Source organism: Acrocarpospora catenulata (genome assembly GCF_018476525.1).
Lineage (GTDB): Bacteria > Actinomycetota > Actinomycetes > Streptosporangiales > Streptosporangiaceae > Acrocarpospora > Acrocarpospora catenulata.
In genome coordinates, this window is record NZ_JAHCST010000034.1 from 1 (window position 1) to 93,201 (window position 93,201).

Annotated in this window: 79 protein-coding genes, 1 tRNA gene and 1 pseudogene; 37 read left to right on the forward strand and 44 right to left on the reverse strand. The window is 69.5% G+C overall.

The window, feature by feature from the left end:
• On the reverse strand, positions 1–367 hold a 367-nt coding region (locus KIP79_RS28325), incomplete at its 3' end, for a GNAT family N-acetyltransferase (RefSeq protein WP_214107986.1).
• A 787-nt stretch (positions 368–1,154) separates the two neighbouring features.
• Here KIP79_RS28325 and KIP79_RS28330 point away from each other — a divergent pair.
• A complete protein-coding gene (locus tag KIP79_RS28330; RefSeq protein ID WP_214107987.1) occupies positions 1,155–1,976 on the forward strand; it encodes a nitroreductase/quinone reductase family protein in 822 nt (273 codons plus the stop codon).
• 269 nt (positions 1,977–2,245) lie between these two features.
• On the opposite strand, the gene KIP79_RS28335 is transcribed toward KIP79_RS28330, so the two are convergent.
• Positions 2,246–2,908: a hypothetical protein gene (locus KIP79_RS28335; protein WP_214107988.1), complete on the reverse strand. Its 663-nt coding sequence runs from the start codon at positions 2,906–2,908 to the stop codon at positions 2,246–2,248.
• Between the two features lie 63 nt (positions 2,909–2,971).
• On the opposite strand from KIP79_RS28335, the gene KIP79_RS28340 reads away from it, so the two are divergent.
• The 4 genes from KIP79_RS28340 (at position 2,972) to KIP79_RS28355 (ending at position 11,400) form a co-directional block, all read left to right on the forward strand.
• Positions 2,972–3,700 (forward strand): MerR family transcriptional regulator, encoded by a 729-nt coding sequence (locus KIP79_RS28340; RefSeq protein ID WP_214107989.1) that lies wholly within the window; start codon positions 2,972–2,974, stop codon positions 3,698–3,700.
• Positions 3,701–3,875: 175 nt separating this feature from the next.
• Positions 3,876–5,081, forward strand: a complete 1,206-nt coding sequence (locus KIP79_RS28345; RefSeq protein WP_214107990.1) for an MFS transporter — start codon at positions 3,876–3,878, stop codon at positions 5,079–5,081.
• A 216-nt stretch (positions 5,082–5,297) separates the two neighbouring features.
• On the forward strand, positions 5,298–8,696 hold the full coding sequence (locus tag KIP79_RS28350; protein ID WP_214107991.1) for a 3-keto-alpha-glucoside-1,2-lyase-like domain-containing protein: 3,399 nt from the start codon (positions 5,298–5,300) through the stop codon (positions 8,694–8,696).
• A gap of 145 nt (positions 8,697–8,841) precedes the next feature.
• Positions 8,842–11,400: a glycosyl hydrolase family 18 protein gene (locus KIP79_RS28355; protein ID WP_214107992.1), complete on the forward strand. Its 2,559-nt coding sequence runs from the start codon at positions 8,842–8,844 to the stop codon at positions 11,398–11,400.
• 236 nt (positions 11,401–11,636) lie between these two features.
• Here KIP79_RS28355 and KIP79_RS28360 read toward each other — a convergent pair.
• Positions 11,637–12,080: pseudogene (locus tag KIP79_RS28360) on the reverse strand (SDR family NAD(P)-dependent oxidoreductase); the annotation flags it as partial.
• Between the two features lie 40 nt (positions 12,081–12,120).
• Positions 12,121–12,837 carry a hypothetical protein gene (locus KIP79_RS28365; protein WP_214107993.1) on the reverse strand — a complete coding sequence of 239 codons (717 nt, stop codon included), beginning with the start codon at positions 12,835–12,837 and terminating at the stop codon, positions 12,121–12,123.
• A 77-nt stretch (positions 12,838–12,914) separates the two neighbouring features.
• Here KIP79_RS28365 and KIP79_RS28370 point away from each other — a divergent pair, with 77 nt between their 5' ends.
• Positions 12,915–13,403: a MarR family winged helix-turn-helix transcriptional regulator gene (locus tag KIP79_RS28370; protein WP_214107994.1), complete on the forward strand. Its 489-nt coding sequence runs from the start codon at positions 12,915–12,917 to the stop codon at positions 13,401–13,403.
• Between the two features lie 98 nt (positions 13,404–13,501).
• Positions 13,502–15,007: a helicase HerA-like domain-containing protein gene (locus KIP79_RS28375; RefSeq protein ID WP_214107995.1), complete on the forward strand. Its 1,506-nt coding sequence runs from the start codon at positions 13,502–13,504 to the stop codon at positions 15,005–15,007.
• A gap of 53 nt (positions 15,008–15,060) precedes the next feature.
• Here the strand turns inward: KIP79_RS28375 and KIP79_RS28380 are convergent, their stop codons facing one another.
• From KIP79_RS28380 to KIP79_RS28400, 5 genes are all read right to left on the reverse strand, one after another.
• Positions 15,061–16,305 carry an NAD(P)/FAD-dependent oxidoreductase gene (locus KIP79_RS28380; RefSeq protein ID WP_214107996.1) on the reverse strand — a complete coding sequence of 415 codons (1,245 nt, stop codon included), beginning with the start codon at positions 16,303–16,305 and terminating at the stop codon, positions 15,061–15,063.
• 140 nt (positions 16,306–16,445) lie between these two features.
• Positions 16,446–18,032, reverse strand: a complete 1,587-nt coding sequence (locus tag KIP79_RS28385) for a PucR family transcriptional regulator (protein WP_214107997.1) — start codon at positions 18,030–18,032, stop codon at positions 16,446–16,448.
• A 28-nt stretch (positions 18,033–18,060) separates the two neighbouring features.
• Positions 18,061–18,837, reverse strand: a complete 777-nt coding sequence (locus tag KIP79_RS28390) for a rod shape-determining protein (RefSeq protein ID WP_214107998.1) — start codon at positions 18,835–18,837, stop codon at positions 18,061–18,063.
• 314 nt (positions 18,838–19,151) lie between these two features.
• Positions 19,152–19,544 (reverse strand): hypothetical protein, encoded by a 393-nt coding sequence (locus tag KIP79_RS28395; protein WP_214107999.1) that lies wholly within the window; start codon positions 19,542–19,544, stop codon positions 19,152–19,154.
• A gap of 196 nt (positions 19,545–19,740) precedes the next feature.
• Positions 19,741–20,244 carry a winged helix-turn-helix transcriptional regulator gene (locus KIP79_RS28400; RefSeq protein WP_214108000.1) on the reverse strand — a complete coding sequence of 168 codons (504 nt, stop codon included), beginning with the start codon at positions 20,242–20,244 and terminating at the stop codon, positions 19,741–19,743.
• Positions 20,245–20,318: 74 nt separating this feature from the next.
• Between KIP79_RS28400 and KIP79_RS28405 the strand changes: the two genes are divergently transcribed.
• Positions 20,319–20,915 carry a dihydrofolate reductase family protein gene (locus KIP79_RS28405; RefSeq protein ID WP_214108001.1) on the forward strand — a complete coding sequence of 199 codons (597 nt, stop codon included), beginning with the start codon at positions 20,319–20,321 and terminating at the stop codon, positions 20,913–20,915.
• On the forward strand, positions 20,909–21,718 hold the full coding sequence (locus KIP79_RS28410) for an MBL fold metallo-hydrolase (protein WP_214108002.1): 810 nt from the start codon (positions 20,909–20,911) through the stop codon (positions 21,716–21,718). Before KIP79_RS28405 ends, KIP79_RS28410 begins: the two co-directional genes overlap by 7 nt.
• Before the next feature lie 273 nt (positions 21,719–21,991).
• Here the strand turns inward: KIP79_RS28410 and KIP79_RS28415 are convergent, their stop codons facing one another.
• The 4 genes from KIP79_RS28415 to KIP79_RS28425 all read right to left on the reverse strand — a co-directional run bounded on the left by KIP79_RS28415 (position 21,992) and on the right by KIP79_RS28425 (position 24,176).
• Positions 21,992–22,390 (reverse strand): hypothetical protein, encoded by a 399-nt coding sequence (locus tag KIP79_RS28415; RefSeq protein ID WP_214108003.1) that lies wholly within the window; start codon positions 22,388–22,390, stop codon positions 21,992–21,994.
• A gap of 71 nt (positions 22,391–22,461) precedes the next feature.
• Positions 22,462–22,839: a VOC family protein gene (locus tag KIP79_RS28420; protein ID WP_214108004.1), complete on the reverse strand. Its 378-nt coding sequence runs from the start codon at positions 22,837–22,839 to the stop codon at positions 22,462–22,464.
• Positions 22,790–23,125 (reverse strand): DUF3885 domain-containing protein, encoded by a 336-nt coding sequence (locus KIP79_RS50390; protein WP_443611862.1) that lies wholly within the window; start codon positions 23,123–23,125, stop codon positions 22,790–22,792. Before KIP79_RS50390 ends, KIP79_RS28420 begins: the two co-directional genes overlap by 50 nt.
• A 97-nt stretch (positions 23,126–23,222) precedes the next feature.
• The gene (locus KIP79_RS28425) at positions 23,223–24,176 is read right to left on the reverse strand and encodes a helix-turn-helix transcriptional regulator (RefSeq protein WP_214108005.1); all 954 of its coding nucleotides are present in this window, start codon (positions 24,174–24,176) and stop codon (positions 23,223–23,225) included.
• A gap of 96 nt (positions 24,177–24,272) precedes the next feature.
• Here KIP79_RS28425 and KIP79_RS28430 point away from each other — a divergent pair, with 96 nt between their 5' ends.
• The 5 genes from KIP79_RS28430 (at position 24,273) to KIP79_RS28450 (ending at position 28,079) form a co-directional block, all read left to right on the forward strand.
• Complete coding sequence (locus KIP79_RS28430) at positions 24,273–24,827, forward strand: DinB family protein (protein ID WP_214108006.1); 555 nt, start codon at positions 24,273–24,275, stop codon at positions 24,825–24,827.
• 232 nt (positions 24,828–25,059) lie between these two features.
• On the forward strand, positions 25,060–25,419 hold the full coding sequence (locus KIP79_RS28435) for a spore germination protein GerW family protein (protein WP_214108007.1): 360 nt from the start codon (positions 25,060–25,062) through the stop codon (positions 25,417–25,419).
• 420 nt (positions 25,420–25,839) lie between these two features.
• Positions 25,840–26,463: a dihydrofolate reductase family protein gene (locus KIP79_RS28440; RefSeq protein WP_214108008.1), complete on the forward strand. Its 624-nt coding sequence runs from the start codon at positions 25,840–25,842 to the stop codon at positions 26,461–26,463.
• Between the two features lie 54 nt (positions 26,464–26,517).
• Complete coding sequence (locus KIP79_RS28445; RefSeq protein ID WP_214108009.1) at positions 26,518–26,841, forward strand: YciI family protein; 324 nt, start codon at positions 26,518–26,520, stop codon at positions 26,839–26,841.
• Positions 26,838–28,079, forward strand: coding sequence for an RNA polymerase sigma factor (locus tag KIP79_RS28450; RefSeq protein WP_214108010.1), 1,242 nt, complete (start codon positions 26,838–26,840; stop codon positions 28,077–28,079). The genes KIP79_RS28445 and KIP79_RS28450 overlap by 4 nt, the downstream gene beginning before the upstream one ends.
• A gap of 96 nt (positions 28,080–28,175) precedes the next feature.
• On the opposite strand, the gene KIP79_RS28455 is transcribed toward KIP79_RS28450, so the two are convergent.
• On the reverse strand, positions 28,176–28,445 hold the full coding sequence (locus KIP79_RS28455) for a Tn3 family transposase (protein ID WP_214108058.1): 270 nt from the start codon (positions 28,443–28,445) through the stop codon (positions 28,176–28,178).
• A gap of 300 nt (positions 28,446–28,745) precedes the next feature.
• Complete coding sequence (locus KIP79_RS28460; RefSeq protein ID WP_214108011.1) at positions 28,746–29,606, reverse strand: SDR family NAD(P)-dependent oxidoreductase; 861 nt, start codon at positions 29,604–29,606, stop codon at positions 28,746–28,748.
• Between the two features lie 75 nt (positions 29,607–29,681).
• On the opposite strand from KIP79_RS28460, the gene KIP79_RS28465 reads away from it, so the two are divergent.
• Positions 29,682–30,278, forward strand: a complete 597-nt coding sequence (locus KIP79_RS28465; protein WP_214108012.1) for an acyl-CoA-like ligand-binding transcription factor — start codon at positions 29,682–29,684, stop codon at positions 30,276–30,278.
• Between the two features lie 79 nt (positions 30,279–30,357).
• Here KIP79_RS28465 and KIP79_RS28470 read toward each other — a convergent pair whose 3' ends face one another.
• The 3 genes from KIP79_RS28470 to KIP79_RS49680 all read right to left on the reverse strand — a co-directional run bounded on the left by KIP79_RS28470 (position 30,358) and on the right by KIP79_RS49680 (position 33,732).
• Complete coding sequence (locus KIP79_RS28470; protein ID WP_214108059.1) at positions 30,358–30,999, reverse strand: DNA alkylation repair protein; 642 nt, start codon at positions 30,997–30,999, stop codon at positions 30,358–30,360.
• A gap of 471 nt (positions 31,000–31,470) precedes the next feature.
• The gene (locus KIP79_RS28475) at positions 31,471–32,325 is read right to left on the reverse strand and encodes a geranyl diphosphate 2-C-methyltransferase (RefSeq protein ID WP_308169933.1); all 855 of its coding nucleotides are present in this window, start codon (positions 32,323–32,325) and stop codon (positions 31,471–31,473) included.
• A gap of 51 nt (positions 32,326–32,376) precedes the next feature.
• Entirely contained in the window at positions 32,377–33,732 is a 1,356-nt protein-coding gene (locus tag KIP79_RS49680) for a family 2 encapsulin nanocompartment cargo protein terpene cyclase (protein ID WP_308169934.1), read from the reverse strand.
• 791 nt (positions 33,733–34,523) lie between these two features.
• On the opposite strand from KIP79_RS49680, the gene KIP79_RS28485 reads away from it, so the two are divergent.
• Positions 34,524–35,417 carry a sigma-54-dependent transcriptional regulator family protein gene (locus KIP79_RS28485; RefSeq protein ID WP_214108014.1) on the forward strand — a complete coding sequence of 298 codons (894 nt, stop codon included), beginning with the start codon at positions 34,524–34,526 and terminating at the stop codon, positions 35,415–35,417.
• The gene (locus KIP79_RS28490) at positions 35,414–36,748 is read left to right on the forward strand and encodes a sensor histidine kinase (protein WP_214108015.1); all 1,335 of its coding nucleotides are present in this window, start codon (positions 35,414–35,416) and stop codon (positions 36,746–36,748) included. Before KIP79_RS28485 ends, KIP79_RS28490 begins: the two co-directional genes overlap by 4 nt.
• 33 nt (positions 36,749–36,781) lie before the next feature.
• On the opposite strand, the gene KIP79_RS28495 is transcribed toward KIP79_RS28490, so the two are convergent.
• From KIP79_RS28495 to KIP79_RS28525, 7 genes are all read right to left on the reverse strand, one after another.
• Positions 36,782–37,576 carry an enoyl-CoA hydratase/isomerase family protein gene (locus KIP79_RS28495; RefSeq protein WP_214108016.1) on the reverse strand — a complete coding sequence of 265 codons (795 nt, stop codon included), beginning with the start codon at positions 37,574–37,576 and terminating at the stop codon, positions 36,782–36,784.
• On the reverse strand, positions 37,577–38,827 hold the full coding sequence (locus tag KIP79_RS28500) for a CaiB/BaiF CoA transferase family protein (protein WP_214108017.1): 1,251 nt from the start codon (positions 38,825–38,827) through the stop codon (positions 37,577–37,579).
• Positions 38,824–40,977, reverse strand: a complete 2,154-nt coding sequence (locus KIP79_RS28505) for a hydantoinase B/oxoprolinase family protein (RefSeq protein ID WP_214108018.1) — start codon at positions 40,975–40,977, stop codon at positions 38,824–38,826. Before KIP79_RS28505 ends, KIP79_RS28500 begins: the two co-directional genes overlap by 4 nt.
• 15 nt (positions 40,978–40,992) lie before the next feature.
• Complete coding sequence (locus tag KIP79_RS28510; RefSeq protein WP_214108019.1) at positions 40,993–43,056, reverse strand: hydantoinase/oxoprolinase family protein; 2,064 nt, start codon at positions 43,054–43,056, stop codon at positions 40,993–40,995.
• A 6-nt stretch (positions 43,057–43,062) separates the two neighbouring features.
• Positions 43,063–44,355, reverse strand: coding sequence for a hydroxymethylglutaryl-CoA reductase, degradative (locus tag KIP79_RS28515; protein ID WP_214108020.1), 1,293 nt, complete (start codon positions 44,353–44,355; stop codon positions 43,063–43,065).
• A 146-nt stretch (positions 44,356–44,501) separates the two neighbouring features.
• The gene (locus KIP79_RS28520) at positions 44,502–46,481 is read right to left on the reverse strand and encodes a helix-turn-helix domain-containing protein (RefSeq protein ID WP_214108021.1); all 1,980 of its coding nucleotides are present in this window, start codon (positions 46,479–46,481) and stop codon (positions 44,502–44,504) included.
• Positions 46,482–46,570: 89 nt separating this feature from the next.
• The gene (locus KIP79_RS28525) at positions 46,571–47,359 is read right to left on the reverse strand and encodes an endonuclease/exonuclease/phosphatase family protein (protein WP_214108022.1); all 789 of its coding nucleotides are present in this window, start codon (positions 47,357–47,359) and stop codon (positions 46,571–46,573) included.
• 387 nt (positions 47,360–47,746) lie between these two features.
• On the opposite strand from KIP79_RS28525, the gene KIP79_RS28530 reads away from it, so the two are divergent.
• Entirely contained in the window at positions 47,747–48,454 is a 708-nt protein-coding gene (locus KIP79_RS28530) for a hypothetical protein (protein ID WP_214108023.1), read from the forward strand.
• Between the two features lie 67 nt (positions 48,455–48,521).
• Here KIP79_RS28530 and KIP79_RS28535 read toward each other — a convergent pair whose 3' ends face one another.
• The 4 genes from KIP79_RS28535 to KIP79_RS28550 all read right to left on the reverse strand — a co-directional run bounded on the left by KIP79_RS28535 (position 48,522) and on the right by KIP79_RS28550 (position 53,070).
• Entirely contained in the window at positions 48,522–49,307 is a 786-nt protein-coding gene (locus tag KIP79_RS28535) for a phosphotransferase enzyme family protein (RefSeq protein WP_214108024.1), read from the reverse strand.
• A gap of 53 nt (positions 49,308–49,360) precedes the next feature.
• Entirely contained in the window at positions 49,361–49,864 is a 504-nt protein-coding gene (locus KIP79_RS28540; protein ID WP_214108025.1) for a DinB family protein, read from the reverse strand.
• A gap of 178 nt (positions 49,865–50,042) precedes the next feature.
• Complete coding sequence (locus tag KIP79_RS28545; RefSeq protein ID WP_214108026.1) at positions 50,043–51,878, reverse strand: Xaa-Pro dipeptidyl-peptidase; 1,836 nt, start codon at positions 51,876–51,878, stop codon at positions 50,043–50,045.
• Positions 51,879–52,140: 262 nt separating this feature from the next.
• Positions 52,141–53,070: an AraC family transcriptional regulator gene (locus KIP79_RS28550; protein ID WP_214108027.1), complete on the reverse strand. Its 930-nt coding sequence runs from the start codon at positions 53,068–53,070 to the stop codon at positions 52,141–52,143.
• An 87-nt stretch (positions 53,071–53,157) separates the two neighbouring features.
• Between KIP79_RS28550 and KIP79_RS28555 the strand changes: the two genes are divergently transcribed.
• From KIP79_RS28555 to KIP79_RS28570, 4 genes are all read left to right on the forward strand, one after another.
• Positions 53,158–54,087, forward strand: a complete 930-nt coding sequence (locus KIP79_RS28555) for an NADP-dependent oxidoreductase (RefSeq protein ID WP_214108028.1) — start codon at positions 53,158–53,160, stop codon at positions 54,085–54,087.
• A gap of 122 nt (positions 54,088–54,209) precedes the next feature.
• A complete protein-coding gene (pnuC, locus tag KIP79_RS28560; RefSeq protein ID WP_214108029.1) occupies positions 54,210–54,860 on the forward strand; it encodes a nicotinamide riboside transporter PnuC in 651 nt (216 codons plus the stop codon).
• Entirely contained in the window at positions 54,857–56,002 is a 1,146-nt protein-coding gene (locus KIP79_RS28565) for an AAA family ATPase (protein ID WP_214108030.1), read from the forward strand. The genes pnuC and KIP79_RS28565 overlap by 4 nt, the downstream gene beginning before the upstream one ends.
• A gap of 25 nt (positions 56,003–56,027) precedes the next feature.
• The gene (locus KIP79_RS28570; RefSeq protein ID WP_214108031.1) at positions 56,028–56,927 is read left to right on the forward strand and encodes a hypothetical protein; all 900 of its coding nucleotides are present in this window, start codon (positions 56,028–56,030) and stop codon (positions 56,925–56,927) included.
• Between the two features lie 5 nt (positions 56,928–56,932).
• Here KIP79_RS28570 and KIP79_RS28575 read toward each other — a convergent pair whose 3' ends face one another.
• Positions 56,933–57,814: an AraC family transcriptional regulator gene (locus KIP79_RS28575; RefSeq protein WP_308169935.1), complete on the reverse strand. Its 882-nt coding sequence runs from the start codon at positions 57,812–57,814 to the stop codon at positions 56,933–56,935.
• A gap of 164 nt (positions 57,815–57,978) precedes the next feature.
• Here KIP79_RS28575 and KIP79_RS28580 point away from each other — a divergent pair, with 164 nt between their 5' ends.
• Positions 57,979–58,371 (forward strand): beta/gamma crystallin family protein, encoded by a 393-nt coding sequence (locus KIP79_RS28580; RefSeq protein ID WP_214108032.1) that lies wholly within the window; start codon positions 57,979–57,981, stop codon positions 58,369–58,371.
• Positions 58,372–58,421: 50 nt separating this feature from the next.
• Here the strand turns inward: KIP79_RS28580 and KIP79_RS28585 are convergent, their stop codons facing one another.
• Both KIP79_RS28585 and KIP79_RS28590 read right to left on the reverse strand, forming a co-directional pair.
• The gene (locus tag KIP79_RS28585; RefSeq protein WP_214108033.1) at positions 58,422–60,215 is read right to left on the reverse strand and encodes an ABC-F family ATP-binding cassette domain-containing protein; all 1,794 of its coding nucleotides are present in this window, start codon (positions 60,213–60,215) and stop codon (positions 58,422–58,424) included.
• A gap of 16 nt (positions 60,216–60,231) precedes the next feature.
• Positions 60,232–61,137, reverse strand: a complete 906-nt coding sequence (locus KIP79_RS28590) for a 4-(cytidine 5'-diphospho)-2-C-methyl-D-erythritol kinase (protein WP_308169936.1) — start codon at positions 61,135–61,137, stop codon at positions 60,232–60,234.
• A 110-nt stretch (positions 61,138–61,247) separates the two neighbouring features.
• Here KIP79_RS28590 and KIP79_RS49685 point away from each other — a divergent pair, with 110 nt between their 5' ends.
• On the forward strand, positions 61,248–62,603 hold the full coding sequence (locus tag KIP79_RS49685; protein ID WP_308169937.1) for a serine/threonine-protein kinase: 1,356 nt from the start codon (positions 61,248–61,250) through the stop codon (positions 62,601–62,603).
• Entirely contained in the window at positions 62,600–63,955 is a 1,356-nt protein-coding gene (locus tag KIP79_RS28600; RefSeq protein WP_214108034.1) for an FG-GAP repeat protein, read from the forward strand. The genes KIP79_RS49685 and KIP79_RS28600 overlap by 4 nt, the downstream gene beginning before the upstream one ends.
• Here KIP79_RS28600 and rsmA read toward each other — a convergent pair.
• Positions 63,945–64,784 carry a 16S rRNA (adenine(1518)-N(6)/adenine(1519)-N(6))-dimethyltransferase RsmA gene (rsmA, locus tag KIP79_RS28605; protein ID WP_250213980.1) on the reverse strand — a complete coding sequence of 280 codons (840 nt, stop codon included), beginning with the start codon at positions 64,782–64,784 and terminating at the stop codon, positions 63,945–63,947. The genes KIP79_RS28600 and rsmA overlap by 11 nt on opposite strands.
• Positions 64,785–64,940: 156 nt before the next feature.
• Between rsmA and KIP79_RS28610 the strand changes: the two genes are divergently transcribed.
• Both KIP79_RS28610 and KIP79_RS28615 read left to right on the forward strand, forming a co-directional pair.
• Positions 64,941–66,626 (forward strand): serine/threonine-protein kinase, encoded by a 1,686-nt coding sequence (locus KIP79_RS28610; protein WP_214108036.1) that lies wholly within the window; start codon positions 64,941–64,943, stop codon positions 66,624–66,626.
• Entirely contained in the window at positions 66,623–68,071 is a 1,449-nt protein-coding gene (locus KIP79_RS28615) for an integrin alpha (protein ID WP_214108037.1), read from the forward strand. Before KIP79_RS28610 ends, KIP79_RS28615 begins: the two co-directional genes overlap by 4 nt.
• Here the strand turns inward: KIP79_RS28615 and KIP79_RS28620 are convergent.
• The 4 genes from KIP79_RS28620 to KIP79_RS28635 all read right to left on the reverse strand — a co-directional run bounded on the left by KIP79_RS28620 (position 68,068) and on the right by KIP79_RS28635 (position 73,121).
• Complete coding sequence (locus tag KIP79_RS28620) at positions 68,068–69,045, reverse strand: resuscitation-promoting factor (protein ID WP_214108038.1); 978 nt, start codon at positions 69,043–69,045, stop codon at positions 68,068–68,070. The genes KIP79_RS28615 and KIP79_RS28620 overlap by 4 nt on opposite strands.
• Before the next feature lie 175 nt (positions 69,046–69,220).
• Positions 69,221–70,072: a TatD family hydrolase gene (locus KIP79_RS28625; RefSeq protein ID WP_214108039.1), complete on the reverse strand. Its 852-nt coding sequence runs from the start codon at positions 70,070–70,072 to the stop codon at positions 69,221–69,223.
• A 5-nt stretch (positions 70,073–70,077) separates the two neighbouring features.
• On the reverse strand, positions 70,078–71,859 hold the full coding sequence (gene metG / locus KIP79_RS28630) for a methionine--tRNA ligase (RefSeq protein WP_214108040.1): 1,782 nt from the start codon (positions 71,857–71,859) through the stop codon (positions 70,078–70,080).
• 41 nt (positions 71,860–71,900) lie between these two features.
• Positions 71,901–73,121 (reverse strand): glycosyltransferase, encoded by a 1,221-nt coding sequence (locus KIP79_RS28635; RefSeq protein WP_214108041.1) that lies wholly within the window; start codon positions 73,119–73,121, stop codon positions 71,901–71,903.
• Between the two features lie 99 nt (positions 73,122–73,220).
• Between KIP79_RS28635 and KIP79_RS28640 the strand changes: the two genes are divergently transcribed.
• Positions 73,221–74,675, forward strand: coding sequence for a hypothetical protein (locus KIP79_RS28640; RefSeq protein ID WP_214108042.1), 1,455 nt, complete (start codon positions 73,221–73,223; stop codon positions 74,673–74,675).
• Here the strand turns inward: KIP79_RS28640 and rsmI are convergent.
• Entirely contained in the window at positions 74,672–75,505 is an 834-nt protein-coding gene (gene rsmI, locus KIP79_RS28645; RefSeq protein ID WP_214108043.1) for a 16S rRNA (cytidine(1402)-2'-O)-methyltransferase, read from the reverse strand. The genes KIP79_RS28640 and rsmI overlap by 4 nt on opposite strands.
• A gap of 96 nt (positions 75,506–75,601) precedes the next feature.
• Between rsmI and KIP79_RS28650 the strand changes: the two genes are divergently transcribed.
• From KIP79_RS28650 to KIP79_RS28660, 3 genes are all read left to right on the forward strand, one after another.
• Positions 75,602–77,218: a dolichyl-phosphate-mannose--protein mannosyltransferase gene (locus KIP79_RS28650; protein ID WP_372453698.1), complete on the forward strand. Its 1,617-nt coding sequence runs from the start codon at positions 75,602–75,604 to the stop codon at positions 77,216–77,218.
• A 100-nt stretch (positions 77,219–77,318) separates the two neighbouring features.
• Positions 77,319–78,677 carry a hypothetical protein gene (locus KIP79_RS28655; RefSeq protein WP_214108044.1) on the forward strand — a complete coding sequence of 453 codons (1,359 nt, stop codon included), beginning with the start codon at positions 77,319–77,321 and terminating at the stop codon, positions 78,675–78,677.
• Positions 78,678–78,738: 61 nt separating this feature from the next.
• Positions 78,739–79,389, forward strand: a complete 651-nt coding sequence (locus tag KIP79_RS28660) for an SRPBCC family protein (protein WP_214108045.1) — start codon at positions 78,739–78,741, stop codon at positions 79,387–79,389.
• Between the two features lie 102 nt (positions 79,390–79,491).
• Here KIP79_RS28660 and KIP79_RS28665 read toward each other — a convergent pair whose 3' ends face one another.
• Together KIP79_RS28665 and KIP79_RS28670 are read right to left on the reverse strand one after the other, a co-directional pair.
• Positions 79,492–81,006 carry a trypsin-like serine peptidase gene (locus KIP79_RS28665; RefSeq protein WP_214108046.1) on the reverse strand — a complete coding sequence of 505 codons (1,515 nt, stop codon included), beginning with the start codon at positions 81,004–81,006 and terminating at the stop codon, positions 79,492–79,494.
• A 327-nt stretch (positions 81,007–81,333) separates the two neighbouring features.
• A complete protein-coding gene (locus tag KIP79_RS28670) occupies positions 81,334–81,858 on the reverse strand; it encodes a MarR family winged helix-turn-helix transcriptional regulator (protein WP_214108047.1) in 525 nt (174 codons plus the stop codon).
• An 82-nt stretch (positions 81,859–81,940) separates the two neighbouring features.
• Between KIP79_RS28670 and KIP79_RS28675 the strand changes: the two genes are divergently transcribed.
• Positions 81,941–82,696, forward strand: coding sequence for a trans-aconitate 2-methyltransferase (locus KIP79_RS28675; RefSeq protein WP_214108048.1), 756 nt, complete (start codon positions 81,941–81,943; stop codon positions 82,694–82,696).
• A gap of 77 nt (positions 82,697–82,773) precedes the next feature.
• Positions 82,774–84,237: a CYTH and CHAD domain-containing protein gene (locus KIP79_RS28680; protein ID WP_214108049.1), complete on the forward strand. Its 1,464-nt coding sequence runs from the start codon at positions 82,774–82,776 to the stop codon at positions 84,235–84,237.
• Here the strand turns inward: KIP79_RS28680 and KIP79_RS28685 are convergent.
• The 4 genes from KIP79_RS28685 to KIP79_RS28700 all read right to left on the reverse strand — a co-directional run bounded on the left by KIP79_RS28685 (position 84,234) and on the right by KIP79_RS28700 (position 89,350).
• A complete protein-coding gene (locus tag KIP79_RS28685; protein ID WP_214108050.1) occupies positions 84,234–85,088 on the reverse strand; it encodes an NUDIX hydrolase in 855 nt (284 codons plus the stop codon). The genes KIP79_RS28680 and KIP79_RS28685 overlap by 4 nt on opposite strands.
• Positions 85,085–87,196, reverse strand: a complete 2,112-nt coding sequence (locus KIP79_RS28690) for an RNA degradosome polyphosphate kinase (protein ID WP_214108051.1) — start codon at positions 87,194–87,196, stop codon at positions 85,085–85,087. Before KIP79_RS28690 ends, KIP79_RS28685 begins: the two co-directional genes overlap by 4 nt.
• A 119-nt stretch (positions 87,197–87,315) precedes the next feature.
• The gene (locus KIP79_RS28695; RefSeq protein ID WP_214108052.1) at positions 87,316–88,314 is read right to left on the reverse strand and encodes a TetR/AcrR family transcriptional regulator; all 999 of its coding nucleotides are present in this window, start codon (positions 88,312–88,314) and stop codon (positions 87,316–87,318) included.
• A 94-nt stretch (positions 88,315–88,408) separates the two neighbouring features.
• Positions 88,409–89,350: an acyl-CoA desaturase gene (locus KIP79_RS28700; RefSeq protein ID WP_214108053.1), complete on the reverse strand. Its 942-nt coding sequence runs from the start codon at positions 89,348–89,350 to the stop codon at positions 88,409–88,411.
• Between the two features lie 389 nt (positions 89,351–89,739).
• On the opposite strand from KIP79_RS28700, the gene KIP79_RS28705 reads away from it, so the two are divergent.
• The 4 genes from KIP79_RS28705 (at position 89,740) to KIP79_RS28720 (ending at position 93,149) form a co-directional block, all read left to right on the forward strand.
• Positions 89,740–89,812, forward strand: a tRNA-Gln gene (locus KIP79_RS28705).
• A gap of 157 nt (positions 89,813–89,969) precedes the next feature.
• The gene (glmU, locus tag KIP79_RS28710) at positions 89,970–91,409 is read left to right on the forward strand and encodes a bifunctional UDP-N-acetylglucosamine diphosphorylase/glucosamine-1-phosphate N-acetyltransferase GlmU (RefSeq protein WP_214108054.1); all 1,440 of its coding nucleotides are present in this window, start codon (positions 89,970–89,972) and stop codon (positions 91,407–91,409) included.
• 45 nt (positions 91,410–91,454) lie between these two features.
• The gene (locus tag KIP79_RS28715; RefSeq protein WP_214108055.1) at positions 91,455–92,432 is read left to right on the forward strand and encodes a ribose-phosphate diphosphokinase; all 978 of its coding nucleotides are present in this window, start codon (positions 91,455–91,457) and stop codon (positions 92,430–92,432) included.
• Between the two features lie 96 nt (positions 92,433–92,528).
• Positions 92,529–93,149: a 50S ribosomal protein L25/general stress protein Ctc gene (locus KIP79_RS28720; RefSeq protein ID WP_214108056.1), complete on the forward strand. Its 621-nt coding sequence runs from the start codon at positions 92,529–92,531 to the stop codon at positions 93,147–93,149.
• Positions 93,150–93,201 lie beyond the last annotated feature (52 nt).

Sequence of the window (93,201 nt, forward strand, 5' to 3'; positions counted from 1 at the left end):
GCGAGTCCTTCCGCATGAAACAGGCACGAACCAGGACAGGTGGACGCCTCACTAAGAAATAGTCAACTTCACCAGGATGGAGACCTTGATCCGGCCACCAGCGGCGACACGCACTTGGCCGTTGACAGCAGGCATAGCCCACCACCTGGTCCCCGCGTCGAGCCACGAGCAGTCGATACGGGCCAGTGGAGGAAAACTGTCGGAACCAGGCACGCCGCTCATCCACGCTGATCCGTCGAGTGTCGAAAGTCGCGATCGAGTTCGCCGCCACGTCGTTGAGGAGGTCGACAATTCCGGGAAGATCACCCTCATCTGCGACAGCAACCGCAACAGGTCCAGCACCATCAAACGTGCGCACATCGGTCATAGGTCACATTCTGATCAACCTGGGTCTGCCTCACCACCACCGATCGACCCAGCTGCACACCGTCAACGAGAAGGCGACGGGAAACGCCCTTCTTTCATTATCTGGGAAACGATCATGTTGATCCTGGGAAGCAATCTCCAGAAGTCCCACTCCATCACAGGCCAAACACACTCGTGAACGGCCCACTGCGGGCCGTTCTTGAGACGGCTCGGCTGAAGTTGACGGGATCCCGTCTGGTCTTGGTGATCAGGCGGGATCTTGTCGTTTCGGGGGTTTTCGAGTCGGGTTCGCCCTGGTTTGGGGGCCGCGGAGCAGGTGTCCGGGAAGGCCCAGGTGGTGCCAGGCCGCTGGTGGAGGTCCGAGTTCGCGTTGCTGGCATGGCGATGCCGCCGCCGGGCTGGGTGCTGCGACAAGGTGATCTGAATTGCGGTTATGGGACGGGTGGTGGGCTGCTGCGGCCCGCGAGTGGCATGCGGTACGTCTGTGGAGTACGCCCCCGCCACGAGGGGCTTCGGTCGGGCGTCGGGGGCAAGGCGAGGGGTTGGCCGCAGGGTGGGCGGCTCGTGGTCGGGTGTCGGTCAGGTCGATGGCGGTGGGCCGGCACGTAGGTATAACACTTTGCCGGAGAATATCTTGATGAAGTAGCGTGAACGGCGTGACTGCCGGGTCGGCCTTGGGCCACGCATCAGAGAGCAGCCCGGCTGACGCTTGATCGCCGGGTGGGCACGCGGCCCGCCGTCTTCTTCTCCATTCAGTACGGCACAGCAGGAACTACCAATGGAGAAGAATGGATTTCAACAAGCAGGTCATCGACGAGTTCCGCGCCAACAACGGCCAAGTCGGTGGTTATTTCGAGGGAGCGAGGCTGCTCCTGCTCACCACCACGGGCGCCCGCTCGGGCAAGCCACACACGACCCCGCTCGCCTACCTGCCCGACGGCGCCGGGCGCATGCTGGTCATCTCCTCCGCCGGGGGAGCGCCGAACAACCCGGACTGGTACCACAATCTGAAGGCCAACCCGCGCGCCACCGTCGAGACCGGCAGCTTCATCTTCGACGTCGAGGCGGAGGTCCTGGAGGGCGCCGAGCGTGACATGGCGTTCGCCCGCGCGGTGGAAGGCGACCCTGGCTGGGCCGGCTACCAGGCGAAGACGACGCGCACCATCCCGGTCGTCGCACTTCGCGTGGCTGGTCCGCCCCGGGGTAGCGCACCGTCGGGTGGTGCGTTCCTCAAGCTGGTGCACGATGGCTTCCGCCGCGAACTCGCGCTGATCCGCAGGGAGCTGTCCGATTCAGGACGGCCAGGCCTGGGTGTACAGCTGAGGATCAACTGCCTGACCGTCTGCCAGGGGCTGCACCATCACCACACGGGCGAGGACACCATGATTTTCCCCGGCTTGGCCGAGCAGCATCCCTCGCTCACTCCGATCTTGGAGCGGCTGGCCAAGGAGCACGACCGGATCGCCGTACTCCTGGAAGAGCTGGAGCAGGCCCTTTCCGGTGAGGATCCGGTGAAGGTACGGGCCGAGATCGAACGGCTCGTCGATGAGCTTGAAGCGCACCTGACGTATGAGGAAGAACAACTGATCCCGATTCTCGATCTCTCCTGAAGTCCGAGGAATTGGGAAACGATCTTCCTTTCCCCTCTGAATACACAGCGCAGCCGTACTCGTGAACACCCCAGATGGAAGTTGACGGGATCCTGTCTGATCTTGCTGATCGGGCGGGATCTTGTCGTTTCAGGGGAGCCCGAGCCCGGTTCTGCCTGGTTTGGGGGCTGCCGGGCATGGGTCGCGGAAGGCACGGGGGTGTCAGGCCGCTTGCGGAGCAGGGAGATCTTCTTGTTGCCGCCTCCGCACTGTGCGGCCACGTGTGCCGCTCACTGCCTCCGCAGATAGCGCCAGCCCAGTACGCCGTACCAGATCATGATTGGCAGGTAGAGGGCGTAGCCGAGCTGTTCCGATGCCTCCGACGGGTCGTCGGCCGCGGTCGTCCACGGCAGCGCGACCGCGGCCAGGCCGCAGAGCCCCGCGATGATGCCGGCCCCGCGAAGCCCGCTGGGCATGGGGACTCCTACTGCGGTGGCCGTCGCGGCGGCGACCCAGAGCAACCCCGCCAGGTTGACCGTCCACTTGGCGGTGAGCAGCACTGCGGTGGCCACAGTGGCGGCGGCCGGTGTGACCGGATCGGTGCTCAGACGGGTCAGTGCCAGGTTTCCGGCATCGTGAAGCAGTCCCGCCAGCCCGGCGGCGGCCAGCAGCCCACCGGCGAGCACTGTCAGGTGCGGCCTGGGCGCGACATGCGGGCTCGCGGCCATGACCAGCCCGGCCGCGGTCAACGCCAGCCAGCCCAGTATGTCGAAGGCCAGTTCGGTCAGGTGCAGCCCAACCTGCTCGCCCACTGCGGCGAGCGCGGCGTCGGGGTCGGCCGGATTCAGGGTCAGCCCCGATGGCACCACGATGGCCGCACCGGCAATCATGGCCACCAGCGAGATCAGCAGCAGGACACCGGTAAGCCGGGCCCCGGGGTTCAGATCAGTCATGGACGGTGACGGTAGAACCCTGACGCAGGGAGAAGGTCAACACGCTGAGGACAGGGAGTCGTCATGTGGCGGATCGGTCAACTGGCGCGTATGGCCGGGGTATCCCAACGCACCCTCCGTCACTACGACAAGATCGGGCTGCTGGTGCCCGCCGCGGTGGATCGAGTTACGGGTTATCGCTGGTACGGCGTGGCCGAGTTGTCCCGGCTGGAGCGCATCCGAGGATTACAACGCCTCGGCCTGCCGCTGCGCCGGATCACCGATCTGCTCGACGCGCCCGAGGAACAGGTGCGACAGGCCTTGGCCGAAAATGTGACGAGTCTCCATCGCGACATCGCCGCATTGGCCGCGACCGCTGCTCAGGCTGAGGACCATCTCATGACGCCCCTGTCGATACTGCCTCAGCAGACCACGGTGGGGCCGCGCCGCCTGCGCGTACGCCGCCTGCGTATCGAGCACGCGTCGGAGTTGGCCGTCATCTGCGCGGCGGGATCGCCGTCGACCTTGCTGACCTGGCTCGGCGGACATCCGACGGGTGGCTTCGCCGCAGCGGTGACCACCGATCGGGGCGGCGAGCAACTCATTCTGCCCGCCCGCGCCGTTGTGCGCGCCGTCGTCCCCTCCTCGATCGGTGTCGTCCGCGCCGGTGAGGAGTTGTTCGGTTGGTTGCACCGCCAGGGGCTGACCGTCGCCGGCCCCACTCTGGAAGATCACCTCATCGACGCGGGCGGTGCCCACGCCACCGTTCTGGAGGTGCCGGTGGACCGGAGCCACCATGTCGGCCTGGCTTGAAATGACTTGCGTGGTCTCCACCGGCCCGCAAGTCTGGCTCACCTAGCGCCTGGGCCACCTCCCTGGGTACGCATCGTCCGGCCGGAACTGGGGTTCAAGCCGTGGCGCGGTACGGCCTGGCGCGACCGCCGGTAGACGCGGTTCGGCCCAAGAAAGTTTCGGAGCATCCCAGTCCATGACCGATCAGTTCACGACGAAGGCCACCTATGGCCAGGTTTTCGCGGTCACACAGTTCCGTGCCCTATTCGCGGCTCGGCTGCTTGGCGTTATGTCGGACACGCTGCGGTCCGTCGCGCTGGCGGTGCTGGTGTTCAACCAGACCAACTCTCCGTTGTTGACGGCGGTGGCGTTCACGATCGGCTTCCTCCCCCAAGCCGCAGGCGGCCTGTTTCTCGCCGCGATGGCGGACCGGTTCTCGCCGCGGACCCTCATCACCACGGGTTACGCCCTCCAGTGCGCGGTCGGGCTGCTGCTCGCGTTCGGACACCTCCCGGTCGCGGTCAGCCTGCTCCTCGTCGCGGGCGTGGCCTGCCTGACACCGGTCACCACCGGAGCCGCGGGCCGAGTCCTGGCGGAGATCCTCACCGGCGATACCTACGTGCTTGGGCGTTCGCTGAACTACCTCGTCGCGGTTGCGGCGCAGTTGGTGGGCATGGCCGCTGGTGGGGCGCTGACCGCGTGGCTGGGCGTGGAGCGGACGATGCTGGTCACCGCAGGGGCGCATCTGCTCGCGTTGGTGATCAGCCGCCTGTTCCTGTCGCGCACGGAGGCGGTCCGCGCGGGCGGGTCGATCGTGCGTAAGACCTTGCAGGGTAACGCCGCGCTCGTCGCCGCCCCCGGGGTCGCCAAGCTGATCATGGTCCAGTGCCTGCCCGCCGCGTACTTGGCCGCAGCAGGAAGCCTGCTCATTCCGTACTCCGCGCAGCGTGCGTTCAGCCCAACGGAGACCGGTCTCCTGTTGGCAGCCACGTCAGTCGGCATGCTCGTCGGCGACATCGTGGTCGGGCGAGCGTTCGCGCCTGCCGCCCGGGAACGACTCGTCCTGCCACTGCTGCTGGTCATGGGCACGCCCCCGATCGCGCTCATCCTGGACCTGCCGCATCCGGCGATCGCCGCGGTGTACGTGATCACCGGCGTGGGATCCGCCTACCTGCTCGGCCTGCAGCGACGCTTTCTGGAGGCGGTCCCGTCCGACCTCCAGGGACAGGGTTTCGCGCTGCTCAACACCACCACTATGACCATCCAGGGGATCGGACCCCTGGTCTTCGGCGTGTTCGCGGAATTCCTCCCGGTCGGCCTCGCGATCGCCCTGACCGGGGTGAGCAGCGTGATCACCACACTCTTCCTGCGCGACGCGATCCGCCCACGCACGTCCGGCTGAGGCTGCCCCGAGAGTGCCAGCCCTGGCGAATGGGGGCAGCGGACGCCGTGGCGCCGGCCCCCTTCTGCTGTGGCGAGTGATGACTTTCGTCGATCGATGGCAAAAGAGTATGGGCAAGGCGAAGATCCCGCCGTATATTACGGCGAAGGACAGCGTTAATTTCTCAATGTTACAGCGACTGAGACCCAGCATCCGCCGTTGATCATCATATCGGCGGTGCGTAACCCCCCACGCCACGCTGAACGCGGCACCCTCACCGAGATGGGACTGGCCATGCGGAAATTACCCCTGTTATCCGTCCTACTGCTCACCGCACTCTCATGGCTCGTCGTACCGGCTCAAGCGCGCGCGGCGGTGCCGCCGCAGGAGCCGGGCGTCACCCTGCGCACCTACGACGTCCAGGTTGAACTGTCCAAGCTCTGCACGCTCAAGCCTGGTCAGACACCCAACGTGGACAAGCTGATGCCCGCGATCGACTGGACCTCCGACGCCGACTTCGGCCTGACCGACATGTTCGTCACCGAGGTCATCGGCAACATCTCCATCGCCGCCGCAGGCACGTACGAGTTCCGGCTCACCAGCGACGACGGCTCCCGGCTGCGTATCGACGACACCGTCGTGATCACCAACGAGGGGCGGCACGGGGCGATCGCCGTGGACGGCACGATCACCCTGACCACCGGCTACCACGCGCTGCGCATCGACCACTTCGAGCACCTGTACGGCCAGCGGCTCAAGCTGGAGTGGAAACCACCCGGATCCTCGGCGTTCACCCTCGTGCCGAACTCGGTGCTGAGCACGGACGCGGACGTGGTGCGGGTCACCGCCCCCGGGCGCAAGGAGTGCGAGAGCGGCGCCGACTCTCCGGGCGACGGGCTGCCGCTGGATTCGGTACACCCGGACTTCACGCTCACCGACCTGCGACCGGACGGTTTCCAGCCGCAGGTGACCGCGATGGACTGGCTGCCCGACGACCGGTTGGCGATCGCCACGTGGGGCGGCTCGGAAACCAAGCTCGGCGAGGTCTACCTGCTCGGCAACGTCACAGGCAATACCTCACCCGCGCAGGTGACCATCAAGAAGATCGCCAGCGGGCTTCAGGAGCCCATGGGCATCAAGTACGTGGACGGCAAGCTCTACGTGTCGGAGAAGTCCCGGCTGGTGGAGCTGAACGACACCAACGGCGACGAGGTCGCCGACAACCTCAGGACCGTGGCGACTTGGCCGTTCGGCGGCAATTTCCACGAGTTCGCGTTCGGGCTGCTCTACCGTGACGGCCACTTCTACATCAACCTCTCCGTCGCCATCAACTACGGCGGCGCCACCACCGACCCGCAGCCGGCGCGGGACAGGGGCACGACCATCAAGGTCAACAAGGCCACCGGCGCGGTCGAGTACATCGCCGGCGGTCTGCGCACGCCCAACGGGCTCGGCTGGGGTCCGGAGGGTGACCTGTTCGTCATGGACAACCAGGGCGGCTGGCTGCCCGCCTCGAAACTGGTGCACATCAAGAAGGACCGGTTCTTCAACCACTACACCAACCCTGACGGCCCGTTCGATGACAACCCGGTGAGCGCGCCCGTGCTCTGGCTGCCGCACAACGAGATCGCCAATTCCCCCAGCACGCCGCTGGTCATGAAGCGGGGCAGGTTCGCGGGGCAGATGTTGTTCGGCGACGTCACCTACGGCGGGATCCAGCGCGCCTACCTCGAGAAGGTCAACGGCGAGTACCAGGGCGCGGTCTTCCGCTTCACCCAGGGCCTTGAGGCAGGGGTCAACCGGATCAGCCTGGGGCCCGACGGCGCCATCTACGCCGGAGGTCTCGGCGCCGGCGGAAACTGGGGCCAGCCGGGCAAGCTCACCTATGGGCTGCAGAAGCTGACCCCCGGCGACGACAAGGCTTTCGACATCCTGAAGATGCGCGCGATCGAGGGCGGCTTCGAGCTGGAGTACACCCAGCCGCTGTCGGCCGAGACCGCCACGTCGCTGGCGGCCAGGTATCAGGCCACCCAGTGGCGGTACGCCGCGGCCTCCACCTACGGTGGCCCCAAGGTGGACGAGGAGCCGCTGACCATCACCTCCGCGAAGGCGACCGCCGGCGGGAAGAAGGTCACGCTCAAGATCGCGGGTCTCAAGCCGGGGCGCGTGGTGCACCTGCGGTCGCCGCGCCCGTTCAGCTCGGCATCGGGGCAGCCGCTGTGGAGCACCGAGGCCTGGTACACGCTCAACTCGATGGTCGACGGCCCGGCGACGGATACCACGTACGAGGCGGAGAGCGCCTCACACAGCGGCGGCGCGAAGCTGAACACCGACCATCTGAGCTACTCGGGAAGCGGCTTCGTCGACGGCTACTGGAGCGCGGGAGCGGCCACGCAGTTCGCCGTACGCGCGGCCGAGGCCGGCACGTACCACGTGGGCCTGCGCTACTCCAACGGCCCGCACCCCGCACCCGGCACCAAATCTCTGAGCGTGTACGTCAACGGGACCAAGGTCAGGCAGGTGCCGCTGCCCACCACGGAAACGTGGGACCTGTGGGCCACCCGGGTCGAACCGCTCGTGTTGCAGGCAGGCGCCAACACCATCGCCTACAAGTACGACAGCGGCGACACGGGCAACGTGAACCTGGACTCCATCACCGTGGCCGCGCGACCGGTACTCGAGGCGGAGAACGCGTCGCTGCGCGGTGGTGCGAACGTGAGCACGAACCATCAGGGCTACACCGGCACGGGCTTCGTCGACGGCTACACGGCCGCGGGCGCGAGCACGACGTTCACCGTGCGGACGGACTCACCCGGCATGCACAACGTCGGGCTCCGCTACGCGGCCGGCGCCGGTACGTCGGTGAGCGTGTACGTCAACGGCGACAAGGTCAGGCAGGTGCGGCTGGCCGGCACCGGCGGCTCGGACGCCTGGGCCGTCCAGACGGAGGCGCTCAGTCTGAAGCGGGGTGCGAACAGGATCGAGTACAGGTACGACTCCGGCGATACGGGACAGGTCAACCTCGACCACATCACCGTGTCGAAGGCACAGCGGATCACGCTGTTCGACGGGTCCAGTCTGGCGGCGTGGGAGAAACGGGCCGGCGGGTCGGCGACCTGGCCGATCGCGAACGGCTCCATGGAGTCCTATGGCGGCGACATCCGTACCCGGCAGACGTTCGGCGACTTCAAGCTCCACGTCGAGTGGTACGTGCCGGACTACCCGCCGGACGTGACCGGGCAGCAGCGCGGCAACAGCGGCGTCTTCCTCCAGGAACGCTACGAGATTCAGGTCCTGGAGTCCTACGGTGACACCACGCCGGCCGCCAACGAGGCGGGCGCGATCTACTCCAAGCGCGCGCCCGACTACAACATGGCCACCGCCCCAGGAACGTGGCAGACCTACGAGATCACCTTCCGCGCGGCCCGTTACACCAGCGCGGGAGTGAAGGTCGACAACGCGCGGGTCACGGTCGTCTGGAACGGCGTGGTGGTGCACAACGACGTGGCCATCGACGGCGGCACCGGCGACAACATCCCGGAGAGTGCGGCGTCGGGCGGGATCCGCCTCCAGGACCACGGCGACCCCGGTGAGAATCCCCGCTTCCGCACCGTGTGGATCGAACCCGTCTCCTGACCTCATCCGCCCGGCAGGCCGTCCCGCCCTCTGCGGGTGGCCGGCCTGCCGGGCCATGAGCGCGCCCCTTGGGTCTTTACCTCTCGTCTGCCTGGGTCTACGCTCCGAACTGTTAGGAAACTTTCCTTTTAGAAAGGTTCCCCACGTGCGCAGACTCGTTTCTCTCCTCCTGGGACTGGTTGTCACCGCCGTCCTGGCCAGCACACCCGCGCACGCGGCCTCCCGGCTCATCGCGACCTTTAGCCTGTCGGGCAACACCGGCAAGTTCGTGGTCGCCAATCCGGGAACCACCGCGGTCAGCGGCTGGTCGATCATCTTCGACCTGCCCGCAGGGGTCACCGTCAGCAACGCGCAGCACGCCACGACCACGCAGACGGGGACGCGGGTCAAACTCACCCCGGCGTACTACATCGCCACCCTCCAACCCGGGCGGAACACCGAGCCGTACAGCCCGACGTTCACCCTCAGCTCCCCGGTCAGCCCGACCTCCTGCACGATCGCGGGCGCGGCCTGCGACGGCAGCGGCGACCCGCCTCCTCCACCGCCCCCGGTCGTGGCCGAGTACACCGTGACCGGCACCTCCGCCACCTTCGTCATCACCAACAACGCCGCGACCTCGCTGACCGGCTGGTCGATCGTTTTCGACCTGCCCGCCGGGGTCACCGCGAGCAACGCCCAGCACGGCTCGATCAGCCAGAACGGGCGTACGGTGACCCTCACCCCCGCCCACTACAACGGAACAATCCAGCCCGGTCGCAGCACCGAGCCGTACAGCCCGTCCTTCACGCTCAGTACGGCGGGCGCGCAGCCGACCAACTGCCGGATCAACGACGTGAACTGCGACGGGTCCGCCGACACGCCGCCCGGCGCACCCGGCAACCTGACCTCGCCGGTCAAGACCACCCGGACGGTCACGCTGGCCTGGACGGCGGCGACGCCGGGCAGCCTGCCGATCACCGGCTACGAGGTGTACGGCGGCCCGGCCACGGTGACCACCACCGGGACCTCGGCCACCGTTACCGGGCTGAACCCGAACACCGCCTACACCTTCACCGTCAAGGCAAAGGACCGGAAGGGCACGCTGTCGGCCGCCAGTGCCGCGCTGAACGTCCGTACCAACAATCCGGCCGATGACACGCAACCGCCGAGCGTGCCGGGGAACCCGCGGAGCACGGCCAGGACCTCCGGGAGCGTCACGCTGGCCTGGACCGCCTCCACCGACAACACCGGCGTCGCCAACTACGACGTCCTGGTGGGCGGCACGGTGGCCACCACGGTCATCGGCACCACGGCCACGGTCACCGGGCTCTCGCCGTCCACCGAATACACCTTCACGATCAGAGCGCGCGACAGCTACGACAACCTGTCCGCGGCCAGCGTGGCGGTGAAGGCGACCACCGCCGACATCGTGGAGACCGGGTACGCCAGGGTCGGATACTTCGTGCAGTGGGGCATCTACGGGCGGCAGTACTTCGTCCGCAACCTCGACACCAGCGGGGCGGCGGCCAAGCTCACCCACCTCAACTACGCCTTCGGCAACATCGACCCGGTCAACCTGACCTGCCTGCAAGGGGTGACCAGGGGCACCACGGCCAACCCGCAGGACCCCAACCAGGGCGACGGTGCGGGCGACGCGGATGCCGACTACGGACGTCCGTTCAGTGCCGCCCAGTCCGTGGACGGGGTCGCCGACACCGGGTGGGAGCCGCTCCGCGGTAACTTCAACCAGCTCAGGAAGCTCAAGGCCAAGTACCCGAATCTGAAGGTGCTGATCTCCCTGGGTGGCTGGACCTACTCCAAGTACTTCTCCGACGTGGCCGCCACCGACGCCGCGCGCAAGAAGTTCGTCAGCTCCTGCATCGACATCTATGTCAAGGGCAACCTGCCGGTCGCGGGCGGAGCCGGTGGGCCGGGCTCGGCGGCCGGTATCTTCGACGGCATCGACCTGGACTGGGAGTGGCCGGGCGCGGAAGGCCACCCCGGCAACCACGTCAGCCCGGCCGACAAGGCCAACAACACCCTGCTGATCGCCGAGTTCCGGCGCCAGCTGGACGTGCTGGGCGCGCAGACCGGCAAGCGCTACCAGCTCACCGCCTTCACCCCGGCCGACCCGGCGAAGATCGCCGCCGGCTGGGACCTGCCGGAGGTCGCCAAGTCGCTGGACATCTTCAACGTCCAGGGCTACGACTTCCACGGCGCGGGCAGCGACAACTCCTGGGAGCCGAACAGGACCGGGCACCAGGGCAACCTGTACGCCGACACCGACGATCCCTACAACTTCCACTTCAGCGTGGAGAACGCGATCAACGTCTACACCAACGCCGGGGTCAACCCGCGGAAACTCACCATCGGCCTGGCCTTCTACGGGCGGGGCTGGCAGGGCGTCCCCGACGGCGGGAAGTTCGGCGAATGGCAGAACGCGACCGGGGCGGCCCCCGGCCAGTTCGCCGAGGAGGCGGGCACCCGCGGATACTCCAACCTGGTCGCCGGAGTTCCCGGCTGTACCGTCCGGCATGACGAGCAGGCGGTCGCCACCTTCTGCCACACCGGCAACGGCGGGCAGTGGTGGACCTTCGACGACGCCTGGTCCATCGGGAGGAAGACCGCCTGGCTGCGGAGCAGGAACCTGCTCGGCGCGATGATCTGGGAGATGTCCGGCGACACCGGCACATTGATGACCGCGGTGGACACGGGTCTACGGTAGTGCGACGTGGCCTCTTCCAGGCTTAGCTGGTACGTCGACGGGCGTACCGTTCGCCACCGAGCGTCGAGCTAACGGCCAAGTCGAAAAAAGGCCCCGGGTCCCAGGGCGGATTCGGGGCCTTCCGCGTCCCGTCTGCCATCGGCTGGTGAACGGTGCGGGAGACGGTGGGCGCATCATCGTCCATCCGGCCGGGCGGGAGCGGCGCTCGGTCCTGGGCCGAGCTGCGGTGATGGACCTCAGACGAGGACGGATCCGCCCGCGACGTCCAGGACGACGCCGCTGATCCAGGAGGCCGAGTCCGTGGCGAGGAATAGCGCGGCCTGGGCGACGTCCTCGACGGTGCCGAGGCGGCGGACGGGGTGGGACTCCACCAGGGCCCGCTGGATCTCGGCGGGGATCTGGCGCTCGTTGCGCTCCGTCATGATCGTCTCGGGTGCGACGCAGTTGACCCGGATGCCGTACGGGCCGGCCTGGGCCGCGAGGCCCTTGGTGAGGAGTTCTACACCCGCCTTGGCCGCGGCGTAGGCGAAGGGGGACTGGGGGGTGGGTCGGCGGGCCGCCGCGGAGGAGAGGGTGACGATGCTGCCGTAGCCGCGCTCCTTCATACCGGGCAGGAAGCTCTTGACCGTCAGGAAGGTACTGGTCAGGTTGGCGTCGATGCTGGCCTGCCAGCCCTCCTCGAGCTGCCGGTGACTAGAGCGACGCGGTTCTGAAGAGTGCTCATGGGGCGGGCTCGCTCTTGCTCGTGGGGTTGGTCCGGGGGCGGGTGCGGGGCAGCAGGGCGGCGACGAAGATCAGCCACAGGGTGCCGCCGAAGCGGACGACGGGGAGCAGGTAGGAGAAGCCGGAGGACAGGAGGGTCAGCTCGGCGACCATCCCGACGACGGCCAGGGCCAGTCCGGTCCAGGTGACGGCTCGCGGCAGCAGGCCTGCCATCAGTCCGGTCACGGAGATGCCGGCGGCGAACAGGGCGTACATGACCGCGTAGCCGGGGCCGCCCGAGATGAAGGACAGGTCGGCGAGCGCGCGGGCGAGTGCTGGGGAGGCGTCGGCGGGCAGGCGGCCGCCGGTCCAGGTGAACATCGCGGACAGGGTGGTGGCGCCGGCGGCCAGGACGCCTCCGACGAGGGTGATCGCCGACCCGGGCGCGGTGATGCCGAGCGCCCGGAGTCGCCGGTAGAGGATCGCGGCACATAGTGCGAGGGGTACTGCGGAGCCGAACAGCAGCAGGGCTCCGACCTTGATGGTGGTCGCATGGGTCTGGGCGTAGTGCAGGACCGCGGTGCCCGAGGCGTCGGGGTGCGGGGTGGAGCGGTTCACGACGACGTAGGCCACGGTCAGCGCGGCGAAGGCGAGGACGGGGGCGAGCAGGGGCGGCCCGGACTGTGGACGGCGGGTGCGGGCCGCCGAGCGCTGGAGGGCGGGGGCGACGGTCATGGTTCCTCCTGGGTAACTCATAGGCAAACCATAATGATTACAAAATGGAACGATTGTCAATCGTCTACCATGCGGCTATGAGCATGAGTCGTGCGCACGAGGGCACGGAGTCCCGCGGCGGCGCCGCCTTCCTGCTGGCGCAACTGGGGGCGCACGGGGCCCAGCTGTTCGCCCAGCGGATCGCCGAACTCGACCTGACGCCCGCGCAGGCGGGACTGCTGCGCCTGCTGGGCCGTTCCCCGGGGCGAAGTCAGCGCGAGCTCGCGGACCAGCTCGGTATGCCGGCCAGTCGCTTCGTACCGTTCGCCGACAAGCTGGAGGAGCGGGGGCTGATCGAGCGCCGCCGGAACACCAGCGACCGCCGCCTGTACGCCCTCCATCTGACCGACAAGGGGCTGGAGCTGCTCGCCGAGCTCCGCAAGGCGGGCGCGGCCCACGAGCAGGAGATGTGCCAGGGGCTCACCCCGGAGGAGCACCGGCAGCTGATCGATCTGCTCGGCCGCATGGCCCGGCAGCAGCAGCTGGCCCCTGGCGTGCACCCGGGGTACCGGTCAATTCGCCGCTGACCTGCGCGTCTTCCCACCATTGAACCGCGTACGACCGGGAATGGAACCACCACCGGACCTGCGCCGCGCCGCAGGCGAGGCCGGAATGGGGGGAAGCGATGAAGGGGTACGACGTCGAGGGACCGGCACTGGAACTCGGGGCACTGGTGGGCGAAGACGGCACCGCCGATCCCGCGGAGCAGATCAGGATCGCCCTGGGCATGCTGAACCGGCACGGACTGGTGGCCGGGGCCACCGGAACGGGGAAGACCAAGACCCTCCAGCTCATGGCGGAACAGCTCGCGGCCCAGGGCGTTCCGGTCTTCCTCGCCGACATCAAGGGCGACCTTTCGGGGCTCGCCTCTGCGGGCACGCCCTCCGAGCGCGCCACCGGGCGTGCCGCCGAGGTGGGGCAGGCGTGGCATCCCGTGGCCTGTCCTGCGGAGTTCCTCTCCCTGGGCGGTCTGGGGCCTGGTGTGCCTATACGTGCGACCATGACCGCCTTCGGGCCGACCCTGCTCGCCAAGGTCCTCGGCCTCAACGAGACGCAGGAGTCGTCCCTTGGGCTGATCTTCTACTTCGCCGACAAAAACGGACTGCCCCTGCTGGACTTCAAGGACCTCATCGCGGTCATCCGCTATCTGACCACCACTCCGGATGCGCTGAAGGGGATCGGCGGGCTGTCGGCGGCGACGGCGGGAGTCATCCTCCGCGCCCTGACCAACTTCGAGGCGCAGGGGGCGGAGGCGTTCTTCGGCGAGCCGGAGTTCGACGTGCACGACCTGCTCCGGGTGACGCAGGACGGCCGGGGGATGGTCTCCATCCTTGAGTTGCCCGCCGTGCAGGACCGGCCGCAGCTCTTCTCCACCTTCCTGATGTGGCTGCTCGCCGATCTCTTCGAGGTGCTGCCCGAGGTGGGCGATGTCGACAAGCCGAAGCTGGTGTTCTTCTTCGACGAGGCGCATCTGCTGTTCGACGGCGCGTCCAAGGCGTTCCTGAAGTCGATCACCCAAACGGTACGGCTGATCCGGTCGAAGGGCGTGGGCGTGTTCTTCGTCACCCAGACGCCGAAGGACGTGCCGGCCGACGTGTTGGCCCAGCTCGGTGCGCGTGTGCAGCACGCCCTGCGCGCCTTCACCCCCCAGGACGCCAAGGCGCTCAAGGCCACCGTGTCGACCTTCCCCGAGTCCTCCTACGACCTGGAGCGGCTGCTCACCGAACTCGGCATCGGCGAGGCCGTGGTCACGGTCCTGTCGGAGACGGGCGCGCCGACCCCCGTGGCCTGGACGCGCCTGCGCGCCCCGCAGACGCTCATGGCGCCGTCGAGCCCGGACGTGATCCAGGGCGTCATCGCCGCCTCCCCGCTGCAGCAGAAGTACGGCACGGCGGTCGACCGCCAGTCGGCCTACGAGATCCTGTCGGCGAGGCTGGCCGCGCAACAGCAGACCGAGGCTCACGAAGCCCCGCGCGAGGCGGAGCGGCCCAGGGAGCAGCCGAAGCAGTCAGTACTGGAGGGCGTGCTGGAGTCCAAGGAGTTCCGCTCCATGGTGCGCTCGGCGGCGTCCACCCTCGGCCGGGAGATCACCAGATCCATCTTCGGCACCGCCCGCCGCGGCCGCCGCTGAGCAGAGCACGCGGAGCCGGCCCGGAGGCCCATCAAGCCCAGGGCGCGTTTCCGTCAGCGGAGGGGGTCGAAGTCGGCCAGGGCGGCGGGTTGCTTGCCGGTAGTGATCTGCTCGGCCAGTAGCCGGCCGGTGATCGGCCCGTGCGCCAGGCCCCACATGCCGTGACCGCCCGCCACGTAGACGGTGGGAGCCGCCGTCGCGCCGATGAGCGGCCGTCCGTCCGGGGTGACGGGGCGGGGTCCCACCCAGACGTCGGTACGGTCCTCCCAGTGCACACCCCGCAGGAGGGGACGGGCGGAAGCGACGATGGTCTCCACCCGGGCCGGCACCTGCGGGGCATCCGGGTCGCGGAACTCCATGGTGCCCGCCACCCGCAGTCCGCCGTGGTAGGGCGTGCACGCGACCCGCACGTCGGGCAGGTAGATGGGGCCAGGGACGGGATGGTCGACAGGCACGGTGAAGGAGTAGCCGCGACCCGCCCGCACCGGGACGCGCACGCCCCACTGCCGGGCCAGGCGGGGCAGCCACGCGCCGGTGGCCAGAACCACCGCGTCGGCGGACAGGACGGTGCCCTTGGCGGAGCGGACGATCACCTTACGGTCATCGGTGCGCACCTCGTCGACCTCGACGGCGTAAACGGTCGCGCCGCGTTGCATGACGGCTTTGCCCAGGGCGTGTACGAAGGCGCCCGGGTCGACGTAGCGCTGGCCGTCGATGCGTACCCCTGCCGTCAGTGCCTCGCCGGCGAGCGGGGCGTGCTCGGCGAGCCGGTCGCCCTCCAGCACGGTGTACTCCACCCGCTGCCCGATCGCCTGAAGTCTTCGCAGTTCGCGCAGCAGGCTCCCGGCCTGGCGGGGAGTGCGGAACCCGGCGGTGATCGGCGCCGCGACGACGGGAGCGGACACGCCGTTGGCGGCGAGCACTTCGTAGGCCTCGACGCATTCGTCGTTGAGCGGCAGGTTGGCGCGTGCGGCGCGGGTCCAGGACGGCCAGCGACTGTTGGCGGCGAAGCGGGCCAGGAAGCTCCACAGACCCGGGTCGAGACTCGCGGGCACGTGCAGCGGCGCGGCAGGGTTCAGCAGCGAACGCAGGCCATAGCGCAGGACGGCGGGTTCGTTCAGCGGGATGGCCAGTCCCGGCGCGACCCATCCCGCATTGCCCCAGGACGCGCCGGCCGCCACGCCGCCGCGGTCGATCACGTCGACCTGGACGCCGCGCTCCTGCAGGAACCACGCGGTCGACAGGCCCACGATGCCCGCGCCCACCACGATCACCGATCGCGGCCAGTTGCCGACCATTCCCCTACCTCCAACAGATACGAATGCCGGTGTCGCTAGCCAGCATGACCCGGGCGGCGCCTGGAGGCGTTGTGGGCGGACGACAATCGCGACGCCGCCGTTGTGCGTCCAGCACAACGCCATCGGCGACACTCACCAGGTCATCGGCGGGGTTCGTCCTGGCAGGCGAACAGCATGATGGTCATGGCCAGGCGCTGGCGTGGGTCGTCCAGATCCAGGGCGGCGAGCTCGTCCATTTTGCGCAGCCGGTTGCGGACGGTGTTGGGATGCACCCCGAGTCGCTCGGCTGCCAGGACGGGGTCGCCCTGGGTCTCCAGCCAGGCCAGTAGCGTGGCGACGAAGCGCGTGCCGTGGCGGGTGTCGTGCCGCCGCAGCGTGGCGAGCGGCCCGCGGACCGGAGACCGGCCGGTACGCGCGGCCGCACGCAGCCGCCACAGCAGGATGTCGTCCCAGGACTCGTCGTAGGCGGGCGGGACGGCGCCGAGTCTGGAGCTCTCGTGCAGCGCCAGGCATTCGTCGGCCTCCTGGCGGCTGGCGGGCAGTTCCGCGACCTCCGCGGGCGCGCCGATCCCGGCCGTGACGCGCACCTGGGCGGGCAGTTCGCCGTACAGGGCTGTGATCCACTGCCGGGCCGCCTCGGCGTGCTCGGCCGGCAGGATGGTGTAGAGCGTGTCGCCGAGCAGCGTGCTGCGCCCGGGTCTGGACCAACCGAAGCCGGTGGTGGCCTGCTCGAAGGCCAGCAGCAGCGTTGCGTGGCGATCATCGGTGCTGTGCGCGCGGACCGCGATGACCCGCATCGCCTGTGGTGCCAGGCCCAGCCGGCTGATCACCGTCGCGGCGTCGGCGCTGCCCTCCAGCAGCCGGATGACCAGGTCGGATTCCACCCGCCGCTCCAGGTCGGCGCTGGCCCGGGAACGCAGTAGGTGGAGGGCGACGGTGCGTGCGCCGTCGGCCAGGGCACGGTGACGGGCGCCGGTCAGCGGGGTGTCGCAGCTGACCCACACCGAACCGAGCAACTCGCGACCGGCCCGTACCGCCACCGCCATCCGCCCGGTCAGTCCGTTCTCGGCATCGGCGGGGACGAACACCGGCTCGTGCGTCGCCGCCAGGCGGGCGAACACTCCCTGTCGCTGGAGCAACTCGCGCAGCCGGTCGGGGACCCGCCGTCCGAGGATGGTCTCCAGCCGGGCCGGATCGCCCGCCTCCTGGGAACGGGAGTAGGCCAGGACCCGCGAGTGCCGGTCCTCGATGGTCACCGCCCCGCCGATGACGTCGGCGAGGCTGTCGGCCAGCGCGAACAGGTCGGTTGGGCCGCGTCCGGAGGCGGTCTCGCGACTCTCCAGCACCAGCCCGTACACCACACCGGCGAGTTGGCTCCACGAGGCGACGGGGTCTGCCAGCAGCACCGCCACCCCGTGCCGGTCGCCGATCGCCGCGGCGTCCCGTTCGACGTCCGCGCCCTTCCCGCTTTCGGCGCCGGCGCTGTCGCCGACTCCGGTGTCGTCAGGGCGGACCAGGACCGCTGTGGCTTTGGCGGCGGCCGCCCACCGCACCGCCTCGGCGAGCGAGGAGGTGCCGACGGCCAGGAGCACGTCGCCCGCGACGTGGCGGTCGGCGGACTCCGGTATCGCCACGCTGTGCAGCCACGCCGAGCGGGGCACGGCCTGGCCGCACAGCCGCACGCCGTACCCGCCGAGTACGTTCACCAGGCGGTCCAATGTGATCATGATCAGCTCCCGACGAGTACGGCCCTCTTCAGCCGTCGGGCAGGGCGAGACTGGCTGCCAGAGACGGCTGCAGACACAGTCGCATCAGTCCGCGGACGGTGGCGTGCTGCGGCTGCGGTGCCGCGCTGATCGGCAGCCGCAACGTGGCGCGCAGGCGGCTCAGCAGCAGCTCCTGGTGCGCGCCGCCGCCGGTGACCACCAGGCCACGGGCGCGCGTGGCCCGGCGTGAGTCGGCCGGCAGGCGGCGGATCAGGCCTGCCGTCATGTTGACGACGCTCTCCAAAGCATATTCGGCCAGCCCCATACCGGTGGTGGCGCTGAGCTGGAGGGCGACCGCGTCGATGACGGCCCCCTCCCCGAGGGCTACGGCCTCGACGATGCCTGCCCCGACGTCCAGCACCAGGCACGGCCGGGGGCCGATGACGTCCAGGCCGACGCCGACGGCGGCGGCCAGCGGCTCCTCCACCAGCGTCACCTCGCATCCGGCGATCTCGGTGACCGCGGCGCGGACCGCCCGGCGATCGCTCGCAGAGGCCGCCATCGGCACCCCGGCCAGCACCCGCGCCAGCGGCCGCTTGTCGTAGAGCCGGGTGTCGTGCAACACCATGCGCACCAGCCGCCGACAGGCGTCCGGGTCGGCCACCATGCCGTGCCGGATGGGCCGCACGAGATCCGTCGCGCCGGAGACGGACGACCGTTTCATGATCGCCGACGGCCAGTCGGCCAGGGCGTTCCGGTCCAAAGCCAGCGACCGGGTACGCGCGGTGCCCAGGTCGAGCGCCGCAAGGCGTGGAACCGGGCTCATCCCGCACTCCCGGGAGCCGCCGGGCTGAGCCGCACGAGAGGGGCGGCCGACCGGCAGGGCACGAGCCCGCACAGGTGTTCCGGCCGTGGATGAACGTGGATTGATCTGACAACGGCCATGACGATGATCGGCTCCTAGCTGGACGTCGAGAGCAAGACAGGCGGCCCAGATGGAGGGCCTAGACAGTTCGTCCTCCCGCTCGCTCTCTCCCGGTGCGACGGCACAAGCGCCAGCGGAGAGCCTGACGCGGGTGTGGACGTACGGTCAGACCCCGCGGCGCTCCTGGCCGCAGAGCCGGATAGGGAAGACGTCGACTAGATGACCGGCGGGCTGCGCGAGCCCGCGGTGCGGTGCGCCAGTTGCTGAGGATCGCGGAGCGTGTCCGCGTCCGAGCCCGGCGACGGCAGTAGCGCCAGATGGGCGAGCCCACCATGGCGTTCGCCGCGCAGCGGTGGCCACAGCGACAGTACGTGGTGCTCGCGGGTGCCGCCCGCCGGCGGCGGCAGGCTGGCCGGGTCGGTATCCCATCCGCCCGCAGTCCACGACGGGCCGGAGCCCGGCCCTTGCCCAACGGCCGGGCCGCCGCTGCTCACGCTGCCCGACGCGCCGGTCACCACCAGCGACAGCGACAGCAGGGACAGCAGGACCAGGCCCATCACGTCCGCGAGCGCGATGGACCCTTGTGGAGTTCTCCACGGTCCCGTCATAGCGCCGACCATAGCCCAGACCATCGGAAAAGACATGCCAGGCCATCACCGGTGGCGGATCAGCCTGACGTCGTCCTCCCAGCCGACGCGTCCCTGCCTGACCAGCAGATCAGGCCGCTGCGCCGCGATGATCGTACACAGCGCTTCGAAGCGGTCCTCGCCGCTGATCAGACGTATCAGGGCGGGGGCCGTTCCGTCACCGTTGATCGACGTGTTCTTGCTCGGCGGCCGCGGCGTAGGCGGCGTCGAGGCGTTCGAACGGGCCTGAACCGTCGTGCGGCTTCGGCGGGGCGTCGAGGTGGCGGACGCGAAGCTCGTCCATGAGCTCCTCGATGAACGCCGGACCCTCATCGCGCATGAGCTGCTGCCGGATCCGGAGCTCGTCGCTGCCCGGGCGCCAGTCGAGGCCCCAGTTGCCGAGGGCATAGATGATCGGAAGAGTCTGGATACCGGATTCAGTGAGGCTGTAGCGAGCGCGCTGCCCCCGCGCGGCGGTGCCGCGGGTGAGGATCCCCGCGTCGACGAGCCGCACAAGGCGGTCGGCGAGGATGTTCGAAGCGATGCCCTCGATCGACCCGGTGAGCAGCGCCCGAAAGTAGCGGCGGTCGCCGAAGATGACGTCGCGCAGCACGAGCAACGACCAGCGATCTCCGAGCACCTCGACGGCGGCATTGATCGGACACCCGGACCGTGGTTCCACGATTCCTCCTTGACAGGTATTTCGCCCTGACGATAGTAGTTGCAGAATACAACCACTCTTGGAAGGAGGAGCTGATGGGCCGCTTCGTCTATTCGATGCAGGTGTCCCTCGACCTGCGGATCGAGCAAGTTCCTGGGGACAACGGTGCTGGCGAGTGGCTACGCATCCACGAGGAACTGCACCGCGAGTGCAACGCGCTGACGCAGGCGCTCGCGCTCATGGTCCATGGCCGGGTCTACTACGAGGTCATGGAGGAGTACTGGCCACAGGCGGGCGAGGACGCGTCACTGCCGGACTTCATGCGTGAATACGGCGAGATCTGGACAGCCAAGCCCAAGGTGCTTGTCTCCCGCACCCGCCGCAGCGCCGATCACAACACCCGGATCATCGGCGGAGACGACGCGATCGAGCAACTCGCCGCCCTGCGGGCCGGGACCGACGGCAGCATCAGTGTGGGCGGCGCGGCGCTCGCGACGCAGCTGCTCCGGGCGGGGCTTCTCGACGAGCTCCTGCTCTTCACCCATCCCGCGATCCTCGGCTTCGGCAGGCCGCTGTTCGACGACTACGACGTGCCGATCGAGCTCGACCTGCTCGAGCAGCGATCGTTCAAGCAGGGCGTCACGATGCATCACTACGCCATCCAGGATGTAAAGGAGGCGAGCTCGTGCTGAGGCAGGTCGCGGAGGGCGTGCTGGTCCACGAGAGCGAGTTCGTGCAGACCAACGCCGTTGTGGTGCAGGGCCGGGCCGGTGTGTTGCTCATCGACCCCGGGGTGACCGGCGCCGAGATCGACTGCCTGGCGAGCGACCTTCGCGAGTTGGGTCAGCCCGTTGTGGCAGGGTTTTCCACGCATCCCGATTGGGATCACCTGCTCTGGCACGCCCGGCTCGGTGAGGCGCCCCGTTACGGCACGGCGCGCTGCGCGGCCGCTGTCCGAGATCAGCTGTCGGACGCGGGTGCGAAGGCCCGCATCGCCGACCACCTGCTCGAGACGGAAATCGCCGGGCAGGTACCGCTGGACCTACTCGGCCTCATTACCGGCCTGCCCGCCGAAACCGCGCGGATTCCTTGGGATGGCCCTCAAGTCCGGATCATCGAGCATCAAGCGCATGCCCCGGGCCACGCGGCGCTGTTGATCGAGGAACGCCGGGTTCTCGTCGCCGGCGACATGCTTTCCGATGTTCTGGTTCCGATGCTCGACTTGGACGACACCGCGGACCCGATCGAGGACTACCTCACCGCGCTGCGGCTGCTCGAGGGCGTGGCGAGCGACGTCGATGTCGTCGTCCCCGGCCACGGTTCCGTCGGCGGATCCGACCAGGTACAGGCACGGATCGACCAGGATCGGGCTTACGTACTCGCCTTGCGGAACGGCCAAGTCCCCGTAGACCCACGGGTCGGCCCATCGGCCAAGCCTGGCTGGGAGTGGGTGAGCGACGTACACGAAGGGCAACTCCAGCGCCTCGCCCAATGAAGCGAGCCCGACGGGGCGCCCCGCTAGCGATCGGTGTGCGACACAGCCAGTACGCGCGGGTCGCCGGTCGGGATCACGACGTTCTCCAGGGGTGGTCGGGCTGGTCAGCGGGGGTTGCCCTCTGCGGCGGCGAGCTGGGCGTCTGCGAGGGGCTTGTGGCCGACGCCGACGGAGACCTTTCACTCCGGCGGGTCCACCTCGGGCCAAGGGTGAGTCGGGTCCTACCGGAGTCCGACCTACGTGGCCAGTCCATCGCGACCAGCCGGGAGCCGATCAGGAGTCGGAGGGCAAGGCGAACGGATCTTCAGGTAGGAAACAGCCGTAGTCCTGCAACGGCATTGGATCGTTGAGCACGATCTGTTGGAGTACGCCCGCCGGGGATAGGCCGTCCGGGCGGTCCGGGACACGTTGGCCCGGAAGTAACCCACCGCGGCCGATCGGCATCTCTTGCGCATCGGCCGTCAGCCGTCCGAACCGGTCCAGCAGGGTACCGACCGCGTCGTACACATCTGCGACGCTCTCGGCCGCGGCCTCCTGGCTGATGTCAGGGTGGAGGTCACGATATGCCGCACGCGCGGCCGCCATGAAGCGCGCCGGATCCACGATCACAATGTCCTGGCGCGTCCGGACGCTGATCGTCATGCCCGGTCTTGGAAGCGTCTGCTCGTCCACTGTCTGAAAGTAGCCGTTCAAGGGCTGGATTATTCGGAAAACGACCACTGGCGGACCCAATGGTCCGCTCGTTAGTCGCGGACGAGGCAGAACGGGTGACCTGCCGGATCTGCGTAGATCCTCCAACCACGCCTGTCGTCGCCGGCATCCAGCAGCGTGGCACCGAGCTTGAGGACCTGCTCCTCAGCCTGGTCGAGATCCGGGACCCCCAAGTCGAGGTGGAACTGCTGCGGGCGAGCGGGGTCCGGCCACTGAGGCGGCCGATGGTCTTCCACGCGCTGAAAGGCGAAGACCAACCCGTCGCTGGTGTGGAGGGTGGCCCAGGTGTCGTCCACAGACCATCGCGGATCGGGCTGGTTCACCACACCGCCAAGAAGCTCGGCATAGAACCGGGACAGTTCATCCACATCGGCACAGTCCAGTACCACACACTGCAGCTTGGCGATCACGAGAAGCAGAATAGGCGAACGCTCCTCGCTCCGCCTCGGCTGGTGTATCCGCATAGCGCTTGGATTCCGGAAGGCTGTGGAAGCGGACCCAGCGTGAGGCGTAGAACCGCTTCAGCTCGTGGGCGACCGGTGGACAATCCGGCCAGTTCGCCTGCCATCGAGCACTCAGCTCGGGCCAGTTGTCGAGCACGCAATTCCACGTCATCCGGCCAGCGTAGGGAGGCGATGAGTTCGGGCGCGAAGGCATTTCAGCACGGCTTGGGTCCGTTCTAGGACACGGCCACATGCGGACGCGCCCTTGTGCTCGTCAACCGGAATCCTCCTGATCACGGTTGCGGACCGACCGTAGGGGTAGCTGTACAGTCCGGAGCGCGTTCTTCGAGCTAGGCCCGGTTGAACCGGGCTCCCCAGTTGTGGATCTGGTCGAGCAGTTCGGGCGGGTTGAGGACGCGGAAATCAGCGCCGAGCACGCCCAGTGCCATGGTCGGCCAGTCCAGGGAGTCGGCGGTCATGCGTACCCGGCAGTGCTCGGCGTCGATCTTCTCGACCGTGCTCCACTTGCCGATCCGTTCGCGTACGGTCGCGGCCGGGGCGTCGACCAGGACCTCCACCTGGTACGGGCGGGGCAGGTTGTCCAGGCCTGTACGGACGAACTCAGCGGCGTCGGCGGCGGGCAGGTCGCGAGGCCGGAACCGGGAACCGGTGCCCTGCGGCGCGGTGAGCCGATCGACCCGGAAGCTGCGCCAGTCGTGCCGGGTGAGGTCGTAGGCGACCAGGTACCAGCGGCGGCTGAGGCAGACCAGTCGATGCGGTTCGGTGTGCCGGTCGGTGCACTGGCCGTTGGCGGCGGTGTAGGAGAAGCGGAGCCGTTCGCTGTCCCGGCAGGCCAGCGCGACCGCGGTGAGCACGCCTGGGTCGACGCCCGCCCCGGCCGGGCCGTCCCAGCCGACGGTCGTGGTCATCGCGCGCAGGGCGTCGATCCGGCGCCGCAGCCGGGCCGGCATCACTTGCACCACCTTGGCCAGCACCCGCACCGAGGCCTCGGCGACGCCTTCCACCGCGCCTTGCGCGGCGGCCTGCAGTCCCACGGCCAAGGCGACCGCCTCCTCGTCGTCGATCACCAACGGCGGCAGTGCCGCGCCGGCGGCGAGTTGGTAGCCGCCGTCCACGCCACGCTGCGCTTCGACCGGATAGCCCAGTTCGCGCAACCGGTCGATGTCCCGGCGCAGGGTGCGGGCCGAGACTCCCAGCCGCTCGGCCAGTTCGGTGCCCTGCCAGTGCCGGTGAGTCTGGAAGAGGGACAGCAACCGCAGAGTCCGGGAGCTGGTGTTCGCCACACTCTGGATTCTGCCGTTATTCAGGTCAGAAAGTGACCGTTATTCCCGCCAGAGTGGTCAGTGACTGACCGAACAGAACAACGGAAGGCAGCGACCATGACCGTCAACGAGCTGACCCGCGACAGCGTCGACGCGCCGATTGCCACCGGCGAGCGTGCCGACCTGCTGGCGATGCTGGCCAAGCACCGGCACTTCCTGCGCTTTACCACCCGCGACCTCACCGACGAGCAGGCCAGGCTGCGGACCACCGCCAGTGAGCTGTGCCTGGGCGGCCTGATCAAGCACGTCACCGCGGTCGAGCGGGCCTGGGTGAACTTCATCCTGGACGGCCCGTCGGCGATGGGCGACTTCACCGCCATGACCGAGGCCGACTGGGCCCGGCGGGCCGACGAGTTCCGGTTGCTGCCCGATGAGACGCTGTCCGGTGTGTTGGCCGACTACGCCGAGGTGGCCCGCCGGACCGACGAACTGGTCGCCACCCTGACCGACCTGGACGCCTCCCAGCCGCTGCCCAAGGCCCCGTGGTTCGAGGCCGACACGCGGTGGTCGGCCCGCCGGGTGCTGATGCACATCATCGCCGAGACCGCCCAGCACGCCGGCCATGCCGACATCATCCGCGAGTCCCTGGACGGCGCCAAAAGCATGGGCTGAACAGCGACGTGTCGCGCACACTGCTCGCGCCGGCAACGGCGTGACTGGGGTCAACCACGTCGTCCATGCAAGTGTTGCCGCGACGAGCAAGCGCGCCACCGCAGAAGTGATCTCATGAGTCAGGACCTTGGCCTCCAGCGGGAAGGCGTGTGCTGGCGCAAACTGGAGAGGTAAATCTGGTTCGCCCACACGGCAGGCTGGTCGGGTGCGGCCACGAGGAGGGATCGGGACGATGAATGTGATCGACATGATCGACAAAGCGCGGGAGGCGGCGGCGGTCGACCGGGTCTTCGGACGCCCGATTACCCAGGGGGATGTCACGGTTATCCCTGTTGCCCGGATTGCCGGAGGAGGCGGCGGCGGGGGTGGCGGCGGACATAAGGGTGAGGAGGGCGGTGAGGGCTCCGGTGGCGGGTTCGGCCTGAGCGCCACACCGGTCGGAATGATCGTCATCAAGGGCGGCGATGTGCGCTGGCACGCGCTGGTCGATATCAACCGGTTCATCATTGGCTGCCAGGTAGTCGCGATCGCCGGGCTACTGACGATCAGGACGCTCGCGCGGTTACGCGCCAAGGGCGACAAGCGGCGATGAGTACCCGCAGACCCTGACAGCGGCGCGCGTTGTACGCGCTCACCACCGTGGCGGCCGAGCTGGCCGGCTCGGAACCATCCCGCCGAAGCCGATGCCGTGCTCGGCCTGACGCCCGCATCCAGCGCTTCGGCGGCTACGCCACCGACGAGGTTGCCCTCGCGCCCGAACCGTTCGACACCCGCCACCACTGGTCAGGATCTTCGCGTTCGATCTGGTCCACGAGCTTGTCCGCGCTGGGCGCGCTTGAGGAGGCGGAGCGCAGTCGCCGCGAAACTGTTGTGTTGTCGGATCGCTGACGACCGGCGTCCCGGAAATTTCTTCGAAGAAGTCCGGGAGGGGGTGTCGGATCGGGGTGGTGGTGTTCGTAGCAGGGGTGAGGCCGTCCACAGGGGGCGGCGCCAAGGCGAAGGAACCGCGATCATGAAGCTGACGACCATGACTCAGGTCACCATCGATGGAGTGACGCAGGGAAACGGCGGCGCGTCGGACGAGGACCGCGGGAACGGATTCGAGCGCGGCGGATGGGCCCTGGGGAGGGGCGACGACGAGACCCACGCGTTCATCAACCGGACCTACCAGCGCGCCGAGGCCTTCCTGTTCGGCCGGCGGACCTACGAGCTGTTCGCCGGCTCATGGGGCACCATGACGGTCCAGGATGCTCCGGGCTGGGAGTCGGTCGTGGAAGCGTTGAACACGCGGCCCAAGTACGTGGCATCGACCACGCTCACCGATCCGGCGTGGTCGGACACGACCGTCCTGTCCGGAGAGGTCGCGGCCGCCGTCCGGGAACTGAAGGCCCGGCCGGGGGGCGAGCTGCAGGTTCACGGCAGTGGCATCCTGACCCGGTGGCTGCTGGAGAACGACCTGGTCGACGAGATGACGCTGATCACCGTCCCGGTTATCCTCGGCCAGGGCGCGCGCCTGTTCCCGGAGACCGGCCCGGATCTCGCCCTTGAGCTGGTCGAGTCGCGTGTCGACTCCAAGGGCGTGACGATCCAGGTCTACCGGCCCGCCGGGCGCCCGCAGTACGCGCCAACGGCTTGACGTCCCTGACCACCGAACCACGCCGTCTTGTACACCACAGGAGATGATCTTCAGATGCGGTACCTGGTTTCAGTGATCGATGACAAGAGCGATCCCGGCAGCACGGACAGGCAGCCCGCCATCAGCGCGTTCAACGAACGACTGATCGCCGAGGGCTACTGGGTCTTCGCGGGCGGACTCGCGGACACCGACGCGGCCACGGTCGTCGACAACCGGGGCGAGCAGGCGGTGTTCAGCGACGGGCCTTTCGCGGAGTCGAAGGAGTACCTCGCCGGCGTCTGGGTGTGGGAGGCGCCCGACCTGGACGTGGCGCTCACGCTCGCCGCCGAGGCGTCGAAGGTCTGCGACCGGAAGATCGAGGTGCGGCCGTTCCAGTGAACGACGCCGACGTCCGCGAGGCCGTCACCCGCGCCCACCACGAGGAGTGGGCCCGGGTGGTCGCCGCCCTGACCAGGCGCTTCGGTGATCTCGACATCGCCGAGGAGGCGGCGGCCGAGGCCTTCGCGACCGCCGTGGAGCGGTGGCCGGCCGACGGCGTGCCCCCCAACCCGGGCGCCTGGCTGACCACCACCGCCAACCGCAAGGCCATCGACCGGATCCGGCGCGAGAACAAGCGCGACGACAAGCACAGAGAGGCGCAGATGGTGTACGACGACGACCCGCCCGAGCCCGTCGGCGCCATCGACGACGACCGGCTCCGGCTGATCTTCACCTGCTGCCACCCGGCGCTGGCGATGCAGACCCGCGTGGCGCTGACGCTGCGCATGGTCGGCGGTCTGACCGTGCCCGAGATCGCCCGTGCCTTCCTGGTGCAGGGGACCACCATGGAGCAGCGCATCACCCGCGCGAAGGCCAAGATCAAGGCGGCTCGCATCCCCTATCGGATGCCGTCCGCCGACGATCTGCCGGCTCGTGTCTCCGGCGTCCTGGCCGTCCTGTTCCTCATCTTCAACGAGGGTTACCTGGCCAGCGGCCCCGACACCTATCCCGTACGACACGATCTGACCACCGAGGCGATCCGGCTCACCCGCCTGATCCGCGCGCTCCTGCCACAGGACGGAGAAGTGGCCGGGCTGCTGGCGCTGATGCTGCTCATCGAGGCCCGCCACCCCGCCCGGCTCTCGGCCAGCGGCGAACTGGTCCCCCTGGCCGAGCAGGACCGCGGTGCCTGGGACGCGGAACTGATCGCCGAAGGTCATCGGCTGGTGCGCGAGCGCCTGGCCGCTGCCGCTGCCGGGGTGGCTCCGGGTCGCTATCAGATCCTCGCCGCGATCAACGCGGTGCACACCTCCGCCCGCGACATCCGCGACACCGACTGGTCGCAGGTCCTCGCCCTCTACGACCAGCTCGTCCGCCTCGACCCCTCGCCGATCATCGCCCTCAATCGGGCCATCGCCGTGGCCGAGCTCGACGGGCCGGAGGTGGCACTGGCCATCGTTGACCGCCTCGCCGAGGCGTTGGCCGGCTATCACGCCTACCACGCCACCCGCGCCGACCTGCTGCGCCGGCTGGGCCAAAGTCAGCAGTCACGCGCGGCCTACGACCGGGCCATCGAGCTGGCCGGCAACACCGGCGAGACCGCCTACCTCACCCGCCGCCGCGACCAACTGCAGTAGCGCCCGCGCTTGAAGAGCGCGCTTTGCGAGGGCGCTGGCGTCGGCCAGTGGGGGCGAGCAGTCACGATCATGTTTCCTTCGGGGCAGCCGGGTTCGTCAGCTTTCGTCTTCGTCGTCGGGTGCGTCGGGGTCGCGGATGGCGCCGGGGGCGGGCAGCAGGAAGTTGTAGGCGCCGTGCACGCCCAGATGCTTGCGCACGAACGGGCTGAGCCGGGCCATGTCCTCGTGGCGGACCGGGTAGCCCTGCGCCTTGAGCTGGCGGATGGCGGCGTCAAGGTGGACAGTCGTCCACAAAACCACGCAATTCAGAACAAGCCCCAGCACGCCCAGCTGGTTCTCCAGGCCGCGTTCGTAGCGGTGGTACAGCTCGCCCTTCTGTCAGGAAATCCGCCGGCATGGGCCGCAAGGTAGGGCGGACCCACCGGTAACCAACCCAGAGCAGGCGAACCGTTACAAGGGCAGACGCCTCGTCGCACCGACCCACATCGGAGCCGTGGACGGCGGTAACTCCGCCCGCCTCGGCTCGTTACCGCCGTTGGCCGGTCGGGTGTCGGTCACGGGCCAAGTGGCCGAGGACACCAGGGCCCGGATGATCTGGGGTGACGGCGTGTACTTGATCTGGGGCATCCGCAAGGACCACCTGGGGCGGGGGGTACCGAGCTCGTTCTAGGCACGATCAGGTAGCCGTTTCGCGAGCATCTCCTCGGAGCGCTTCCAGAGTCCGCGGGCGAGATCGGCGTCGAGCGCTTGCGGGTTTCGCGGTTTGCTGGCTCTGCGCTTGTAGTAGTAGGCACCGGGCTGCCAGTCGATTCCGGGAACGCTCTCGGCGAGCCACACGATCTGGTCCGCGCCCTGGTCGGGTGTGGAGAGCATGGCGCGCCGAATCAGCGGGTTGGATGCGAGGAAGCGGACAAAGCGCATGATCGGGCTGGTGGTGTCCGAGGCGAAGTTCGTTGCGACATTGCCGGGGTAGAACGACGCCGCCGAGATACCCCTCGCGTGATAGCGGCGATGGAGTTCGGTCGTGAACAGGATGTTTTCCAGCTTCGAGGCGCCGTAGGCGTGCACCGGATCGTAGTTCCGATCGTGATCGAGGTCGTCCAGATCGAGTTTCTTGGCGAACCGCACCGTGCTGGAGGTCTGCAATACCGACGCGCGGGACGCCAGGAGCGTGTCGAGGAGGAGGCGGGTGAGGAGGAACGGCGCGAGGTGGTTGACCTGGAAGGTCTTCTCGAAGCCGTCCACTGTCTTCGTCCGCGTGCCGAACACCCCGCCGGCGTTGTTCGCGAGCACATCGATCCGCGGATACGCGCTGTTGAGTTCGCCCGCAAGGCGCTCGACGTCGTCGAGGCGGGTGTAGTCCGCGACGTAGCTGTCGACTCCGAGCTCCGCGGCGATGGTGCGGGTCTTCTCGGGTGAGCGGCCCACGACGACGACGGTATGCCCGTTCGCGTGCAGCCGACGTGCGGCGGCGGCGCCGATGCCGTCGCTCGCACCCGTGATGACGACGACCTTCTTTTCGCTCATCGGTCTCTTCCTGATAGAAACTCAGTCTCTTATGTGGGACACGGTACCACTAATGGCGTGTAGTACCGTGATGCGGTGAGTTCGAACAGCATCACGCGCGGCGCGCGGGCGCGCGCCCGTCAGGCGATGCGTGCCGAGGTGGCTGCGATCGTCATGGACCTGGTCCTCGAGCGCGGCTACGAGGAGACGACGGTGGATGACATCTGCGCGGTCGCCGAGATCTCCCGGAGCACGTTCTTCCGGTACTTCCCGTCGAAGGAGGACGCGCTGTTCGGCGAAGTGGCCGACGCCGGCGAACAACTGCGTGACGCGCTCACCGCTCGGCCATCCCACGAAACGCCCTGGACCGCTATGCGGCGTGCACTGGATCCACTCATCGAGCGGTACGAAGCCGACGACGAGCGCACCAGACGTCTCGCCCGGCTGGTCGTGAACACGCCCGCGTTGGCTGCCCGGCATCGGGAGAAGAACGCGCGGTGGCACGAACTGCTCCGCCCCGAGATCGCGCGCAGGCTCGACGCCGACCCGACGGACGACTCCGACCCGCGAGCCAACGCGGTGATCGCCGCTGCCCTGGGCTGCGTCGAGGCAGCGCTGACCGCTTGGACCTCAAACGATCATCCGCAGTCGCTCTCCGCGATCCTGGACCGCGCGATGGAAACGATCCGCTGACCCCCGCGCCGCGCCAGGGGCGTCCCTAATCCGGAGCCAGACAGTGGCCGTGGGGGAAAGGGACCAAATGAGCCACCGTCTAAGCGTGCTGTCGGCGCACCATCTCGGTGATCCAGATGGGCGCGAACGGCGACGTGCAGCCCGGGGAAGTCGGGTAGTCCTTGAGCACCTCCAGGCGCTCACCGATGTCAAGTGCACGGGCGCGGTGCTCGGCGTGGTCGATCCCGATCTGAGCCAGGCAGTGGTTCATCGCCCACTGCAGGCGATCCGGGGCGTCTTTCATCTCCGCCTCGATGACGTCGAGCAGCCCTGCGAGGTTGAGGCTCTCGGGCTTCTTCGTCACGCGTTCGGTGGTCAGCGCCCAGCCGGCACTCGCGACCACGGGATCCGGATCGGCGAACCAGGCCAGGCGCAGCTCGTCGGAGTGCGGGTTCTTCTTCACCACGTAGTTCACGAGCCAGTCGTGCACCTTGGGCGTGCGCGCCTCGCGCACCATGAGATCCAACTCGTCACGCTCGAACGCCTTCGGACGGCAGATCAGGATCGCCAGCAGTCTCGCCGCGGTGTCGCCCGTCTCCCAGAGCCGGCACGCGAGTTCCTGCTGCGTCTTGAGCCGCTTCGCGAGCCCGCGCAGCTTGCTGAGGTTCACACCGTGATCGTCACCGTGTTTCTCGTTCACCTCGCGTGCCCTCGGGTCCTCGAGCGCCGCCAGCTCGGCCATCACCTCGGCCACCGTCGTCTCGGTCCGCGTCGTCTCGGCCACCGCAGCCTCCTGTCGATCACGTGCGAGATTCAGCCTACGACGGAAGTCGGTCTCCTCACCGAGATCGGTGCAGTAAGCGATCGTCGCCTCATCTGCCGCCGGCGGGTTGTCTTTGCCACCCAGAAGCCGCCCGGCTGGTTCCGGTTGGTGCGCAGGTCTCGAAGGACTCGGTGATACTCGCAGCTACCCTCGGCCGCGGCCTGGAGCGCTGGCTGGTAGGAACGGCTGATGATCATCTCCCGGGGATCGGGACGACCACATGCGGCCGCCCCGCAGCCACGCTCGTCATCCCCGGAAAGCGATCATGGAGGTTCCGGGAAGCGATCTCCCGACCCCCGAGGTGGGGGGCACAGCCCCCCACGCCCCCGGCTGGGTTGCCGGGTTGGGTTGGTGTTCTCTGATCTATCCGAGGGTCTTTGTAAACGTGCCTCAGATGCGATCGGCGGCGATGAGTAGGTATTGGAAGCTGCCGTTGTTGTAGGCGTCGAGGAAGGTTTGTTCGATGCCGGTGGCGAGGTGGGTTCGGGCGCGGAGTTCCCAGTAGGGGATGGTGGCGGCGGTGAGGTCGACGACGCTGACCGGGACGAGGCGGTTGGCCGCCATTTCCCTGAAGTAGTTGCTGCGCGGGTGGATGTCGCAGATGTAGTGGGCGTTGATCTGGCTGATGGCTTTGGAGGGGAGGCCGTAGGCGTCGTTGTAGCAGCCGGTGATGCAGACGTAGCGGCCGCCGCGGGACAGGAGCCGGGCGTGTTCGGCGAACAGCAGGCCGAGTTCGACGTACATCGTGCTCTCGTTGTTCCAGCTTGCCTGGAGGGATCCCGTCGGGAATCGGGTGTCGAGCATGTTGCGGAAGTGGAAGCGCACCTTGTCGTCGACCCCGCGCAGTCTGGCCTGCTCGTTGGCGAAGTCGACCTGGGATTCGGAGATGGAGACGCCGTCCACGTGGCAGCCGTACCGGAGGTTGGCCACGAGGGAGGAGCCGCCGCGGCCCGAGCCGGCGTCCAGGACGCGGTGGTGGGGCTGTAGCGGGCCGAGATGGCTCATGAGCAGGTCGGCCTGCGCGGATTCAAGCCGGTGGAGTTCCCTGGTCACTCGCTCCTCGCGGGTCTCTTCCGGGCCCTCCAGGACTGACCAGTCCACCTCGCCGATGCCGTAGTGGTGGTGGTAAATGCCGTCGACTTCGCCCAGGCGGAGATTGACTGGGTTCTTCTCGGTGTTCCAGTAGTCGGCGACGGAGCGCTGGTAGAGACTGCTGAGGACGTGGTCACCTTGGGTAACAGTCACCGAGGGAATTCCTTTCGCTGAGTGATGATGGGTGCAACCAGCGGAGGGGGGTCACGATCTGTAGCGGTTGGTGGTGCCGTGCCATTCGAGGCAGCCCGCCATCCAGGCCTGTGCGCCACGCAGGAAACGGTGGAGTTCCGCGGAGGGGACGGCGGCGAGTTCTCGTTGGCTGGCTTCGAAGCCCCGGACGAAGTCGTTGTGGAGGGCGACGGCGCGTTCGGTGGCTTCGCGGGTGGAGCATTTCTCCTCGGCGGCGATGAGCAGGACCACGTTGGAGTCGGGGAGTTCGTCGGCCGCCTCCCTGGCCACGGAGTGGAGGTCGTTGACGATGACGCTGGCGGTACCCGCCTGCATCAGGGCGCTGTGGAACCGCCGGTCGTAGAAGAGGTTGGCGGGCAGTTCGTACTCGCCGACGACATCGATGAGGGTCATGGACGTGTAGAAACTGTCGTGTTGCCGGGCCGCCAGGTAGCGCCAGACGGGGGGCAGCGTTTCCAGGTAGCGCCAGGCGGCGTAGGCGGTCCAGCTCACGAACATCTGGTTCGTGGTGGAGCAGGCCCGCATGACCTGGGAGGGGGTGGCGTGGCGGGAGAGGTGGCCGGTGGCGGATCTCAGTGCGACCAGGACGGGGTCGGCGTTTATCGCCTCCTCCAGTTGGCCGGTGTAGTCGCCGGCGGGCGGGGGCGGGTCCATGGCCGACATCACCAGGGCGAGTCGCGGGGGGAGTTCGGTCGGGGTCGCGCCGAGTGCGGTCTCGTCGGCGTAGTAGTCGTCGGCCGCCCACCATGCGGCGTTCATCTGCGCCGAGATCAGCACCATGTCGGGTTCGTCGGTGTCGGGGTGGGTGAGCATGGCCAGTCGGCCGTATCCGGTGTCCCGGAAGTCCTCGATCCGGCCGGCGTGGATACCGACCTGCTCCGCCCAGGCCACCAAACGGCGGTTCACCTCGGTGGCCAGGGGTTCGTCGATTCGTACGGTCTCCGGGCAGTACAGCGGCGGGTACGACCCGTCGCCCCACTCCCGCTCCTGGTATGGCAGCGGGGCGAGACTGTAACGGCGTACGAGCAGGCCTGGGTCCGGCGGGGCACTGAGACGGGGTGGTTGGTGCCCGTCCACGTAGGCAGGCTCGGGGAAGGTCGGCGCATCAACGGTCGGCGTTTCAATGGTCGATGCATCAACGGTGGCAATACGGAGCCCGGAGGTTCCCGTACCGGTGGGGCCCGTCGGTAGGGGAGTCGGCCCGTCTACTGTCGTTGGCACGGTCGCGTGCGACTCGGTGACCTCAGGTTCATCATTCACCGGCCACTGTGGGGCAGGGAAGCGAAGAGTAGCGGTCCCCAGACCCGTTGGACCGGCTAGCAGGCGATCCAACGGAGCGAGGGTGTCATTTTCGCCGAACTCGGGCATTACGCCCCCTCCTAGGCTCGTGGACGGTTGGTTGGTCAGGAGCGAGGCGCAGCGACGTCGATGTCTTCAAGAATCCCGATCGCTCCGAAACCAGGGGCGCCGCTGAATACCAGACGGAACATTACGTCCGGGTCATTGATTTGCATTTCGTGCAATTCCCGGCATGTTCACAGACGGAAGGTGACGATTTTGCACCCAGCCCCCACGACTCCCTAGCATTTCTGCTGGAAAAAGAAATATGCACTGCCCCACAAGCGTTGCTGCATTTCTTGCCTGTCGCGCACAATTTCGGCTGCGCTCCTCAATGATAAAGGCGCCCCCATGCCCGCGCAATGGCCTTTCTTTGCGTATCATATTCGCACCGATATGCCGACATTGCCCTTCAATTATCGACAATAACCTTATGTGGAAACATGTCGGTGGGGCGGGCCAGGGCATGTCGACCGCGGCAAGGACGGCTTGGCGGCACCAGAGGCGCACGTAGAGGCGCACGTGCGGTCACGATCGTCATCGCAGGCTCCCTGGACCACATCGACGAGCAAAGCCGACGCCTGGGGCCCGGCCAGGTAGGCCATCGGCGCGGGCGGGAGGATCACCTGAGCCTTCCTGTGGGCGCGCGAAGCGAGCGCGAGGCCGCCGTCCGAGGGTGCGCGGGCAATGGCGACCTCTCCCAGGGAAGGCCAGGACCTGGCATTTCTTTGCCGGGACATGAGATCCGAGATGCGGTTCCTCCGTATTCTGGGCGGAGGATGCAGAAAGCTCACTGTGCGGAAGTCTTTGGAGTGAGCCGGATGGCAGATGGCTGGGACGACGGGGGAGGGCCCGACGAGAAGCTCGTGGAGCTGTTCCTGGACGGGAAGGCCACGGAGAACGACGTACGCGCCGCGATCCTGCATTCGTGGCGGCGGTGCCAGGAGGCGGGACTGACGCCCGGCACGGTGCAGGCGCGCCTGCTCGGTGATCTTGATTTCGACTGTGGGGTGGTCCGCGCGGCCCGGCCCGTGTTCGAGCGGCTGCGTACCGTCGTCGCGGGCACCTCGGTGAGCATGTTCCTGGGCGATGCGAGTGGGGTGATGTTCCTGCGCAACGAGGGCGAACCGGCCCTTGGCCGGGCTCTGGACGCGGTCGGCGCCGCGCCCGGGTTCCGCTTCTCCGAGGCGGACATGGGCACCAACGCCTTCGGCTCGGCGCTGGTGGAACGGCGAATCTGCCAGGTCACCGGCAGTGAGCACTTCGCGGAGGAACTGCGCGGGTTCACCGGCATGGCCGCACCGATACGCCATCCGCTCAGCGGGCGGGTGGACGGGGTCATCAGCGTCGTCGGCCCGAACGACACGGCCAACGCGGAGATGATGATCCTGGCCCAGCGATCGGCCGCCGCCGTGGAGCGGCGCCTGTTCGAAATGGCGGCCGAACACGAGCGGGCCCTGATGGAGGAGTTCCTCCGGACGCCAGACGGAGGCGTCGCGACAGCACCTATGGACCTGTGTCGCCGTGATCGGCTCGCCTTGGAGGACGCCGCCGTGCGGCTGGTCGCCCAGGGCCGGGCGGCGGTGGTCAAGATGGCCCTCTCGGATGGCCGCACCGCCACGCTCGTGGCCCAGCCGATCATCGGTTCCACCGCCATCGCGGTCAGGGCGTCGCTCAGCGACGGCCAGGAGACCCGGCCGAACGGGCGAGGATGACCGGAACCGAGGAGTGGCTGCTCGCCGTCAGCGAGCCGGGCATCGGCCGGCTCGCCTTGCGGGCGCGCGAGCGGCTCAGCCTGCTCTGCGACGCGGGCTCCCGCGTCGGCGCCACCCTGGAGGTCACCCGGACCGCCGAGGAACTGACCCAGGTGGCCGTCCCCCGGTTCGCCGACTACGTCGCCGTCGACCTGACCGACCGTGTCCTGCGGGGCGATGAGCCCGGCAGCATGGACGCGGGGGTGCGCCGGGTCGCCTTCGCGGGCATCAGGGAGGAGGCCGCGCTGTACCCGCTCGGCGCGCTCATCCACCCGCTCCCGTCCACGCCGCAGGGGCGCAGCCTCGCCACCGAGGAGCCGGTGCTCGGCTCGGTGTTGTCCACCAGCTTCGGGTGGCTGGCACAGGATCCCGAGCGCGGCCGGAGAATCTGTGAGCAGGGCATCCACTCGCTCATCACGGTGCCGATGCGGGCCCGGGGCGTCACGCTCGGGGTGGTGAGCTTCTACCGCGCCATGGGCAAGGACGCGTTCGAGGAGGACGACCTCGCCCTGGCCGAGGAACTGGTCGGCCGCGCCGCGGTGTGCGTCGACAACGCCCGCCGCTACACCCGTGAGCACGCGATATCCGCGGAGCTGGAGCGCGTCACCGCGTCGTTGCAGCGGGCGCTCGACCGCCAGCGGCGCTTCACCACCGACGCCTCGCACGAACTGCGCACCCCGCTGGCCGGGCTACGGGCCAAGTTGGAGGAGGCGCAACTTCACCCCGGCGAGACCGACCTCGCCGACCTGGTGAAACACACCCTGGGCGATGTGGACCGGCTGCAGGCCATCGTCAGCGACCTCCTCTTCCTGGCCCGGATCGGAGCGGCACCGCCCGCCGCTCTGGAGCCCGTCGACCTGGCCGTACTGGCCAAGGCCGGCACCGCGCGCCGCACCGGCGATCCGCACCCGGTACGGCTCGAGCTCACCGCCGGCGTGACGACCGACGCCGTCCCGGAACAGATCCGCCGGGTGCTGGACAACCTGCTGAACAACGCGCAACGGCATGCCGTGGGCGACGTGGCGGTCACGGTGCGCCGCGCCGGAGACATGGCCGAGCTCAGCGTCACCGACGACGGCCCTGGTGTGCCTCCAGCGGAGCGCGAGCACATCTTCCAGCACTTCACCCGGCTGGACACCGCCCGCAGCCGCGACCGCGGCGGCACCGGGCTGGGCCTGGCCATCGCCCGTGACATCGCCCACGCCCACCACGGCACCCTGCACGCCGAGGACGCGCCCTCGGGCGGCGGAGCACGCTTCGTCCTGCGTCTCCCGCTCAACACGCAGGCGTGAGGGCGCGCAAGCCAGGCGCTCGTCTCGACCAGGTCAAGGACCCGGCGACGCTTGCCCCTTGCGTGAGGGGAACTCGGGCGGTCGGCGGGCCGCGAAGGCCGCCAGGCCCTCGCGGGCGTCGGGCGAGGTGAACGCCCGCTGCCCGTAGAGCGCCTCGGCGTGGAACGCCTGGTCGAGCGGGAGGTCGCCCAGGCGCAGAACGGCCTCCTTGATCGTCGCGACCGCGGTGCCGGACAGCTCGCCGATCCGGCGGGCCCACGCGAGCGCCGTCGGCATCACCTCCTGCGCCGGTACGACGGCGTTGAGCAGCCCCAGCCGCAGCGCTTCGGCGGCCGGGACGCGCTCGCCGAGCAACAGCAACCGCATGGCCCAGGCGTACGGGATCTGCCGGGTCAGCCGGGCGAGCGTGCCTCCGGCCGGCACCACTCCGACACCCGGCTCGGGGAGGCCGAACTCGGCGTGCTCGCTCGCGACCCGCAGGTCGGTGGAGAGCATGATCTCGAACCCGCCGCCCAGGCACAGGCCGTTGACCGCGGCGATCACCGGCTTGAACAGGCTGGTGTGCTTCTGGTGCGCGCCGTCCCAGCGGGAGATGTCGAACCGGCCCTCGGCCAGCGCGGGGATCGACTCGCTCAGGTCCGCGCCGACGCAGAACGCGCGTTCGCCCTCGCCGGTGAGGACGGCCGCGGCGATCGTGTCGTCGTCCCGCACCCGGACGAAGGCGTCGGCGAGTTCGTCGTACATGGCCAGGGTCAGCGCGTTGAGCTTGGCGGGACGGGCGAAGGAGATGATGGCCGTGGACCCGTCCCGCGCGAAGCCGATGGTCAATCAGATCACCCCCGCGGCGCGGAGCTCGGCGATCCGCTGCGGGGAGAGGTCCAGCAGGCCCCGCAGTACGGCGTCGGTGTGCTCGCCGGGGCGCGGGGCGAGCGTACGCGGCCGGGCGGGGGTGACGTCGAGCTTGATCGGCTGGCCGAACATCCGCAACGGCCCGAAGTCCGGGTACTCGACGTCGACGATCATGTCGCGGGCGGCGATCTGTGGATCGTCCACCACTTCCGCGATGTTCCTGACCGCGCTCAGCGGCACCTGGTCGCCGGCCAGTTCTTCGAGTTCGGCGCGGGTGCGTGACGCGAACCAGTCGAGCAGAAGCGGACGGATCCGGTTGGAGTAGACATCGGGGTCGAACCGCTTGGCCATGGTGTCGATCTCCGGGTCACCGGCGAGTTCGGGACGGTCGAACATCGTGCACGTCAGCCGCCAGAACTTGTCGGTGTAGCCACCGAAGAAGACGTACCCGTCCTTGCACGGATACAGCTCGTACGGCCGGACGAACGGATGCTGGTTGCCCAGCGGCCTGGGCACCTCGCCGTTCACCGTGTACGACACGACCGCGTTCTCGGTCAGCGACAGCACCGAGTCCTGCTGCGACACGTCGACGAGCTGGCCCTCACCGGCACGTTCGGCGTGCCGCAGCGCGGCCAGGGTGCCGATGACGGCGTACAGGGTGGCCGACAGGTCGCCGATGATCGTGCCGACCCGGACCGGGGGCCGGTCGGCGTAGCCGTTCATCGACCACAGGCCGCCGGTGGCCTGCGCGGAGTTGTCGTAGGCCGGCCTGCTCCGGTACGGCCCGGTCTGGCCGAAGCCGGAGATGGCGGTGTAGACCAGACGGGGGTTCTCCGCGCGCAGGACGGCGGGCCCCACGCCGAGCTTGTCCATGGTGCCCGGCCGGAAGTTCTCCACCAGCACGTCGGCGCGGCGCACGAGCTGCTTGAGCAGGTCTTGCCCGTCGGGCGTCGCCAGGTCGAGGGTGAGCCCGAGCTTGCCGCGGTTGTACTGAGCGAAGAACGCGCTGAACGTGCTCCCGTCGGCGGCCGCCAGGTGAGGGGGGAAGTCGCGGGCGTAGTCCGGGTCGCTCGGCCGCTCGACCTTGATCACCGTCGCGCCGAGGTCGGCGAGGATCATCGAGCAGAACGGGCCCGCGACCACCCGGGTGATGTCCAGCACCACGACTCCGGCGAGGGGCCCGCGCCCCGCCGGGGCGGGGTCGTCGCCCTCCCAGGTCTCGGCGGTCATCGGGCGCCCACCTCCACGCGGACTCTGGTTTCCAGCAGGGTGCCACAGGATGGACTGACGAACTCCTCCAGCAGGACGGCGGGCTCTCCGGACCGGGGCCGGATCCGCACGCCGAGTTCGGCGAGGCGTTCAGCGGCGGGACGGGTCCGGATCAGAGCGTCGTCACGCCAGTCGTCGGCGGTGCTGATCAGGGCGCCGCTGGCCGGGCAGTACCAGTGGCCGTCCCGTCCCCGGTGCGGGACGGAGGCTCCGGCGACGCCGATCATCGTGTCCGGGACCGTCGCCGCGGGGGGTGTGCCGCCGAGCCGTTCCGCGCGGAGCGCGGCCCTGCGCCCGGCGGTCGCGGCGAGGTCGGCCTGGTCGCCGTCGAGCACCACGCCGTAGACGCGCTCGGCCACGGCCGCGGTCACGTAGCCGTCGCCGACGTCCCGCGCGACCCGCGCCGGGTCGCGCAGCAGGGGGTCGCCGTAGCCGCCGCCCCCGGCGATCCACTGGACGAAGACGTCGCCGCGCCGGACGGTGAGGTCGTACTGGTTGATGTCCAGCAACTGCCTGGTGGCCGCGGTGAGGTTCTCCTCGGTGGGGACGGCGCCGCCGGACATGAGCTGCCACACGTCGGTGTCGCGGCACAGCAGGTGGCCGCTGCCGCCGCCGGGCAGGCCGCCCCCGTAGCCGTCGGCGGGCACCTGGGCGCTGGGGGCGAACACGGTCTGTGTCACCTCGCTCGCGCCGTGCAGGGTCCAGGCGAACTCGTGGCCGAGGCCGCCCCGGTTCGCGCCGTGGCCCGCGCTGGCGGGGGAGAGCCGCTTCCACAGGTAGAGCACCGGGTAGAGCATCTCGTTCATCTCCACGTCCGGCAGCATGTTGTTCATCTGCGTCATCATTCCGGCGCAGTCCAGGCCGTCGGCCTCGGGCTGGGCGCCGGCCCCCATGCCGCCGCCGTCCATGTTGAACAGCACGAAGTACTCGCCGTCGTCACGGGTTCCGGCCGAGATCCCGCCCGTCCAGGAGTCGGCCCAGACGCCCTGCGTACGCTCCCGGAGCACGGGGTCGTCACTGGCCCGGCACGGCTCGTTGAACAGCTTGGTGATCAGTCTGCTCACCCGGGCCCCGGTGGTGAGGTGGCCGTTGCTGATCGGCGCCGGCGGGCGCGGGTTGACGATGCTCCCCGGCTCGGCGATCACCTCGAAGGCCGTCATGACGCCCTCGTTGAACGGCACGTCCCACGCCAGGATCGGCACGACGGCGGTGGCGACGCTGCCCACCAGAGCCCCGTAGCTGCAGTTGACGAACCCGTCGGTCTGCGGGCTGGACCCCGTGAAGTCCAGCGTGACCTGGTCGCCGCGCTTGGTCAGCGTGCATCGGACCCGGTAGAGATCGTCAGTGTGCCCGTTGTGCTCGGTCCACTCCTCCGCCTCCCAAACGCCGTCGGGCAGCCGGGCCAGCCGGTCGCGTACGACCTGCTCGGCGATCTCGAAGTTGCGCCGCGTGTACGCCCGGAAACGGTCGAGCCCGAACTCCGCGATCGTGGCGAGCAGCCGGCGGATGCCGGTGTTGTTGCTCGCCACCAGGCTGCGCACGTCGTTCCAGTACGGCACGGGGACCCGGACGTTGTTGAGCAGGATCCGCCGGACCCACTCGACCGGCTCGCCCCGCTCGAAGACCTTGACCCCGGGCGGCAGTCGCAGCGCCTCGCTGTAGCAGTCGTACGCGCCGGGCGCGAAGCCGCCGGGGGTCATGCCCCCGACGTCGAGCAGATGCGCCTGCGACTGCGCCCAGCCGATCAGCTGCTCGCCGTGGAAGATCGGGGAGATCACGTTGGTGTCCGGCGGGTGGCTCGCCCCCGCGGTGTGCGGGTCGTTGCAGATGAACGCGTCCCCCGGATACAGCGGCTCGCCCCGGATGACCTCGACGAGGTTGCGGACGGCGACGCTGCCCGACCCGATGTGGAACTGCACGTAGTCCGAGTACGCGTAGATACGTCCCTCGGGATCGAAGAGCGCGGTGTTGAAGTCACCGGCCTCGGTGATGACGGGCGATCCGGAGGACCGGATCATCGCGATGCCCATCTCCTCAACGATCGAGTCGAGGCGCATCCTGATCACTTCCAGCGTGACCGGGTCGAAGTCGTCGGATGTCGGTGAGCTCACGGGGGTCTCCTTCGATCAGGCGGCGTCGCCGGCGTGGTTCAGGCGGATGAGGAAGTGCCCGCCGTCGATGACCTCGACCGCCGCGGCCGGCGGCACGTAGACGGTGGTGTCGGGCTCCTCGATCAGGCACGGGCCCTCGGCCTTGCCGAGCGCGCCGAACCCCCGGTGCACCTCGACGCGGCGGCGGTGGCCGGACAGCGGCTCGACGACCTCCCGCGTGGTGGCGGTGTGCCGCTCCTGGCCGGGGGTCTCGGTCACGGTCTGGGTCTCGGTGCGGCCGACCGCCCGTACCCGCGAGTTGACCAGCAGCACCTCGGCCTCGGTCCACGCGGTGCCGGTGCCGAACTCGGCCTCGTAGTCCGCCACGAACCGGCGGCGCAGCGTCTCCTTGTCGCCTTCCCGGAACGGCTCCTCGGGCAGGCGTGTGGTCACCTCGAAGATCTGGCCGACGAACTTCATGTCGGCCTCGCGGAAGATCGCGCGGCGGTCCTGGGGGATGCCCTCGGCGTCGAACCAGTCGCGCGCCCGCTGTTCCAGGGCGGCGAACTCCCGCTCCAGCGTCTCGGCCGGCTGGTCCATCGTCCACGGGCTGGTCTGGACCGCGGAGAAGACCGAGTCGGCGTGCATGAGCCCGTACGCCGAGAACACGGCGGCGTTGCGCGGGATGATCACCTCGCCTACTCCCGTCTCGGCGGCGATCGCGGCGGCGAACAGCCCGCAGGCGCCGCCGAAGCCGACCAGGGTGAACTCACGGGGATCGTGCCCGCGGTTGACGGTGATCTTGCGTAGCGCGTTGGCCATCTGCGAGGTCGCCAGCCGGTACATGCCGTGCGCGGCGGCGTCCTCGGACAGCCCGAGCGGGTCGGCGAGGTGCCGCCGGATCGCCTCGCGCGCCTTGCCCGGCGACAGGGTGACCGTCCCGCCCAGGTAGTACTCGGGGTTGATCAGCCCCATGACCAGCGCGGCGTCGGTCACGGCCGGACGCTCGCCGCCCTTGCCGTAGCAGGCGGGCCCTGGCACGGAACCGGCGCTGTGCGGGCCGACGCGCAGCACCCCGCGGCCGTCGATCCAGCCCAGGCTGCCGCCCCCGGCGCCGATGGTCTCGATGTCCACCGCGGTGAGGCTGGTGGGCAGCCCGCCGATCTCGGCGCGCGGCAGCACCCGCAGCTCGTCGTCGATGATCGCGGCGGCGTCCAGGCTGGTACCGCCCATGTCGGCGGTGAGCACCCGGCGCCGGCGCAGCCGCATGCCGAGCAGGCGCGCGCCGGTCACCCCGCCGACCGGGCCGGAGTTGAACATCGAGATCGGCGCCCGCGCGGTCTCCTCGACCGAGAGGAACCCGCCGTGGACCTGCATGATCTGCACTCTGGTGCGCAGCCCCCTGGCGGCCAGGGCGTCGGCGAGCTGCTGGAAGTGGGTCGCGACGATCGGCTTGACCGCCGCGTCCAGCGCCGTCGTCACCATGCGCTCGTACTCCCGGTACACCGGCGTCAGCGCGCTGGACAGCGAGTAGGGCACGTCCGGGTGGTGTTCACGCAGATGATCGGCGATCGCCCGCTCGTGCGCGTCGTTGCGGAAGGACCACAGCAGGCACACCGCGATCGACTCGGCGCCGGCCGCCAGCACCTGCTCCACGCTCCTGCGCACGGCCTCCGGTGACAGCGGCACCAGCACGGTGCCGTGCGCGTCGACGCGTTCGGGCACCTCGACGATCAGACGCCGGTCCACGATGTCCGGCGGCGGCGCCAGCAGGTGCGAGTCGCGCTCGTCGGTACGCGCGGAGCGGGCGATCCGCAGTGTGTCCCGGAAGCCCTGGGTGGTCAGCAGCCCCACCCGGGCGTACTTCTGCTCGTCCACCGCGTTGGTGACGATGGTGTTGCCGAGCACGAACCGGTCGATCGCCGGATAGAACTCCGCCTCGCTCAGCCCGACCTGCTCGCGCAGGATGCTCAGCGCGGCGAGGATGCCGGTGGTCACATCCGGCGTCGAGAACGCCTTGCCGCGCACGGCGCGGCCGTCGGCGATGGCGACGGCGTCGGTGAAGGTGCCCCCGACGTCGATGCCCACGTCCAAAACCATGGCTGCTCAGCCTCCTTCTACTGCACCGGCTCCGGCACGGAGCTCGGCCAGGATCTGCTCGGCACGGTCGGCGCGTACCGCCTTGGCGGCGAGCATGCGCGCGACCACCGTGGGAATCTCCTCGGGGCTCGCGCCCGCGGTCACCGCCACGTTGCGCGCGTGCAGTGACATGTGTCCGCGCTGGATGCCCTCGGTGGCCAGGGCCCGCAGCGCGGCGAGGTTCTGCGCGAGCCCGACTGCGGCGACGATGCCGGCCAGCTCGCTCGCGGTCCGCACCCCCAGCAGCCGCACCGCCGCGCGCGCCACCGGGTGCACCTTCGTGGCCCCACCGACCAGGCCGACCGCCATGGGCAGTTCCAGCGAGCCGGACAGGTTGCCCTCGGCGTCGCGCTCGAAGTGGGACAGGGAGGTGTAGCGGCCGTCCGGGGCGACCGCGTGGGAGTGCGCGCCCGCCTCGACCGCGCGGGTGTCGTTGCCCGTCGCCAGCACCACGGCGGTGACGCCGTTCATGATGCCCTTGTTGTGCGTCGCCGCCCGGTACGGATCGGCCTCGGCCAGCGCCGCCGCGTGCACGATGTCCCGCACCACCTGCGCGCCCCCGAGGGCCTCGGCGTCGAAGACGGCGCGGGCCCTGGCCAGGCGCAGGTCCGCCTTGTTGGTCAGGATCCGCAGCAGGGTACGGCCTCCGGCGATCTCACCCACCCGGGCCGCCACGGCCTCCGCCATCGTGTTCACCGCGTTGGCGCCCATCGCGTCCCGCACGTCGACCACGAGGTGGAGCACGACGTAGACGTCCTCGCCCGACGGCACGAGCCGTACGGTGATGTCCCGTACGCCGCCGCCGAACTCCACCAGGCGCGGGTCCTGCGCGTTCGCCAGCTCGGCGAGCTCGCCGCGCGCCTCCAGCAACCGCAGCCGCGCCGCGTGGGGGTCGGCCGCGCCCAGCACCTGCACCTGCGCCTGCATGATCGGCGCCGAGCACGTCGTGGCGAAGCCGCCGTGGATGCGGGCGATGCGCGCGGCGTTGCTCGCCGCGGCGACCACCGACGGCTCCTCCGTCGCCATCGGCACCAGGACGTCGGATCCGTTGACCCTGAAGTTCGTGGCCACGCCTACTGGCACGCCGAGGACCCCGACCACGTTCTCGATCATGTGGTCGGCCTGGTCCAGGGTGAGCCCGGCGGCCGGATCGAGTACGTCGAGCGCGCCGGGATCGAGCCCCGCGCTCTTCGCGGCGAGGGCCCGCCGCTCTCCGGGCGACAGGTCACGCAACCCCGTCAGCCGGCTGTGAACACCCACGATGCCTCCCGCATACCGCCGAAACAGGCTGATAACCGAGCCGAAACGCAAACGGCTTGTCCGGAAGGTTAGGTCTGAGCGGAACGCCGCGCCCATGGGTGAATCACACGCCGTTGATGCCACTGCCATGTGTGAATCGACGTAGATCACAGACCGGTCGCGAGGGCGTGCATACGTACGGCCACGGTGACGCGGAAGAACGGCTCCGGCTCGCGCCACGCGGGGCCGAGTAGCAGGGTGATCCTGTCCAGGCGCTGGTTGACCGTGTTGATGTGCACGTTCAGCGCTCGCGCCGCCCGCGCCGGGCCGCAGTGCGAGTCGACGTAGGTGCGCAACGTCTTCACCAGGTCGGTCGAATGATCGCGGTCCCAGCGCAGCACCGGCCCGAGCACCGCCTGGGTGAACGCGACGATCCCGTCGCGTCCTGCGCCGAACAGGGCCAGGTACGGTTGGTAGGCCGCCGCGTTGACGGCCGTGTCCTGGATGCCCATGCCGTGCAGCAGTTCGGCGCACTGGCGTAGCGGCTCGAATCGGGCGCCCAGCTCGCCCCAGGCGGCGACGGGCGCGTCGGCCACCACGAGCACCGGCGCCCCCGTCAGCGGGCGCACGCACTCGCGGACCTCGGTCGCCGCGCTGTCGGGGTCGGCCGCGTCCGTCAGCACGACCACACAGCCCGCGTGCTCACCGGCCAGCAGGCCGGGGCGCCAGGTGCCGAGCGCCTGCACCGCCGCCCTGCGCCGGTCACGTGGCACCAGCACCGCGACGACCATGCGCAGCGACTCCAGACGGACCCCGCGGGCGCGGGCCCGCAACATCAGCTCCTCGCGGTGCGCGCCGTCGCCCAGCAGGATGTCGGAGATCAGCTCTCCGCGCACCCGCTCCTCGGCCTCGGCGACGGCCTCCCGCTTCAGCGCCAGCAGGGCCACGATCTGCGCCGCGCGCTCGATCGTGCGCCGCTCGACCGAGCCCAGCGCGAGCTCGCCGTGGCCGACGAGGATCGCGCCGAGCAGCGTCTCGGCGGCCACCACGGCGACCACGACAGACGCTCCGTCATCCGACGGGCCCAGGAACACGCACCGCCCCGTGGTACGGCTGCGCTCGACCGCGGCGCGTACGTGCGCGGTCACGGGCGAGGGCTCCCGCGAGGCGTCGGTCCGCGCCGAGGGCTCCCGCGAGGTATCGGTCCGCGCCGAGGATTCTCGCGAGGCGTCGGTTCGCGCAGAGGCGAGTGGGGCCAGGTCGCGGTCGAAGATCTCCACCGACCGTCCCAGTGAGGCGGCCAGTGTCCGGGCCACCTCGTGCGCGGTGCCCCCGCGCAGCACCGCATTGGTGAGGTCCTGATGCACCGCGCTGGCGCGTTCCCTCGCCGCCATGGTGCGTGCGAGATCCTCGTTGGCCGCCCGTGCCGCCTCGGCCGACGCGCGGGCCTGTGCCAGCAGGTGCACCGTCTGCAAGACCACGGCCGCGTGGTCGGCGAACGCCGACAGCAGGGCGATCTCCTCGGGCGTGAACGCGTGCTCGTCGCGATTGGCCGCGAACAGCACCCCCAGCACCCGGTCGCCCGCCACCAGCGGCACACCGAGCAGCGACACCAGCCCCTCGGCCCGTACGGCCTCGTCGATCTCCGCGTCATGCGGGACGTCGAGATAGTGGTCGTAGTTCGTCGTCCACTGCGGGCTGCGCGTAGACACGACCTTGCCGGCCAGGCCCTTTCCCGGAGGCACCCGAAGCCGGCGGAACGCGGGCGCGAACGTGCCCAGCGTCGAGCGCACCCGCAACTCATCGGTCTCCTGGTCGAACTCCGACAGATACGTCACGTCGGTGCCCACCAGGCCATGCGCCCGGGCCACCAGGCGGTCAAGCAGCGCGTCCAGATCGCGTAGTTCGGCCAGCTCACGCGCGCTGGACAGCAACGCGGACAGCTCCTGATCGCGCCGGCGCCACCGTGCCAGCGCCGCCCGCACCTGCCGCGTCCGCCGCAGCACGCTGTTCAGTTCGGCGCCGTCGAGCGACTCGGCGAGCGGCGCGACGGCGCGCTGCTCGTCGGCCGTCTCATCGAGCAGCAGGTCCAGCAGCCCGAGCACCGACTCCAGAGGGACCAGCGCCCGCTGCGCGGGCAATGCCATGTCCCGAGCATATGGGTCCCGTCTCACGTGCCGGAGCCAACTGGGCCGACGCGCTGATCAGGAGGATCGTCCGCATCAGGCTCCGCGGTCTAGGAAAGCTCGGCCGCCAGCGCGTGGTGGTCGGAGGCCGAACCGACGTCGATCACCTCGGCTCCCGCGAGCCGGGGTGCCAGCGGCGGCGAGAGGAGGATGTAGTCGGTGCGTGTGTCCACAGTCGCGCTCCCCCTGTTGCGCCGGGCGGTGACCCAGCGGTGCGATCGTGGCAGAGTGCGTAGCGCGTCGACCCAGCCGGCCGCATGCAGGCGGTCCATGACCTCGAAGCGGGGCGGGTGGCCGTACTTGTGCATGCCCGCTGCGGTGAGCCGGTGGTCGAGATCGGCCGGGTAGGGATCGTCACGGTCGAGCGCGTTGAGATCGCCGGCGAGTACGCACGGACGGGCGGCCAGCCGCTCCGGCGGGGCCAGTTTCAGCAACTCCTCGACCTCGGCCAGCCGTGAATCCTCATCGCTGTACACAAGATGCGTCCCGAGCAGCAGCAGCGGCTCCTCGGCGTCCGGCCACGCCAGTTCGGCCTCGACGATGCAGTGGGCCAGCGTCGGCGGCGTGTGCACACGCCGCCGGAGGATCGGTGCGCGCGACACCACACACACGTTGTAGCGTCGCCCGCTCGACCGCGCGTTCGCCACCCCGACGATCGTGTGCTTCCCGTCGGCCTGCACACCCATGGTCTCGGCGACCGCGCGCAACCTCGCGCCGTCCTCCCAGCCGACACACTCCTGCAGCACCAGCACGTCCGGCCGCGCCGCCGCGATGATCGTAAGCAGGTCCCCGAAGCGGTTCTCACCGCCGACCAGCACGTTGAGGGTCATCACCTTCATGCGCGGGCACTCAGGCGAGGCGAGGTGTCCGTGAGGCGCCGACGCGACGAGACCGCCAGGTCGCTCAAATCTCGGAGAAGGACCGGGGACGGAGGCGCCTGGAGTTCTTCGGCCACCTTCGTCCGCATCGCGTCGTCGTCCATGCGGGCCCCTGTTCCTTGACGAGTACTGCCACGGACTCGGAAACTTACGCCCCTCCGGGAAGTGATCATTCCAGGTCTGGCAGGCGATCTCTACGATCACCCATCACCTTGCCCTCAGCTCGACCGGTACCCGCGCTTGGCCGCACGCTTTCCCGACGGCGCGGTCTGACCCGCGCGCTCACTACGGACTGTCACCGACGACTGTGACCTACGCGGCGTTGCCGGCGCTGGTAGCCTCGCGCCCGTGGATCATGGAGCTGAACTTGTCGACCGGGTCATCGAGTCGGTTGCGGCCAACCCAGGTCGCCTGTTCGCCGAACACGACCGGTGGCTGGGGCCGTGGATCGAGGGTGAACCCGAGCCGATGGCGGCCGAGTCGCTGGAGAAGCTGACGCTGCCGAGTGGTCGGCCGCTCCCGCCTGGCCTGCGTAAGTGGCTGGCCTTCGACACCAGCCTCTTGCGCCGGTCCGGCTGGTTCGCCGCCGAGGACACCGGTCAGCTCGCCCGGGTCACGCTGACGGACTTCGTCCGTACGATCGAGATACGCGGGTACGAGGGCACCGACCTCGACGAGCCCGACGAGGAGGGCGTGTCCTGGAACGACATCTGGGGACGCGACGCGCTTCAACCTTTGTCCCGCTTCGAGGAATGCCTGCCGCTACCCAGCCCGGGACGAAGCGTCGGCCTTCATCTGGTCCTCGTGGCCGACGAACCGGACAAGTTCGGCGAGTACCCCGTGTTCTACTACGCCGACCTCGCTCGCGACGTGCCGGAATTCGGCGTGCAGTACCCCGGCTTCGACGTGTACCTCGCGCACATGGCCGGCGTGCTGGACATCGATTTCTCACGCGGGATCACCGCCCTGGAGACCCACCCGGACTACGGCTCCCGAATGCGTCACCACGCTCAGCACTGCTTCAACGGCGCATTCAGCGGATTCCCATTCGCGTAACGTGACGCCCTTGCCGCCGTCACGGAGGAGAAGCGGTTGGCGGCCAGAGGCGAGCTGATCGACGCGATCACGACATCAGGGCGCCAAACCAGAGTTGTTCATACTGCTCGATGTACTCCGCGTCGCTCCGCCACGCGTCACCGTGACCCTCATGCCACAGCCTCGCCCATGGCTGGACACCGTCGATGGCTTGCTGCCGAAGGAAATCATGCATTGCACGAGTGCGCTGGCTGAGCAGTGGCGCTAAGCACTGACGCTGGGCCTCATCCAGTCCGTACGCGTCAGCGAAGATCCGTAGCCGCATCGCGGCGTCGTCACGCTGCCAGGTCGGGTGCGCCGACAGCGGGACGAATCCGTGCAGAGCGTAGGCGACATCCCACAAGCGGGTCCCGGGCCCTGCTCCGTCCCAATCGATGAACACCCACTCCTGATCACCGTTCACCACCAGATTCCACGGAGCCAGATCGTGATGAGCGATGATGTCGGCACCGTCCGCCGGGATGAACACCCGCCAGCAGGCGTCTGCCGGCGGTACGAAGCCCTGCACCGCGTCATGGAAATCTCGGATCAGACGCGCGACGCGCGCAAGCCGATGGACGGGATCCAGCAGGGCGAAATGATCCGGCCATACGACCGCGCCGGGCACGAAGGTCAGCACCTCACGCCCTCGGTCGTCGATACCGAGAGGGCGAGGAGCACCTGGAAATCCCACCTCATGCAGATGAGTGAGCAAGGCGTGTACGGCGGGCGTCCAGGGACCGGCAGGACGACGCACCGTGTCTCCCACCCGAACAACTCCGATACTGACATTTCCGCCAGAGAGCGGCTCTTCATCAGGCTGCACATCGTCCATGTCCGGCAGTAAACCCGGACCGCTCTCAACCGGCGACAGGGTTTGGGAGCGGATCAGGCGCCGGTGACGCCGTCGGCCATCTCCCGGAGTAGGTCGAGATGCCCGTTGTGTCGGGCTGTCTCCTCGATCAGATGCATGATGATCCACCTCAGGGTCACGTGCCAGCCGTCACGGATCGGTCGCTTTGCCCGGTCGTCGAGATCGTGGGAGGCGACGAGCTCGCGGTACCGGGCGCACTGGGCCTCGTATTCGGCCAGGAGTTGGGCCAGGGGCACCTCTACGGCGATGCGCATCTCCCGGTCAGGGTCGTCGTCCGTCCACGGTCCGCGGTCTTCCTCCCCGAGGAAGACGATCTGGAACCAGGAGTACTCGACCCAGCGCAGATGGCTCACGAGGCCGGACATCGTCATCAGCGGCGAGGTGGACAGGGGAGCGCTGCGCGCGTGCTCCTCCGATACTCCGTCGCATTTTGCATGAACGGTGGCCCTGACGTAGTCGAGGAAGGTGGTGAGCGTGGGACGCTCGTCCCAGTCCTGGGGCGTGTCAGTTCGGATCATGAGCCGAATCCTGGTCGACGGCCACGCGGGTGTCGATTGATTTCCCGCCTCGGGGCAGGGGCGGCCGGATGTGCCCAGCCAGGCTGATTCCACCGGAGGCCTCGACCCCAGGGTGGGGACCGGCGACGACGAGGGCGGGCCGCCGATTGGCGGCCCGCCCGGCTGGTTGGGGCTGGGGTCAGCCGTTGGCCGTGGTGAAAGCGGCCGTTCCGCCGACGAGGGGCAGGGTGACCGTGCTCTTTGTCGTGTCGAGGTGCAGGGTCGCGCCGGGGGTGGGGCGGATGGTGTACTCGTAGTCGCTCGACAGCAGCACGATGCCGATGCGGTGTCCCGTCTGGAACACGTAGTCATGCGGCTGCATGTCGAAGTCGAGGCGGTACGGGCTGCCCGGCTTGACCGGCTCGGTCTTCGAGATCGACTTGCGGTTCTGCGGGTCCGCCCAGCCCCGGGTGATGATCTTCGCCTTGCCGTTCTGGTCGTAGTCCACGAGCAGGGCCGTGACGTTCGCGGCCGGCTGGTCGTAGCTCATCCGCAGCGACACCAGCGGCGTGCCGCTGAGCCGGACCGCGCCGGTCAGCGTCCCCGACTTGTACGCGAGGCGGTTGGGGGACGTGACGGCGTCGGAGAGGGCCAGCGCCCGCTTCGAGGCGTCGTCCACGATGGTCTCGGTCACCGGCTGGCCCACGCGGGTCTTGTCGTCGGTGAGGACGCCGAAGGTCCCGTCCGTGCTGGGGGCCAGGTTGAGCTCGGTGGCCGCCGCGGCCGGTTCGGGCCACTCGGGGTATTCGACCAGCGTCCTGTCCTCGCGCTGGACCAGCGCCCGAGGGTCGTTCTCCACGCCGTTCTCGTAGCCCCACAGGTAGCGGGTGAACCAGCGGTTGAGCACGTTGAGGCTGGGGGAGCCGCCGTGCCCGCCCTGGTGCAGGTAGATCTTGTGCGGGACGCCGCGCGCCTTGAGCGCCTCGTACCACTGCGCGGCGTGCTTGGTCTTGACGTTCCAGTCGTTGAGCCCGTGCGCGACCAGCACCGCCGCGTGGACCTTGTCGACGTCGTTCATGTAGTTGCGCTCGTCCCAGAAGGCGCTGTAGTCGCCGGTGACCCGGTCCTGCGCGTTCGCGAGCTGTTCGATGACGCTCTGGCAGATCTGCTTGTCCGCGCGGGTGTAGACGTACTCGGCGAGCACGTCGGCGTCCTCGCCCTGGTAGCCGCCGGGTGCGACCACGGCGCCGTTCGCGCGGTAGTAGTCGTACCAGCTGGAGATCGCCGAGATCGGCACGATGGCCTCAAGGCCTTCGACGCCGGTGCTCGCGACCGCGTTGGGCAGGGTGCCGTTGTACGAGGTGCCGATCATGCCGACCTTGCCGGTCGTCCAGGTCGCCGTGACTTCCCTGCCGCTGGCGTCATACGCCTTCGCGCGGCCGTTCAGCCAGTCCACGACGGACTTGGCGCCGATGGTCTCGTTGCGCCCACCGGTGGTCGGGCAGCCGTCGGACTTGCCGCTGCCCAGCGACTCGGCGTGGACCACCGCGAAGCCGCGGGGCAGCCAGTTGGACTCGTGGCTGGTGCTGATGGCGGGCTGCGGGCCGGTGCCGGTCGCGGCCTCCTCGGCGTCGGCCGTGGCGGTCGTGGCGGCCAGCCGCTCGTCGGTCGCCGGCTCCTTCACCGAACCGCCGCGGTTCTGCCAGCCCTTGCCCGGGCGGAGCGCCTCGTGGAGTTCGTGATTGACGTTGTGGTTCGTGATCGGGTTGCCGCCCGCGTAGTACGGGCTGACCTCGTACACGACGGGCGATTTCAAGCCGGCCGTCTCGGTCTCCCGGAGCCGGGTGACCTCGGCGTGCACCCGGTCGTTCCGGCCGTCGCCGTCACTGTCGATCGGGGTCTCGATCCACATCTCCTCGCGGATCCAGTCGTTGCGGTTCGTGGAGAACACCGGCTGGGCCATGCCGTCCACGAAGACCGGTCCGACGGCCGCGTTGGCGGTGGCCGAGATCGCGGGAACCCCGGCAAGGGTCATGGCGGCGGCGAGACCCAGAGCAGCGGTGCCGCGGCGTAAAGAGGTTGGTGCCAGTTGGCCCATTCTCCGGCGTGACAAAGACATGGCAAACCTTCCCGAACGATCAGCTAGGGACCGGAAAATCGGCGCCATGCAGGTCGGTGGACCGAAAGAAGGCGCCCCAAGAATGATCTAGGCTCGCCGAATGTCATTCGATGGCTGTTTTGTCTCAGTTCAATCTCGATCAGGCCATTTAGGGCATTTGTTGCTGTGGAGACGCCCGTCACCCCTGGCGCCGGTACCTGCCGGGTGCGGTGCCGTACCGGCGTTTGAAGGCGTTGGCGAAGGCGAACTCGGAGGTGTAGCCGACCTGGCCGGCGATGGTGCTCAGCGGGGCGTCGGTCTGCCGGAGGAGTCGTGCGGCGGTGGTCATGCGCCACCACGTGAGGTAGGTCAGCGGTGGCCGGCCGACGAGGGCGGCGAAGCGGCGGGCGAACGGGGCGCGTGACAGCCGGGCCTCGGCGGCCAGCGCGGCGACGGTCCACGGCCGTGCGGGGTCGTTGTGCATGGCCTGTAGCGCTGTGGCGGTGGCGGGGTCGTTGAGTGCCGCGGCCCAGCCCGTGGCGCGGGGTGTGTCGCGGAGCCCGCTGCGCAGGATGTACAGCAGGAGCGTGTCGAGCAACGCCGGGATGAGCGCGTCGGTGCCGAGGCGGGGCCGTGCCAGTTCGGTGGCGAGCAGGTCGACGGTGGCCCGGAGCTCGGGGCGCTGGTCGAGATGAGCGGGTATGAGGACCAGTTCCGGCAGGTCATGCAGGAGCGGGTGGATGAGGGCCGGGTCGAGTTCGTAGGCACCGCAGAGGATCACGGTGGCCGGGCCGCCGGTGCCGGAAGGGGTGCCGTCGGTGTCGACGGCGTATCGCCGCAGAACGGCGAGGTCGTCTGGACGGCACGCCGGTGCGGTGGACCGGGTGGACGGGCTGTCGGCCAGGGCGTGGCCCTGACCGTGGGGACGGAACACGACGTCCCCGGCGGCCAAGGGCAGTGGGTCGTCGCCCGGCCGGATGAGCCAGCACGCCCCCTGCAGGATCACCTGGAAGCCCACGGCACCGGGCACGGGAGCGAACCGCTGCGCCCAAGGGGCGTGCCAGGTGACCTGCACCGAACGAGGCTGGCCGGTACGCATGACCGCGAGCACGTCGCTCAGCACATCCATCGCGCGAGTCTATGACCGAGACGATCACGTATAAAACGAGGATCATTAAGCATTCAGCGTCTTCAGTCCCGTTCGTAGGTTGGGCGCATGAAAGCTATGCGAATCCATCAGTACGGCGATGTGTCGGTCATCCGGCATGACGATGTTCCCCGCCCGGTGCCTGGCGACGGCCAGGTGCTCCTCCACGTCGCCGCGACATCGTTCAACCCGTCCGAGATCGGGTTGCGCCGCGGCTTGCTGCGCTCGGTGTTCCCGCTCGACCTGCCGTACACCCTTGGCGGTGATGTCGCCGGGGTCGTCGCCGAGGTCGGTGCGGGAGTGTCCGCGTTCGCCGTCGGAGACCGGGTCATCGGCCGGCTCGACGGTGGCGCGGCGGCCGAGTACGCGATCGCCCCGGCCGAGGTCCTGGTGGCGGCGCCCGCCTCCGTTCCGCTGGCCCATGCCGCGGCCATGCCGATCGCCGGGGTCACCGCGTGGCAGGCGGTCGAGCACGCGGACCTCAAGCCGGGCCGGCGGGTGCTGGTCAACGGCACGGGCGCGGTCGGCAGGTTCGCCGTTCAGCTGGCCAAGCACCTCGGGGCGTACGTGATCGCCACCGCGGGCCCACGCGGCGCCGAGGCGGTCCGGCGGCTGGGCGCCGATCGGATCGTCGACTACACCACCACATCTGTGGTCGACGCGCTGGACGAGCCGGTGGACGCGCTGCTCAACTTCGCCGTGATCGACTCCTCGCAGGCCGCGGAGCTGGTGCCGCTGATCCGGCCGGGTGGTGTGCTGGTGTCCGCCACGGTCGAGGTCGGACAGTTCGCCACAGCGCAGCTCAGAGCAGTGCGCTTCGTGGTGCGCAACGACACCGATCACCTCGCCGCCTTGGTGAAGCTGGTCGACGCCGGCGTGGTGCGTGTCGACGTCGCCGCGTCCCGCCCGCTCACCGAGCTTCCGTCGGTACACCGTGAGGCTGAGACCGGCCGGCTCCCAGGTAAGACGGTTCTCGTCCCGGGAAGGAGCCCGGTATGAGCTGGTCATTGGAAGGCAACGAGTCCGACCTGGCCATATGGAGGGGGACCTGGATCGCGGGCCTGGCCTTCTCGCTCGGCTGACGGGCTGTTATCGTCAGTTCGACGATTATGGAGGTCGTGGTGGCGCTGACCGATGTGCTGGGCCCGCTGCTGGAGCCTGCGATCACCCTCGGTGGGGTGTCGACGAGTTGGGCGGAGCTGCTCGGGTTCGCGACGGGGGTGCTCACCGTCTGGCTGGTGGTCCGCCAGCATGTCTGGAACTGGCCGATCGGTGTGGCGAACGTCGTTCTGCTCGGGCTCGTGTTCCTGGCCGTCGGCCTGTACGCGGATGCCGCGCTGCAGATCGTCTACGTCGTCCTCGGCCTCTACGGCTGGTGGCAGTGGCTGTACGGGGGAGCCGGGCGGACCTCGCTCACCGTGTCCAGGGCCGGTCGCGTCGAGTTGGCCGCGCTCGTCCTCGCGGGCGCCGCCGTGACCGTGCTGCTCACGGTCGTGCTGTCGGTGTGGACCGACTCGTCCGTGCCGGTGTGGGACGCGCTGACGACCGCGCTGTCCCTGATGGCGACGTACGGCCAGTGCCGCAAGCTGCTGGAGTCATGGTGGCTCTGGATCGCCGCGGATCTCATCTACATCCCGCTTTATGCGTACAAGAACCTCTATCTCACCAGCGCCCTGTACGTGATCTTCCTGGCGCTGTGCGTCGCCGGGCTGCTCGCGTGGCGCCGCGACCTGGCCTCCCGGGCGGCTTCCGCGGCGGTGTCCGCGGCATGACCGGCCGATTCGCGCACGGTCTCGTCATCGGCAAGTTCTATCCGCCGCACGCGGGCCACCACCACCTCATCGACACCGCCGCGGAGCACTGTGCGCTCGTCACGGTGGTCGTGGCGGCGTCGAGCGTGGAGAGCATCCCCGTGGCCTGTCGTGCGGCGTGGCTGCGGGAGGCGCATCCGCAGCCGAACGTGGTGGTGGCGCCGGTGATCGACGACATCGAGATCGACTACGACGACCCGGAGATCTGGGCCGCGCACGTCGAGGTGTTCCGGCACGCGCTGGTCCTGGCCCACGGCGCGCACGGCCCCGAGGTCGACGCCGTGTTCTCCGCCGAGCCGTACGGCCCCGAGCTGGCCCGCAGGTTCGCGGCCGAGCACGTGGCAATCGACCCCGGGCGCGAACGCCACCCGGTGAGCGGGACCATGGTGCGGGAGAACCCCATGGCCGCCTGGCCCTGGCTGACCCCGGCCGTGCGGGCGTATCTGGCCTGGCGCGTCGTGGTCGTGGGCGCCGAGTCGACCGGTACGACCACACTCGCCCGCGCACTGGCCGATCACTATGCGGGCCGGGGAGGCGTCTGGGCCGCCACCCGGTGGGTGCCCGAGTACGGCAGGACGTACTGCGAGGAGAAGCTCGCCCTGGCCTGCCGAGCCGCCAGGGCGGCGGGGGAACCCGAGCCGTGGCTGGACGACCTCCACTGGGAGCCGGAGGAGTTCACCCTGATCGCGGAGAGACAGCTCGCGTGGGAGGAGGCCGCCGCACGGGTCGGCTCGCCGCTGCTGTTCTGCGACACGGACGCACTCAGTACGGCCCTGTGGCACGAGCGCTACCTCGGTACGGTGAGCCAGGACGTCCTGCGCGTCCACGAGCGGGCCCGGCACGACCTGTGGATCCACACAAGCGTCGACGGCATGCCGTTCGAGCAGGACGGCTGGCGCGACGGCGAGCACGTCCGCCACGAGATGGACCGGCGGTTCCGCGAGGAACTCGCCGATCGCGGGCTTCCGCACGTCGTCGTCACAGGGCCGCACAAAGCTCGCCTGGCCACCGCGATCCAGGCGGTGGACGCCCTGGTAGCCGCCGGCCGCCCCTTCGCGCCGCCGCTCCAGCCCCGCCTGAGAGCCCTTGGCCGCGAACCGTAGCGACCGGGGAAGCGTCTCTTTAGGCATGCGGATCTTTGTCATCGCGGGAGCCATGGCGATGCTGGCGGCCTGTGGGACTGTGCGGGGAACGGACACCGCGACTATGGGCGACTTCACCGCCCGGGCACAGGAGGTGGCCGAGCGTTGGGAGGGCTCGCCGGAGGAACGAGGATGGCGTGCGGGCTTCGTCCCGCTGGAGACCCTGGCACTGGGAACGGACTGGCGGAAGGCGCCGAAGTGGGCGCCGGTCAGCGAGCTCAACAGCGTCTGGAAGCTGGAGATGGATCTCTCGGCGGCGCAACCCGCCCCGGCCGTCCTGAACTGGGAGGACGGGTCCACGCTGACCGTGCCGGTCGTCTCGGCCAGGGCCGCCTATGACCGGATGAGCAAGCCCAGGGCCTTCGTGGACGAAAAGTGCCCGGCCGCGGGGTGCCGACCGTTACGCGTGATCGGCGCCACGATGGGCGAGGCGACCGTGGCCAGCAGCCGGGGGCCGGTCCGGGTGCCCACGTGGGATTTCAGAGTGGAAGGCGTCCCAGGGCCGTTCCGGCGGGTCGCCGTGGACCCGTCCGCGATAAGCGCGCCACCGCAGTGGCGAAAGGGCGAGATGCAGGAGGCGTTCACCTACGAGACGGTCACGCCGGACGAACTGGAACTGCGCTACGGGCACGGCACATGCGACACGACGCACGGTGCGAGGGTGTATGAGACCTCGGGCGTGGTGGTCGTCGATGTGGATGTACGGCCCGAGGACGTCACGGTCTGCAACGCGATGATGCGCATCGACCAGATCAAGGTGAAGCTCGGCGGCGCTCTCGGTGACCGGGTGGTGCTGGATTCCAGTAGTGGCCTGCCCCTGTTGCGGGGAGAGGTGGGCATCCATCTGGCTCAGGGTTTCCCGCACTTCGATCCACGCCAGACCTGACCGGGTCACACGCGGAGGCGGACGGCGTCCTGGCTGGGCGGGGTGCCGAACTGGCGGCGGTATTCGCGGCTGAACTGGGAAGGGCTGTCGTAGCCGACGCGGTGGCTGATGCCGGCGATGTCGTTGGGGTTGGTGGCGAGCAGGAGCCGGGCCTGCTGGAGCCGGATCTGTTTCTGGAACTGGATGGGGCTCATCGCGGTGACGGTCTGGAAGTTGCGGTAGAAGGCGGAGACGCTCATGCCCACCAGTTGTGCCACGTCCTCGACGCGGAAGGGCTGGGTGTAGTGGTCGCGGATCCACTGCACCGCGCGGCCGATGTGGATGACGCCGCTGTTGGCGAGGCCGAGCTGGCGCACGATGGCGCCCTGGTCGCTGGTGATGAGCCGCCAGAGGATCTCGCGTTTGATGATCGGCGCGAGCACGGTGATGTCGCGGGGCTGGTCGAGCAGGCGCAGGAGCCGGATCGCCGCGTCGATCATTTCGTCCGGCGCGTCGCTGACCGCGATGGCCGAGTGGGCGCCGTTGCCGATGTGCGGGAGGTCGCCGGGGGCCGCCTGGAGCAGCAGCTCGGCGATCATGGGCGGGTGCAGGGTCAGGCCGATGCCGAGTGCCGGGGTCTCCGTGAAATGGCCGTTGACCGGCAGGTCGACCGAGGTGACGAGAAACTGCCCGGCGTGGTACTCATACACCCGATCGCCCAGCGCCAGCCGTTTCGTGCCCTGCGCGATGAGCGCCAGCACCGTGCCGGACATCGACGGCGACGGCGGATACGGCCGATCGGCCTTGGAGATGAGCACGCCGTCGATGGCGGTGCTCTGATCGGGCCGGGCGTGGCGACTGATCAGGGAGCGCAACTCGTCGAGGGCCATGGCCCCTGATTGAAGCACCCGGCCACGGTTCCTGGCAAAGAGAGGATTGTGCAAGGATGCACGATCCTTCTCACTTCGGACGAAGGCTAACCAAGTGGACGCCAAGTTGAGCGATGGGTGGGGTCCAAGTGGTGTTTGTCAGGCTTCTCGCGACATCAAGCAACAATCCTCATGGGGGAGAAGTGCCGAGAAGCATTCGTGCCCTGGCGTCCATCGCCACGGCCGCCGCCGTTTTCGCCAGCGTGGTGGCGACATCCCAGCCGGCCCAGGCCAGCTTCCACGGACTGTGGAACGCCGACAACTCCTGGTACCAGGGCGACAGCAGGATTTTCACGACCAGCAAGGACGCGCTGCCGTCGTACTACTCCGACAAGATCAGCTCGATCCGGAACCTCGACTCCGTCGCCTGGGTCCTGTTCGACGACAAGTACTACCAGGACCGCCGCTTCTGCATCCGGCCCGGAGAGTCCGTCCCGGACCTCGGCGCGCCGATGTGGAAGTTCAACGACAAGACCTCGTCCGTAATGCGACTGAACACCGCCAGCTGCTCGGGGTACGTGCCCTTCTACTACTGATGTACCAGGGGTGCCGCCCGGCGCGCTGGGTGGCACCCGTCAGGCAGGAATCACTCACCGAGCCGCTCGGCCACGTCCATCCAGTCGAGTTCCGTGGACTCCCGCTGGGAGGCGATCTCGCGTAGCTCGGTGCCGAGTTTCGCCAGGCGTTCGAAGTCGCTGGCGGCCTCGGCCATCTGGGCGTGTACGAGGGTTTCGCGTTCCGCGAGTTTGTCCAGTTGGCGTTCCAGGCGGTTGAGTTCCTTCTGGAGTTCGCGCTGTTCCTTGGCGGAGAGACCGGCCGGTGCGGGGGCGGCGGTGGGGGCGGGCGCGGGTGTGGTGGTGGCGGCGCGGGCGGACTGGGCGGTTCCGGCGGCTCGGCGGGTCAGGTACTCGTCCACGCCGCCGGGCAGCATCGAGAGCCTGCCGTCCCCGAGCAGCGCCACCGTACGGTCGGAGACCCGCTCAAGGAAGTAGCGGTCGTGGCTGACCACCACCAGCGTGCCGGGCCAGCCGTCGAGCAGGTCCTCCAGCTCGGTGAGGGTCTCGATGTCCAGGTCGTTGGTGGGCTCGTCGAGCAGCAGCACGTTCGGCTCGTCCATGATCAGCCGGAGCAGCTGGAGCCGCCGCCGCTCCCCGCCGGACAGGTCGCCGATCACCTTCCACTGCGCCTCGCCCCGGAAGCCGAGGCGTTCCAGCAGCTGGGAGGCCGACCACTCCTTCTTGCCGACGGTGACGTACTTGCGGATCTCCTCCACCGTCTCCAGCACCCTGGCGGCCGGGTCCAGCTCGGCCAGCTCCTGGGAGAGGTGGGCCAGTTTGACCGTGCGCCCCTCCACCAGCCGCCCGGAGTCGGGCGAAACCGAGCCGGAGAGCAGGCGGAGCACCGTCGACTTGCCCGAGCCGTTGACCCCGATCAGGCCGATCCGGTCGCCGGGGCCGAACTGCCAGGTGCAGCGGTCCAGCACCAGCGGGCCCGCCCCCGGACCGCCCGCGTGCAGGGTCACGTCCTCCAGGTCGTAGACGGTCTTGCCCAGCCGGGCGGAGGCGAACTTGAGCAGTTCCACGGTCTCCCGCGGCGGCGGCACGTCGGCGATCAGCGCCTCGGCGGCGTTGATCCGGAACTTGGGCTTGGAGGTGCGGGCCGGCGGGCCCCGCCGCAGCCAGGCGATCTCCTTGCGCATCAGGTTCTGCCGCCGCTCCTCCGCGGCCTGCGCCAGGCGCGACCGCTCCGCCTTGGCCAGCACGTACGCCGCGTAGCCGCCGTCGTAGCGTTCGACCGAGCCGTCCACCACCTCCCAGGTCCGGGTGGAGACCGCGTCGAGGAACCACCGGTCGTGGGTGACCACGACCAGCGCCGACCGGCGGGCGGCCAAATGCCCGGCCAGCCAGGCGATGGCCTCGATGTCCAGGTGGTTGGTGGGCTCGTCCAGCACCAGCAGGTCGTCGTCGCCGACGAGCAGCCGGGCCAGCGCGGTCCGCCGCCGCTCGCCGCCGGACAGCGCTCCCGCCTGGGCCGCGAGCTCGATGTCGCCGAGCAGGTTGGCCAGGATCTCCCTGATCCTGGCGTCGCCCGCGTACTCGTGCTCCGGCCGGTCGCCCAGGACCAGTTCCCGGACGGTCGCCTCGGCGGCGAACTCGTCGCGCTGGCCGAGCACGCCGACCCGGAGGTTGCGGGTGTGGGTGACCCGGCCGGTGTCGGGCTTCAGACGGCCCGCGATGATCGAGATGAGCGTGGTCTTGCCGCCGCCGTTGCGGCCGACCACGCCGATGCGGTCGCCCTCCTCGACACCGAGCGAGACGCCCGTGAGCAAAGGCTTGGGACCGTAGGCATGGGAGACGGATTCAAGGTTGACCAGATTCATCGCCTGGTAAGCCTATCTAGACCAGGACGGCTCCGGGCACGGGTCCGTACGCGCCGACCACGGTGCGGCAGACGCCCGCCCCGGCCAGCGAGATCGCCAGTTCCCGCGCGTGGACCTCGGATTCGGCGAGGAAGGCACAGGTCGGCCCGGAGCCGGAGACCAGCGCGCCGAGGGCGCCGTGCTCCCGCCCGACCTCCAGGGTGCGGGCCAGACTGCGGCGGAGCATGATCGCGGCCGGTTGCAGGTCGTTGACCAGGGCACCGCCCAGCGCCTTGGCGTCGCCGTCGCGGAGCGCTTGGGCCAGCGCGGGGCTGAGCGCGGGCCAGCCGGGCCGCTGTCCGGCGGCCTCCCGCAGGCGGTCGCACTCGCCGTACACCTGGGGGGTGGACAGGCCGCCGTCGGCCAGCGCGAACACCCAGTGGAAGCGCCCGGAGACCGGAAGCGGGCTGAGCGTCTCACCCCGGCCGGTGCCCACGGCGGTGCCGCCGAGCAGCGCGAACGGCACGTCGCTGCCGAGGTCGGCGGCGATCTCCCGCAGGTCGTCCCTGGACAGCCCGAGCCCCCAGAGCCGGTCGCAGGCGACCAGCGCGGCGGCGGCGTCGGCGCTGCCCCCGGCCATGCCGCCCGCCACCGGGATGTGCTTGCGGATGACCAGGTTCGCCCCGTACGGCCGGCCGGCCCGGGCGGCGAGTGCGCGGGCGGCCCTGATGGCCAGGTTGTCGCCGTCCACCGGCACCTGCGCGGCCGAGTCGCCGACCACCCGCACGGTGAGGGTGTCCGCCTCGGACGCCGTGACCTCGTCGAAGAGCGACACGGCGTGGAAGACGTTCACCAGGTCGTGGAAGCCGTCGTCGCGGAGTGGCCCCACCGAGAGTTGCAGATTGACCTTGGCGGGGACGCGAACGGTCACAGATGACGTCACGGCATCCGAGCCTAACGTGACCTGGCACGCAACAGAGAAATGATCTCCACAAATAGGGGCGAAACCGTACACAGACCGGTACGGTTGCCGCAACGCGCGGTTCACGGGGAGTGCATATCGACGTCAATGCCGCCATCAGCGCGCCGCTGTCCGCGGGGGACCCAGCGCGCATCGGGCCGTACCGGCTGCTCGGCCGGCTCGGCAGTGGCGGTATGGGCACGGTCTACCTGGGTGAGGACGACGGCCGCCAGGTCGCGGTGAAGGTCGTGAAGCGGCAGTACGCGGTGGACGAGGAGTTCGCCGCTCGCTTCCTGGCCGAGGTCGCGCACGCCCAGCGGGTCGCCTCCTTCTGCACGGCGCTGGTGCTCGACCAGGGGGTGCACGACGGGCGGCCGTACATGGTCACCGAGTACATCGCGGGCACCCCGCTGGACCGTCAGATCGCCGCCTCCGGGCCGCTGGATGCGGGCACCCTGCACGGGGTGGCCTTCGGGGTGGCGGCGGCGCTGACGGCCATCCATGCGGCGGGGCTGGTGCACCGGGACCTCAAACCGGCCAACGTCATCCTGTCCATGTCCGGGCCCCGGGTGATCGACTTCGGGATCGCCCGAGCGGTGGACGCCACCCACGGCCACACCGAGACGGGCGAGGTGGTCGGCTCGCCCGGCTGGTGGGCGCCCGAGCAGTTGCAGGGCCGGGTGGTCACCCCCGCCGTGGACGTGTTCACCTGGGGCTGCCTGGTCGCCTACGCGGGCAGCGGACGCCACCCGTTCGGCGAGGGCGACCCGATGGTGCTGGCGCACCGCGTGCTGGAGGCGGAACCGGACCTGGACGGCCTGCCCGCGCCGCTGGACCACCAGGTCCGCCGCGCCCTGCACAAGGAGCCGCGCCACCGGCCGACCGCGCAGGAGTTGCTGCTGGCCCTGGTGGGCGGCCGGGAGGATCCGAGCACGGCTGTGCTGCCCTGGGAGCCGCCGCCGCTGGAGGAGGTGGCCACCGCCGTGCCGCCGCCCCGCCGCCGGCGGTGGTGGCCGCTCGCCGCGCTGGCCGGGCTGCTGGTCCTGGGCGCGGGCCTCTACCTGGGCCTGCGAGCCGCTACGCCGTCCGGAGGCCAGGGCGGGTACGGACGCCTGGACGACATCGGCCGCCGGATCAGCGTCAGCGACGTGCACGTGATCGTCCGCGAGCCCTCCTGCCGCCCGGCCAAGGCCGGTGGCACCATCTGCGTGATCTCCTGGCTGCTGCTGAACATGAGCGGCAGCCCGGCGTCGCTGCCCGCCTTTCCGGCTCTGGTGGACGACGAGGGGACCGCGCACCGGCCCACCACCCGCCCTGAGCCGGACCTCATCCAGCCCGGCGAACGGGTGGAGCTCACCGCCGAGTACACCCTCCCCGAAGGGCGCGAGCCCGCGCGGCTCAACGGCGCCCCGGTGGGCGGCGGTGACGACGTGGAGGTGCGGTTGTGATCCGGCGCCTGATCGGGGTGGCGCTGCTGGTGCTGGCCTGCCTCGGGGCCGGGTCGCCACGCGCCGCGGTGTGCGCAGGAAGCGCCGACTTCGACGGCGACGGCCTCGACGACGCCGTGGTCACCGACCCCGCCCCGGCGGCCGGCGACCCGGACGGGTGGGGCCACAGCTACGTGCTCTCCGGACCGATGCGCAATCCCCGGATCATCCCCTTCGCCCAGCCCGGCAGGCAGCCGGGCTGGACTGTCAAGGCCGGGCACCTGGACGACGACGGCTGCCTGGACGTGGTGATCTCCAACCCGTACGCCCCGGCCGAGGTCGGCGGCACCATCGTCCCCGGCGCGGGTGCCGTCTACGTCTACTGGGGCGGCCCCGGCGCCGGGCGTGCCGGGCAGGAACTCCGCGCCCCCACCCCGCGCGCCAACGCCCACTTCGGCTGGTCGCTGGCGATCGGCTCGGGCCTGGTCGGGGTCGGCGCCCCGCACGAGGACGCGGACGAGATCACCGACTCCGGCGCCGCGTACGTGTTCCGCTTCGACGGGCGGCGCCCGTCCGAAGCCATCCGGATCACCCAGGAATCCCCAGGAGTGCCGGGGAAGGCCCAGGTCGGCGACATGTTCGGCTGGTCGATGGCGTTCGCCCGGATGGGCGGCATCGCGGCGGAGGTGGATCTGGCCGTCGGCGCGCCCTTCGAGGACCGCGAGGAGGACGGCCAGGTGGACTCCGGCTCCGTCACCCTGGTCTACGACGTGGCCACCCGGCCCTGGACCTACCGGGGCGTGCGCTGGGACCTGACCCTCTCCCCGCAGCTCTCCCACACCGGCGACCGGTTCGGTTACGCCGTGGCCTTCGGCACGTACCAGGGGAAGGGCTACCTCGCGGCGGGAGCCCCGGGCGCCGACATCGACGGCAGGCGGGACGCCGGTCTGGTGCTGCTCTTCGAGTCCTCCCCGAGCGGACCCCGCCTGGCGCGGACCCTGTACGAGGGCGCGATGCGGGTGGCGGACCGGCCGGAAGCGGGGGACAGGTTCGGCCACGCGCTCGCCTTCCTCGGCACGGACCTGCTGATCGGGGTGCCAGGCCAGAGCGAGCTGCGCCGGACCGAGAGCGGAGTCGTGCAGGCGGTTCCGCTGGACGCGAGCGTGGGCAGCCGGATTCTCCGCCTGCCGGACGGGCAGCCCTACGACCATTTCGGCTGGAGCGTCAGCAAGACGGCGGACGGGCGCGTCCTGGTCGGGGTGCCGGATCGGGGCCGGACCGGCGCGGTCGCCACCGTGCTGCCCCGCGACGGCATCCCCCGCCTGTTCACGCCGGTCAGCGGGCTGGAGTTCGGGGCGGCTGTCAGCGGCTAGCGGCGATCCTGGCGAAATCGTGCACGTTGAGCTGCTCGCCGCGTTCGGTGGGGTTGATGCCCGCCGCCTTGAGGGTGGCTTCGGCGGCGGCGGCCGTACCCGCCCAGGAGGCCAGGGCGGCGCGGAGGGTCTTGCGGCGCTGGGCGAAGGCGGCGTCGATGACCGCGAAGACCTCCTCGCGGGAGACGGAGGTCTCCGGGGGGTCGCGGCGGATCAGGGAGACCAGGCCCGAGTCCACGTTGGGCGCGGGCCAGAAGACGTTCCGGCCGACCGGGCCGGCCCGGCGCACGTCCGCGTACCAGGCGGCCTTCACCGAGGGCACCCCGTAGGTCCGGGAGCCCGGCGGGGCGGCCAGCCGGTCGGCCACCTCGGACTGCACCATGACCAGGCCCCGCCGCAGCGACGGCAGCACCTCGAGCAGGTGGAGCAGGACCGGCACGGAGACGTTGTACGGCAGGTTGGCCACCAGCGCGGTCGGCGTGGCAGGCAGATCCTCGGGGCCGATCTTCAGCGCGTCGGCGCCCACCACCGACAGCCGGTCGGCGTGCTCGGGCGCCATCTCGGCCACAGTCAGCGGCAGCTGCCCGGCCAGCACCGGATCGATCTCCACGGCCACCACCCGCGCCACCTCGCCGAGCAGGGCCAGGGTGAGCGAGCCGAGACCGGGCCCGATCTCCAGCACCACGTCCTGCGGACCCACCCCGGCCACCCGGACGATCTTGCGGACCGTGCCGCCGTCGATGACGAAGTTCTGCCCGAGCTTCTTCGTCGGGCGGATGTTCAGTTTCTCCGCCAGCGTGCGCACCTCGACCGGCCCGAGCAGACTCATGTCTCCAGTGTCGGGCATGCGAGCGTGCCGAATTACCTGTTGCCCCCGTCCCCGGGACATCCATGCTGACTTCTGCGCCGAACACCTTATGTACGAAAGGAGTGAACGGTGGATAACGTGGGCGCGCCCTCTGAGGTCGTCCTAGGAGACCAGAAAATGGAACCGACCGGCGCCGAGCCACTCACCCCCCAGGATCCGGCCGCCATCGGGCCCTACCGGCTGCTCGGCAGGCTCGGCGAGGGCGGCATGGGAACGGTCTACCTGGCGGTCGCCCCCACCGGACGCCTGGTCGCGGTGAAGGTCGTTAAAGCGCAGTTCACCATGGACGACGACTTCGCCGGCCGGTTCCACGGCGAGGTGGAGAACGCCCGCAAGGTGGCCTCCTTCTGCACGGCGCAGGTGCTCGACAACGGGAACACCGAGCGCGGTCAGCCGTACATGGTGACCGAGTACATCGCCGGGATCCCGCTCTCCCGGCAGATCGCCCAGTTCGGCCCGCTGGACCCGGGCCCGCTGCACGGCGTGGCCCTCGGCGTGGCCGCCGCGCTGGCCGCCATCCACGTGGCCGGGCTGGTGCACCGGGACCTCAAACCCGCCAACGTGATCCTGTCCATGTCCGGGCCGCGCGTGATCGACTTCGGCATCGCCCGGGCGCTGGACGCCACCCATGGTTTCACCCAGTCCGGCGAACTGCTCGGCAGCCCCGGATGGTGGGCGCCGGAGCAGGTCAGGGGTGAGGACATCAGCCCGTGGACCGACATCTTCGCCTGGGGCTGCCTGGTCGCGTACGCCGGGAGCGGCCGGCACCCGTACGGACGCGGCGACGCGGTCACCCTGGCGGCCAGGGTGATCCAGGGACGGCCCGACCTCGGCACCCTCCCGCCCCCGCTGGACGAGCTGGCGCGGCGGGCCACCCACCCGGACCCGTTCCAGCGGCCGACCGCCCAGGACCTGCTGATCGCGCTGGTCGGCGGGTCGATCGCGGCCCCGGCGACGCCGCAGAACACCGCGCAGAGCACGCTGGTGGCGACCAACCTGCTCACCGAGTCCTGGCAGGCGCCGCCCAACGTCGCCGAGCAACCGGACGCCACCCAGATCCTCGCCCGCGCTGCTCAACCCACGGCCGTTCAAACCCCCAGCCCGGCACCCCCGGTTCCTCCCGCCCCGCTGCCGGAGCCTGATCAGATCCGGATCGGCGCCCCGCCGACCGGCTCCGATCCCGGCGCGCTGACCGCGATGGAGCAGGCGTGGCGGTCGGTGGGGACCGATCCGCGCGGTGCCCTGCCCTACTCGGAGGACACGCCCACGGAGGGCGGCAGGCCGCCGCGCAGCTCGCGGATGCGCTGGTTACTCGCCGCCGGGGTCGTGGTCCTGGCGTTATCCGTGAGCGTCGTGGTGCTGCTCACCAACAGAGCCGGCGACACCACCGCGGGCGGACCCGCCAGGACCCCGCCCTCCCCGGTCGCCTCCGCCCCGCCCAGGGTCGGCGAGGACGTGGGACGCCAGATCGCCCTGGGCGACGGCTACGACCTCCACCTGGTCATCCCGCAGCAGCCCCGCTGCGACCTGAAGACCTACGAGGGCGCGACGGCCGAGGGCACGTTCTGCGTGGTCCGCTGGACGATGCTCAACACCGGCGGCGAGCTGAAGGGCCTCAACGGCGCGGCCCCGGTCCTGGTCGACGACACCGGCGCCGAGCACCCGGCCCTGGAATCCTCGACCACGCTGCCCACGGCCCTGAAGCCCGGTGGCAAGACCACCGGGGTGCTCGTCTTCGACCTGCCCACCGGCCGCACCCCTGCTCGGCTGGCCATCGCCGAGAACGTGGAGGTCCAGCTGTGAAGCTCAACCGACTGCTGGTGGCGGCCCTGCTGCTGACCGCGCTCACCGCCACTCCCGGGCTGGCCGCCACCGCCGACTGCGGGGGCACGGCCGGGGTGGCCGACTTCAACGGCGACGGCCTCACCGACGCCGTCGCCGGGGACCCCTCCGCCGACGTGGACGGCGTCGAGGGCGCGGGCACCGTCGTGGTCCTGCTCGGCGGGAAGTCCGACAAGGCAGAGAACGGCCTGCCCGGCCTGGGCGGCACCATCGAACTGCGCAGCCCGGAACCGGCGGCCGGGGAGGGCTTCGGCTGGGCGGTCAGGACCGCGCACGTCAACAACGACGAGTGCCTCGACGTCATCGTCGGCGCCCCCTACGCCGGGAAGTCCGGCGAAGGCGCGGCCTACGTCTTCTTCGGCACCCCCTCCGGAGCCCCCAAGGCGCTGCGGCTGGAAGGGGACAACCAGGCCGAGGGCCACTTCGGCTGGTCGCTGGCCTCCGCCGATCTGGACGGCGGCGGCGCCCTGGTCGTGGTGGGCCAACCCCACGCCGACGAGCCCGCCGACGCGGGCGCGGTGCACGTCTTCGAGCTGGACGACCAGGTCAGATCCGCCAAACGCCTCAGCCAGGACGACGACGGGGTGATCGGCAACGGCGAGGTCGGCGACCTGTGGGGCTGGTCCGTCGCCGTCGGCAACCTCGGCGGGGACCCCGGCAAACCGGACCTGGCGGTCGGCGCGCCCTTCGAGAACAACGACGGCACCGGCGTGCAGGTGGCCTCGGGCAAAATCGACTCGGGCATGGTCGCGGTCATCTTCGACGTGCTGGACGACGGCCCGTACACGAGCGCGAAGTGGGACCTCAACCAGGCGACCAAGGAGGTGCCGGAGAAGTCCGGCAACCGGTTCGGGTACTCCCTGGCGTACGCGGAGACCGCCGACGCCGGGTACCTGGCGGTCAGCGTCCCGCTCGCCGACCCCGGCGGGGTGACCGACGCGGGCGCGATCGTGCTCTACGAACGGAAGGGCGCCGGCAAGCTCGCCCCCGCCCGTACCCTCCAGATGGGCAGCGGCGCCCTGCGTTTCCCCGGCATCCCCGTCGAGAAGGGCGCCGCCATCGGCTGGTCGATGGCCTTCGTCGGAGGCGCCCCGGTGCTGGCCATCGGCGAACCGTACGCGACGGTGGAAGGGGCCGAGCAGAGCGGCAGGGTGCGGTTCTCCCCGGTGGTCAACCAGGAGAACGGCGACACCCTGGACTTCTCGGAAACCCAGCCCTACCAGCACTTCGGCTGGTCCATGACCGGGTACGGCAGCCCGGACGGCCGGGCCCCCGGGACCGGCCTGGTGATCGGCATTCCCGACCGTAAGGGTGGCGGCGCGGTGGCGGTAAGGGAGGCCGGCACGGCCACCCTGCTCCCGTCCACCCTGGAGGGGGCCGTCGACCTGGGTTACGCGGTCGGCTAGGCGCCCAGCCGGGCGCCGCAGTGCGGCCACTGCCCCTGCCAGCGCCCGGCCACCCGCTGGAACAGCAGCTGGGCGCGGTAGGTCTGCTCCTCGGCCGGCCAGTCGATGGGCGTCTTGGTGCCGCCCACCGCCCGCCACATCGGCAGGCTGAACTGGTACAGGCCGTAGTAGGGCCCGCCCGCGTTGTACGCCTTCGGGTTGCCCTGCGACTCGCACTGGGCCAGCCCGGCCCAGTTCAGCGCGGCCACGTGGCCGGCCACCGGTATGGTCCGCGGCGGCAGCTTCGGCACCACCCGGATCACCTGCCCCTCCTTGGGGAAGGCGGACAGCGACGGGCGCACCGTGTCCCCCGCGGCCAGCTTCACGTTGGCCTGCTTGAGCGCCTCGGCCACGGTCCGGCCGGTGGTCGCCGTGTTCACCCTGATCTTGCCGGACACGATGGACACCTTCCGCCAGGTCTTCACGCTCAGCTTGAAGCCGGAGACCGGGATCTGGCGCATGCGGTTGGTCGACAGCCGGACCCGGTCCGGGTCCAGCTTGAGGTCCTCCAGGGCGTCGCCCACGTTCAGCGCGGTGATCATGTGGGTGCTGCGCTTGCCGTCCAGGATCAGGGTGAGCGGGCGGGCGTGCCGGACCACGATGGTGGCCCCGTCGGCCACCCCGGTGGCCGGGGCCGGGTCGACGTGGTCCTGCTGGTCGTAGCCGATGCCGGCCGCGCCGAGCACGCCGTGCACGTCGTCGGCGAAGCCGCGGAAGGTTCTCAGGTCGCCGTCCACGTCCAGGGTGATCTCCTTGGCCAGGCCCGCGCCGACGATCAGGCCGAGGCCGACTCCGGCCACGGCGGCGTAGAACGCGGCGGCCCAGGGGGAACGCAGCCAAGCCAGCAGGGTGGCCAGCGGAGGGGTGGGCTGGCCGGGGCGGAGGTCCGGGTCGGCGGCGTTCCCGAGAGAGTGCTCCAATGTCGGTGAATACACGGACGCGTCCTTCCGGGGGTGGACCGACACGACGCTAGCGCCGTCGTCACTCCCGCCTCAACCTCATCAGAGAATCACTATCGTGACATTGGCCCAGCATGCGGGCGGGATTGCCCCCCAATATGCCGGAAAACACCGCGACTACCTGGGCTTTTTACCAATCCGGACTACTCGCCTACCAGTTACCGAAAACCTGCTCCCCGTTCCGGCTGATCGCGGCGGCCAGCTTGTCCGGGTCCATACCCTTCACCTCGGCCAGGCAGCGCAGCGTCAGCGGGATCAGGTAGGGCGCGTTGGGCTTCCCCCGGTACGGCACCGGCGGCAGATATGGCGCGTCCGTCTCGACCAGCATCAACTCCACGGGAGTCAGCTGGGCGGCCTCCCGGAGATAGCCGGCGTTCTTGTACGTCACCGGCCCGGAGAATGACAGGAAATATCCAGACTCGACGCACTTCTTGGCCATTTCGGCGTCGCCGGAATAGCTGTGGAAGACCACCACCTCCGGCGGCCCCGCGTCGGCCAGCACCGCCAGCACGTCGTCGTGCGCGTCCCGGTCGTGGATGACCAGCGCCTTCCCGGTCCGCTTGGCGATCTCGATGTGCGCACGGAAACTCGCGTGCTGGTCGGCCTTGCTCGCCCAGTCCCGGTAGTAGTCGAGGCCGGTCTCGCCCACGGCCCGCACCCGTTCCTGGCGGGCCAGCGACTCGATCTCGGCCAGCACCTCGGGGGTCGCCGCGTGCGCCTCGTTCGGATGGATGGCCACCCCGGCGTACACGTCCGGATGGACCGCCGCGACCTCCGCGTTCCACCGCGACGACCGCAGGTCGTACCCGATCGTCACCAGCCGGGTCACCCCCACCCGCCGCGCGTCCTGCGCGATGGCCGCCACCGAGGCCCCGGCCGCCTGCGCGGCCAGGGCTACGGGATCGCCGGAGGACGCCTTGCGGTCCCCGACCATGATGTCCAGGTGGCAGTGCGAGTCGAAGACCTCGGTGTGCAAGGGCTCAGGCGGCGGGGGAAGCGACATGTCGGTCACCCGGCGAGCCGGGCCAGCTCCTCATCCACGATCTTGGGGTCCAGCTTGGTGAACAGCGGGGTGGGCGGGGCCAGCCGGGTGCCCTCCTGGAGCGGGCGGTGCTCCCAGGTGGCGGCGCCGTTGTAGGACCCGCTGATCACCGGGTAGGCCTGGCCGCCGTCCTCGTCCACCTCGCTCAGCTCCGGCATGCCGGACCAGACCCCCGAGCCGCCCAGCATCTCGTAGATCTTGTTCGACGAGGCGGGCAGGAACGGGGTGAGCAGCGTCTTGGCGTCGTCCACGACCTGGAGCGCCACGTGCAGGATGGAGCCCTGCCGGGCCGGGTCGTCCTTGATCTTCCAGGGCTCCTGCTCGGCCAGGTACTTGTTGGCCTCCCTGACCACGTCGAACGCCTCGTTGATGGCGTTCTTGAACCGGGACCGCCCCAGCTCGGCGCCCACGGAGGCGAACGCCGCACGGGACCGGGCCAGCAGGGCGTGGTCGGCGTCGGTGAGGTCGACGGCGGGCGGGATCTCGCCGAAGTTCTTGGCGGCCATCGAGATCGACCGGTTGACCAGGTTGCCCCAGGCCGCGACCAGCTCCCCGTTGTTCCGGTTGACGAACTCCGACCAGGTGAAGTCGGTGTCCTGGTTCTCCGGACCGGCCACCGCGATGTAGTAACGCAGCGCGTCCGCCGAGTACCGCTCCAGGAAGTCGCGCACGTAGATGACCACGGAACGGGAGGAGGAGAACTTCTTCCCCTCCATGGTCAGAAACTCGCTGGAGACCACCTCGGAGGGCACCTCCAGCCGCCCCAGCGACCCCGGCGTGCCGCCCTTGGCGCCCTCGCCGTTGTAGCCGTAGAGCAGGGCCGGCCAGATCTCGGCGTGGAAGACGATGTTGTCCTTGCCCATGAAGTAGTAGCCGCGCGCGTCCGGGTTCTGCCACCAGGCGCGCCAGGCGTCCGGGTCGCCGGAGCGGCGGGCCCACTCGATGGAGGAGCTCAGGTAGCCGATCACCGCGTCGAACCAGACGTAGAGCCGCTTGTCGGACCGGTCGCGCCAGCCGTCCAGCGGGATCGGCACGCCCCAGTCCAGGTCGCGGGTGATCGCCCGGGGCTGGAGGTCGCCGAGCAGGTTGAGCGCGAACTTGAGCACGTTCGGCCGCCACTCGCCCTGCTTGGCCTGCAGGTAGGTGCCGAGCACGTCGGCGAAGGCGGGCAGGTCGAGCATGAAGTGCTCGGTCTCGACGAACTTGGGGGTCTCGCCGTTGATCCGGGAGCGCGGGTTGATCAGGTCCACCGGGTCCAGCTGGTTGCCGCAGTTGTCGCACTGGTCGCCGCGGGCCCCGTCGTAGCCGCAGATCGGGCAGGTGCCCTCGATGTAGCGGTCCGGCAGGGTGCGCCCGGTGGAGGGGGAGATCGCGCCCAGCGTCGTCTTCGGGAACACGTAGCCGTTGTTGTGCAGGCCCCGGAAGATCTCCTGGACCACCGCGTAGTGGTTGCGCGTGGTGGTCCGGGTGAACAGGTCGTAGGAGAGGCCGAGCGCGGTCAGGTCCTCGGCGATGACACGGTTGTACCGGTCCGCCAGCTGCCGCGCGGTCAGGCCCTCCTTGTCGGCCTGCACCTGGATGGGCGTGCCGTGCTCGTCGGTCCCGGAGACCATCAGCACCTTGTTGCCCGCCATCCGCTGGTAGCGGCTGAAGACGTCGGACGGCACGCCGAACCCGGAGACGTGCCCGATGTGGCGTGGCCCGTTGGCATAGGGCCACGCGACGGCGGTCAAGATGTGCTGAGACATGCGTCCAGCCTAGAGCCCTCGGATAGCGGGCTCGAACGGAATTAGCTCCGCGCGGGTTCCTCGCGCACGGCTGCGGCGGCCTCCTCCGCCGCGGAGGCGGCGATGTCGATCGAGGTCTCCTTGGAACGGCGGATGCCCAGGATGCTGATGAACAGCGCGGCGAAGACGGTCTGGCAGCTCATGATGAACGCGGTGGCCGAGGGCACCACCAGACGGATCGACTCGGCCGGGATCAGCTCGCCGAAGCCCCGGCCGCCCCAGTGCGCCACCGACAGGCCCAGGCCCACCAGACCGGCCAGCGCCAGCAGGCCGCCGGCCACCAGGCCCTTCTCCAGGGTGACGATGTCCACCAGCTTCCGCACCCGCCGGTCCTCCGGCAGGAAGCCCTCCTCCGCCGCGTACACCTTGGTGAACAGCGCGAACAAGGCGGCCTGGAAGCCGATCACCACCATCGCCGAGGCGCCGACCAGGGTGTCGATGTCGAAGGCCAGCTTGCCGATGTAGACCGGGCCGAAGGTGAGCGCGGTGCCGGCGATCAGGCCGAGCGTCATCAGCGCCAGGCCCGGGATGAAGAACAGCCAGCGCGGGCTGTAGAGCAGCAGGAAGCGCAGGTGGCGCCAGCCGTCCCGCCAGGAGCGCAGGTGCGGCGGGCGGGAGCGGCCGTCGGGGGAGAGCGTGGTGGGCACCTCCCGCACGTCCAGCCCCTGGAGGGTGGCCTTGACCACCATCTCGGAGGCGAACTCCATGCCGCCGGTCTGCAGGCCCAGCCGGAGGATGGAGTCCCGCCGGAAGCCGCGCAGGCCGCAGTGGAAGTCGCCGATCGCGCTCGGGAAGAACAGGCGGCCGATGAAGGAGAGCACCGGGTTGCCCAGGTAGCGGTGGAGCGGGGGCATCGCGCCCGGGGCGATGCCGCCCTTGAAGCGGTTGCCCATGACCAGCTCACCGCCCGCCCGCAACTGCTCAACAAAAGGCATCAAGCCGGTGAAGTCATAGGAGTCGTCGGCGTCGCCCATGATGACGTACTTGCCGCGCGCCGCGCGGATGCCGCCGATCAGGGCGTTGCCGTACCCCTTCTCGGCGATGTGCACCACCCGGGCGCCCGCGTCACGGGCCAACTGCTGCGAGCCGTCGGTGCTGCCGTTGTCGGCGATCACCACCTCGCCCTCGATGCCGTTCTCGCGCATGCATGCCAACGCCTTGCGCACGCAGGTTTCCACGGTCTCGGCCTCGTTGAGGCACGGCATGACCACCGTCAGTTCCACGTCGCAACCCCTTACAGGTACCTGTTCAGATCAAACAATGATGCCCGCTACCCATAGGTGGCCGAGTCAAGTCCACGAAACGGCTGGCATTCTGTAACCATGGTCGCGGTCGCGGAACCGACAACGGTAAGCGCTCCCAGCCCCGGGCGGCGGGAGCGCTTCGTCGCGTTCCTGGGCCGGCATCGGTGGATCGCGGTGGCGCTCGGGCTGGCCGCGTTGCTCCGGATCATCACGATGCTCGGCTTCGGTCCGGCCATGTGGTTCAACGACTCCTACGACTACGTCTCGGTAGCCTTGCACCCCCGGCCGCACCCGATCCGCCCCGACGGGTATGGGTTCTGGCTGCTTCTGCTCAAACCGCTGCACAGCTTCGCCGTCGTGGTGTTCACCCAGCACCTGATGGGCCTGGCCGCCGGGTTGCTGATCTACACGCTGCTGGTACGGAAGTTCGGGATGCCCGGCTGGGGGGCGACGCTGGCCGCCGTGCCGGTGCTCTTCGACGCCTACCAGATCCAGCTCGAACAGATGATCATGTCGGACAGCATGTTCCTGCTGCTCGTGGTGGGCGTGATCACGCTGGTGCTCTGGCACCGCCAGATGTCCTGGAAGGTGGGCGCGGCCGTCGGGGGGTTACTCGCGTTCACCGCGCTGACCCGGAGCATCGGGCTGCCCATCCTGGCCCTGGTCGTGGTCTACCTGCTGATCAAGCGGTCCGGCTGGAAGCCCATCCTGGCCATGGTGGTCGCCTGCGGGCTGCCCGTGGTGGCGTACATGAGCTGGTTCAAGGCGGTGAACGGGCAGTTCGCGATGACCACCAGCGACGGGGTGATCCTCTACATGCGGACCGCCTCGTTCTCCGACTGCCACAAGATGGGGCTGGATCCGCGCGCGGAGCTCAACCTGGCGCTGCTCTGCATCCCGGTGCCGCCGGACAAACGGGAACGTGCGGCCCAGGCGTACCTGTGGTGGGACAACCAGAACCAGATCCACGTGTTCGGGGCGGGCACCAAGTTCAGCCCCGAGGTCAACGCCAACACCGCGGAGTTCGCCAAGCGCGCCATCCTCAGCCAGCCGGGCGACTACCTGGCCACCGTGGCCAAGGACTTCTTCCGGGCCTTCCGCTGGGACCGGCCGATCTTCCCCGACCGCAAGACCTTCCTGCAGTACGAGTTCAGCAACCGGCTCACCACCAAGCTGCCGCAGTGGAGCTCCTTCCGGGGGCAGACCCACACCGACGCCGAGACCTACGAGAACGGCCCGGCCGCGACCGTCAACGTCAGCCCCTGGTCGGACATCATGATCGGCTACCAGGCGGTGATGCGCTTCCCCGGCCTGGCCCTCGGGCTGCTCCTGCTGATCGGCCTGTACGGCGTGGCCGTGCGCTGGCGGAGCCTCGGCGGCCCCGTGCTGCTGCCCTGGCTGGCCGGAGTCGGCCTGGTGCTGGCCCCGGCCGCGACCGCCGAGTTCGACTACCGCTACCTGGTCCCGGCCATCCCGCTGGCCTGCCTCGCGGCGGCGATCACCCTGCGCAAGGTGAAGATCAAGAAGTCCTAGGCGTGCACGGCGTTGTAGAGGTCACGCTTGGACACCCCTGCGGCTTTGGCCACCTCGGTGATCGCCTGCTTCCTGGTCACGCCGGTGCCCTCCAGCCGCGCCACCTCGGCGATCAGCTCGTCCAGGCCCGGCGCCGCCTCCTCGGGGGCGCGTCCGGCGACCACCAGGGTGATCTCCCCCCGGACCTCTCCGGCCGCCCACTCGGCCAGCTCGCCGAGGCCGCCCCGCCGGACCTCCTCGTAGGTCTTGGTGAGCTCGCGGCAGACCGCCGCCGGGCGCTCGGGGCCGAACGCCTCCGCCATGGCCGCCAGCGCGGCCTGCAGCCGGTGCGGGGCCTCGAAGAAGACCATGGTGCGCTCCTCGGCGGCCAGCCCGGCCAGCCGGCGCGCCCGCTCCCCGGCCTTGCGCGGCGGGAAGCCCTCGAAGCAGAACCGGTCACTGGGCAGCCCGGAGACGGCCAGCGCGGTGGTCACCGCGGACGGACCGGCCAGCGCGGTCACCCGCACCCCCGCCTCCACGGCCAGCCGGGTCAGCCGGTAGCCGGGGTCGGAGACGCCCGGCATGCCCGCGTCGGTGATGACCAGCACCTGCTGCCCGGCCAGCAGCAGGTCGAGCAGCTCCTTGGCCCTGGCCTGCTCGTTGGCGTCGTAGTAGGAGACCACCCGGCCGCGCACCTCGGCCTCCAGGTCGGTGGCCAGGCGGCGCAGGCGCCGGGTGTCCTCGGCGGCGATCACGTCCGCGCTCTCCAGGGCCCGGCGCAGCCGGGGCGAGGCGTCCGCGGTCTGCCCGATCGGCGCCCCCGCCAACACCAGCGTGCCGAAGTCGTTCACCGCACCATTATTAAAGGTGGGTGCACGGGGGTCGAACGGTGGCCAATCAGCGCGTACGTCATGTTCGTATCAGCGTGTCGCCAGTAGGGTGTGCGGGTGGCCGTGACCGACTTCGCCAGCCAGGCTTCCGAGCAGCCCGAGCCGGACCCGGGGGGTGCGGCGCCGTCGGTGCGTGACCGGCTGGTCCCGCCGATGCCGGGCAGCGCGCTCTGGGGCTGGCTCGGCCCGATCATTGTAGCGATCTTCGGAGCGTTCCTCCGGTTCGACCGGCTGGGCACGCCCAAGGCGATCGTGTTCGACGAGACGTACTACATGAAGGACGCCTGGTCGCTGCTGAAGTTCGGCACCGAACGGCAGTTCATCGACGGGGAGGCCGCCAACGCGGCGGTGCTCCGCGGCGATCCGAACATCTTCAAGATCTGCGAGCAGGTCGACCAGTGCGGCTCGTACGTGGTCCACCCGCCGCTGGGCAAGTGGATGATCGCGCTCGGCGAGTGGCTGTTCGGGCTCACCCCGTTCGGCTGGCGGTTCATGGCCGCCGTGGTCGGGTCGCTGTCCATCCTCATCCTGGCCAGGGTGGCCCGGCGGATGACCCGCTCCACCCTGCTCGGCTGCCTGGCGGGCTTCCTGCTCGCCCTGGACGGCCTGCACTTCGTGCTCTCCAGGACCGCGCTGCTGGACATCTTCCTGATGTTCTGGCTGCTGGCCGGGTTCGCCTGCCTGGTGGTGGACCGGGACCGCAGCAGGCAGCGGCTGGCCGACTGGTACGAGTCCTCGGGTGGGCTGGTCACCGGCGGCGGGCCCTCGCTGGGCCTGCGGCCGTGGCGGCTGGCGGCCGGGCTCTGCCTGGGCGCCGGGCTGGCCACCAAGTGGACGACGGTCTTCTTCCTGGCCGCGTTCGGCATCATGACCGTGCTCTGGGACCTGGGCGCCCGCCGCGCGGCCGGCCTGCACGCCCCCGTCCGCCAGACCGCCCAGCGGGACCTGCCGCCGGCCCTCGCCTGGATGGTGGGGGTGCCGCTGCTGACCTACCTGGTCTCCTTCGCGGGCTGGTTCGCCACTGCGGGCGGATATGGCCGCAACTGGGCCCAGGCCACCTCCGGCGGCCCCGTCTACTTCGTGTTCGACTCGATCCGCTCGCTCTTCGACTACCAGAAGCAGATCCTCCAGTTCCACACCGGCCTGGCGGCCACCCATCCGTACGAGTCGGATCCGTGGTCGTGGCCGCTGCTGCTGCGCCCGGTGGCGTTTTTCTACGAGTCGCCGAAGGGCTGCGGCGCCGAGAGCTGCTCCTGGGCGGTGCTCGGCACCGGCACCCCGATCATCTGGTTCGGCGGCCTGCTGGCGCTGATCGCCATGATCGCCTGGTACGTGGCCACCCGCGACTGGCGGGCGGGCGCGGTGCTGCTCGGGTACGCGGCGGGCTGGCTGCCCTGGTTCTACTTCGCGTTCGCCGACAACCGGACGATGTTCCTGTTCTACGCCATCCCCATGGTGCCCTTCATGATCCTGGCCATCGTGCTGGTGGCCGGGCTGGTCATGGGCCCGGAGGGCGCGCCCGGCAACCGGCGCACCTACGGCGCGGTGGTGGTGGGCGCGTTCGCGTTGCTGGCCTTGGTGAACTTCTGGTGGCTCTATCCGGTTCTGTCCGCCGAGCACATCCCGTACCAGGACTGGTACGACCGCATGTTGTTTAAGAAGGGCTGGATCTAACCCTTGGCGGGGGTGTCCGTATCGTGAGTCACTAGGGGGGTGGTCCCGAGTGTCTCTCGGTCGTCGTCAACGATGGGTTCCATACGGCAGACTGCGGGTCATGCCCGCACCTGATGTGGCGGCGCTCCTCGCCGAACTGGAGCGTGCCGAGCCGGACGTCGCCGACTCGGCCCGTATCGCTGTGGAATGGCTGACCGGCGGCGAGGCGCTGGAGACCATCAGCCAGCTCGACGTCTGCGAGTTCCTCTGGTACTCGTTGCCGATCAAGGTCACCGGTGACCACGAGGCCATCGCGCACGCCCTCGGCCGTCTTTTCGAGCTGGGCGGCATGGAGCGGTACGCGGCGCTCTGCGCCTCCCCGGTCACCGCCCGCATCCTGGCCACGTACGCGCGGGACGGGGAGGAGGCCGGCGCCGCCGCCTACCAGCAAGCCCTGGAGGCCACTGGAGTGCTCCCTCCGGACGTGCCGGAGCTCAGCTGGAGCTCCATCATGGGGCCGGAGGAACTGGGCGCCCACGTGGCCTGTGCGGCCGCGCTGGAACTCGCCATCGTCTCCGGCGAGCTCGCCCCGGCGTACGAGCCGGAGACGCCGGCCACCACGGTCATGCGCGGATTCGCCCGGGGGCGGGCGGAGCTGACCACCCGGTGGCTCACCGAGCCCCGGGCCGAGCTGGGCGGGGACAGCTGGCTGCACCGGGTGCACGGGGAGCGGCTCAACCGCTGGGTGCTCGGCCGCGGCAAGGCCCGCCGGGAGCTCGCCCAGCCCTTCGAGGTCCGGTTGTACGCGCCGATCCCGGCCCCGGCCGAACCCCACCTGGCCTCGCTCTGGTGGCTGCTGGACTGGGCGGCCGGGAGCGGCGGGGTGCCGCTGACCCAGAAGTACAACCTGGCCAGGGCGCTGGTCATCGAGTCGGCCGAGCTGTTCGGCTGGGACACCATGACCACGGGGACGGTGCGCGGCGAGGCGGACGTGCCCACCCTCACCATGCTCAGGGAGATCGCCGCCGGGGAGCTGCGGGCGCTGCGGCGGACCGGGCGGAAGCTGGTGCTGACCGTCGCCGGGCGGCGGCTGGCCGACGACCCCGAGGCGTTGTGGACGGCGGCCACCGCGACCCTGCTCGTCCCGGCGCAGGGCGAGCACGACTTCGAGATCTCGATCAGGGAGGCGGCGCTGATGCTGCTCGCCGACGGCGACCCACTGCCCTACCCCGAACTGCGCGACCGGGTGGCCGAGGTAGTCAACGGCGAGGGCTGGCGCTCCAGCTCCGGGGGGCAGGTCTCGGCGATGGACCTGGCCTCGCCGCTGGGCGAGCTCCAGCGGCGGCTGGACGCGCTGGATCTGCGCATGTCCTGCGACTGGCGGGCGAGCTGGCAGCTCACCCCCGTGGGCCAGCAGGCGGTGCTCTCGGCGCTGCGCACGCAGGCGCTGCGGCCCCGCCAGTACGCGGGTCTGGGCTAGCTGGGGGGCTCCTACATGCTGTAGAAGGTCTTCACGCATTACCGGCACATTCGAGGTATCTGTGACGAAGACCTTCCGGGTGATCACCACTCCGCTGGTGGCCCTCGCCCTGCTCCTGACCGGATTGTCGGTCGCCCCCAAGCCCGCCCGCGCCGAGACCGACGCCCAGCTGGCCGCCTCCTGGCAGCTGGCCTGGGACACCTACCGGTTCTACGAGAAACTCACCGCCCCGCTCCCGTGGACCGGCCGCAGCCAGGTCACCCGGGACATCTCCATCGACATCAACGCCCCGATCGACCACGTCTTCGACGCCTACTCCAACATCAACAACCACCTCGGCATGCACTCGTTCCTCAAGCGGGTGGTCACCCATGCCGACTACACGGACGGCGGCGTCCGCTACGTCAACTTCACCGCCATCGAGGAGATCCCGGTGGTCGCCGGCGTGCCCATCACCAGCCGGACCCACGCCCAGCAGCGCATCCACCGCGACGCCTACTACTACGAGACCGACACCTGGACCCTCCCCAACGTGGTCACCCACCAGAAGATCGTCTTCACCGACCTCGGCAACGGCGCCACCCGGGTCACCGAACACCTCACCTTCGAGGCGAGCATCCTGCTGATCGACTTCACCGTCACCAACGGCGTCGCCTCCCACCAGGCCACCCAGGCGGGCCTGAAAGCCGCCATCGAGAACGGCGATCTCTGATTCTGAACAACAACACAGAAAAGGGCCCGGCCGAATAGCCGGGCCCTTTCCGCGTTCTGCTCAGTGGAGACCGGGGCACCTTCCGATCTCTACCGGATCGAACTAGACGATCTTGCCGGACCAGAGGTTGGCCGCCGCCTTGTAGACGCCGTAGGTCTCACCGTCGAAGTACGGGGAAACGCTGGTGTCGTACCGGCCGTTGCCGTCGGTGTCGGAGACGCCGATGGTGACGCCGTTCAGGTAGCCGAGGCGGCGCGCGCTCTTGTAGTTCAGCAGCCAGGAGGAGCCGATGGCGCCCTCGCCGGTGAAGCTGGACTTGATGCCGATGAGCTCTTCGGCCTTGATGGCCTTGGCCGAGGCGGCGAACGTCTTGCCGTAAGCCCACTTGAGGGTCTTGCCGGTGAAGGCGTAGTTGCCGTCCGGGTGCGAACCGCTCGGGTAGCCGAACACGAAGACCGGCTTGCCGACCTTCTGGTTGTACGCCAGACCCTGGCCACCGACGTTGTCACCGAGGCGACCGACGTCCTTGAGCCCGATGGACAGGACCTTGCCCACGACCTTGTAGTCCAGGTCGTAGTTCGCCCAGAAGGTGCGCTTGTAGTACTTCCAGACGCCGCCCTCCTTCTTGGAGAAGACGAGGACCTTCTTGCCGTCCAGGAAGTACCAGTCGCCGTCGTTCTGGATGCCCGGCGGCTGACGGAACTCGTTCTGGGAGATCGGAGTCGTGTCGTACCCGGTGCCGGGCACGGCCTGCTTCCAGGTCTCGGTCGGGCTGGTGTACTTGTTGAACTTGTGCCACTCGTCCCAGGTGATGCCCTCGACCTTCTTGGACTCGGGCGCGCCCACCGGGACGACCTTGGAGGTGTCGACGACCTCTTCGATCGCCAGGTTGGAGTAGCCGGTGCTGGGAGTGTTCTCCAGCTTGACCTTCTCGGCCTCGGCTTCCTTCTTGGTCTTGAACACCTTGCTGGCGTAGTCGCCGTCCCAGTCCTTGGAGGTCGGGATGACGCCGTTGTACACCGTGACGAACGCGTAGTCGCGGTCGCCGTCCTCGTACACGTCGTAGTCGTAGTGCGTGAAGCCCTGCTTACCGACGTAGATGCCCCAAGGAGTCTTGCCCTGGTAGTAACCGGGGATGAAGACCCACTTGTCGAGGGTGGCCTTGTTGCTCGAGGTGTCGTACACGCACTGACCGGCCGTGGCGACCAGGTTGCGGTACGCGGCCTGGATCGAGGTGCCGGTGCACCAGTGCGGCTCACCGTCAGCACCGATGAAGAACACCTTGCCCGAGGTCTTGGGCAGGTTCACGTTCTTCGACTTGGCCGAGGACTTCTTCTCGTCGCCGATGGCCGGGATCACGCCGGGCTTGCTGTCCGCGGCGGGACCACCGGTGGAGACGTGCTTGGCGACGACCTTGGTCTCGACGTTGTACGGCGTCGCGCCGATCAGGTTGGCTTTCGCCTCCCCCAGCCAGAACTTGGCTACCTGCTGAGCGGCGAGCGGCGTGTTGGCCAGGATGACCGACGGAACTTGGTCGCCCGCCTGGGCCGGAGCGGAAACGAGAGCGGAGGCCAGCAGGCCCGCGCTGATTCCGCCCACAACGAATGTGCGCTTCATGGTGTAACCCCAGGTCTGTCGTGGGACGTCACTTGCGCCCCATGCGTCAGTAAAGGAACGGTTAAAAGCTATACAACGATCTACCGTTACGAAAGTTGAAAACGCATTCGCGTGAGTTGTGAGAGCCCGGGTGCTACATCACGAACCTGAGGGGTAGCTGGGAATGGGGGCAGTATTTGCCCTGATCGCGTGGGGTGCCAAGACGATCTTGTTAGATCGGTCCGACAGGGGTGTGTGACATAAATCACATAGACGCGGTGAAACCGTCTGGCGCTATTGTCCCGTCTTAATCGGGTTTGGTTTCCCTGCTCCAGGGCAGTCGATCCCCTACGCTCCGCTGTCGGAGGCGTCAAAAGGGACAAGTAGCGTGCGCAGCAGGCCCGACAGGGCCTGCTGCTCATGCGGACCCAGCGCGGCCAGCAGTTCGCGCTCCCTGCGGAGCAGCCCGGCGAAGGCCGCGTCCACCCGCTCCAGCCCGGCCGGGGTGAGCCGGACCAGCACGCCTCGCCGGTCCTCCGGGTCGGGGTGGCGGGTGACCAGGCCGGTGGCGGCCATGCGGTCGATGCGGTTGGTCATGGTGCCCGAGGTCACCAGCGTGGCGCGGAGCAACGCGCCCGGGCTCAGCTCGTACGGCTCGCCGGCCCGGCGGAGCGCGGTGAGTACGTCGAACTCCCAGGGCTCAAGGTCGTGCTCGGTGAAGCTGGCCCGCCGCGCGCGCTCCAGGTGGCGGCTCAGCCGCGACACCCGGCTCAGCACCTGGAGCGGGCTGACGTCCAGGTCTGGACGCTCCTGCTTCCATGCCGCCACGAGCCGGTCGACTTCGTCCTCGGCGCTGCTCTCCCTGGCGCTCATGGCATCAGATTCTAGCTTTCTTGACGTCGAGACATCTATCACGATATCAAGTTTCTTGATGTCGAGATAAATGGAGGTCGTGATGACCTGGGACCCGACCCTCTACGGCAGGTACGCCGACGAGCGCGCCCGCCCCTTCTTCGACCTGGTCGCCCGGATCGGCGCGGCCGGCCCGCGCACCGTGGCCGACCTGGGCTGCGGCACCGGGGAGCTGACCGTGCGGCTGGCCGGCCGCTGGCCGGGCGCCGACCTGTACGGCCTGGACTCCTCGCCGGAAATGATCGCCAAAGCCCCGCCCGGGGCCAGGTTCGAGGTGGGCGACGTCCGGGCCTGGCGCCCACCGGCCCCGGTGGATGTGATCGTCTCCAACGCGCTGCTCCAGTGGATCCCGGAGCACCGCGAGCTGCTGGCCCGCTGGGCACGCGAGGACCTGGCGCCAGGCGGCTGGCTGGCGTTCCAGGTACCGGGGAACTTCGGCTCGCCCAGCCACGTCCTCATCCGCGAGCTCTGCCGGAGCCCGGCCTGGCGGGACGAACTGGGCGACCTGGTCCGCGAGGCCCCGGTGGGCGACCCCGCCGAGTACTACGGCCTGCTCGCCGCCGAGGGCTGCGAAGTGGACGCCTGGGAGACCACTTATCTGCATGTGCTCCAGGGGGAGAACCCGGTGCTCACCTGGGTCCGCGCCACCGCCCTGCGCCCGATGCTGGCCCGTCTCACCGGCGACCGACAGGAGGCCTTCCTCGCCGACGCGGCCCGGCTGCTCGCGGAGGCGTACCCAGCATCCCCGTACGGCACGCCGTTCCCGTTCCGCAGGATCTTCGTGGTGGCACGCCGCTGACGAGCAGATGAGGTTTGTTCACCTTCGCGTGGCATTATGGCCGCGTATTGGCGGGCTTCTGTTTACTGCGAGGTGCTATGGCGATCGAGATCGAAGACAAGTTCGACATTCCCGACGAGTTCCAGGTGCCCGACCTCAGCGATCTCAAGGGCACCGCCGGCACGTCAGGCCCGCGCACCTACACCCTGATCGCCCTCTACTTCGACACCCCCGACCTGCGGCTCGCCGCACGCGGGATCACCCTGCGCCGCAGGCGCGGCGGCGACGACGCCGGCTGGCACCTGAAGCTCCCCAAGGCCAAGGGCGTACGCCAGGAGGTCGTGCACCCGCTCACCCGCAGCACCAAGACGGTGCCGCCGGAGCTGGCCGAACTGGTCCAGGTCTACACCCGGGGCGCCGAGCTCGTCCCGGTCGCCCAGCTGGAGACCAAGCGTTCGGTCACCCGGGTGCTCGGCGCGGACGGCGAGGTGCTCGCCGAGATCGCCGACGACCGGGTCAAGGGCACCGTCTTCGGCGAGCCGCCGGTCGCGGCGCGCTGGCGCGAGGTGGAGACCGAGCTGGTCAAGGGCGAGGAGAAGCTCCTGCGCAGGCTCGGCAAGCGGCTCGGCCGGGCCGGGGCCGTCCCCGCCGCGTCGGCCAACAAGCTCGCCCGGCTGTTCGGCGACGCCGTGCCCGTCCGCCCCGTCACCGCCGCCCCCGCGGGCACCGCGGGCGCCGTGGTGGTGGACTACTTCCAGAGTCAGGTGGCCCACCTGATCGCCCACGACGTCCCGGTACGGCACGCCGAACCGGACGCGGTGCACCAGGCCAGGGTGGCCTGCCGCCGCATGCGCAGCACGCTCAAGGCGTTCGCCACGCTGATCGAGGGCACCGAGGGCCTCCAGGAAGAGTTGCGCTGGCTCGGCGCGGTGCTCGGCGAGGTACGCGACCTGGAAGTGATCAGAGCCCGGTTCGCCAAGCACCTGTCCGGTTTGGACGAGGGCCAGATCGTCGGCCCGATCCGGGAGCGGCTGGGCACCGACCTGGAAGTCAAGGAGGAGGCCGCCTACGAACAGGTCCGCCAGGTCATGGCCGGTGAGCGGTACTTCGCGCTGCTGGACGCGATCGAGGCGCCGCTCGCCCTGACCGCGCGCGCCGCCCGCCCGGCCGGACCCACCCTGGAGAAGATCGTCGGCAAGCAGTGGCAGCGGGTGGAGAAACGGTACGCCACCGCCCAGGCCATGCCCGATGAGGCCGAGCGCGAGCTGGCCATGCACGACGTGCGCAAGGCCGCCAAACAGGCCAGGTACACCGCCGAGGCGGTGGGCATGACCCAGGAGGCGGCGCGGGCGGAGGCCGTACAGGAGGTGCTGGGCCTGCACCAGGACGGCGTGGTCGCGCAGCAGACGCTGGCCGAGGAGGCCGAGCGGGCCAGGCAGGCCGGGGAGGACACCTTCACCTACGGCGTGCTCGCCGGCATCGAACACGAGACCGCAGAACGGGCCAACAAGAAGTTCCCCTCGATCTGGGCGAAGGTCACCGGTCAGAAGGCCACCGGCTAGGTGTCGTAACGTTCCAGGCTGACCAGGGCGCCATCGTTGTGGTGGAGCACCGCGAAGGCGCCCTTGGGCAGGTGGGTGTCCGCGCCGTGGTCGTTCAGCGCGGCCAGCAACCCCGGCAGTACCTTGCCGTGGCTGCTCACCGCGACCGGTTCGTCAGCGAGCTTGCGTACCAGCCGGAGGGTGTCGCGGGGGTCGTAATGGGTCTCGGAGAGCAGCTTCTCCTTGCGGATCGGGAGTCCGGCCGCGGCCGCGTACGGCTTGAGGGTCTGCACGCACCGCTTGCTCGGTGAGCTGACCAGCACGCCGGGCCGGTACCCGCGGAGCACCGCGGCGATCGTCTCGGCCTGCCGCACGCCGACGGCGTCCAGCGGGCGGCGGTCGTCGTCGCCCTTCCAGTCCTGGCGGGAACCGGCCTGGCCGTGCCGTACCAGGATCAGGGGGGTGGTGCGGAGCGGCACGGCGGTGAGGGCGCGGAGCAGGCCCGCGTCCCACTCGTAGGTGAGGCGGCGGCGGGCCTCGTCGAGGGGGAGCCAGACCGTCTGGTCGACTTCATCCGCCGCCGTCGGGACGCCCGCCTCGACCACCCGGGCCGTCCAGTAGTCGACCCGCTTGAGCCGCCCGTCCCGCAGCAGGTAGTGGACGGGGGGCAGGGCCCGGCCCAGGACCACCTCCAGGCCCGTCTCCTCGGTCACCTCGCGGAGCGCGCCGGCGATCACGTGCTCGCCGGTTTTCAGCTTGCCCTTGGGGAAGGACCAGTCGTCGTACCGGGGGCGGTGGACCACCGCGACCTCCGGGTCGTGCTCCTCGCCGCGCCAGATCACCGCGCCCGAGGCCCGGACCACATCGGTCATTTGTCGTCCACCGTGCGCCACCTTCGGGTGGCGATGAGCTGGTGCTGCAGATCGAGCTCGCCCCGGTGCCTTTCCCAGCTTCCGTCGGAGGTCAGCCACCACGTGTCGGTCCCTTCGGAGAAGGCGCGATCCAACAGGTCGGCGATGTAGCTGCGGTGCGGCGCGGCGGTCACCTTCACCAGGGCCTCGACCCGGCGTTCCAGGTTCCGGCGCATCAGGTCGGCGCTGCCGATCCAGTACTCCGGCCGGCGGCCGCCGCCGAACTCGAAGACACGGGAGTGTTCGAGGAAGCGGCCCAGCACGCTCCTGACCCGGATCGTCTCCGACAGGCCGGGAACGCCTGGACGCAGCGTGCAGATGCCCCGGACCAGCAGGTCGACCGGGACCCCGGCCTGGGAGGCCCGGTAGAGGGCGTCGATGACCGGCTCGTCCACCAGCGAGTTGGTCTTGATCCGGATCCTGGCCGGGCGGCCCGCTTTCCGGTGGGCGATCTCCCGGTCGATCCGGGCCAGCAGGCCCTGCCGCATCGAGTGTGGGGCCACCAGCAGCCGCCGGTACGTCGAGTGGTTGGAGTAGCCGGTCAGGTGGATGAACAGGTCGGTGACGTCCTCGCCCACCAGCGGGTCGGCGGTGAGCAGGCCGAAGTCCTCGTACATCCTGGCCGTCTTGGGGTTGTAGTTGCCGGTGCCGATGTGGCAGTAGCGGCGCAGCTCGCCGCTGGGCTCCTGGCGGACCACCAGCGCCAGCTTGCAGTGGGTCTTCAGGCCGAGCACGCCGTACACCACGTGGCAGCCGGCCCGCTCCAGCTTGCGGGCCCAGGAGATGTTGGCGTGCTCGTCGAACCTGGCCTTGATCTCGACCACCACCACGACCTGCTTGCCCGCCTCGGCGGCGTCGATCAGCGCGTCCACGATGGGGGAGTCGCCGCTGGTGCGGTAGAGGGTCTGCTTGATCGCCAGTACGTGCGGGTCGGCGGCGGCCTGCTCGATGAACCGCTGCACGCTGGTGGAGAAGGAGTCGTACGGGTGGTGGAGCAGGATGTCCCGTTCGCGGAGCAGGGCGAAGACGTCGTCCTCGAAGTGCAGCGCCTCGGCGGGCACGAACGAGCGGTAGCTCAGCTCGCCCCGGTTGTTCTGCGCCATCTGCGCGGGACCCAGGTCGGCGATCGCGTGCAGGCCGGACAGGTCCAGCGGCCCGGGCAGCCGGTAGATCTCGTGTTCGGCCACGCCCAGCTCCTCGACCAGGAGCTCCAGGGTCTCCGCGCTGATGGAGTCCTCCACCTCCAGCCGGACCGGGGGGCCGAACCTGCGCCGGAGCAGCTCGCGCTCCAGGGCCTGCATGAGGTTCTCGGTGACGTCCTCGTCGACGTCCAGGTCCTCGTTCCTGGTGACCCGGAAGACGTGGTGCTGGAGGATCTCCATGCCCTTGAAGAGCTGCCCCAGATGTGCCGCGATAACGTCCTCAAGTGGGACAAATCGGTCACGTGACGCGTTGACGAAGCGGGGCAACTGGTCGGGCACCTTGACCCGGGCGAAGACCGTGTTGCCGTTGGCCGGGTTCCGCACGGTCACCGCTAGGTTCAGGCTGAGACCCGAAATGTACGGAAAGGGGTGGGCAGGGTCCACCGCGAGCGGGGTCAGCACCGGCCGGATCCGCTCCCGGAACAGTTTCCGCAGCGCGGTCCGCTCCTCCCTGGCCAGATCGTCCCACCGCACGATCTCGATCCCGTGCGCCGCCAGCTCCGGCCCCACCAGCTTGTGGAAGGCCGCGTCGTGCCGCCGCGCCAGCCCGTCCGCGATCCCCGCGATCCTGGCCAGTTCCTCCCGCGGCTTCAGCCCGCTCTTGGTACGCACCAGCAGCCCGGTCGCCATCCGCCGTTTCAGCCCGGCCACCCGTACCCGGAAGAACTCGTCCAGGTTGCTGGCGAAGATCGCCAAAAACCGGACCCGCTCCAGCAGCGGCGTCCGAGGATCCTCGGCGAGCTCCAGCACCCGTTCGTTGAACTGGAGCCAGCTCTCCTCCCGGTTCAGGAACCGATCGGCCGGGAGCGGCTGCTCCTCCGGGACGCCCCCATCCGGACTAGTCTCAATAGTGATTTCGGCGGACATGTCCCGAATATGCCCCAAGTTGTTGAACGCAGCGTTAACTTCCCGCCCAATCTATGACCTTGTGGCACCATTCGCCCACTCGTCACGCGTCCAACCTTGGGAATCACCCACGGCCGGGGTCAGGAAGGGTTGGTCATCCGGGACTGGAGCTCGGCCTGCTTGGCCTCCAGGGCGCGGACCCGTTCCTGTTCCTTGGCCTCGCGTTCGCGCTGCTTCTCGAGCTCGCGCTGGAGCTTGTCCTGCTCCTTGGCCTCGCGTTCGCGCAGCTTCTCCAGTTCGCGCTGGGCCTTGTCCTGCTCCTTGGCCTCGCGTTCGCGTTGGCGTTCGAGCTCCTTGGCCTCGCGCTCACGCTGCTTGTCCAGCTCGCGGCGGAGCTTGTCCTGCTCCTTGGCCTCGCGTTCGCGCTGTTTGCCGAGTTCCTTGAGTTCCTTGTCGGACAGCGGCGGCTTGTCCGGGGGCGGCAGGCCGGGGGAGAGGACCACGCCGCGGGAGGCGCTGGACAGGCGGGGGTTGGGGTCCAGGCTGGTGAGCCCGTTCCAGCAGAGGTTGACCACGTGGGCGGCCACCTCCTCACGGCTGGGGCGGCGCACGTCCAGCCACCACTGGCCGGTCAGCGCGACCATGCCGACCAGCATCTGCGCGTACATGGGGGCGAGCTTGGGGTCGTAGCCGCGCTCCACGAACTCGTCGGCCAGCACGTCCTCCACCTGGCTGGCGATGTCGCTGATCAGGCTGGCGAAGGTGCCGGTGCCGGAGGCCGCGTGCGAATCGCGGACCAGGATCCGGAAGCCCTCGCTGCTCTCCTCGATGTACTGCAGCAGCGCCAGGGCCGCCCGCTCCAGCTTGATCAGTGCGTGCGAGGCGGAGAGCGCCTGGGTGACCAGGCTGAGCAGGCGCTGCATCTCCCGGTCGATCACCACCGCGTAGATGCCTTCCTTGCCACCGAAGTGTTCGTACACCACCGGTTTGGACACCTTCGCGTGCGCCGCGATCTCCTCGACCGACGTGCCGTCGAAGCCCTTCTCGGCGAAGAGCGAACGACCGACCTGGATCAACTGCTCGCGCCGCTCCGCGCCCGTCATGCGTCTGCGGGATCTGGGTTCGGTCACGGGTTCCATAATGGCGTTCCTCGTGGAATCCGTCCCACCGGGGGATGGGAGACGTACGGCTACCGTAAAGGGGCTTACGGTAGCCGTACTAGAGTCGCCCGGATCAGCCAAGGCGTTTCGCCGCCAGCCGTTCCGGGGTAGGCCAGCGCACGTCCGACACCCAGCCGAGCTTCTCGAACAGGCGGATGACGGCGGCGCTCGGGTCGACCTGGCCCTTGAGCGCGCCGTGCCGGGCGCAGGTGGGGTCGGAGTGGTGCAGGTTGTGCCAGGACTCGCCGAACGAGGGGATGGCCAGCCACCACACGTTCCGCGACTTGTCGCGGACCTCGAACGCCTCGTCGCCGAAGACGTGGCAGATCGAGTTGATGGACCAGGTCACGTGGTGGAGCAGGCCGATCCGGACCAGGGTGCCCCAGAAGAACGCGGTGGCCGCGCCCTGCCAGGACCAGGTGATCAGGCCGCCGAGCACCGGCGGCAGGGCCAGGGAGGTGATCGCCAGGACCGGGAACCACTTGTGGAGCTTGATCACGTCCGGGTCCTTGACCAGGTCCGGGGCGTACTTCTCGCGGTTGGTGCGGACCCGCTCGAAGAGCCAGCCCATGTGGGCCCAGAGCAGGCCCTTGCTGATCGCCCAGAACCCGGTGCCGAACCGCCACGGCGAGTGCGGGTCGCCGTCCTTGTCGGAGAACTTGTGGTGCTTGCGGTGGGTGGCCACCCAGTCGAGCACCGACATCTCCAGGGAGAGGCTGCCGGCGATGCCCAGCGCGATCTTCATCGGGCGCTTGGCCTTGAACGAGCCGTGCGTGAAGAAGCGGTGCAGACCGACCGTCACGCCGAGGCCGCTGACGATGTAGAACACGAAGCCGATCGCGAAGTCGGTCCAGCTGAGCAGCCCCCAGCCCCAGGCGATCGGCACCGCCACGGCCAGCGCCACGAGCGGCAGCCCGACGACGAAACCAAAGGTGATGAGCTCGGGCAGGGTCTTCGGCTCGGGGTCGATGTCGGGCTTGGGCTGCGGAGCGGCACGCTCCGTTGCAACGGTCATTGGCTACCTCGCGGAGTCCGGGTTCCTCTGGCTACGCCACCGTAACCTACGCCCCCGTAGGTAAGGAAGACCTAAGTTGAAGCGGGGAGAAAGTAGCGGGCAGAGGACCATTTCATGGCGGTCACCCGACTTGCCAGGAAGTCGAGACTGTGCTGTGTACGCCTTCCGAAGCCTCGCCCGAAGAATACGTCGCCACCACGCCTGTTTTGTCCGTTTAGCGTGGTTTACCAGCCTGGGGACCACCGGAAGACCGGGTGGTTGGAGGCGTCGCGGAGCTGACGTCAGGTCGGCAGGGGCGACCCGACGGGATATCCACTCACGGCTTCGGGAGGGGGCCGGTAAGGTAGAGGCGTTCGGTCTGATGGTCCAGGGGCCTGAGGGTCGGGCGGTCCGGCGTTGGGTAATTGGCAGCCCGCCAACCTTTGGAGTTGGTTTGTCCTGGTTCGAGTCCAGGCGCCGGAACGTTGGTGATGTGAGACCGCGAGTGGTGCTGGATGTGATCGCTGGCTCGGCGGGTAAGCTCACGTTGTCGAGTGGGTGACCGTGCGGTGCCTTGGCGGTGGCCGTACAGCATCCTGATCTAGACCCGTCACCAGCGGATCCGAGGGAGCTCCCACAAGTGAGTGCGCCGCGCCCGGCCGCCGTCATCGTCCTCGCCGCGGGCGAGGGCACGCGGATGAAGTCCACGACCCCCAAAGTTCTGCACGAGCTGTGTGGCCGATCTCTGGTCGACCACATGCTGTCGGTCGCCCGGGGTCTCGAGCCCGAGCGGCTCATCGTCGTCATCGGCCACGCCCGCGAGCAGGTCGCCGAGGCCCTCGCAAAGACTTCACCGGACGCCCACCAGGTCGTCCAGGAGCAGCAGAACGGCACCGGGCACGCGGTCCGCACCGTGCTGGAGGCGGTCGGCGCCATCGAGGGAACGGTCCTGGTCACCTACGGCGACACACCGCTGCTGCGGACCGAGACCCTGCGCGCCCTGCTGACCCGGCACGACGAGGACGGCAACGCGGTCACCGTGCTGACCGCGCACGTGCCCGACCCGACCGGGTACGGCCGGATCATCCGGGACGCCACCGGCGCCGTACTGGAGATCATCGAGCACCGGGACGCCACCCCGGAGCAGCGCGCCATCACCGAGATGAACTCGGGGGTGTACGCGTTCGACGGCACCCTGCTGGCCGACGCGGTCAAGCGGGTCTCCACCGCCAACTCCCAGGGCGAGGAGTACCTCACCGACGTGCTGGCCATCCTCCGCGCGGAGGGCCACCGGGTCGGCGCGCACATCGCCGCCGACTTCGCCGAGGTGGAGGGCGTCAACAACAAGGTCCAGCTGTCCTTCGCCCGCCGGGTGCTGAACGACCGCATCCTCACCGAGCACATGCTGAACGGCGTCACCGTGATCGACCCGGCCAGCACCTGGATCGACGCCGGGGTCACCCTGGAGGCCGACGCGGTCGTCCACCCCGGCACCCAGCTGCACGGCGCCACCCGGATCGGCGCCGGCGCCGAGATCGGCCCCGGCAGCACGCTCACCGACACCGTGGTGGGCGAGGGAGCGGTGGTCCGCAACGCGGTCTGCGTCAGCTCCGAGATCGGCCCGCGCGCCTCGGTCGGCCCGTTCGCCTACCTGCGCCCCGGCACCCGGCTGGGCGCCAAGGGCAAGATCGGCACGTACGTGGAGACCAAGAACGCCACCATCGGCGAAGGCTCCAAGATCCCCCATCTCACCTACGTGGGCGACGCCACCATCGGCACCGGCAGCAACATCGGCGCCGGCTGCGTGTTCGTCAACTACGACGGGGTGCAGAAGCGGCACACCACGATCGGCGACCACGTCCGGGTGGGCAGCGACAACATGCTGATCGCCCCGGTCGAGGTAGGCGACGGCGCCTACACGGCGGCCGGTTCGGTGATCACCAACGACGTTCCCCCAGGGGCCATGGGTGTGGCCCGCAGCCGTCAGCGCAACGTTGAGGGCTGGGTGTTCCGCCGCCGTGCGGGCACGGCTTCCGCCGAGGCCGCCCGGCGCGCACTGGAAGCGGGGAACGACACGTGAGATCGCGTATCGCCGGATATTTCCGGGCATGGAGGAGTTAGTCGTATGAGTGGGATTCAGACGATGGGCCAGAAGAACCTGATGTTCTTCTCCGGCCGGGCCTATCCGGAACTCGCCCAGGAAATTGCCCGGAACCTCGGTGTGGAGATCACCCCGACCGCGTTGCGCGACTTCGCCAACGGGGAGATCTACGTGCGGTACCTGGAGTCGGTGCGGGGGTGCGACGCCTTCGTGATCCAGAGCCACACCGCGCCCATCAATAAGTGGATCATGGAACAGCTGATCATGGTGGACGCGCTGAAGCGCGCCTCCGCCAAACGGGTGACCGTGATCATGCCGTTCTTCGGGTACGCCCGGCAGGACAAGAAGGGCCGCGGCCGGGAGCCGATCACCGCCCGCTTCATGGCCGACATGTTCAAGCAGGCGGGCGCCGACCGCCTGATGTCCATCGACCTGCACACCTCGCAGATCCAGGGTTTCTTCGACGGCCCGGTGGACCACCTGTTCGCGATGCCCATCCTGATCGACTACCTGCGCGACAAGCTGGACCCGTCGACGACCACGATCGTCTCCCCGGACACCGGCCGGGTCCGCCTGGCTGAGCGCTGGTCGGACATGCTGAACACGCCCGTCGCCTTCATCCACAAGCGCCGCGACCTGGACGTGGCCAACCAGGTGAAGGTCAACGAGGTGGTCGGCAAGGTGCGCGGGCGCACCTGCGTGCTGATCGACGACATGATCGACACCGGGGGCTCGATCTGCAAGGCCGCCGACGCCCTCTACGACCACGGCGCCACCAACGTGGTGGTGGCCGCCACCCACGCCGTCTTCTCCGAGCCCGCCGTGGACCGGCTGAAGAACTCGCGCATCTCCGAGGTGGTGGTCACCAACACGCTGCCGATCCCGGAGGAGAAGCGGTTCGACAAGCTCACCGTGCTCTCCATCGCGCCGCTGATCGCCCGGGCCATCACCGAGGTGTTCACCGACGGCTCGGTGACGAGCCTGTTCGAGGGCGATTCGTGACCCGGTAGACTGTGAGGGTTGTGCGCTCGTAACGCCTCCCGCTAGGGCGGGCCAGGGGGAGCGCCTCAATCGCCGACCATCCCTAGGAGATGCGCCGTGTCCGAAGTCACGATCACCAGCGAACTGCGCGACAAGTTCGGCAAGGGCGCCGCCCGCGCCATCCGCCGCGCGCACAAGGTTCCCGCCGTTCTGTACGGGCACGGCACCGAGCCCCGCCACCTCAGCCTCCCCGGCCACGAGCTGCTGCTCGCGCTCCGCACCCCCAACGTGCTGATCAAGCTGGAGGGCGCGGTCACCGAGCTGGCCCTGCCCAAGGGCGTGCAGCGCGACCCGATCAAGGGCTTCCTGGAGCACGTGGACCTGCTCCTGGTCAAGCGCGGCGAGAAGGTCACCGTCGAGATCCCGGTCACCGTGACCGGCGAGGTGGTCAACGGCACCCTGCTCGACCAGCAGCTGGTCCAGGTCGCGGTGGAGGCCGAGGCCACCCGCATCCCGAGCGGCATCGAGGTGGACGTGGACGGCAAGGACGTCGGCTTCGCGATCACCGTCGCCGACCTCCCGGTGCCCGCCGGCGCCACCGTGGTCGCCGACCCCGAGGCCCTGGTGCTGCACGTCGTCGCCGCCCCGGTCGCCGCGCTCCCCGAGGAGCCCGCCGCCGAGGGCGCCGAGGGCGAGGCCCCGGAGGCCGCCGAGACTGCCGAGGCCGCCGCCGAGTAGCACCTCTGCGCGCACCGAAACCCCGCCCGGGTTGGCCCATCTGATCTCGGCG

Coding starts and splice junctions, on each gene's coding strand:
- KIP79_RS28365 (WP_214107993.1), bottom strand. CDS start 12,837: ATGACCGTCGCCCCCGCCCTCCAGCGCTCGGCGGCCCGCACCCGCCGT.
- KIP79_RS28555 (WP_214108028.1), top strand. CDS start 53,158: ATGAAAGCTATGCGAATCCATCAGTACGGCGATGTGTCGGTCATCCGG.
- KIP79_RS28380 (WP_214107996.1), bottom strand. CDS start 16,305: ATGGTCGGCAACTGGCCGCGATCGGTGATCGTGGTGGGCGCGGGCATC.
- KIP79_RS28550 (WP_214108027.1), bottom strand. CDS start 53,070: ATGGATGTGCTGAGCGACGTGCTCGCGGTCATGCGTACCGGCCAGCCT.
- KIP79_RS50390 (WP_443611862.1), bottom strand. CDS start 23,125: ATGTGGCCGTGTCCTAGAACGGACCCAAGCCGTGCTGAAATGCCTTCG.
- KIP79_RS28470 (WP_214108059.1), bottom strand. CDS start 30,999: ATGGCCGAGCTGGCGGCGCTCGAGGACCCGAGGGCACGCGAGGTGAAC.
- rsmA (WP_250213980.1), bottom strand. CDS start 64,784: ATGAGTCTGCTCGGGCCGGTCGAGGTGCGCACGCTGGCGGAGAAACTG.
- KIP79_RS28695 (WP_214108052.1), bottom strand. CDS start 88,314: ATGGAACCCGTGACCGAACCCAGATCCCGCAGACGCATGACGGGCGCG.
- KIP79_RS28675 (WP_214108048.1), top strand. CDS start 81,941: ATGACCTGGGACCCGACCCTCTACGGCAGGTACGCCGACGAGCGCGCC.
- KIP79_RS28700 (WP_214108053.1), bottom strand. CDS start 89,350: ATGACCGTTGCAACGGAGCGTGCCGCTCCGCAGCCCAAGCCCGACATC.
- KIP79_RS28565 (WP_214108030.1), top strand. CDS start 54,857: ATGACCGGCCGATTCGCGCACGGTCTCGTCATCGGCAAGTTCTATCCG.
- KIP79_RS28330 (WP_214107987.1), top strand. CDS start 1,155: ATGGATTTCAACAAGCAGGTCATCGACGAGTTCCGCGCCAACAACGGC.
- KIP79_RS28485 (WP_214108014.1), top strand. CDS start 34,524: ATGGCAGATGGCTGGGACGACGGGGGAGGGCCCGACGAGAAGCTCGTG.
- KIP79_RS28545 (WP_214108026.1), bottom strand. CDS start 51,878: ATGACCCTTGCCGGGGTTCCCGCGATCTCGGCCACCGCCAACGCGGCC.
- KIP79_RS28585 (WP_214108033.1), bottom strand. CDS start 60,215: ATGAATCTGGTCAACCTTGAATCCGTCTCCCATGCCTACGGTCCCAAG.
- KIP79_RS28570 (WP_214108031.1), top strand. CDS start 56,028: ATGCGGATCTTTGTCATCGCGGGAGCCATGGCGATGCTGGCGGCCTGT.
- KIP79_RS28685 (WP_214108050.1), bottom strand. CDS start 85,088: ATGACCGATGTGGTCCGGGCCTCGGGCGCGGTGATCTGGCGCGGCGAG.
- KIP79_RS28445 (WP_214108009.1), top strand. CDS start 26,518: ATGCGGTACCTGGTTTCAGTGATCGATGACAAGAGCGATCCCGGCAGC.
- KIP79_RS28540 (WP_214108025.1), bottom strand. CDS start 49,864: ATGATCCGAACTGACACGCCCCAGGACTGGGACGAGCGTCCCACGCTC.
- KIP79_RS28520 (WP_214108021.1), bottom strand. CDS start 46,481: ATGGCATTGCCCGCGCAGCGGGCGCTGGTCCCTCTGGAGTCGGTGCTC.
- KIP79_RS28430 (WP_214108006.1), top strand. CDS start 24,273: ATGACCGTCAACGAGCTGACCCGCGACAGCGTCGACGCGCCGATTGCC.
- KIP79_RS28640 (WP_214108042.1), top strand. CDS start 73,221: ATGGTCGCGGTCGCGGAACCGACAACGGTAAGCGCTCCCAGCCCCGGG.
- KIP79_RS28335 (WP_214107988.1), bottom strand. CDS start 2,908: ATGACTGATCTGAACCCCGGGGCCCGGCTTACCGGTGTCCTGCTGCTG.
- KIP79_RS28435 (WP_214108007.1), top strand. CDS start 25,060: ATGAATGTGATCGACATGATCGACAAAGCGCGGGAGGCGGCGGCGGTC.
- KIP79_RS28395 (WP_214107999.1), bottom strand. CDS start 19,544: ATGACGGGACCGTGGAGAACTCCACAAGGGTCCATCGCGCTCGCGGAC.
- KIP79_RS28510 (WP_214108019.1), bottom strand. CDS start 43,056: ATGGTTTTGGACGTGGGCATCGACGTCGGGGGCACCTTCACCGACGCC.
- KIP79_RS28610 (WP_214108036.1), top strand. CDS start 64,941: ATGGAACCGACCGGCGCCGAGCCACTCACCCCCCAGGATCCGGCCGCC.
- KIP79_RS28440 (WP_214108008.1), top strand. CDS start 25,840: ATGAAGCTGACGACCATGACTCAGGTCACCATCGATGGAGTGACGCAG.
- KIP79_RS28375 (WP_214107995.1), top strand. CDS start 13,502: ATGAAGGGGTACGACGTCGAGGGACCGGCACTGGAACTCGGGGCACTG.
- KIP79_RS28535 (WP_214108024.1), bottom strand. CDS start 49,307: ATGGACGATGTGCAGCCTGATGAAGAGCCGCTCTCTGGCGGAAATGTC.
- metG (WP_214108040.1), bottom strand. CDS start 71,859: ATGTCTCAGCACATCTTGACCGCCGTCGCGTGGCCCTATGCCAACGGG.
- KIP79_RS28680 (WP_214108049.1), top strand. CDS start 82,774: ATGGCGATCGAGATCGAAGACAAGTTCGACATTCCCGACGAGTTCCAG.
- KIP79_RS28670 (WP_214108047.1), bottom strand. CDS start 81,858: ATGAGCGCCAGGGAGAGCAGCGCCGAGGACGAAGTCGACCGGCTCGTG.
- KIP79_RS28525 (WP_214108022.1), bottom strand. CDS start 47,359: ATGAAGGTGATGACCCTCAACGTGCTGGTCGGCGGTGAGAACCGCTTC.
- KIP79_RS28490 (WP_214108015.1), top strand. CDS start 35,414: ATGACCGGAACCGAGGAGTGGCTGCTCGCCGTCAGCGAGCCGGGCATC.
- KIP79_RS28385 (WP_214107997.1), bottom strand. CDS start 18,032: ATGATCACATTGGACCGCCTGGTGAACGTACTCGGCGGGTACGGCGTG.
- KIP79_RS28500 (WP_214108017.1), bottom strand. CDS start 38,827: ATGACCGCCGAGACCTGGGAGGGCGACGACCCCGCCCCGGCGGGGCGC.
- KIP79_RS28390 (WP_214107998.1), bottom strand. CDS start 18,837: ATGAGCCCGGTTCCACGCCTTGCGGCGCTCGACCTGGGCACCGCGCGT.
- KIP79_RS28665 (WP_214108046.1), bottom strand. CDS start 81,006: ATGAAGCGCACATTCGTTGTGGGCGGAATCAGCGCGGGCCTGCTGGCC.
- KIP79_RS28460 (WP_214108011.1), bottom strand. CDS start 29,606: ATGAGCGAAAAGAAGGTCGTCGTCATCACGGGTGCGAGCGACGGCATC.
- KIP79_RS28345 (WP_214107990.1), top strand. CDS start 3,876: ATGACCGATCAGTTCACGACGAAGGCCACCTATGGCCAGGTTTTCGCG.
- KIP79_RS28370 (WP_214107994.1), top strand. CDS start 12,915: ATGAGCATGAGTCGTGCGCACGAGGGCACGGAGTCCCGCGGCGGCGCC.
- KIP79_RS28340 (WP_214107989.1), top strand. CDS start 2,972: ATGTGGCGGATCGGTCAACTGGCGCGTATGGCCGGGGTATCCCAACGC.
- KIP79_RS28715 (WP_214108055.1), top strand. CDS start 91,455: ATGAGTGGGATTCAGACGATGGGCCAGAAGAACCTGATGTTCTTCTCC.
- KIP79_RS49680 (WP_308169934.1), bottom strand. CDS start 33,732: ATGCCCGAGTTCGGCGAAAATGACACCCTCGCTCCGTTGGATCGCCTG.
- KIP79_RS28625 (WP_214108039.1), bottom strand. CDS start 70,072: ATGTCGCTTCCCCCGCCGCCTGAGCCCTTGCACACCGAGGTCTTCGAC.
- KIP79_RS28405 (WP_214108001.1), top strand. CDS start 20,319: ATGGGCCGCTTCGTCTATTCGATGCAGGTGTCCCTCGACCTGCGGATC.
- KIP79_RS28655 (WP_214108044.1), top strand. CDS start 77,319: ATGCCCGCACCTGATGTGGCGGCGCTCCTCGCCGAACTGGAGCGTGCC.
- KIP79_RS28690 (WP_214108051.1), bottom strand. CDS start 87,196: ATGTCCGCCGAAATCACTATTGAGACTAGTCCGGATGGGGGCGTCCCG.